Annotated in this window: 98 protein-coding genes and 2 pseudogenes (1 of these 100 cut by a window edge); 56 read left to right on the top strand and 44 right to left on the bottom strand. The window is 68.7% G+C overall.

The features are described from left to right. The 4 genes from LOK44_RS25875 to LOK44_RS25860 all read left to right on the top strand — a co-directional run. On the top strand, positions 1–154 hold the 3' end of the coding sequence (locus LOK44_RS25875; protein ID WP_237572950.1) for a methylated-DNA--[protein]-cysteine S-methyltransferase. It extends 437 nt beyond the left edge of the window; only the last 154 of its 591 coding nucleotides appear in the window; the start codon falls outside the window, past its left edge; it ends in the stop codon at positions 152–154. Continuing rightward, positions 151–861, top strand: coding sequence for a 2OG-Fe(II) oxygenase (locus LOK44_RS25870; protein ID WP_237572949.1), 711 nt, complete (start codon positions 151–153; stop codon positions 859–861). Before LOK44_RS25875 ends, LOK44_RS25870 begins: the two co-directional genes overlap by 4 nt. Before the next feature lie 64 nt (positions 862–925). After that, complete coding sequence (locus tag LOK44_RS25865) at positions 926–1,534, top strand: TetR/AcrR family transcriptional regulator (protein WP_372481327.1); 609 nt, start codon at positions 926–928, stop codon at positions 1,532–1,534. A gap of 33 nt (positions 1,535–1,567) precedes the next feature. Continuing rightward, on the top strand, positions 1,568–2,224 hold the full coding sequence (locus LOK44_RS25860) for an enoyl-CoA hydratase-related protein (protein ID WP_237572947.1): 657 nt from the start codon (positions 1,568–1,570) through the stop codon (positions 2,222–2,224). Between the two features lie 4 nt (positions 2,225–2,228). On the opposite strand, the gene LOK44_RS25855 is transcribed toward LOK44_RS25860, so the two are convergent. From LOK44_RS25855 to idi, 4 genes and pseudogenes are all read right to left on the bottom strand, one after another. Then, entirely contained in the window at positions 2,229–3,341 is a 1,113-nt protein-coding gene (locus LOK44_RS25855; RefSeq protein ID WP_237572946.1) for a GGDEF domain-containing protein, read from the bottom strand. A gap of 105 nt (positions 3,342–3,446) precedes the next feature. Further along, positions 3,447–4,514 carry a GGDEF domain-containing protein gene (locus LOK44_RS25850; RefSeq protein WP_237572945.1) on the bottom strand — a complete coding sequence of 356 codons (1,068 nt, stop codon included), beginning with the start codon at positions 4,512–4,514 and terminating at the stop codon, positions 3,447–3,449. A 145-nt stretch (positions 4,515–4,659) separates the two neighbouring features. Then, a pseudogene (locus tag LOK44_RS25845) lies at positions 4,660–5,489 on the bottom strand (LLM class F420-dependent oxidoreductase). A gap of 52 nt (positions 5,490–5,541) precedes the next feature. Continuing rightward, complete coding sequence (gene idi / locus LOK44_RS25840; protein ID WP_237573009.1) at positions 5,542–6,078, bottom strand: isopentenyl-diphosphate Delta-isomerase; 537 nt, start codon at positions 6,076–6,078, stop codon at positions 5,542–5,544. A 229-nt stretch (positions 6,079–6,307) separates the two neighbouring features. Between idi and LOK44_RS25835 the strand changes: the two genes are divergently transcribed. Together LOK44_RS25835 and LOK44_RS25830 are read left to right on the top strand one after the other, a co-directional pair. Further along, entirely contained in the window at positions 6,308–6,904 is a 597-nt protein-coding gene (locus LOK44_RS25835; protein WP_237572944.1) for a TetR/AcrR family transcriptional regulator, read from the top strand. Continuing rightward, entirely contained in the window at positions 6,901–8,133 is a 1,233-nt protein-coding gene (locus tag LOK44_RS25830) for a cytochrome P450 family protein (protein WP_237572943.1), read from the top strand. The genes LOK44_RS25835 and LOK44_RS25830 overlap by 4 nt, the downstream gene beginning before the upstream one ends. A gap of 19 nt (positions 8,134–8,152) precedes the next feature. Here the strand turns inward: LOK44_RS25830 and LOK44_RS25825 are convergent, their stop codons facing one another. From LOK44_RS25825 to LOK44_RS25820, 3 genes are all read right to left on the bottom strand, one after another. Beyond that, entirely contained in the window at positions 8,153–9,022 is an 870-nt protein-coding gene (locus tag LOK44_RS25825) for an NmrA family NAD(P)-binding protein (RefSeq protein ID WP_237572942.1), read from the bottom strand. A 233-nt stretch (positions 9,023–9,255) separates the two neighbouring features. Continuing rightward, the gene (locus LOK44_RS29850; protein ID WP_283817923.1) at positions 9,256–9,390 is read right to left on the bottom strand and encodes a hypothetical protein; all 135 of its coding nucleotides are present in this window, start codon (positions 9,388–9,390) and stop codon (positions 9,256–9,258) included. Next, a complete protein-coding gene (locus LOK44_RS25820; RefSeq protein ID WP_237572941.1) occupies positions 9,377–10,153 on the bottom strand; it encodes a DUF899 domain-containing protein in 777 nt (258 codons plus the stop codon). The genes LOK44_RS29850 and LOK44_RS25820 overlap by 14 nt, the downstream gene beginning before the upstream one ends. A 126-nt stretch (positions 10,154–10,279) precedes the next feature. On the opposite strand from LOK44_RS25820, the gene LOK44_RS25815 reads away from it, so the two are divergent. The 3 genes from LOK44_RS25815 to LOK44_RS25805 all read left to right on the top strand — a co-directional run bounded on the left by LOK44_RS25815 (position 10,280) and on the right by LOK44_RS25805 (position 11,839). After that, on the top strand, positions 10,280–10,612 hold the full coding sequence (locus LOK44_RS25815) for an ArsR/SmtB family transcription factor (protein ID WP_237572940.1): 333 nt from the start codon (positions 10,280–10,282) through the stop codon (positions 10,610–10,612). Continuing rightward, on the top strand, positions 10,609–11,046 hold the full coding sequence (locus LOK44_RS25810) for an SRPBCC family protein (RefSeq protein ID WP_237572939.1): 438 nt from the start codon (positions 10,609–10,611) through the stop codon (positions 11,044–11,046). The genes LOK44_RS25815 and LOK44_RS25810 overlap by 4 nt, the downstream gene beginning before the upstream one ends. Before the next feature lie 133 nt (positions 11,047–11,179). Then, positions 11,180–11,839: an SDR family oxidoreductase gene (locus LOK44_RS25805; protein WP_237572938.1), complete on the top strand. Its 660-nt coding sequence runs from the start codon at positions 11,180–11,182 to the stop codon at positions 11,837–11,839. Positions 11,840–11,845: 6 nt separating this feature from the next. On the opposite strand, the pseudogene LOK44_RS25800 reads toward LOK44_RS25805, so the two are convergent. Further along, positions 11,846–12,293 (bottom strand): annotated as a pseudogene (locus LOK44_RS25800) (PPOX class F420-dependent oxidoreductase). 60 nt (positions 12,294–12,353) lie between these two features. On the opposite strand from LOK44_RS25800, the gene LOK44_RS25795 reads away from it, so the two are divergent. Together LOK44_RS25795 and LOK44_RS25790 are read left to right on the top strand one after the other, a co-directional pair. Next, complete coding sequence (locus LOK44_RS25795) at positions 12,354–12,737, top strand: MerR family transcriptional regulator (RefSeq protein ID WP_237572937.1); 384 nt, start codon at positions 12,354–12,356, stop codon at positions 12,735–12,737. Positions 12,738–12,796: 59 nt separating this feature from the next. Next, a complete protein-coding gene (locus LOK44_RS25790; protein WP_237572936.1) occupies positions 12,797–13,888 on the top strand; it encodes a tartrate dehydrogenase in 1,092 nt (363 codons plus the stop codon). 41 nt (positions 13,889–13,929) lie between these two features. Here LOK44_RS25790 and LOK44_RS25785 read toward each other — a convergent pair whose 3' ends face one another. After that, positions 13,930–14,715: a TIM barrel protein gene (locus LOK44_RS25785; protein WP_237572935.1), complete on the bottom strand. Its 786-nt coding sequence runs from the start codon at positions 14,713–14,715 to the stop codon at positions 13,930–13,932. Continuing rightward, positions 14,712–15,743: a Gfo/Idh/MocA family oxidoreductase gene (locus LOK44_RS25780; protein ID WP_237572934.1), complete on the bottom strand. Its 1,032-nt coding sequence runs from the start codon at positions 15,741–15,743 to the stop codon at positions 14,712–14,714. The genes LOK44_RS25785 and LOK44_RS25780 overlap by 4 nt, the downstream gene beginning before the upstream one ends. 140 nt (positions 15,744–15,883) lie before the next feature. Between LOK44_RS25780 and LOK44_RS25775 the strand changes: the two genes are divergently transcribed. Beyond that, positions 15,884–16,972 carry a LacI family DNA-binding transcriptional regulator gene (locus tag LOK44_RS25775; protein ID WP_237572933.1) on the top strand — a complete coding sequence of 363 codons (1,089 nt, stop codon included), beginning with the start codon at positions 15,884–15,886 and terminating at the stop codon, positions 16,970–16,972. 67 nt (positions 16,973–17,039) lie between these two features. Then, positions 17,040–17,639: a LysE/ArgO family amino acid transporter gene (locus tag LOK44_RS25770; protein ID WP_237572932.1), complete on the top strand. Its 600-nt coding sequence runs from the start codon at positions 17,040–17,042 to the stop codon at positions 17,637–17,639. A 3-nt stretch (positions 17,640–17,642) separates the two neighbouring features. On the opposite strand, the gene LOK44_RS25765 is transcribed toward LOK44_RS25770, so the two are convergent. After that, positions 17,643–17,849 (bottom strand): hypothetical protein, encoded by a 207-nt coding sequence (locus LOK44_RS25765; RefSeq protein ID WP_237572931.1) that lies wholly within the window; start codon positions 17,847–17,849, stop codon positions 17,643–17,645. Between the two features lie 225 nt (positions 17,850–18,074). Here LOK44_RS25765 and LOK44_RS25760 point away from each other — a divergent pair, with 225 nt between their 5' ends. The 9 genes from LOK44_RS25760 to LOK44_RS25720 all read left to right on the top strand — a co-directional run bounded on the left by LOK44_RS25760 (position 18,075) and on the right by LOK44_RS25720 (position 25,221). Continuing rightward, the gene (locus LOK44_RS25760) at positions 18,075–18,446 is read left to right on the top strand and encodes a heme-binding protein (RefSeq protein WP_237572930.1); all 372 of its coding nucleotides are present in this window, start codon (positions 18,075–18,077) and stop codon (positions 18,444–18,446) included. A gap of 86 nt (positions 18,447–18,532) precedes the next feature. Beyond that, positions 18,533–19,513 (top strand): ABC transporter substrate-binding protein, encoded by a 981-nt coding sequence (locus tag LOK44_RS25755; RefSeq protein ID WP_237572929.1) that lies wholly within the window; start codon positions 18,533–18,535, stop codon positions 19,511–19,513. 90 nt (positions 19,514–19,603) lie between these two features. Further along, entirely contained in the window at positions 19,604–20,224 is a 621-nt protein-coding gene (locus tag LOK44_RS25750; protein ID WP_249784175.1) for a queuosine precursor transporter, read from the top strand. Continuing rightward, complete coding sequence (locus LOK44_RS25745) at positions 20,224–20,862, top strand: 5-oxoprolinase subunit B family protein (protein ID WP_237572927.1); 639 nt, start codon at positions 20,224–20,226, stop codon at positions 20,860–20,862. The genes LOK44_RS25750 and LOK44_RS25745 overlap by 1 nt, the downstream gene beginning before the upstream one ends. 3 nt (positions 20,863–20,865) lie before the next feature. Then, positions 20,866–21,753, top strand: coding sequence for a 5-oxoprolinase subunit C family protein (locus LOK44_RS25740; protein ID WP_237572926.1), 888 nt, complete (start codon positions 20,866–20,868; stop codon positions 21,751–21,753). 9 nt (positions 21,754–21,762) lie between these two features. Continuing rightward, positions 21,763–22,317, top strand: a complete 555-nt coding sequence (locus LOK44_RS25735) for a GNAT family N-acetyltransferase (protein WP_237572925.1) — start codon at positions 21,763–21,765, stop codon at positions 22,315–22,317. A gap of 129 nt (positions 22,318–22,446) precedes the next feature. Further along, a complete protein-coding gene (locus LOK44_RS25730; RefSeq protein ID WP_237572924.1) occupies positions 22,447–23,595 on the top strand; it encodes a uroporphyrinogen-III synthase in 1,149 nt (382 codons plus the stop codon). Continuing rightward, positions 23,592–24,275, top strand: a complete 684-nt coding sequence (locus LOK44_RS25725; protein WP_237572923.1) for a sirohydrochlorin chelatase — start codon at positions 23,592–23,594, stop codon at positions 24,273–24,275. The genes LOK44_RS25730 and LOK44_RS25725 overlap by 4 nt, the downstream gene beginning before the upstream one ends. A 76-nt stretch (positions 24,276–24,351) precedes the next feature. Next, entirely contained in the window at positions 24,352–25,221 is an 870-nt protein-coding gene (locus tag LOK44_RS25720; protein WP_237572922.1) for a hypothetical protein, read from the top strand. Here the strand turns inward: LOK44_RS25720 and nirD are convergent. The 3 genes from nirD to LOK44_RS25705 all read right to left on the bottom strand — a co-directional run bounded on the left by nirD (position 25,218) and on the right by LOK44_RS25705 (position 29,045). Next, positions 25,218–25,571 (bottom strand): nitrite reductase small subunit NirD, encoded by a 354-nt coding sequence (nirD, locus tag LOK44_RS25715; RefSeq protein WP_237572921.1) that lies wholly within the window; start codon positions 25,569–25,571, stop codon positions 25,218–25,220. The genes LOK44_RS25720 and nirD overlap by 4 nt on opposite strands. Continuing rightward, complete coding sequence (nirB, locus tag LOK44_RS25710) at positions 25,568–28,141, bottom strand: nitrite reductase large subunit NirB (protein WP_237572920.1); 2,574 nt, start codon at positions 28,139–28,141, stop codon at positions 25,568–25,570. The genes nirD and nirB overlap by 4 nt, the downstream gene beginning before the upstream one ends. A gap of 133 nt (positions 28,142–28,274) precedes the next feature. Next, a complete protein-coding gene (locus LOK44_RS25705; RefSeq protein WP_237572919.1) occupies positions 28,275–29,045 on the bottom strand; it encodes an isocitrate lyase/PEP mutase family protein in 771 nt (256 codons plus the stop codon). A gap of 114 nt (positions 29,046–29,159) precedes the next feature. Between LOK44_RS25705 and LOK44_RS25700 the strand changes: the two genes are divergently transcribed. The 5 genes from LOK44_RS25700 to LOK44_RS25680 all read left to right on the top strand — a co-directional run bounded on the left by LOK44_RS25700 (position 29,160) and on the right by LOK44_RS25680 (position 33,524). Further along, a complete protein-coding gene (locus tag LOK44_RS25700) occupies positions 29,160–29,456 on the top strand; it encodes an Rv0250c family protein (RefSeq protein ID WP_237572918.1) in 297 nt (98 codons plus the stop codon). A gap of 76 nt (positions 29,457–29,532) precedes the next feature. Continuing rightward, entirely contained in the window at positions 29,533–30,360 is an 828-nt protein-coding gene (sdhC, locus tag LOK44_RS25695; protein ID WP_237572917.1) for a succinate dehydrogenase subunit SdhC, read from the top strand. Positions 30,361–30,402: 42 nt separating this feature from the next. Continuing rightward, the gene (locus tag LOK44_RS25690) at positions 30,403–32,391 is read left to right on the top strand and encodes a fumarate reductase/succinate dehydrogenase flavoprotein subunit (RefSeq protein WP_237572916.1); all 1,989 of its coding nucleotides are present in this window, start codon (positions 30,403–30,405) and stop codon (positions 32,389–32,391) included. A gap of 1 nt (position 32,392) precedes the next feature. Beyond that, a complete protein-coding gene (locus LOK44_RS25685; RefSeq protein ID WP_237572915.1) occupies positions 32,393–33,142 on the top strand; it encodes a succinate dehydrogenase/fumarate reductase iron-sulfur subunit in 750 nt (249 codons plus the stop codon). A 220-nt stretch (positions 33,143–33,362) separates the two neighbouring features. Continuing rightward, the gene (locus tag LOK44_RS25680; RefSeq protein ID WP_237572914.1) at positions 33,363–33,524 is read left to right on the top strand and encodes a hypothetical protein; all 162 of its coding nucleotides are present in this window, start codon (positions 33,363–33,365) and stop codon (positions 33,522–33,524) included. Between the two features lie 12 nt (positions 33,525–33,536). On the opposite strand, the gene LOK44_RS25675 is transcribed toward LOK44_RS25680, so the two are convergent. Both LOK44_RS25675 and LOK44_RS25670 read right to left on the bottom strand, forming a co-directional pair. Beyond that, the gene (locus LOK44_RS25675; protein WP_237572913.1) at positions 33,537–34,022 is read right to left on the bottom strand and encodes a flavin reductase family protein; all 486 of its coding nucleotides are present in this window, start codon (positions 34,020–34,022) and stop codon (positions 33,537–33,539) included. Between the two features lie 54 nt (positions 34,023–34,076). Continuing rightward, the gene (locus LOK44_RS25670; protein ID WP_372481322.1) at positions 34,077–35,081 is read right to left on the bottom strand and encodes an isopenicillin N synthase family dioxygenase; all 1,005 of its coding nucleotides are present in this window, start codon (positions 35,079–35,081) and stop codon (positions 34,077–34,079) included. A gap of 72 nt (positions 35,082–35,153) precedes the next feature. Between LOK44_RS25670 and LOK44_RS25665 the strand changes: the two genes are divergently transcribed. Beyond that, the gene (locus tag LOK44_RS25665) at positions 35,154–35,825 is read left to right on the top strand and encodes a GAP family protein (RefSeq protein WP_237572912.1); all 672 of its coding nucleotides are present in this window, start codon (positions 35,154–35,156) and stop codon (positions 35,823–35,825) included. A gap of 6 nt (positions 35,826–35,831) precedes the next feature. On the opposite strand, the gene pe is transcribed toward LOK44_RS25665, so the two are convergent. The 4 genes from pe to LOK44_RS25645 form a co-directional block, all read right to left on the bottom strand. Beyond that, a complete protein-coding gene (gene pe / locus LOK44_RS25660; protein WP_237572911.1) occupies positions 35,832–36,983 on the bottom strand; it encodes an acyltransferase PE in 1,152 nt (383 codons plus the stop codon). Between the two features lie 86 nt (positions 36,984–37,069). Further along, on the bottom strand, positions 37,070–38,821 hold the full coding sequence (locus tag LOK44_RS25655; protein ID WP_237573007.1) for an AMP-binding protein: 1,752 nt from the start codon (positions 38,819–38,821) through the stop codon (positions 37,070–37,072). A gap of 132 nt (positions 38,822–38,953) precedes the next feature. Then, on the bottom strand, positions 38,954–41,959 hold the full coding sequence (locus LOK44_RS25650) for an MMPL/RND family transporter (protein ID WP_237572910.1): 3,006 nt from the start codon (positions 41,957–41,959) through the stop codon (positions 38,954–38,956). A gap of 56 nt (positions 41,960–42,015) precedes the next feature. Next, a complete protein-coding gene (locus tag LOK44_RS25645) occupies positions 42,016–43,437 on the bottom strand; it encodes a condensation domain-containing protein (protein WP_237572909.1) in 1,422 nt (473 codons plus the stop codon). A 175-nt stretch (positions 43,438–43,612) separates the two neighbouring features. Here LOK44_RS25645 and LOK44_RS25640 point away from each other — a divergent pair, with 175 nt between their 5' ends. The 3 genes from LOK44_RS25640 (at position 43,613) to LOK44_RS25630 (ending at position 56,011) form a co-directional block, all read left to right on the top strand. After that, a complete protein-coding gene (locus tag LOK44_RS25640) occupies positions 43,613–54,625 on the top strand; it encodes a type I polyketide synthase (RefSeq protein WP_237572908.1) in 11,013 nt (3,670 codons plus the stop codon). Between the two features lie 89 nt (positions 54,626–54,714). Next, complete coding sequence (locus LOK44_RS25635; RefSeq protein WP_237572907.1) at positions 54,715–55,209, top strand: TspO/MBR family protein; 495 nt, start codon at positions 54,715–54,717, stop codon at positions 55,207–55,209. 10 nt (positions 55,210–55,219) lie between these two features. Further along, positions 55,220–56,011: an SDR family oxidoreductase gene (locus tag LOK44_RS25630; protein WP_237572906.1), complete on the top strand. Its 792-nt coding sequence runs from the start codon at positions 55,220–55,222 to the stop codon at positions 56,009–56,011. On the opposite strand, the gene LOK44_RS25625 is transcribed toward LOK44_RS25630, so the two are convergent. Further along, a complete protein-coding gene (locus tag LOK44_RS25625; protein WP_237572905.1) occupies positions 56,008–57,099 on the bottom strand; it encodes an NAD(P)H-dependent amine dehydrogenase family protein in 1,092 nt (363 codons plus the stop codon). The genes LOK44_RS25630 and LOK44_RS25625 overlap by 4 nt on opposite strands. Positions 57,100–57,344: 245 nt before the next feature. On the opposite strand from LOK44_RS25625, the gene LOK44_RS25620 reads away from it, so the two are divergent. After that, on the top strand, positions 57,345–59,180 hold the full coding sequence (locus LOK44_RS25620; RefSeq protein ID WP_237572904.1) for an acyl-CoA dehydrogenase: 1,836 nt from the start codon (positions 57,345–57,347) through the stop codon (positions 59,178–59,180). A gap of 273 nt (positions 59,181–59,453) precedes the next feature. Here LOK44_RS25620 and LOK44_RS25615 read toward each other — a convergent pair whose 3' ends face one another. Together LOK44_RS25615 and LOK44_RS25610 are read right to left on the bottom strand one after the other, a co-directional pair. Beyond that, positions 59,454–60,278 carry a GNAT family N-acetyltransferase gene (locus tag LOK44_RS25615; protein WP_237573006.1) on the bottom strand — a complete coding sequence of 275 codons (825 nt, stop codon included), beginning with the start codon at positions 60,276–60,278 and terminating at the stop codon, positions 59,454–59,456. Between the two features lie 65 nt (positions 60,279–60,343). Further along, positions 60,344–61,273: a TIGR03564 family F420-dependent LLM class oxidoreductase gene (locus tag LOK44_RS25610; RefSeq protein ID WP_237572903.1), complete on the bottom strand. Its 930-nt coding sequence runs from the start codon at positions 61,271–61,273 to the stop codon at positions 60,344–60,346. A 42-nt stretch (positions 61,274–61,315) separates the two neighbouring features. Between LOK44_RS25610 and LOK44_RS25605 the strand changes: the two genes are divergently transcribed. Together LOK44_RS25605 and LOK44_RS25600 are read left to right on the top strand one after the other, a co-directional pair. Continuing rightward, positions 61,316–62,428, top strand: a complete 1,113-nt coding sequence (locus tag LOK44_RS25605) for a TDT family transporter (RefSeq protein WP_237572902.1) — start codon at positions 61,316–61,318, stop codon at positions 62,426–62,428. A 9-nt stretch (positions 62,429–62,437) separates the two neighbouring features. Next, positions 62,438–63,256: an MOSC domain-containing protein gene (locus LOK44_RS25600; protein WP_237572901.1), complete on the top strand. Its 819-nt coding sequence runs from the start codon at positions 62,438–62,440 to the stop codon at positions 63,254–63,256. Positions 63,257–63,400: 144 nt separating this feature from the next. Here the strand turns inward: LOK44_RS25600 and LOK44_RS25595 are convergent, their stop codons facing one another. Further along, positions 63,401–64,714: an acetyl-CoA C-acetyltransferase gene (locus LOK44_RS25595; RefSeq protein WP_237572900.1), complete on the bottom strand. Its 1,314-nt coding sequence runs from the start codon at positions 64,712–64,714 to the stop codon at positions 63,401–63,403. 157 nt (positions 64,715–64,871) lie between these two features. Between LOK44_RS25595 and LOK44_RS25590 the strand changes: the two genes are divergently transcribed. Then, positions 64,872–66,224, top strand: a complete 1,353-nt coding sequence (locus LOK44_RS25590) for a 3-oxoacyl-ACP reductase (RefSeq protein ID WP_237572899.1) — start codon at positions 64,872–64,874, stop codon at positions 66,222–66,224. Further along, complete coding sequence (locus tag LOK44_RS25585) at positions 66,221–67,072, top strand: MaoC/PaaZ C-terminal domain-containing protein (protein WP_237572898.1); 852 nt, start codon at positions 66,221–66,223, stop codon at positions 67,070–67,072. The genes LOK44_RS25590 and LOK44_RS25585 overlap by 4 nt, the downstream gene beginning before the upstream one ends. A gap of 69 nt (positions 67,073–67,141) precedes the next feature. Here the strand turns inward: LOK44_RS25585 and LOK44_RS25580 are convergent, their stop codons facing one another. The 3 genes from LOK44_RS25580 to LOK44_RS25570 are packed head-to-tail and all read right to left on the bottom strand — an operon-like array spanning position 67,142 to position 69,458. After that, entirely contained in the window at positions 67,142–67,753 is a 612-nt protein-coding gene (locus LOK44_RS25580; RefSeq protein ID WP_237572897.1) for a TetR/AcrR family transcriptional regulator, read from the bottom strand. Between the two features lie 44 nt (positions 67,754–67,797). Beyond that, positions 67,798–68,652, bottom strand: a complete 855-nt coding sequence (locus LOK44_RS25575; RefSeq protein WP_237572896.1) for a MurR/RpiR family transcriptional regulator — start codon at positions 68,650–68,652, stop codon at positions 67,798–67,800. A gap of 5 nt (positions 68,653–68,657) precedes the next feature. Beyond that, positions 68,658–69,458 (bottom strand): class II glutamine amidotransferase, encoded by an 801-nt coding sequence (locus LOK44_RS25570; protein WP_237572895.1) that lies wholly within the window; start codon positions 69,456–69,458, stop codon positions 68,658–68,660. Between the two features lie 127 nt (positions 69,459–69,585). Here LOK44_RS25570 and LOK44_RS25565 point away from each other — a divergent pair, with 127 nt between their 5' ends. From LOK44_RS25565 to LOK44_RS25545, 5 genes are read left to right on the top strand one after another with little or no spacing between them, the layout of a single operon-like run. Next, positions 69,586–70,935: a type I glutamate--ammonia ligase gene (locus tag LOK44_RS25565; protein WP_249784148.1), complete on the top strand. Its 1,350-nt coding sequence runs from the start codon at positions 69,586–69,588 to the stop codon at positions 70,933–70,935. A gap of 22 nt (positions 70,936–70,957) precedes the next feature. Then, the gene (locus LOK44_RS25560) at positions 70,958–72,478 is read left to right on the top strand and encodes an APC family permease (protein ID WP_237572894.1); all 1,521 of its coding nucleotides are present in this window, start codon (positions 70,958–70,960) and stop codon (positions 72,476–72,478) included. After that, on the top strand, positions 72,475–73,782 hold the full coding sequence (locus LOK44_RS25555) for an aspartate aminotransferase family protein (RefSeq protein ID WP_237572893.1): 1,308 nt from the start codon (positions 72,475–72,477) through the stop codon (positions 73,780–73,782). Before LOK44_RS25560 ends, LOK44_RS25555 begins: the two co-directional genes overlap by 4 nt. Next, positions 73,769–74,938, top strand: coding sequence for an amidohydrolase family protein (locus tag LOK44_RS25550; RefSeq protein ID WP_237572892.1), 1,170 nt, complete (start codon positions 73,769–73,771; stop codon positions 74,936–74,938). Before LOK44_RS25555 ends, LOK44_RS25550 begins: the two co-directional genes overlap by 14 nt. 5 nt (positions 74,939–74,943) lie before the next feature. Then, positions 74,944–76,401, top strand: a complete 1,458-nt coding sequence (locus LOK44_RS25545; RefSeq protein WP_237572891.1) for an aminotransferase class I/II-fold pyridoxal phosphate-dependent enzyme — start codon at positions 74,944–74,946, stop codon at positions 76,399–76,401. Here the strand turns inward: LOK44_RS25545 and LOK44_RS25540 are convergent, their stop codons facing one another. Then, positions 76,402–77,625: a glycoside hydrolase family 3 N-terminal domain-containing protein gene (locus LOK44_RS25540; RefSeq protein WP_237572890.1), complete on the bottom strand. Its 1,224-nt coding sequence runs from the start codon at positions 77,623–77,625 to the stop codon at positions 76,402–76,404. Positions 77,626–77,664: 39 nt separating this feature from the next. On the opposite strand from LOK44_RS25540, the gene LOK44_RS25535 reads away from it, so the two are divergent. Beyond that, positions 77,665–77,838 (top strand): DUF2613 domain-containing protein, encoded by a 174-nt coding sequence (locus LOK44_RS25535; RefSeq protein ID WP_070353730.1) that lies wholly within the window; start codon positions 77,665–77,667, stop codon positions 77,836–77,838. 22 nt (positions 77,839–77,860) lie between these two features. Beyond that, on the top strand, positions 77,861–82,057 hold the full coding sequence (locus tag LOK44_RS25530) for an alpha-(1->3)-arabinofuranosyltransferase (protein WP_237573004.1): 4,197 nt from the start codon (positions 77,861–77,863) through the stop codon (positions 82,055–82,057). Here the strand turns inward: LOK44_RS25530 and LOK44_RS25525 are convergent. Further along, complete coding sequence (locus tag LOK44_RS25525) at positions 82,029–82,457, bottom strand: PPOX class F420-dependent oxidoreductase (protein ID WP_237572889.1); 429 nt, start codon at positions 82,455–82,457, stop codon at positions 82,029–82,031. The two genes, LOK44_RS25530 and LOK44_RS25525, sit on opposite strands and share 29 nt — an antisense overlap. A gap of 83 nt (positions 82,458–82,540) precedes the next feature. Here LOK44_RS25525 and LOK44_RS25520 point away from each other — a divergent pair, with 83 nt between their 5' ends. Beyond that, positions 82,541–83,536 carry a phosphotriesterase family protein gene (locus LOK44_RS25520; RefSeq protein ID WP_237572888.1) on the top strand — a complete coding sequence of 332 codons (996 nt, stop codon included), beginning with the start codon at positions 82,541–82,543 and terminating at the stop codon, positions 83,534–83,536. A gap of 10 nt (positions 83,537–83,546) precedes the next feature. Here the strand turns inward: LOK44_RS25520 and LOK44_RS25515 are convergent, their stop codons facing one another. Continuing rightward, positions 83,547–84,656, bottom strand: a complete 1,110-nt coding sequence (locus LOK44_RS25515; protein WP_237573003.1) for an acyltransferase family protein — start codon at positions 84,654–84,656, stop codon at positions 83,547–83,549. A gap of 179 nt (positions 84,657–84,835) precedes the next feature. On the opposite strand from LOK44_RS25515, the gene pgfA reads away from it, so the two are divergent. Continuing rightward, positions 84,836–86,047, top strand: coding sequence for a cell envelope lipid trafficking protein PgfA (pgfA, locus tag LOK44_RS25510; protein ID WP_237572887.1), 1,212 nt, complete (start codon positions 84,836–84,838; stop codon positions 86,045–86,047). 26 nt (positions 86,048–86,073) lie between these two features. After that, positions 86,074–87,711, top strand: a complete 1,638-nt coding sequence (locus tag LOK44_RS25505) for an MmpA family trehalose lipid delivery protein (protein WP_504928334.1) — start codon at positions 86,074–86,076, stop codon at positions 87,709–87,711. Between the two features lie 74 nt (positions 87,712–87,785). On the opposite strand, the gene LOK44_RS25500 is transcribed toward LOK44_RS25505, so the two are convergent. Beyond that, the gene (locus LOK44_RS25500) at positions 87,786–88,985 is read right to left on the bottom strand and encodes a glycosyltransferase family 4 protein (protein WP_237572886.1); all 1,200 of its coding nucleotides are present in this window, start codon (positions 88,983–88,985) and stop codon (positions 87,786–87,788) included. Positions 88,986–89,115: 130 nt separating this feature from the next. Here LOK44_RS25500 and LOK44_RS25495 point away from each other — a divergent pair, with 130 nt between their 5' ends. Further along, positions 89,116–89,880: a class I SAM-dependent methyltransferase gene (locus LOK44_RS25495; RefSeq protein WP_237572885.1), complete on the top strand. Its 765-nt coding sequence runs from the start codon at positions 89,116–89,118 to the stop codon at positions 89,878–89,880. 55 nt (positions 89,881–89,935) lie between these two features. Beyond that, positions 89,936–91,408, top strand: a complete 1,473-nt coding sequence (locus LOK44_RS25490) for an aldehyde dehydrogenase (protein WP_237572884.1) — start codon at positions 89,936–89,938, stop codon at positions 91,406–91,408. 88 nt (positions 91,409–91,496) lie between these two features. Here LOK44_RS25490 and LOK44_RS25485 read toward each other — a convergent pair whose 3' ends face one another. From LOK44_RS25485 to LOK44_RS25470, 4 genes are read right to left on the bottom strand one after another with little or no spacing between them, the layout of a single operon-like run. Then, on the bottom strand, positions 91,497–93,332 hold the full coding sequence (locus LOK44_RS25485; protein WP_237572883.1) for an acyl-CoA dehydrogenase: 1,836 nt from the start codon (positions 93,330–93,332) through the stop codon (positions 91,497–91,499). 44 nt (positions 93,333–93,376) lie between these two features. After that, positions 93,377–94,948, bottom strand: a complete 1,572-nt coding sequence (mhpA, locus tag LOK44_RS25480; RefSeq protein ID WP_237572882.1) for a bifunctional 3-(3-hydroxy-phenyl)propionate/3-hydroxycinnamic acid hydroxylase MhpA — start codon at positions 94,946–94,948, stop codon at positions 93,377–93,379. Beyond that, positions 94,945–95,883, bottom strand: a complete 939-nt coding sequence (locus LOK44_RS25475; protein WP_237572881.1) for a fumarylacetoacetate hydrolase family protein — start codon at positions 95,881–95,883, stop codon at positions 94,945–94,947. The genes mhpA and LOK44_RS25475 overlap by 4 nt, the downstream gene beginning before the upstream one ends. After that, a complete protein-coding gene (locus LOK44_RS25470) occupies positions 95,880–97,025 on the bottom strand; it encodes a VOC family protein (protein ID WP_237572880.1) in 1,146 nt (381 codons plus the stop codon). The genes LOK44_RS25475 and LOK44_RS25470 overlap by 4 nt, the downstream gene beginning before the upstream one ends. A gap of 107 nt (positions 97,026–97,132) precedes the next feature. On the opposite strand from LOK44_RS25470, the gene LOK44_RS25465 reads away from it, so the two are divergent. After that, positions 97,133–97,795, top strand: coding sequence for a TetR/AcrR family transcriptional regulator (locus tag LOK44_RS25465; protein ID WP_237572879.1), 663 nt, complete (start codon positions 97,133–97,135; stop codon positions 97,793–97,795). 17 nt (positions 97,796–97,812) lie between these two features. On the opposite strand, the gene LOK44_RS25460 is transcribed toward LOK44_RS25465, so the two are convergent. Beyond that, positions 97,813–99,003: a cytochrome P450 gene (locus LOK44_RS25460; RefSeq protein ID WP_237572878.1), complete on the bottom strand. Its 1,191-nt coding sequence runs from the start codon at positions 99,001–99,003 to the stop codon at positions 97,813–97,815. Between the two features lie 564 nt (positions 99,004–99,567). Between LOK44_RS25460 and LOK44_RS25455 the strand changes: the two genes are divergently transcribed. Then, positions 99,568–101,109 (top strand): MarR family transcriptional regulator, encoded by a 1,542-nt coding sequence (locus LOK44_RS25455; RefSeq protein WP_237572877.1) that lies wholly within the window; start codon positions 99,568–99,570, stop codon positions 101,107–101,109. Here the strand turns inward: LOK44_RS25455 and LOK44_RS25450 are convergent. The 3 genes from LOK44_RS25450 to LOK44_RS25440 form a co-directional block, all read right to left on the bottom strand. Further along, complete coding sequence (locus tag LOK44_RS25450; RefSeq protein WP_237572876.1) at positions 101,106–102,578, bottom strand: carbon-nitrogen hydrolase family protein; 1,473 nt, start codon at positions 102,576–102,578, stop codon at positions 101,106–101,108. The genes LOK44_RS25455 and LOK44_RS25450 overlap by 4 nt on opposite strands. A 736-nt stretch (positions 102,579–103,314) precedes the next feature. Beyond that, a complete protein-coding gene (locus tag LOK44_RS25445; protein WP_237572875.1) occupies positions 103,315–104,919 on the bottom strand; it encodes an SLC13 family permease in 1,605 nt (534 codons plus the stop codon). A gap of 89 nt (positions 104,920–105,008) precedes the next feature. Next, positions 105,009–106,103 carry a tartrate dehydrogenase gene (locus tag LOK44_RS25440; protein WP_237572874.1) on the bottom strand — a complete coding sequence of 365 codons (1,095 nt, stop codon included), beginning with the start codon at positions 106,101–106,103 and terminating at the stop codon, positions 105,009–105,011. A gap of 139 nt (positions 106,104–106,242) precedes the next feature. Between LOK44_RS25440 and LOK44_RS25435 the strand changes: the two genes are divergently transcribed. Further along, positions 106,243–107,136 (top strand): LysR family transcriptional regulator, encoded by an 894-nt coding sequence (locus tag LOK44_RS25435; protein ID WP_237572873.1) that lies wholly within the window; start codon positions 106,243–106,245, stop codon positions 107,134–107,136. Positions 107,137–107,150: 14 nt separating this feature from the next. Here LOK44_RS25435 and LOK44_RS25430 read toward each other — a convergent pair whose 3' ends face one another. Next, positions 107,151–107,987, bottom strand: coding sequence for a Rossmann-fold NAD(P)-binding domain-containing protein (locus tag LOK44_RS25430; RefSeq protein ID WP_237572872.1), 837 nt, complete (start codon positions 107,985–107,987; stop codon positions 107,151–107,153). Beyond that, positions 107,984–108,418 carry a nuclear transport factor 2 family protein gene (locus LOK44_RS25425; protein ID WP_237572871.1) on the bottom strand — a complete coding sequence of 145 codons (435 nt, stop codon included), beginning with the start codon at positions 108,416–108,418 and terminating at the stop codon, positions 107,984–107,986. Before LOK44_RS25425 ends, LOK44_RS25430 begins: the two co-directional genes overlap by 4 nt. 88 nt (positions 108,419–108,506) lie before the next feature. Here LOK44_RS25425 and LOK44_RS25420 point away from each other — a divergent pair, with 88 nt between their 5' ends. Together LOK44_RS25420 and LOK44_RS25415 are read left to right on the top strand one after the other, a co-directional pair. Beyond that, entirely contained in the window at positions 108,507–109,094 is a 588-nt protein-coding gene (locus tag LOK44_RS25420; protein ID WP_237572870.1) for a TetR/AcrR family transcriptional regulator, read from the top strand. A 296-nt stretch (positions 109,095–109,390) separates the two neighbouring features. After that, entirely contained in the window at positions 109,391–110,011 is a 621-nt protein-coding gene (locus tag LOK44_RS25415; RefSeq protein WP_237572869.1) for a TetR/AcrR family transcriptional regulator, read from the top strand. A gap of 3 nt (positions 110,012–110,014) precedes the next feature. Here the strand turns inward: LOK44_RS25415 and LOK44_RS25410 are convergent, their stop codons facing one another. Further along, on the bottom strand, positions 110,015–110,536 hold the full coding sequence (locus tag LOK44_RS25410) for a dihydrofolate reductase family protein (RefSeq protein WP_237572868.1): 522 nt from the start codon (positions 110,534–110,536) through the stop codon (positions 110,015–110,017). A gap of 1 nt (position 110,537) precedes the next feature. Beyond that, complete coding sequence (locus LOK44_RS25405) at positions 110,538–111,461, bottom strand: helix-turn-helix domain-containing protein (RefSeq protein ID WP_372481326.1); 924 nt, start codon at positions 111,459–111,461, stop codon at positions 110,538–110,540. An 85-nt stretch (positions 111,462–111,546) separates the two neighbouring features. Here LOK44_RS25405 and LOK44_RS25400 point away from each other — a divergent pair, with 85 nt between their 5' ends. Together LOK44_RS25400 and LOK44_RS25395 are read left to right on the top strand one after the other, a co-directional pair. Continuing rightward, the gene (locus LOK44_RS25400; protein ID WP_237572866.1) at positions 111,547–112,713 is read left to right on the top strand and encodes an acyl-CoA dehydrogenase family protein; all 1,167 of its coding nucleotides are present in this window, start codon (positions 111,547–111,549) and stop codon (positions 112,711–112,713) included. Then, positions 112,710–113,744, top strand: coding sequence for an acyl-CoA dehydrogenase family protein (locus LOK44_RS25395; protein ID WP_237572865.1), 1,035 nt, complete (start codon positions 112,710–112,712; stop codon positions 113,742–113,744). Before LOK44_RS25400 ends, LOK44_RS25395 begins: the two co-directional genes overlap by 4 nt. A 1-nt stretch (position 113,745) precedes the next feature. Here LOK44_RS25395 and LOK44_RS25390 read toward each other — a convergent pair whose 3' ends face one another. Then, entirely contained in the window at positions 113,746–114,579 is an 834-nt protein-coding gene (locus tag LOK44_RS25390; RefSeq protein ID WP_237572864.1) for an arylamine N-acetyltransferase family protein, read from the bottom strand. Between the two features lie 114 nt (positions 114,580–114,693). On the opposite strand from LOK44_RS25390, the gene LOK44_RS25385 reads away from it, so the two are divergent. Next, on the top strand, positions 114,694–115,182 hold the full coding sequence (locus LOK44_RS25385; RefSeq protein WP_237572863.1) for a hypothetical protein: 489 nt from the start codon (positions 114,694–114,696) through the stop codon (positions 115,180–115,182). The last annotated feature ends 161 nt before the right edge of the window (positions 115,183–115,343 follow it).

Here is a 115,343-nt window from a genome sequence, read left to right as displayed (position 1 = left end):
GGCGGTCCGCGCCGTGGGCAGCGCATGCGCCACCAACCCGCTGCCGGTCGTCGTCCCGTGCCATCGCGTGCTGCGCAGCGACGGCAGCCTCGGCGGCTACGTCGGCGGTCCGGACGCCAAGACCACGCTGCTGACGCTGGAGCGGGCGGCATGACCGACGTGTGGGCGCACCGGGTCGCCGACGCCGATTGGCACGCGATCACGGCCGACGTCGACGACCACGGCGGAGCCCTGCTGCCGCCGCTGCTGACGCCGTCCGAGGCCGCCGAGCTGCGCGCCGAGTACGACCGCGACCGGTTCCGCAGCACCGTCGACATGGCGCGCTACCGGTTCGGCTCGGGCGAGTACAGGTATTTCGCCACGCCCTACCCGGAGCCGGTCGAGCGGCTCAAGCAGGCGCTCTATCCGCGCCTGCTGCCCATCGCCAGGGACTGGTGGACCAGGCTGGGGCGTCCCTCGCCGTGGCCAGATCACCTCGACGACTGGCTGGCCGCCTGCCACGCTGCCGGGCAGACGAAGTCGACGGCGATCCTGCTGAAGTACGGTCCGGGGGACTGGAACGCCCTCCACCGAGATCTGTACGGAGACTTGCTCTTTCCGCTGCAGGTGGTGATCAACCTGAGCGAACCGGGCGTCGACCACACCGGCGGAGAGTTCCTGCTCCTCGAGCAACGCCCCCGCGCGCAGTCACGCGGATCGTCGTTCACGATTCCCCAGGGCCACGGCTTCGTATTCACGACCCGTGAGCGGCCGGTGCGGTCCAGCCGCGGGTGGTCGGCAGCCCCGGTGCGCCACGGCGTGTCGACGGTCCGCTCCGGCCTGCGGTTGACGCTAGGGCTGGTGTTCCACGACGCCGCCTGACCCACCGGGGGGCCGTATTCCAGAGCATTCGCTCTGTTATTGTAGCGCGATGCCTCGCCCCAGGGTGCACGACCTCGAGCACGTGCTCGACGTCGCGGAACGACTGGCGGTCGCCGAAGGGCCTGCAGCCGTGACGATCCGCGCGCTATCGGACGCGACCTCGGTGTCGAACGGCGCGCTCTATCACGCCTTCGGGACGCGGGCGGGCCTGCTTGGCCGTGCGTGGATGCGGGCGGCGGAGCGATTCCTCGAACTCCAACGCACCGCCGTGGAGCAGGTGCTGGCCGGCGGAGACGGCACCGACGGAAACGCCACGGAGGCCGTCGTGGCCGCAGCGCTGTGCCCCGCATCGCTGTTCGATCAGAACCCGACCTCCGCGCGGTTTCTGCTCACCGTCCGGCGTGAGGAACTCCTTCGGTCGGGCGACGTGCCTGCCGACGTCGCCGACGAGCTACGCAGGCTCGACGACGCGCTTGGTGCGATCTTCGTCCGGTTGGCGCTCAGTCTCTGGGACCGCAAGGACAAGCGGGCGCTGGCACTCGTCCGCGACTGCGTCGTCGACCTGCCCACCGCACTGCTGCTGCGGGGCAACCGCGTCGGAGACGGCGCCGCACGCGACCGGCTCGCCGCGGCGGTCCGCGCCGTACTGACCATTCCGCCGTCCACCCGCTAGATCGGACCGATCACGACCTCAGAAGGAACCGACATGACCGCGACCCTGCAGTATCAGGACACGATCGCCGTGCTGACCCTCGGCGACGACGAGAACCGCTTCTCCCCCGACTGGCTCGACGCCCTCGACGCGCAGCTGGACGACGTCGTGGCCAACGCGCAGGCCCTGATCACCACCGGCGTCGGCAAGTTCTACTCCAACGGCCTCGACCTCGAGTGGCTCGGCGCCCATGGCGACCGACTGCAGTGGTACGTCGGCCGGGTGCAGGCCTTGTTCTCCCGCATCCTGACGTTCCCGCTGCCCACGGTCGCTGCCATCAACGGCCATGCCTTCGGCGCGGGGTCGATGCTCGCTGTGGCCCACGACTACCGGTTCATGCGCAACGACCGCGGCTACTTCTGCTTCCCCGAGGTGGACATCAACATCCCGTTCACCCCTGGGATGGCCGCCCTCATCCAGGCCAAGTTGCTACCGCAGACCGCTGTCACCGCCATGACGACCGGCCACCGCTACGGCGGCGAGGAAGCCCACGCCGCCGGGATCGTCGACGGCGCCGCGCCCGAGACCGGCCTCGTCGGCGCTGCCGTCGACCGAGTGCAGCCGATCCTCGGGAAGAACCCCGGCACGCTCGGTGCGATCAAGACCACCATGTACGGGGCGGTCATCGACGCGCTGCGCGTCGAGCAGTAACCCCTCAGTCGTCGCGGGCCGGGCTCCTCAGCACGCTGAGCGCCGGATCGATGGCGGCGCGCGTCTGATTGCCACCGGCTCCACGTGCCTCGAACATCGCGGTGACGGCGATGGTGAGCAGCTCCTCGACGGCGTCGTACGCGGGAGCGGCGGCCAACGGCACCAGCGGCGTGCACACCACACCCACGCTGGCGGTCAGCGCGGGTGGTGAACTGGCGATCGCGCCGCGGACGCGTTCGGCGAGCGGGTTGGGGTCGGCGATGGTGAACAGGTCGGCGATCCAGAACTCGGCGTCCCCGGTGTGGGCGATGACGGCATCGCGACGCGCGGTCTCGCGCAGGCTGCGGGCGATCGCGACCCGGGCACTGTCCACCCCGGCGGGACCACGCACACCGGCTAGCAGCGAGTAGCCGTCGAGGTTGACCACCAGCACGACGAGACGCCGGTCGTCGTCGCGACTCCGGGCTCCGATGAGACCGGCGACCTGCTCGTAGAAACCGTCGCGGTTCAGCAGGCCGGTGACCGGCTCGAGGTCACCGTGCGCGGCGTCATGCGCGAGCAGCCGAACGCCCATCCGACTGGCGAACACCGCGAAGACGTTCACCAGCGCGATCAGCAGCGCCGTCGCCACGGCCATCGACACGTCGACTTCGGCCAGCCGCACCGCGAGGTACACCGTGACGGCCGCCCCGACGGTCCACGTGAACGCCAGCAGCCGCAGGGAGTGGAACACCGCGACGAACGCGCCCAGCGCGGCATACGACGTCGCCCCCAGGATCCCGAGCGAATGCGACGGCACGATCACGCACGAGATCGCGATGCACACGGTGCCGGCGACCACGCAGGCCTGCGATGCGCGCCGGCTCGGCCAGCCCGGCCGCAGCCACAGCAGCGACATCGCGACGCAACAGCACACCACGACGACCTCGGCGACGACGCCGCCCACGCTCTGGGGCCCGAGCATCCCGATGGACAGGATGGGGCCGATGGATCCCAGTCCGAGGATGCACGCGGCGACCGTGCGGCAGGTGCGCTCCCGAAGGTCGCGGGCCGCCAGGAATGCCGTCAGCCAGTAGTAATGGTCACCGTCGCGCCGCCAGACGCTCCGCGCCGTCATCCGACACCGCCCCGGACGCACGCAGAGCCCGTCGAACCGCAACACACCACCACGACGGTACAAGGCGCCGTCCGGTGGCAGGAGCTTCGGACGCCCGTGCATGTCCTACAGCAACTGATCGTCGAAGTGGTGATACCTGTTGCCGCCCGCCCGTTTTGCCGAGTACATCGCTTCGTCGGCTGCCGCGACGAGGCGGTTCAGACTCATCCGGAGCCGGGTGCCGTCGCCGGGCAGCGATTCGATCTCCGCGCACGCGGTACCGACACTGGCCGTCACCCCCTCTGGCAGGCCGGCGATCGCCTGGCAGACCTGGCTCGCGATCGGCTCCGCGTCGGCCACTTCGCTCACCACCGCGACGTTGAACTCCTCGCCGCCGGTTCGGGCGATCACCGCGGTCGCGTCGAGGAACGCCGTGCTCAGCGCTCTGCCGACGGCGACGAGTGCGTCGTCGCCCGCCTGATGGCCGCGGGTGTCGTTGATGCGCTTGAAGTCGTCGAGATCGACCATTGCGACCACCAGGTAGCACCCCGAGGCCGCCGAATCGGCCTTGAGCATCTTCAGGGTGTGCAGCTGGAACGAGCGCCGGTTGAGCAGGCCGGTCAGCGGGTCCTGGTCCGCCTGCTCGAGGTCGCCGCCGAGAGCGCGCATCAGCACGTGGATGGCCACCGGCATGGCGATGTTGATCTGCGCGACGAGAAACAGGTCGACGGCCGCGATCGCGAGGTGGCCCGAGTCGGCAACCCGTACGGCGGCGATGACGGCGACCGTCGCGGCGACGGCGAAGTTGTAGAGCACCAGAGCGGTCGAGTGGAAGAACGCGATGAAGGCGCCGGTGGTCGCGAACGCGATGCACCCGGTGAGCGCGCCCTGGGGATCCGGAAACGACAGACACGCCAGCGCGACCGACGCATTGGTCGCAACTGCGAAGGTCAGCGACTGCCATCGCGAGGGCCAGCGCCATGCCCACAGCACTGCACTCGCGACGCCCACCCCGAGTGCCGTCCACATCATCGTGACCGCCACGCCGCCCCGCGGACTGTCGGGACTGTGCAGCAGCGCGAGGAGACACAGGGCGAACGACGCCGCGATGAATGCCATCATCAGGCGGACGGCGCCGGACATCCGGCGCGCGGCCAGGTAATCGCTGATCCACTCGTAGTAATTGGCGCGCATAGACCGCTTACCGGATGACGCGGCCGTCGTCAGGATCCCCCCCGGGCTCGATCTTCGTAAGCGGATTCACAGATGCGCCGAAAGCACTGGCAAACCGCTATCAAGCCTACAGCGGCCCGTCCGGTGCGCGTGGCGAAATCAACGTCTACCCGCGGTAGCGCTGCACCTTCTCGGCGTAGTCGTCGAGCAGTCGCAGCGACTCGTCGAGCGGCTTGGTGGGCAGGATGAGGGCCAACTGGTCGAAGCCGAGTTCCTCGGTCGCACGCCAGTAGTCGTGCTCGACCGGTGCACCGAACATCGCCAGCGGGACGTCGTGCCCGGCCCCCACGCGCATCTGATCGATGCGGGCGGACAGCCTGTCCACGGGCAGGGGATTGGAGATCCAGCCGGCCTCGTGGCGGACGACGCGCTTCACCGTCGCGTCGGAGTCACCTCCGATGTAGATGGGTGGGTGCGGTCGACGGACGGGCTTCGGCCGGAGGAAGGACGGATCGAAGTCGACGAATCTGCCGTGGTATTCGGCGGGTTCGTTCGTCCAGAGGGCCTTGATCGCCTCGATGCGCTCGTCGAGCAGTGCGCCACGCGTCTTGGGGTCGGTTCCGTGATTGCGTAGTTCCTCCAGGTTCCAGCCCGCGCCCACGCCGAACACGAACCGGCCACCCGAGATGAGGTCGATGCTGGCGGCTTCCTTCGCCGTGGTGATCGGGTCACGCTGGATCAGCAGGGCGATGCCGGTGAACAGCTCGATGGTTGAGGTCACCGCTGCCGCTGCGGCGAGCGTCACGAACGGGTCGAGCGTCCTGTAGTAGATCGACGGCAGCTCGCCGCCGCCGGGATAGGCCGACTCGCGGCTCGCCGGAATGTGGGTGTGCTCGGCGATCACCAGGGACGCGAAGCCGGCTCTTCGATGGCCCGAGCCAGTGACACCGGGTCGATGCCGTCGTCGGTGACGAATGTGGATATGCCGAACTTCATGTGGGTCCTCCGTCTGTGGTGGTCACGACGAGCAACACCCGCACGGCCGGAGCTAGTCCCCGCGCGCTACCCCGGCTGCCTCGAGTAGCGGGATCTGAGTGCTCGCCCACGGGCTGATGGTCCACGGAACGTTCGCCGCACTGCGCAACTCGGGCCACGAGACCCAGCGGTACTCGGCGACCTCGTCGGGATCGGGCAGGACGTCGTCGTCGGTGACCGCGCAGTACACCGGACACACTTCGTTCTCCACCGTGCCGCTTAAATCGACAGCGCGGTAACGGAAGTCGGGCAGCACGCACCGCAGGTCCCGCATGGCGACACCGAGTTCCTGGCCGCCGCGGCGCAGCACCGCTTCGGCCATGTCCTCGCCGGGTGCCGGGTGACCGCAGAACGAATTCGTCCACACTCCCGGCCACGTGCGCTTGTCCAGTGCACGTCGTGTGACGAGCACGTTGCCACGGGTGTCGAAGAGGTAGCAGGAGAACGCGAGATGCAGTGGCGTGTCCGTGCCGTGAACTCGGTCCTTGGCCGTGCGGCCGATCACCGTCCCGTCGTCGGCGAGCAGCACCACTTCTTCGACCCCCGTCATCGACGACTGCCCCACCGGCACGCCACTCCCCTCTCGAAACCCAGTCACCACCGATCATCGTCGACGAGACGAGCACGGTCGCGGCTTGCCGGGAAATCGTAAGCATCACGTCATACGGACACTGGATGACCCGCGGGCCGAGGTTCAAACTTCGTGCTAACGCGCGCACAGTCGATGCAGCATCTGATTTGCACTTGATGCAACTTGCACTCGATGCAATCATGGTGTGATGGTGGAGAACGAGGACGGCAAGGCCCGCAACAAACGTGCGACGCGTCAGGCGTTGCGCAAGGCAGTTCTCGAACTCGGGCTCGAGCGAGGTCTCGCAGACGTATCAGTGAGCGAAATAACCTCGCTGGCAGGTGTTTCCACGCGCACCTTCTTCAACTACTTCGACACCAAGGAGGACGCCGCATTGATCGAACTCTTCGAGATCGATCCGGAGGAACTGGCGGCGTTCGCGGCACGCGGGAGCGGAGCAGACGCTTGGCCCGATCTGTCGGCGATGTTCGCCGCTGACGCGGACCGCGCACATCGTGAGGGCCAGGACCTACCCCGGTACATGACATTGCACGCTCGCCACCCACTGCTGGCCGCGCGCCAGACCGCCCACTTCTCGACGTTCCTGACGGCACTGGCGGATGCCATTGCCTTACGAGTCGGCGGCAGCACCCGAACCAGGATGCGCAGCGACCTGATGGCCGGCTCCTGCATCACCGCGGTACGCGTGGGTTTGGAGCACTGGGCTCGTGACGGTGCGCGTCGCCCGCCGGGGAGATACGTCCACAAGGCGTTCGACGCCTTCAACGAGGCTTTCTCCCGATGACCGCGGTCGACGGTCCTGCGCTGTGGCCGCTCGACGTCTCGGCGCCTTCGTTCAAGGCGGATCCGTTTCGCCATTACGCGCGCCTGCGAGCCGAAGCACCCGTCGTCCGGGTGTCCGTCCGCCGTTTCGGTAGCCCATGGCTGATCACGAGGTACACCGACGTGGCGGACGTCTTGAAAGACCAACGCCTGGTCAAGAACAAGGCGAACGCGCTGACTTCTGAAGAGTTCGAACGCATTCGGAAACCACCGCGGGTCCTCGCCCCGCTGCAAAGCGGACTGCTCGACGCCGATGGTCTGGACCACCGGCGAATGCGTGCACTGGTGCGTTCGGCGTTCACAACCGCACGGATCGAGCGGATGCGCCGACAGGCCGAGACATTGGCCGACGAACTACTCGACTCGGCACTGCGCCGGGGCGAGGTCGACCTCGTCGCCGACTACGCACTGCCGATTCCGCTGGTGCTGATCGCCCGGATACTCGGCGTCCCCGAAGAGGACGCTCCACGGTTCTCGACGTGGTCGAAGGCGTTGATCGGTGCGCCGAATCGACGGTTCCCGGCGACGGCGCTGCCATCGGTACTCGGGTTCCTCCGCTACCTGCGGCGCCTCATCGCCGAACGGACGCTCAATCCGCGCGATGACCTGATCTCGGCCCTGGTGACGGCGCGCGACTGCGACGATCGGCTCACCCACGACGAAGTCCTCGCCATGGTGGTGTTGCTACTCACCGCAGGTCACGAGACCACGGTGAACCTGATCGCCAGTGGCACGCTCGCCCTGTTGCAGAACCCCGGTCAGATGGCCCTCGTGCGTGACGAACCCGACTCGATGGGGGCGGCGGTCGAAGAGCTGATTCGATTCGTGGTGCCCGCTGAGATGGCGACGCAACGCCATGCGCGCGAGGACATCGTCATCGCGGACACCATCATTCGGCGGGGCGACCTGGTCCTGGCGGTCCTGGCATCCGCGAATCGCGACGCCGCGCAGTTCTCCCATCCCGACAGACTCGACGTCTCGCGATCGGACAACCGTCACCTGTCATTCGGTCAAGGCGCGCATTACTGCCTGGGCGCTCCACTCGCGCGCTTGGAAGCGCAGGTGGCCATGAACACCCTCCTGCGTCGGGCGCCGAGACTCCGACTCGCAGTCCCTCCGGAGCGGTTGCGTTGGCGTGGCGGGCTCATCCTGCGCGGTCTGACGTCGCTTCCCGTGACCCTGACGTCTTGAGACATCGGATGGGGGGCGGTCACGTCCACGCTCTGTCCGTCCAACGCCATGCCGAGTCCTCCAGAAAGGAGGACAACGTACGCGGCGGCCGTCCCAGCAACCGCGCTACGTCGTCGGTCACCTGCTGGTTGAAACCCAACTTCGTCAGGGTGTACACCGCGCACATGAATCCGACGGTGTCCCAACCCACCTCACGCTGCCTCAGTCGACGTGCAAAGCGAACCAGACTTGGATTGGCGTAGCGGATACGTCGGCCAAGGACGCGCGATAGTTCGTCGGCGACCTCACTCATTGCAATGGGACGCGGACCCGTCAGGTGATAGACCCGATCGGCGTGATCCGCGGAGGTGTCCGTCACGGCGAGCGCCGCCACCTCCGCCGCATCGCGGGCGTCGATGAAGGTCGTCTTCCCGCGGCCTGCCGGGATGAATAGTTCGTCGTGATCGACGATGTCGTCGCCGTGAGTGGATATGGCGCGGTGCAGATTCTGCATGAAGAAGCTGCACCGCAACACGGTGGACGCCATCGAACTACCCCGCAGCGCCAGTTCCACGTGGTGGTGCGGGATGAAGCGCGCTCGATCCGCTCCGAACACCGAGACGTAGACGACGTGGCGGCAACCCGCCTTCTCGGCTGCCTCGATGAACGGGATGATCGCCTCGCGGGCCGCGCGGTTCCCGGGTAGCGGGAAGAGCAGGGACAACACGTCGACACCCGACAGCGCTGCCGGCCAGGTTGCACGGTCGAAGAAGTCGAAGGCGACTCCCCGTCCTGCAGCGAATCGCTCCGGATGCCGACATGCCACGCGCCAAGGCCCGTCGTAGTCGCGGTCCAAGACGTCGACGAGTTGCTGGCCCACGTTCCCCGAGGGCCCCGTTACGACCAACAATCGATCTCCGTGGGCAGCAGTGACCTCGTTCGGCCGGGTTGACCAACGCGATTCTACTGTGGCCGGACGTGGTCGCGGGGCTGAAGCTCACCCCGCGAGATCGGTGGCGGCGGGGCCGAACGGGCACGACTCCCCGAGTATCGCGGTGGGGTCCACCGACCAATCCATCGCCAGGATCTGAGCGTGACTGCGCCGTCCCGTTCGCCACCGCAGTGCCTCGAACCGTGTTGTGATCAACAGCGATTCGGGTTCTGCGTCAGGACGGGCGCGCCCCACGTCGCGTCGCCGCGTTCGTCGAGCAAGGCGCCGATCCGCTGCCTGGTGTCCCGGTAGAGGCCGGCGACCCGGCGGGGATCAGTGACAGACACGGCTGTCGCTCCCCTCGGTCCGACGCGGGGGCCGCGGGTCGTGCGGATCGTCGGGATCGGGATCGCCGAACCACCTCGACGGCTCTCGTTGCCCGTATTCGTCGTGCCAGCACCACCATTCGTACGGCGCGGTCTGCGGATAGCCGTCCGGCGAGTCCTCCCAGGTCTCCTGCCGCCCCAGTGCCGTCATGTCGAGGAACGTCCAGGTGCTGACGAATGCCTCGTCACCGCGGTCGTTGATGAAGTAGGTGCGGTACACCTGGTCGCCGTCGTCTCCAGCGGTTCGGATGAAGGCGTTGGTGCCGTGCCACTGGTCGCAACCGAAGTCGGCATCGAAGTCGTCGGTGAGCGAGTACCACGGGATGTCCCAACCCATCTTGGCCTTGACCCGCTCGATGTCGGCTTGGTCGGCGCGCGACACGTAGACGAGCGTGGTGTCGCGGGCATTGAGGTGGGCGAGGTTGCCGACGTGGTCGGCCATGAGCGAGCAGCCCACGCAACCGTGGCCGGGCCAACCCTCCACGCCCGCTTCGACGAAGGCGCGATAGACGATCAGCTGCCGTCGGCCATCGAACAGATCGACGAGACCGACTCTGCCGTTGGGGCCCTCGAAAGCGTACTCCCCGTCCACGGGCGTCCACGGCATGCGTCGCCGCATGGCGGCCAGAGCGTCGCGGGCCCTGGTCATCTCCTTCTCCTTGACCAGCATCCGCTGGTGCGCGGTGTCCCACTCGGCGGCCGACGCGATCTCGGGCGTCTGCATCGGTTGCTCCCTTCGTCTGTGCTGCAACGGTTCTCCCGACGGTGGCCGCCGGTCCCCTGAAATCGTTCAACGGATGTGTTGAACTTCACGCCCAGCACACCATGGCCGCCCGCTATAGTCAACAATGTGGTTGAAGATCAGCTCCTGGATCGGGCGTACGCCGCACTCGCCGATCCCACGCGCCGCCGACTCCTGGAGACGCTGCGCGACGGCGACGCACGCATCACCGACCTCGCCGCGCCGCTACCGATGACCTTCGCCGGCGTCTCGCGTCACGTCGGCGTGCTCGAGTCCGCCGGACTCGTCCAACGCGAGGTCAGGGGTCGCGAGCACTGGCTGTCCCTGCGGCCGGAAGGCCTGACCATGGCGCAGCAGTGGATGAACGACCAGACGGAGTTCTGGTCGACGCGCGCCGACGCACTATCCGAACGCCTGCGCCGGAAACGAGACAAGCGATGACCGAGACGGCGACGGTACGGGTCCGACGGATCATGCCCGCCCCGCCGGACGTCGTCTTCGACGAGTGGCTGGACCCCGAGTCGTTGCGCGAGTGGATGTGCCCGCGGCCCGATCGCATCGTGGCGCTCACCGTGGAGCCGTACGTCGGCGGTGTGGTGCGCTTCGACGTCGACGCCGTCGATCGGACGGTGCTGATCACCGGTCGGTTCCTCGAGATCGACCGGCCCTGCCTGCTGCGCTTCACGTGGAGCAATTCGAACTGGCCGGACCCGACGGTGACCAGTGTGGTCGAGGTGACCTTCGCACCGGCGGACGACGACCAGACGATCATGTCGATCGAGCACACCCTGGTTCCGTCCACCGAGTTCGACGACTTCCACAACGGGTGGACGGTCACGTTCGACCAGCTCGGAGCGGTTCTACAGGGGCGGTGACCACCGGTCCGGCCCCGGGGACGACGTCCGAGCCGCCACCTTACTGTTACCTTATCTTCGCCTTAACTTTCTTAGACTTGGCGTACGGTGATGGTCTGGCCGTAGGCATCGGCAGTGACGGAAGGAACCTCACATGCGAACCGAACCTTCACGAATCGTCCTGGTCACCGGAGCCTCGCGAGGCATCGGCGCGGAGGTGGCGCGTCAGCTCGCGAACCCCGACACCCACGTTCTGGTCAACTACCGCGAACGCGACAAGCGCGCCAACGCGATCGTCGACGCCATCCGCGCCGCCGGTGGACACGCGTCGACCCTGGCCGCGGACATCTCCGACGAGACCGACGCCGCCGCGATGATCGACGCGATCGCGGCCCGCTTCGGACGCCTCGACACCCTGATCCTCAACGCCTCGGGCGGCCTCGAATTGGGTGCCGAGCCCGGCTACGCCATGCGGCTCAACCGCGACGCCCAGCGGCGTCTGGTCCAGTTGGCCATGCCGTTGATGCCCGTCGGCGGCCGCATCGTCTACGTGACCAGCCACCAGGCACACTTCTTCCCGCACAAGGCCGTGCCGAAGGGCTACTCGGCGGTCGCCGCCAGCAAGCGCGCCGGCGAAACCGCGCTCTACGCAATGCGTTCGGAGTTCGAGCACGCGGGCATCCGCTTCACGGTCGTGTCCGGCGACATGGTCGACGGCACCTTCATTCCCGCGGCGATCGTCGGGGCCGCGAACCGGCCCAACCCGTCCGGCATCGTCTACGTCGGCGGCGCCGACTACCTGATGACGGCCTGATCTCCGTCAGTCGAGGTCGACGCGCACGATGACGCTGTCGCCCCACACCCCGCGGTCGCGGGCCTTGCGCAGCTTCTCGCGCAGCGGCAGGCCGCGGTGCACGTTGCGTACGCCGGGGATCTTGAGCAGCGGCACCACGTTGTACTGCCAAGCCGTAGCGACGGCGCAGCGCACGGTTCGCGTCGTCCGCCGCCGCACCGGCCAGGATGGTCGCGCGGCCGGTCAGCGCAGCCGAGCCGTCTGCGGGACGGCCCCGGTGGTCGCACGCGCGCAATTCGACCCGGGGATCGCGGGTGATGCGCGCAGTCTTGGGACCCACCTTGGTGCGGAACACCAGCGTCCGCCCGTCGAGCTGGAACCAGATGGGGGTGTCGACCGGGGCGCCGTCACGGCGGTACGACCGCAGCAGGGCATAGCGGGAGTCGAGTAGTCCTTCGAGCGATGTCGGATGCATCGCACCAGTGAACGACTTAGAGTTGACTCCAAGTCAAGTGTCCGAGGGGGGGGAGGCGGCATGCCGGGGTTGACGATCGGCGAGGTCGCCCGTACGGCGGGCGTGGCCGCCACCACGTTGCGCTACTACGAACGGGTCGGCTTGCTCCCGGCGCCGACCAGGGTCGGTGGCCAACGCCGATACGACGATGCCGTACTCGCGCGCCTCGAGGTGATTCGGCTGTGCAAGGCGGCGGGCTTCACCCTGGAGGAGATTCAGATCCTCTTCGCCGACGACGCGCCCGGCCGTCCGGCGTCAAGGGCGCTCGCGGCGTCGAAACTCGCCGACATCGACGCGCGCATCGCCGAGTTGGCCCGGGCGCGCGAGATCGTCGAATGGGGCATGGCGTGCACCTGCCCATCGATCGACGACTGCACGTGCGGGATCCACCGGGCTGCCGTGTGACCGTCGTCCGCGTGGGGTAGACCCACTTGGGTTCGATGGGCTGACGAAAGGACCACTTCGTGACCACCACACACCGCATCGCAGTCATCCCCGGCGACGGCATCGGCAAAGAGGTTGTGCCAGAGGGCATCCGCGTCTTGGAGGCCGCAGCGGCCGCCTTCGACTTCGCCCTGGACTACGAACGATTCGACTACGCCAGCGCGGAGTACTACAGCGACAACGGCGCGATGCTTCCCCCGGACTGGTTCGAGGAGCTGAGCCGCTTCGACGCGATCTTCTTCGGCGCCGTCGGCTGGCCGGACGTGGTCCCGGACCACGTCTCACTGTGGGGCAGCCTGCTGCAGTTCCGGCGGCACTTCGATCAATACGTCAACCTCAGGCCCGTCAAATTGATGCCCGGCGTGCGGAGTCCGCTGGCCGGCAGGCAGCCCGGCGACGTGGACTTCTACGTCGTGCGCGAGAACACCGAGGGTGAGTACTCCAGCGTCGGCGGCAAGATGTTCGAGGGCACCGACCGTGAAGTCGTCATGCAGGAGACGGTGATGACGCGGGTCGGCGTCGACCGGATCCTGAAGTACGCCTTCGACCTCGCCGAGCGCCGGCCGAAGAAACACCTCACCTCGGCGACCAAGAGCAACGGCATCTCGATCTCCATGCCGTACTGGGACGAACGCGTGGAAGCCATGAGCGCCAACTACGCCGACGTCGCGGTGGACAAGTTCCACATCGACATCCTCACCGCCAACTTCGTGCTGCATCCCGACTGGTTCGACGTCGTGGTCGCCAGCAATCTGTTCGGCGACATCCTCTCCGACCTCGGTCCCGCATGCACCGGCACCATCGGCATCGCCCCCAGCGGAAACATCAACCCCGAACGCCGCTTCCCCAGCCTCTTCGAGCCGGTGCACGGGTCGGCTCCCGACATCGCCGGGCAGGGCAAGGCCAATCCGATCGGCCAAATCTGGTGCGGCTCGATGATGCTGGAACACCTCGGTGAGACCGCCGCCGCCGACGCCGTGATGACTGCCGTCGAAGACGTCCTGGCACGCGGCGGTGACGCGCTGACACCGGACATGGGTGGCACCGCGACGACCGCGGACCTCGGAGAGGCCGTGCGAGCCCAGCTCGAGTCGAACACCGCGGGACGCTGATCCGGTCCGGCGGCGTGCGGCCGCAGCTGGTCTGGAATGTTTCAGCGAGCCGGCGCGAACGCCGCTTCGAACGCATCGAGAGCGGCGTCGGGGTCTCCCGACGCCCATGCCTCGAGTCCGACGACGCCGGTGTAGCCGATAGCCTTCAGCGCTGACGCGATGGCCGGGTAGTTGATCTCGCCGGTACCCGGTTCGCACCGGCCGGGGACGTCGGCGACCTGGATCTCCCCGATGTAGGGCAGCGTCTTGGTGAGCAGCTCGATCAGATTCCCCTCGCCAATTTGGGCGTGGTAGAGGTCCAGGTTCAGCCGCAGGTTGGGATGGTCGACCGCCTTGACCAAAGCGAAGGTGTCTGCGGCGGTGGCGAAGGGTGTCCCTGGGTGGTCGACGGCGAGGTTGAGATTCTCCAGCACGAACATCCGGTCGGCCGCAGCGCCGAGTTCTGCGATCTTGCGGAGGGTGTCTGCGGCGGTGAGCCACATCGTCGGGGTGACCACCTGGACCGGACGGACGGGCAGGCCGCGATCACCGAGCCCGGTGCCGTGCAGATTGAGCCTCGGGCAGTCCAGCCGCTCGGCGATCTCCAGGGATTGCGCCGCGGTGCTCAGCAGCTCGTCGATGCCGTCGGGCTCGGTGAGGTTGCCCCTGAGATAGCCGGTCATCGAGGAGAATTCGGCCCCCGAGCTGGCAAGCTGGTCGACGTCCTTGCTCGACCAGTCCCAAATCTCCACAAGGAGACCACGATCGGTGATCCGCTTGATGCGGTCCAGTAGCGGCAGGTCCAGATAGACCATCTCCGCGCAGGCGGCCAGCCGTACTCCCGTCATGCGGTCACCTCGATGTCGGCGATGTCCACGACGCGGCGATCCGCGGCGCTGTCGACCGCGGCGAGAGCGATGCTCAACGCGGTCCGCGCATCGGTACCGGTGACCGGGGCCGCAGTACCGGTGCCGATCGCGTCGACGAAGGCGATGAACTCATCGAGATAGGCGCTGCGGAGCAGGTCGGTGTCGCGGCGGGCGGTGTCGATGCCGATGCCGTCGGGTCCGTAATACGTCATGTCGCTGGACCGCGCGTTGCCCGCGGTGACCATGCCACCGGATCCGAACACCTCGGCCCGTACGTCGTAGCCGTACAGCGCACTGAAGTTGGCCTCGGCGACGGCGATGGCACCGTTGTCGAATTCGACTGTGACCACCGCGGTGTCGAGGTGGCCAGCGGCCTTGGCGTCGGGCCGGATGAGCGCGTCGGCGACCGCCGTCACGCGGGTGGGCCTCGCGCCAGGGTTGAGGAAGCACAGGGCGTCGAAGTCGTGGATGAGCGTCTCGAGGAAGATCGTTCCCGGTGGAATACGCGCCGGGTCTGCGGTGAACGGGCCGGGATCGCGTGTCACCGACCGCAGCAGCTGCGGGGTGCCGATGCGCCCGGCGTCGATGGCCGCGCGGGCGGCGACCCAGCCCGGCGCGAACCGCCGGTTGAACCCGACCTGCAACACGACGCCGGCCGCCTCGGCCGCCGCGATCGCCCGATCGGCGTCGGCCAGGGTCACGGCCATCGGCTTCTCCACGAAGACGTGCTTGCCGGCTCCGGCTGCCTGCACGACCAGGTCGGTGTGCGAACGGGCCGGGGTGGTGATGAGAACCGCGTCCACGTCTTCCCGGTCGAGCACCGCTTCGGCAGAACGTTCCACGACGCCGACGCCGAGTTCGGCGGCCAGCCGCTCGGCGTTCGGTGCCGGATCGGCGACGGCGACGAGTGCGGCGCCGGGGACGTGACGGGCGACCAGTTCGGCGTGACTCGAGCCGATCCGACCTGCGCCGATCACCGCGACGCGGACCGTGGGGGTTGTTGACATCGGCTTGCTCCAGACTGAGAGGGGATGCGATTAGAACGATCTACTAGTACGTTTTAGTCGTTGCGATGCTAGGTGGGTCACTTCTGATGGTCAAGACCGGTCGGATCACCTGCGACGATGTTTGGCAACGAGAGGACGCCATGGCTACCGAGTTCAGTCGGCCCCGCCGTCAACGGCGCGTGACACTGGCCGACGTCGCCGACGCAGCTGGCGTTTCACCGGCGCTCGCGTCGATCGTGATGCGCGGCGTGAGCGGCGCCAGCGACGCCACCCGGCAACGCGTCCTCAAGGCCGCCGAGGAACTGGGCTACGTACCGGACCGTCGAGCGCAGAAACTCCGCCAGATTCGCTCCGGCCTCATCGGCGCGTGCTTCGAACTCCATCAACCCTTCCACGGCGACCTCATCGAGCAGCTCTACGTCGCGGTTGCCGAGCACGGGTTCGACCTGTCGCTCAGTTGCATCACGCCCAGCCGCGACGAACGCACCGCGGTGGGCGACCTGTTGCGTGAGAGGTGCGAGGCGGCCATCCTGCTCGGCTCGCGGATGACCAGCGAGGAACTCAGCGCACTGGCGGCGCGCATCCCCACTCACGTGGTCGCACGCGGGTCGGGCAGTCCCCTGGTCGGCTCGGTGAGCACCGACGACACCGCAGGCATCACGATCGCCGTCGACCACCTGGTCTCGCTCGGCCATCGACGGATACTGCACATCACCGGCGGAGACGCACCCGGAGGCACCGAACGTGCCACCGGATTCACCACCCGAATGGCGCATCACGGCCTGGCCGATCTGGCACTCCTCCTCCCAGGCGGACCCACCGAAACCGATGGCGCGGAAGCCATCACCGAAGCCCTCCTCGTCGACCACCAGCCGACCGCAGTCGTCGCCTTCAACGACCGTTGCGCCATCGGCGTTCTCGAGGTCCTCCGACAACGCGATGTTCACGTTCCCGAGGATCTTTCGGTGATCGGCTACGACGATTCCCGCCTGTCACGGCTCAGCCACATCAGTATGTCGACCATCGCTCAGGACGTCTCACGCATCGCGACCGAGACCATGGCGAGCGTCACCGCGCAGATCGCCGGCAACACGCCATCTCAGACCGTGTTGGCGCCACGGCTGATCGCCCGCGGCACCACCGGTCCAGCACCATCAGTTCCCATCGGACGACCGTCGACATCAACGGCGGCAGCCACATTCACTAGACGGTCCGACGGAGGCGATTAAGCGTTGCTAATGCAGTTGCAGAATCATTAGCTGTACTGCATCACGGCCGACGCCTAGCGTCATCGGCATGTCCTCGCCCCTGCTCGTCGGATTCCTTGCGTCGCTGGCCTTGATCGCCGCGATCGGTGCGCAGAACGCGTTCGTGCTCCGCCAAGGCATCCGCGGCGAGCACGTCGTCCCAGTCGTCGCACTGTGCACCGTTGCCGACATGGTGCTGATCACCGCAGGCATTGCGGGAGTGGGCACGCTCATCGCCGCCCATCCCGGTGCCATCGACGTCGCCAAGTACGGCGGCGCGGCGTTCCTGATCGGTTACGGGGCGCTGGCGGCGCGCCGTGCCATGCGACCGCAGGCGTTGAACCCGGCCAACGACGCGCCCGTCCGCCTCGGCGCCGCGCTACTCACGGCCGCCGCGCTGACGTTCCTCAACCCACACGTCTACCTCGACACCGTCGTCCTGCTCGGCGCGCTGGCCAACGAACAGGAGGGCGGGCGTTGGTTGTTCGGCATCGGGGCGGTGACCGCGAGCGCGGTCTGGTTCGTCACCCTCGGACTTGGCGCCCGCCGACTCGCCGGACTGTTCGCCAGCGCACGGACCTGGCGCATCCTGGACTGCGTGATCGCGGTCACGATGATCGCGCTGGGCGTCTCGCTGGCGGTCACCTGACCGTCAGTGCCGCTGCTTGTTGGCCTTGCGGTCGGTGAAGCGCCGGATGCCCCCGGAGGCCGACAACAAGCCACGGGAGACCTTCGTCGTCTGACCGCCGTTGCGACGCTGCAGGTAGGCGCCCAACTTGCCAAGCACGAATGCGATCACGGGCAGAAGCAGGGCGGTGAGCAGGAAGCGCCGGACCGGCGAACTCAGCAGTGCAAGCATGCGTGAGCCATACCCCTGCGATGGCGACGCGAACCCAAGCCGAGGTGTTAGTCACCGCGGGACCCGGGTATGCAACCGGTGCGGCCGTGGCTACACGGCATGGGCAGCGCGAGGTTCCTGAGCACACACGGACACCTGATCGCGCGGGATGCCGACCACTCGAAGCCGACCACTCGCGGCCAACCACGACCCGCTCACACGAACGACACGCAGCAAGGAGGACTCATGAAGTTCACTGCCATCACCACCGCTCTCGGCGGCTTCGCGGCCGCGGCCATGATCGCCGCACCGATCGCCTCGGCGGCACCCGATCCGTGCGCTGCCGACAGCATCGCGGGCACCGTCAGCAACGTCACCGGTGACGCGCAGGCCTACCTGGCCTCGCACCCGGGCGCCAACCAGGCCGTCACCTCGGCGAAGAGCCAGCCGCGTCCGGAGGCGGAGGCCAGCCTGCGCGGCTACTTCACCGCCAACCCGTCCGAGTACTACGAGTTGCGCGGCATCCTGCAGCCCATCGGCGACACCCAGCAGCGGTGCAACGTGACGGTGCTGCCGCCGGAGCTGGCCTCGGCGTACGACACCTTCATGGCCGGCTAGTAGTCCCCGCCCGAGAGCCGCCCCGACCTGCCCGTCGGGGCGGCTTTTGCCAACTTCGACCTCGGTTGGCCACTACGCTCGGCCGCGTGCCCCACACCTGGTCGCGCAGGAGTTTCCTCGCGATGTCCGCAGGCGCCGCCGCGTTGCTCGCCACCGGGTGCGGCTCCGACGAGCCGGGCGCCGTCGCCGAGGACGGATCGGTCACCGTCACACACGTCTTCGGCGAGACCCGGATTCCCGGCCCGCCCCAACGCGTCGTCAGCGCCGGGCTCACCGAACAGGACGACCTGCTCGCGCTCGGCGTAGTGCCGATCGCGGTAACGGAGTGGTTCGGCGGCGAGCCCTTCGCCACCTGGCCGTGGTCACGCCCCCGGCTCGGCCCGGCCCAACCCGTGGTGCTGAACCTCGCCGACGGCATTCAGGTCGACCAGATCGCTGGGCTGAAGCCCGATCTCATCATCGCGATCAATGCGGGCCTCGACGCCGACACCTACGCCAGGTTGTCGGGCATCGCACCGACGATCGCCCAGTCCGGAGCGCCGTTCTTCGAGCCGTGGCGGGACCAGGCCACTGCGATCGGGCAGTCCGTCTTCAAGGCCGCCGACATGGGCGGCCTGATCAGCGGCCTCGAGGGGCGGTTCACCCAGGCCGGCAAGGACAACCCGGCGCTGGCCGACAAGAAGGTCTACGTCGTCGGCGGCACGTTCTCGAAGGACCGCGCCGTGGTCACCCCGGCCGGACCCCGGACCGAGTACCTCACCCAGATGGGGCTCGTCGTTCCCGACGGCATCGGCGAGTACGTCGTCGGCGGTAGTGCGCTGGTCCCCCGCGACCGCATGGTGTCGGTCCTCGACGAGGCCGACGTCCTGGTCTGGACCACGGAGAACGACGCCGAGACGGCAGCACTGCTTGCCGACCCGACCTTCGCCGAACTCGAGGCCACGCGCACCAACCGCAACGTGCTGACCGACCGGGAGCTGGCAGGCGCCATCGCCTTCGGCACCGTGCCGTCCTACGGCTTGGTCGCCGACCGGCTCCCACCGATGCTCGCCAAGGTGCTTGCCTGACGGTCCGCCTGGCAGGATGACCGCGTGACGAACCAACTCGAGCAGGCGCACAGGCCCGGATTTGCCCAGGTCGGCTCCGCCTACTACCCCATGCTCGTCGCCGTCTTCACCGCGCTGGTGATCATCTCCAATGTCACCGCCACCAAGGGCGTCGAGTTCGGCCCCATCATCACCGACGGCGGTTTCATCGTCTTCCCGCTGACCTACGTCATCGGCGACGTGCTGTCCGAGGTGTACGGCTTCAAGGCGGCACGACGGGCCATCATCCTCGGCTTCTCGATGAACGCGCTGGCCGCGCTCGCCTTCTGGGCGACGATCTACCTGCCCGCCGCCGACTTCTATCAGAACCAGGCAGCGTTCGAGAACGTCGTGCACGCCTACACGCAGCTGATCGTTGCCGGTCTGGCGGGCTTCGTGGTGGGCCAGACGATCAACGCGTGGGTCGTGGTGGCCATCAAGGAGCGCACCAAGGAGAAGCACCTCTGGGCACGCCTGGTCGGCTCCACCTTCGCAGGCCAACTCGGCGACACCCTGGTGTTCTGCGCGATCGCCGCGGGCGCCATCGGCATCACCTCCTTCCGCGACTTCGTGGTCTACGCCGCGCTCGGCTGGATCTACAAGACCGTCGTCGAGGTGCTGCTGCTCCCGATCACCTACCGCGTCATCGCCGTCATCAAGCGGCGCGAGCCCACCTACCAGCCCGCCCTCTGATGCTCGCCATCGGTGCCGTGCGCGACTACGGAGAGCAGGCGCTGCTCCTCGAGTTCGGCGGCACCGCAGAGGTGTTGGCGTGGACCGACGCGGTCCGCGCCGAGAACCTCCCCGGCGTGCGCGACGTGGTGCCGGCGGCACGCACCGTGCTGGTCGAGTTCGCCGAGAAGCATGACGTGCACCCCGCCCGGCAGCGCCTCGCCGACCTCCGCATCGACGAGTCCGCCGTCGACCCCGAGCCGCCCGCCGACGGGCATGTCGACGTGACGCTCGACGTGGCCTACGACGGACCCGACCTCGACGAGGTCTCCCGTCTGGTGGACCTCTCGCCGGACGAGGTGGTCGCGGCACACACCGCGACACCGATGCGGGTCGGGTTCGGCGGTTTCGCACCGGGTTTCGCCTACCTCGTCGGCGGCGACGCGCGGTTGCACGTGCCGCGGCGCGCCGAACCGCGCACCAGGGTGCCCGCGGGATCGGTCGGGTTGGCAGGCGAGTTCAGCGGCGTCTATCCCCGCGAGACTCCCGGCGGGTGGCAGCTCATCGGACGCACCGACGCGGTGCTGTGGGACGTCGACCGGCCCACCCCCGCGCTGCTGACACCGGGCAGCTGGGTCCAGTTCCGGGCGATCGGCTGACCCTTGACGGCACCGACGCTGGAGATTCTGCGGACCGGTCCGCTGGCGCTCGTCGAAGACCTCGGCAGGCCTGGGCTGGCACACCTGGGCGTCACCCGCTCCGGCGCCGCCGACCGGCGGTCGGCCGCCCTTGCCAACCGACTGGTCGCCAACCCGCCCGATCGCGCCACCATCGAGGTGACCCTCGGTGGCCTCACCGCCCGGGTGCACGGCGGGGACGTGGTGATCGCGGTGACGGGTGCCGACGCCGACCCCTCGGTCGACGGACTTGGATTTGGCAGCAACGGCTTTCACGTCGTCCGCGACGGCGGCACCATCTCGTTGGGCACACCCCGCACGGGCCTGCGCAGCTACCTCGCCGTCCGCGGCGGCATCGACGTCCACCCCGTCCTGGGGTCGCGCAGTCACGACGTCCTGTCGGCCATCGGACCCCGGCCGTTGCGAGCGGGCGACGTCGTGCCGGTGGGCGAGCACACCGCGGACTTCCCGGAAGTCGACCAGGCGCCGGTCGCGGCGATCACCGCCGACCCGCAGGAGCTGGCCGTGGTGCCGGGACCACGCGACGACTGGCTCGCCGAACCCGACCGCCTCGTGCACACCGAGTGGGCCGCGACCGATCGCAGCGACCGCGTCGGCATGCGCCTCGATGGGCCGGCACTGCACCCGCGGTGGCCCGATCGCCAACTCCCCAGCGAGGGGGCCGTGCGCGGCTCGATTCAGGTGCCACCCAACGGTTTACCGGTCATCCTCGGCCCCGACCATCCCGTGACGGGCGGCTACCCGGTGATCGGGGTGCTGACCGATGCGGACGCCGACCGGGCAGCTCAGCTCCGGCCCGGCCAGCGCGTCCGATTCCGCTGGACCCGGCCGCGCTCGGTCCTCGCCTGGTAGAACCGAGGTGTGCACACCGCGAGGCTGGTTCACACGTCCGACCTGGACGGCGAGACCCGCGAAGGTGCCCGCCGGATGGTGATCGACGCGTTCGGGGGCGGCGAGACCGACTTCACCGACGCGGACTGGGAGCACGCCCTGGGCGGCATGCACGCCTTGATCTTCCGGCACGGCGCGCTCATCGCCCACGGCGCCGTCGTGCAACGCCACCTCATCCACGCCGGCCGCGCCCTGCGCTGCGGCTATCTCGAAGCGGTCGCCGTCCGGGAGGACTGGCGCGGGCGTGGTCTGGCGATGGCGATCATGGACGGGCTCGAGCAGGTGGTGCGCGGCGCCTATCACCTCGGCGCACTGAGCGCCTCGGAGGCGGGCCGCCCGCTCTACACGGCAAGGGGTTGGCTGCCATGGCAGGGCGCGACGTCGGTGCTGTCGCCGGACGGCGTCACCCGCACGACCGACGACGACGGTGCGCTGTTCGTCCTGCCGGTCGCACTACCCGACGGCGTCGACCTCGACACCCGGGGCGAGATCACCTGCGATTGGCGCGACGGTGACGTCTGGTGAGCCGCCTCACGCGGCCATCGGCGTGTCGGTGAGGCGAAGTTCACGACCGGGTCACCGGTCACCGGCGGCGACACCGCGTGGCAACGGCCGGGTAACAGCTCGGAAACACGGCTTCCCTTGACTGGGGGCATGCACGAGCCGGGCTGGGCGCCACTGACGGGGTTCCGCGTCGCCGTGACCTCAGCACGCCGATCCGAGGAGCTGAGCGCGCTGCTGACCCGGCGCGGCGCGACCGTGACCAGCGCCGCGGCGATCGCGATGGTGCCGCTGCCCGACGACGACGAACTGCGGATGCACACCGAGGCGCTGATCGCGTCGCCGCCCGACGTCGTCATCGCCACGACCGGCATCGGATTCCGCGGCTGGATCGCCGCCGCCGACGGCTGGGGCCTCGCCGCGGATCTGACCGCCGCGCTGGCCAATGCACGCATCCTGTCGCGCGGACCCAAGGCCACCGGTGCACTGCGCGCGGGCGGTCTGCCCGAGGAGTGGTCGCCCGACTCCGAGTCATCGCGTGAAGTGCTGCAATACCTCGTCGCAGGCGGCATCTCGGGCCTGCGCATCGCCGTGCAGCTGCACGGTGCGACCGACGACTGGGATCCGTTCCCCGAGTTCCTCGACGAGCTGCGGGCCGCGGGCGCCGAGGTCGTGCCGATCCGCGTGTACCGCTGGCATCCCGCGCCGCGCAACGGCGCATTCGACCAGATGGTGCTCGACATCGCCGAACGCAAGTTCGACGCCGTCAGCTTCACCTCCGCACCCGCGGTGGCGTCGGTGCTCATGCGGGCGGGCGAACTCGGCGTCTCCGACGAGCTGCTGTCCGCCCTGCGCACCGACGTCCACGCAATGTGCGTCGGCCCGGTGACCGCCCGGCCGCTGGTGCGGCTCGGCGTGCCGACGTCGGCGCCCGAACGCATGCGACTCGGCGCTCTCGCGCGCCACATCACCGACGAACTGCCGGTGCTGCGTTCACGCAACATCCGCGTCGTCGGGCATCTGCTGGAGATCCGCGGCACCTGCGTGCTGGTCGACGGCGAGGTCAAGGAACTCTCCCCCGCGGCGATGGCCACGATCCGTGCACTGGCGCAACGTCCCGGCACCGTCGTGTCACGCCACGACCTGCTGCGCGCGCTACCCGGTGGCGGCACCGACACCCACGCTGTCGAGACGGCCGTGTTGCGTCTACGAACGGCGTTGGGCGACAAGAACATCGTCTCCACGGTGGTCAAGCGCGGCTATCGCCTGGCCGTCGACGAGTCCCCGGTCGGTGTGGCGTGATCCCGATCCTGGTCGCCCACGGCACCCGCAAGCCCGGCGGCGTGGCGATGATCGGCGACCTCGCCGACCGCGTCGGCACCGTGCTGGGCACGCAGGTGCGCACCGCGTTCGTCGACGTGCTGGGTCCCACGCCCACCGACGTGCTCGACGCCGTCATCGGCGGTCCCGCCGTGGTCGTACCCGCCTTCCTCGCCCGCGGTTATCACGTGCGCGCCGACATCCCGGAGCACGTCGACGCCAGTCGCCACGACGACGTCGTGGTCACCGAGGCGCTCGGGCCGTCCGCTCAGCTGATCCACGTGCTCACCGACCGCCTGCTCGAATGCGGTTGGCGCTACGGCGATTCGGTCGTCCTTGCCGCCGCGGGCACGTCCGACGCGGGCGCACAGACCGACCTACGGATCACCGCGGCCATGCTCTCCGCCGCGATCGGCAACCGGGTCGAGCTGGCCTACGCCGCCACCGGTGAGCCGCGCGTCGCCGGCGCGGTTGCCGAACTGCGGTCGCGCGGCGCCCGCCGCGTGGTCGTCGCGTCGTTCCTGCTGGCCGACGGCCTCTTTCAAGACCGGCTGCGGGCATCGGGCGCCGACGCCGTCGCCGAACCGCTGGGCGTGCACCCCGGGGTGGTGCGCCTGATCGCCAACCGGTTCCGCCGCGCCCGGCTGCCGCTCGCCGCCTAGGGTCGCCGACACGACGGAAGATGCGCGTTTCGGCGCGCATCCCGTCATCACCGTCGTCTCGGCGCACAGTTGAGGCATGGCTGCACTCGACACCTACCGGTATCTGCGCGGTGGCATGGCGGTCATGATCGTGCTGCTGGGCGCCGCGGTGGTGGCCGAGCGGGTGGGCGCCGACTGCTGGCAGACCACGATCAGCGACTACTACTACACCTCGGCACATGCGGTGTTCATCGCGAGCGTGTGTGCGGTCGGCGCCATGCTGATCGTCTACAAGGGCAGCAACGCCACCGAGGACGTGCTGCTGAATTTCGCCGGGACCCTGGCCTTCGTCGTCGCGATGGTGCCGACGACGCGGCCCGACCTGCTCTGCGGACCGATTCGGCTGAGCATCGGTGACGACGCGGCGGTCCGCAACGTCTGGGCGGTCGTCGTCGCGCTAGTGGTGTCCCGGGTCGCGTCCTGGTGGATGTACCGGCGCACCGGCACCACGCGGGAGCGCCCGCCACTGGCCAACGCCGCCACGTGGCTGCAACGCGTGGTGCTCGGCGTCGGCGTGGTGACCCTCGTGGCTGCGCCGGAGTGGTTCCGGGCCAACGCCCACGGGGTCGCGGCGGTGGCGATGTTCGCGTCGATCATCGCCACGGTGCTCATCACGGCGTTCGTGACGGGCAACCAGGACCGGGCGAAGTGCCCGCAGCGACGTCGATACCAGGCGGCGTACCGCGTCATCGCCGCGGCCATGGCGCTGGCGCTGGGCACCGCGGTGGTCCTGCACCTGGTACTCGACGGGTTCAACCACGCGATCATCGTGATCGAGGCAGCGCTGATCCTGCTGTTCGGCGTGTACTGGCTGGTGCAGACCGTGGAGCTGTGGGGCACCACCACGCGGGCGCAGCTGATGCCCGACGTCGTCGCCCGGCGCAGCCGAATCCTGCAGGCGCTCTAAGACTCCAGCTGCACGACCCCGTCGACGACGCGGGTGCGGAACACCGGGAGCGAGACTTCCGCGTCGTCGAGGCACTGTCCGTCATCGAGTGCGAAGGCCTGCTTCTTGATCGGCGTCTGCACGCACACCCGGCCGGCGCGGTCACCCACTAGTCCGCGTGACATTACCGCCGCCCGCGAGAAGGGGTCGACGTTGCCCACCGCGTACAGCGACCCGTCCTCGAGCCGGAACAGCGCAGCCTGCGTGCCGTCGGGCAGCAGGACTCCCACACCGCGGCCGGGGATCAGCCGGTCGTACTCGCATGCGGTCGTCCACACCCGGACGTCACCGCGGTCGTCGAGAAGGGTCACGAGATCTCCTGTCGGGGACGGATCGTCGGCATGCCGAGACCGGTGGTGCTGGGCACCTTGCGGCCGGAGCGTTCCTCGAACTCGATGGTCGGGTCGGCGGTGTCGGGGGCATTGACGAACGAGACGAAGCGCGACAGCTTGTCCGGGTCGTCGAGCACGCCCTTCCACTCGCACGCGTAACCGGCGACGTGGCGTTCGATGGCCGCCTCGAACTCAGCTGCCAGACCGAGTGAGTCGTTGCAGACCACGTCGCGCAGGTGGTCGATGCCGCCCTCGAGCGAGTCGAGCCATGGCGCGGTGCGCTGCAGACGATCCGCGGTGCGGACGTAGAACATCAGGAACCGGTCGACGTAGCGGACCAGGGTCGCGTCGTCGAGGTCGCCGGCGAGCAGTTGCGCATGCTTGGGCGTCATGCCGCCGTTGCCGGCGACGTACAGGTTCCAGCCGGTCTCGGTGGCGATGACGCCGACGTCCTTGCCGCGTGCCTCGGCACATTCGCGCGCGCAGCCGGAGACGCCCATCTTGATCTTGTGCGGGGCGCGCAGACCGCGGTAACGCATCTCGAGGTCGATGGCCATCTGCACCGAATCCTGTTGGCCGTAGCGGCACCAGTCGCTGCCGACGCAACTCTTGACCGTGCGCAGCGACTTGCCGTAGGCCTGGCCGGACTCCATGCCACCGTCGACGAGTCGACGCCAGATCTCGGGCAGCTGATCGACCGTCGCGCCGAACATGTCGATGCGCTGGCCGCCGGTGATCTTGGTGTAGAGACCGAAGTCCATGGCGATCTGGCCGATCAGGATCAGGTGCTCGGGCGTGATGTCGCCACCGGGCACCCGCGGCACCACCGAGTAGCTGCCGTTCTTCTGGATGTTGGCCAGGAAGTGGTCGTTGGAGTCCTGCAGCGAGGCGGTGTGTTCGTCGAGGATGTGGTCCGAACTCGTCGAGGCCAGGATCGAGGCGACGGTGGGTTTGCATACGTCGCAACCTCTTCCGGAGCCGAACTTCTCGATCAGACCGGAGAAGGTGCGGATCTCGGTGGCGCTGATGATCTCGAACAGCTCGGCGCGCGACTGGCTGAAGTGTTCGCACAGCGACTTCGACTGCTCGACGCCCTCGGCCTCGAGCAACTGCTTCAACAGCGGTACGCAGGAGCCGCACGAGGTGCCGGCCAGCGTGCACTTCTTGAGGCCACCGACGTCGGTGCACCCACCGCAGATCGCCTCCTTGAGGTCGCCCTTGGTGACGTTGTTGCACGAGCAGATCTGCGCGATGTCCGGCAACGCTCCGACACCAAGACCGGGCGAATCCCCGTCCGCGGCAGGGGCTATCAACGACAGCGGGTCGCCGGGCAGCTCGCTGGCGACCATCGGCCGCAGCACCCCGTAGGCGGATGCGTCGCCGACCAGGATGCCGCCGAGCAGCGTCTTGGCATCGTCGGAGAGCACCAGCTTGGCGTACGTCTGGTTGACCGGATCGTTGACGACGACGTCGAGGCAGTTGGGCGTTCGGCCCTGGGCGTCACCGAAACTGGCGACGTCGACCCCGAGCAGCTTGAGCTTGGTGGACATGTCGGCCTCACCGAACTCGGCCTCACCACCGAGCAGCCGGTCGGCGACGACCTCGGCACTGGTGTAGCCGGGCCCGACCAGGCCGTAGCAGCGGCCGTCGATGGCGGCGACCTCGCCGATGGCATAGATGCTGGGATCGCTGGTGACACAGGACAGGTCGGTCAGCACTCCGCCGCGCTGGGCGATGTCCAGGCCGGCGTAGCGGGCGAGTTCGTCGCGCGGGCGCACCCCGGCGGCGAAGACGACCAGGCCGGCGTCGATGCTGCTGCCGTCGTTGAGCTTCACCCGAATCGAGTCGTCCTCCTGGGACTTCCGCAGGGGCTTGTTCCGCTGGATCGGCTGGATGCTCTCGGTGCTGACACCGGTGTGCACCTCGATGCCGAGCCCGCGGATCATCCGGTTCAGCAGGGCGCCACCCGCGCCATCGAGCTGAGCGGCCATCAGATGCGGTGACATCTCCAGGACCTGGGTCGACAGGCCGAAGCCACGCAACGCGTTGGCGGCCTCCAGACCGAGCAGACCGCCACCGATCACCACGCCGACGGGCGTCTTCGACGTGCTGGCCGCCAGCGCGCTGGCGCGGATGGCGTCGAGGTCGTCGAGCGTGCGGTAGACGTGGCACTGCGGCAGATCGTGGCCGGGGATCGGTGGGACGAATGCGTAGGAACCGGTGGCGAGGACCAGGGCGTCGTACGGCACGCGGCGACCCAGCGAGGTGGTGACGTACTTCGCGGTGCGGTCGATCCGCTTCACCGGGTCGCGCAGGATGAGTTCGACGTGGTCGTCACCGGCATAGGCGTTGCCCGGCAGCGCGAGTCGCGTCCGGTCCCAGTGCTCGGTGTAGCCGGTCAGGCCGACCCGGTCGTAGGCGGCGTCGGCCTCCTCCGAGAGCACCACGACGTGCCAATCGTCCGAGTCGTCCCGCGACCGCAGGGCCTCGACGAAGCGGTGTCCGACCATGCCGTGGCCGATGACCACGACGCGTTGGGATGAGCGCATGCGATGAGGCTAGGAAGCCGATATTGCCGCGATGTCGCGTCGTGTGACGCGCCCATCACTGTGTCCTCACGTTCCCCGTGGGCGGGGTGTGAGCCCTCGGCCGGCCCCCGTGACCCAACGGCAGGGAAACTCGCTACTGCCAGCGGCCGAGGATCTCCTTGGCCCGTTCGGCCAGTGCCGCCTGGAAGAACGGACCGAAGCTGATCCGGCCGACGCCGAGCGGACCGAACGACGCCGGGTCGTCCTGGTCGGGCAGGGCGATCGCGTTGATCGGCAGCGGTAGCTCGTCGGCGAGTCGCCGGTAGGTGTCGGCGTCGTGCCTACCGACCGGGTACAAGCTGTCCGCGCCGGCCTCGGCGGCCAGCTTCAGCCGTGACACCGCACGCTCGAAGCGGTCCGACTCGTCACCGTCCTGACGCAGGAACAGGTCGGTGCGGGCGTTGATCACCACGTGCACGCCTGCCGCATCGGCAGCCTTGCGCAACCCGCCGACGAGCGCGGCGTGCTCCTCGGCCGAGCGGATCCGCTTGCCCTCCTTGTGGACGGTGTCTTCGATGTTGAGGCCCACCGCGCCCACTGCGAGCAACCCCTCGACGAGGCGCTCGGGCGTCTCGCCGTACCCCGACTCGACGTCCACCGACACCGGCACGTCGACGGCGCCGGTGATCTGCGCGACGCGCGTCGTCAGGTCGTCGAACGACATCACCTCGCCGTCCTCCTTGCCGATCGAGTCGGCGACCGGATGGCTGCCAACGGTCAGCGCGCTGAATCCCGCGTCGACTGCGAGCTGCGCCGACCAGGCGTCCCACACCGTCGGCAGGATCACCGGCGTTCCCGGCACGTGCAGCGTCAACAGCGTTGCCGCGAGGTCTCCCAAATCGGGCTTGCGTTGGTGCTTCGACACCTATTCATCCTCCACTCGGTAACGTGACCTGTGTCACTCTGAACACGGTGATGTGGCTAGCATCGCTTGCGTAATGTGATTCCAGACACCCTTCAGCCCAAGGAGGTCAATTCGTTGTCCACGACTACTGAACTCGCCCAACTCCACGAACTCATCGGTGGCCTTCGGCGCTGCGTGACCTCGCTGGCTTCACGCTACGGGGATACCCCAGCGATGCGCCGCATCGTCAACGACGCCGAGAGGATCCTCAACGACATCGACAGGCTCGACATCGATGCCGAGGAACTCGACCTCGTCCGTGGGTTCACCCACCACCATCACGTCGGCGAGAAGATCGGCATCCCGGATACGCAGTATGCCAGCGACTTCTGGCAGGACGTCGACGACGAAGGACTCGGCGGGACTCGCTAGCGGCGCCGCCTGAGACCGGCACCACCGTGCGTCGCAACGCCGCGAAGCACATTACGACCGAAGTGAGGCAAAGTACGTGAGCGCACCCACCGATGACCGCCGTGACACCAGCGGCACCGGCGTCTTCTCGGCGACGCGAGCGCAGATCCCGCAGCGCACGCTCCGCACCGACCAGTGGTGGCGCTCGCCCATCATCACCGACCTCGGCTTCGCCGCGTTCGTCATCTACGCGACGGTGCGCGCGTTCATGCAGAACAACTACTACGTCCCCGACTACCACTACCTGACGCCGTTCTACTCGCCGTGCTTCTCCACGGGGTGCGTCCCCGAGGCCAGCCACTTCGGGCAATTCCTGCCGGACGTGTGGTGGTTGCCGTACGCGGCGCTGTCGCTGCCGTTCCTCCTGCTGTTCCGGTTGACGTGCTACTACTACCGCGGCGCCTACTACCGCTCGGTGTGGCAGGCGCCGACGGCGTGCGCGGTGGCCGAACCGCATGCGAAGTACACCGGCGAGACGCGCTTCCCGCTGATCATCCAGAACACTCACCGGTACTTCTTCTACATCGCGGCGATCATCTCGGTGATCAACACCTACGACGCGATCATCGCGTTCCAGTCGCCCAGCGGATTCGGCTTCGGGCTGGGCAACGTCATCCTCGTCGTCAACGTCGTGATGCTGTGGGTCTACACGCTGTCCTGCCACTCGTGCCGCCACGTCGTTGGCGGCCGGTTGAAGCACTTCTCCAAGCACCCCGTCCGGTACTGGATGTGGGGCCAGATCAGCAAGCTCAACGTGCGCCACAAGCTCTACGCCTGGATCACCCTCGGCACGCTGATGCTGACCGACTTCTACGTCATGCTGGTGGCCAGCGGAACCATCTCCGACCTCAGATTCATTGGTTAGCAACATCGTTCGACTACATACGAATAGGCAAGTGAGGGTTTGATGGCTTCGCACGAAGCTCAACTGGAACGACACGAGTACGACGTCGTCGTGATCGGTGCCGGCGGCGCCGGACTACGGGCCGTCATCGAGGCACGCGAACGCGGACTGCGGGTCGCGGTCGTCACCAAGTCGCTGTTCGGCAAGGCGCACACGGTGATGGCCGAGGGCGGCTGCGCGGCGGCGATGAAGAACGCGAATGCCAAGGACACCTGGCAGATCCACTTTGCCGACACCATGCGGGGCGGCAAGTTCCTGAACAACTGGCGGATGGCCGAACTGCACGCGCAGGAAGCCCCCGACCGGGTGTGGGAGCTGGAGACCTACGGCGCGCTGTTCGACCGCACCAAGGACGGCAAGATCAGCCAGCGCAACTTCGGCGGGCACACCTACCCGCGGCTCGCGCACGTCGGCGACCGCACGGGCCTGGAGATCATTCGCACCCTGCAGCAGAAGATCGTCTCGCTGCAGCAGGAGGACAAGCGCGAACTCGGCGACTACGAGGCCCGCATCAAGGTCTTCCACGAATGCGCCATCACCGACCTGATCCTCGACAAGGGCCCGCGCGAGGAGACGAGCGCACCCCACGAGGCCACGGGTGCGGACACCGGCCCGACGGGCAAGATCGCGGGTGCCTTCGGCTACTGGCGCGAGACCGGCAACTTCATCCTGCTCGAGGCGCCTGCGGTGGTGCTCGCGACCGGCGGCATCGGCAAGTCGTTCAAGGTGTCGTCGAACTCGTGGGAGTACACCGGCGACGGCCACGCGCTGGCGCTGCGCGCCGGGTCGACGCTGATCAACATGGAGTTCATCCAGTTCCACCCCACCGGCATGGTCTGGCCGCTGTCGGTGAAGGGAATCCTGGTCACCGAGGGCGTGCGCGGCGACGGCGGGGTGCTGAAGAACTCCGAGGGCAAGCGCTTCATGTTCGACTACATCCCCGAGGTCTTCAAGGGGCAGTACGCCGAGAGTGAAGAAGAAGCCGACAAGTGGTTGGCGGACAACGACTCCGCCCGTCGCACACCCGACCTGCTCCCCCGCGACGAGGTCGCCCGCGCGATCGTCGCCGAGGTCAAGGCGGGGCGTGGCACACCGCACGGCGGCGTCTACCTCGACATCGCGTCGCGCATGCCGACCGAGGAGATCAAGCGTCGACTGCCGTCGATGTACCACCAGTTCATCGAGCTGGCCGAGGTCGACATCACCAAGGACGAGATGGAGGTCGGCCCGACCTGCCATTACGTCATGGGTGGCATCGAGGTCGATCCCGACACCGGCGGCGCCGCGACGCCAGGGTTGTTCGCCGCAGGCGAGTGCTCCGGGGGCATGCACGGCAGCAACCGCCTCGGCGGCAACTCGCTGTCCGATCTGCTGGTGTTCGGCCGCCGCGCCGGGCTCGGAGCGTCCGATTACGTGCGGGCACTGTCCGACCGGCCGAAGGTGTCGCAGGAAGCGCTCGACGAGGCCACGAAGATGGCGTTGGCGCCGTTCGAGCCGCACGACGAACCCGAGAACCCGTACACCCTGCACGCCGAACTGCAGGAGTCGATGAACGATCTCGTCGGCATCATCCGCAAGGAAGAGGAGATCGAGCAGGCGCTCGCCAAGCTCGACGAACTCAGGGGCCGGCTGCAGAACGTCGCCGTCGAAGGCGGCCACGTCTACAACCCCGGCTGGCACCTCGCGATCGACATGCGGAACATGTTGCTGGTCAGCGAGTGCGTCGCCAAGGCGGCGCTGCAGCGCACCGAGAGCCGTGGCGGACACACCCGCGACGACTTCCCCGAGATGGACGCCAAGTGGCGCAACAAGCTGCTGGTATGCCGGACCACCGACGCGGCGACCGCCGAAGCGATGGTTCCGCGCGTGACGGTGGAGGCCGAGCCGCAGGACCCGATGCGGCCCGACCTGCTGGAGTGCTTCGAACTGTCCGAGCTGGAGAAGTACTACACCGACGGCGAACTCCACGAGCACCCCCAACGGAAGGGCTGACATGGCTTCCTACGATGCGAGCCTGCGGGTCTGGCGCGGCGACGACTCAGGCGGCGAGCTGAAGGACTACACCGTCGAGGTCAACGAGGGCGAGGTGGTGCTCGACATCATCCACCGCCTGCAGGCCACTCAGGCCAACGACCTCGCCGTGCGGTGGAACTGCAAGGCGGGCAAGTGCGGATCGTGCTCGGCGGAGGTCAACGGCCGTCCCCGACTGCTGTGCATGACCCGGATGTCGACCTTCGGGGAGGACGAGACCGTCACCGTCACCCCGCTGCGGACCTTCCCCGTGATGCGCGACCTGGTGACCGACGTGTCCTTCAACTACGAGAAGGCGCGCGAGATCCCGTCGTTCACCCCACCGAAGGACCTGCAGCCGGGCGAGTACCGGATGCAGCAGGAGGACGTGAACCGGAGCCAGGAGTTCCGCAAGTGCATCGAGTGCTTCCTGTGCCAGAACGTCTGCCACGTGGTGCGTGATCACGAAGAGAACAAGCAGTCGTTCTCCGGGCCGCGGTACCTCATGCGGATCGCCGAGCTGGACATGCATCCGCTCGACGTCGCGGACCGCAAGGACATCGCGCAGGAGGAGCACGGGCTCGGCTACTGCAACATCACCAAGTGCTGCACCGAGGTCTGCCCCGAGCACATCAAGATCACCGACAACGCGCTGATCCCGATGAAGGAACGCGTCGCCGACCGCAAGTACGACCCAATCGTGTGGTTGGGCAACAAGCTGTTCCGGCGATGAGCGCTTGCGCGAAGAGCAGACAGCGGCGATGAGCGCTTGCGCGAAGAGCAGACAGCGCCGGTAGTTTGCTGCCGACGCCTCGACCGGGAAGCCAGCGTCACGCCCGACCACGGGGGTGACGCTGGCTTCACGTTGGGAGTCTGCTGAGTCGCAGTTGGTCTTGATTCTTGCGGCGTACGCTCGGGATCGAGCAGCCAGTTCATCGACGAAGGGCGGCCTCGTGAGGACGAGAGAAACTCAGAGCGTCAACGACATTCGGACCGCGATCCGCGAACTCTCCACCCGTGCCGAACTGGCGCGCAAGGAGGGTAGGCCCGACGACGCCGCCGAACTCGATCGGCGCGTGCAGTACTACCGCGAGGAACTCGGCGCGCGGCCCTAGCTTGCGCGCGGACTACTGGCCCAGGCGCCGGAACGTGCTCCGGTGGAAGACGATGGGCGCGACGTCGTCGTGCACGGTGATGTCGCTGACCCGCAGCACGACGATCGTGTGATCGCCCGCGAGGATCTGCTGTTCGATCGCGCTCTCCAGCCACACGCTGGTGCCCTCGATGAACACTGCGCCGCTGTCCCGTGACACCGTTTCGAGGCCGGCGAACCGGTCGCCGGTCTTGGCCGCCAGCGTCCGCGCCGCTGCGTCGTGCGCCTCGCCGAGCACGCTGATACCCAGCGACGGCAGGTCGACCAGCTTCGGCCACGTGGTAGAGGTGTTCTGCACGCAGAACGACACCAGCGGCGGATCCAGCGACACCGGGACGAACGTGCTCGCGGCCAACCCGACGCGCACGCCGTCCACCTCGGCGGCGATCGCAATGACGCCGGTCGGGAAGTGCCCGAACGCCTCGCGCAAAGACGACGGGCTGAGTTCTGTGCTGCTCATGGCTTCCTCATCTTCACACAGGCTCCGCGCCCGCCCTCGTCGGTCTGCGCCGAACTACCCATAGCCGTGGGCGACCGCCACGTCCGGGTGTGCCCGCAGCCTGCTCTTCCACGCGTTGCGGCCGTAGACCGCGAAGATCTTCTCGTTCGACGGGTCGGTGGTGACTCCGCGAGCCCGGTCGGCCAGTTCGGCGGGCAGCGTCAGCACCGGGAGCCGGGCGTCGAGCCGGGGATTGAAGAAGTAGGGCACCGAGATTCGTTCCCGCGTGCTGAGCGCGACACGATGCTCGGTCGCCCTCAGGTACCCGCCGCTGGCGATCTCCAGCATCTCGCCGATGTTCACGATGAACGCGCTGGGCAGCGGGTCGACGTCGATCCAGTCCCCGCTTACATCGCGAACCTGCAGACCCCGACTCCCCGGTTCGGCGAGCAGGAGCGTCAGCACTCCGGCGTCACGGTGGGCGCCGACGCCCTGGGGCGAATCGGCCTGCGCGGGATAGCGCACGATCTTGATCAGCGTGGCCGGTGTCTCGGCGAACGCCGCGTCGAACACGTCCTCGGGCGCACCCAGCGACGCCGCCCAGTCCCGCAGCAGCGTGCGACCGACGTCGGCCAACGCGGCATCCCACTCGGCGATGACGCCCGGTAGCTCGGGCAACGCGGACGGCCACTGATTCGGCCCCTGCAGCCGCAGGTACGGCTCCGACGGATCGGCGAGTGGGACGCGTTCGGGGCCGATGTCGATCTGTTCGCGCCAGTCGACGGTGCCGCCGGTCAGCTCCCCGCCCAGCCGCGTGTAGCCCCGAAAGTGCGGGCTACGCACCATCGCGACCGCGTCCTTCTCGGCCTGCGGCAGCGCGAACAGGCGACGGGCCTCGGTCAGCACGCGCTCGGTCAACTCGGCAGGGACGCCGTGCCCGGTGAGGAGGAAGAAGCCGACCTCGTGGGCGACGTCACGCAACCGGGCGCGCAGCGTCGAAGGGTCGTCGCCGAGGTCGACGACGGGCAGCGTCTGCCGCGACGTCCGCGAAGTCGTGTGCAGCGTGCTCACTCGCTCCATGCTCCCCCGTACCGCTGGGTCCCGCCAGCGTCCGGATCTGCCTGATCGGAAGCCGGTAACGTGTCGCCCACCATGTGGATCCCGCTCCTGATGATGGCCGTCGCGGTCAGCCTGGAGCCGTTCCGGATCGGCATGACGGTGCTCGCGATCAACCGGCCCCGGCCCGCACTGCAGCTGCTCGCGTTCCTGGCGGGCGGCTTCATGATGGGCATCGCGGTCGGCGTCGTCGTCCTGTTCGTGCTGCGGCCGGCCCTCGGATCGGCCCACTTCACGCTGCCCCGCGTGCAGATCGTGGTCGGCCTGGTGCTGCTGGTCAACGCCGCGCTGGTGGCCGCGGGCCTGCTGAGCCGGTCGAAGGCGACGAGCGGCGGGTTGGCCGAACGCATACCGGCATCGATCTCGGGCCGCGCCCGGCGACTGCTCAACGGCGGTTCACTGTGGACGGCCGGTGTCGCGGGCCTCGGCATCGCGCTGCCGTCGATCGACTACGTCGCCGCGCTGGCGCTCATCGTCGCATCCGGCGCCACTGCCGCAACTCAATTCGGCGCGCTGCTGGTGTTCAACGTGGTGGCGTTCGCGCTCGTCGAGATTCCGCTGCTGTGCTACCTGGTCGCCCCGGACCGCACCCGCTCGATGCTCGCTGCGCTCTACGACTGGCTGCGCGCGCAGGGCCGCCGCGGGGTGGCCCTGCTGTTGGCGATCGTGGGCTGCGCGCTGGTCGGCGTGGGCTTCGCCGGCCTGTAGCAGCGCCTAGGGCTGCTGCGCCTGGTTGTTCAGCACGTATTGCATGCCGGCGAGGAGTTGTGACACGGGATCCGAACCGCCGCCGAAGGCCGCGTTCGTGGCGGGTGCGGTGACCTCCGCCGGGTCGTAGCCGTTGACCGGGTCCACCGTGATCGGCGCGGTCAGCGGATCGTCGTTGCGCGAATACCCCGCGTCGACCATCGGCTGCAGCACCGCGTCGAGCCGGTTCAGCGTCTCCGCCGGGACCCCGAGGTACTTGAACGGCAGCACCAGCGGAAGGTGCTCCTCCGGGATCATGTACGTGGTGGTCTTCGCGCCGCGCGAGTTGACCGTCGTCCGAACGTTCTGCGGCGGCACCATGCTCGGGTTGGTGAAGGCCACCGCGGTATGGCCGGTCGCGAGGCCGACGATCGCGTTGGCGACGCTCATCCAGTTGTCCGGCCGGTCCGGCCAGTCGGCGATGCTGTCGTAGGCGGAGACGAACTTGTACGTGTCGTACTGGCTCTCTACCGGGGCAGGGATGCGGTAGTCCAGCGAGGGAACGACGGCGCCGACCGGGAACATCTGGGTCAGGAAGCTCTCGCCGAACGCATGCTTGCCGACGGGGTTGCCGTACGTGGCGAAGCTCAGCTGGTCCGGTGGCGGAGCGGCCGGGTCGTACGCCAGACGCGCCTGGACGTCGTCGAGCACCGACGCACCCTCGGAGAGTCCGATGACGGTGCCGGGGCCTCCGGCGCGGATTGCGTTGATCAGGTTGGGCCCGCCGACGTCGATGGACTCGCCGTAGCTTGGACCGTCGATGCCCAGCCCGGGGAAGCCGTCGTCGAGGCGGCCGATGCCCGGGAACAGCCGTTCCAGCGTGTGGCCCTGCACCTGTCCCGCGGGGTAGTCGACGATCTGGCGGTCGAGGCCGGGGAACCATTCGGCGCCGGTGCGCATGATGTATTCGTCGTACGGGATGCCGAGCACGTGCGCGCCGCCCAGGGCGTAGGCCCTGCCCGGGGTGCCGATCGGTGGCGGCGGTCCCTGCGGCCCGGCACCGGGGATCGGAGGCGGCGGCGGAACCGGAGTGTCGTCGGCCGCTGCGGTTCCCAGGCCGAGCACGCCTGCGGCGCCGATGGTCGCGAAGGCGGTGCCAAAGGCGAGAAGTCGCTTCATGGGGTTCTCACACTTCGCTCCCGGCCCTACTCGACGCCCTGCCTCGGGTCCCGACCCTACAGCGGCTCGCCCGCCATCGGCGGGGCTCACGCGTCGAGCCGGACGAACTGGTTCCGCCGATACTGCTCGACGCAGGCGACACGTCGAATCTTGCCGCTCGTCGTCGTGGGGATCGATCCGGGCGGCACCAGGACCAGATCGCCCACGTTCAGGCCGTGGGCGTTCGAGATCGCCGAGGTGACGTCGGTCTTCACGTCGCTGAGCCACCGCGGCAAGTCCTCGTCGCTTCGTTCCTTGAGTTCGATGACGGTGACCAGCTCCTCGGCGCTCTTGGTCGGCACCGATATCGCCGCGACCCGGCCGCGGGTGATCTGCTGGACCGTCGCCTCGATGTCCTCGGGATGGTGGTTGCGGCCGCGGATGATGAGCAGGTCCTTGATGCGGCCGACGATGAACAACTCGCCATCCGACACGAAGCCCAGATCGCCCGTTCGCAGCCACGGCCCCTCCGGCGTGCCGGGCGACGGGTCCACGAGCGTGGCGCCGAAGCACTGCTGCTCGTCCGCTGGCCTGTTCCAGTACCCGGTTGCGACGTTGTCGCCGTGCACCCAGATCTCGCCGACCACGTCCGTCGCGCAATGAGCGTGGGTGTCGACGTCGACGATCCGCACCGTCGGCGACTGCGGCAGGTCGTAGCGCGCCAGCGCCGTGCCCTTCCGGGCCGCGCACGGCTGGACACGGCCTGCGCCCAGTTCGTCGGCGTCGAAGTACGACGCGGGCGCTTCTTCACTCCAGGTGCCCGCCGCCACGAAGACAGTCGCCTCCGCAAGACCGTAGGCCGGGCGCAACATGTGATCACGAAAGTCGAAGTGCGCGAACCGATCCGAGAAACGCTCCAGGGTGGCCGGCTCGACGCGTTCGGCGCCGTTGATGATGCCGTGCACCCCACCGAGGTCGAGGCCTGCGATGTCGCCGTCGGTGGTCTTGCGGGCGGCGAGGTCGAACGCGAAGTTGGGCGCCGCCGAGAACGCGCGGCGATTCTCGGCCAGGGCGCGTATCCATCGAGCGGGCTTCTCCAGGAACGCAACTGGGCTCATCAGCGCCGCGGGATGGCCGCTGAGGATGGGTGCGCACACGCCCAGGACGAGGCCCATGTCGTGGTAGAAGGGCAGCCACGACACGAACGTGGCCGCACCGGCCGGCACGGGGTTCGCACCCGCGAAGAACGTGCGCATGATCTGCTCGAAGTTCGCCTGCAGGTTGAGGTGCGAGATCATGACCCCGGCCGGTAGCCGGGTCGAACCCGAGCTGTACTGCAGGTAGGCCGTGTCGGGGAAGTCGGCGGTCGCGGGAATGGGTTCACGAAGCGTGCCGTCGAGGTCCATCGAGTCGATCGCCACGACCTTCGGCGCGGCGTCCAGGCATGCCTGATCGACACCTGCCTGATCGACGTAGCCGCCGACGTCCGCCGCCGACGCCGACGTCGTGAGGACGATCGACGGCTGGGCATCGGCCAGGACCGAACTCACCCGGTCATGGGTCGAGCCGCGATGCGGCAGCGGTAGCGGAACCGCGACGAGCCCCGCCTGCATGCTGCCCAGGAAGGCGAGCACGTACTCCAGGCCCTGGGGTGCCAGGATCACCGCCCTGTCACCGATCGACCCGTGCAGCCGAATCTCGCGCGCCACGTTCATGGTTCGGCGCGACAGCTGCGACCACGTCAGCGTCTCGACGACACCGGCTGGGTCCCGGTCGTAGTCGGTGAACGTGAAGGCGACGTCATCGGGGCGCATGCTGGCACGTCCGTGCAGCACCGAGAGGATCGACGACTGGGCCACCGTGAATGAAGGCACTGTCGTCACCTCGCGTCCTCCACGATCGGTGGAGGGAGTTCGCTCATCCCCATCAGGCCCCTCCGCTTCGATTCGTAGTTTCACACATTCGGTACCGTGCGCGCTTCCCAGCCGCAGCTAGACCGGTTCTGCAGGCGATGGGACGGCGGACGACGGCGGCTGCCGCACGCCCATGCGCGACGGCCACCAGTTGGCCCGCCCGACCAGTGTGGCGATGGCAGGCACCGTGATCGTGCGTACCACGAAGGTGTCGAGCAGGATTCCCACCCCGATCACGAACCCGCCCTGGATCACGATGCCGATGCTCGAGAACAGCAGCCCGGCCATCGAGGCCGCGAAGATCAGCCCCGCCGCCGTGATCACACCGCCTGTCGAACTCAGCGTGCGGATGATGCCGTAGCGCACGCTGTGCGGAGACTCGTCGCGCATGCGCGAGACGAAGAGCATGTTGTAGTCGGCACCCACTGCGACCAGCACCACGAACGCCAACGGCGGCACGCTCCAGTGCAACTGCTCGCCGAGCAGGTATTGGAACGTCAGGATGCCGATTCCGATGGCCGCGAAGTACGAGACCACCACCGAGCCGACGAGATACAGCGGCGCGATGACCGACCGCAGCAGCAGCATCAGGGTCAGCAGGACGACGATGATGGTCGCGATGATGATGAAGCGAATGTCCTGCTGGTAGTAGTCGCGCGTATCGCGCAGCGCGGCAGGCAGTCCACCCATCGATATCGTCGCGTCGGCGAGCGTGGTGTTCGGCTGCGCACCCCTGGCAACGTCGCCGATCTGGTTGACCTGATCCATCGCCTCGGAGCTGAACGGGTTGAGTTCGGTCTGCACCAGGTACCGCACTGAACGGCCGTCCGGCGAGATGTACGCCTGAGCCGCCTTCTGGAAGTCCGACAGGTTCAGCACCTCGGGTGGGATGTTGAACCCGGCCTGCGCCGGGTCGCCTGCGTTGCTGCGCATGTTCAGCAGGAACGTCGATGCCTCGTTCAGGCCAGCGGCGATCACCTTTACCTGCTCGACGAGTTCGTCCACGCCGTTGGCCACGTCGCGGCTGCCGCCTGCCAGCTTGTTGGCACCCTGCTGCAACTCGCGCAGACCGGCCTGCGGGCCGCCGGGCCGATCGAGTCCCATGGCCTTGACGGCCTTGTTGGCGCTGGTGAGGGCGGCGTTGAGCTTCTTGACCGTCGCGTTGAGCGACTCCTTGTCGTCGACGCTCTGGAGTTCTCCGGCCAGCTGGTTGATCTGGTCGAGGCTGCCGTCGTTGTCCGCGTCGACGAGGCGCTGGAACTGCATGCGGGTGTCGCGGCAGGAGGGGTTGGCGTCGCAGATCTGGTTGCCCTGCAGCGCCGCCAGCACCGGGCCGATCCAGGCGAAGACGTTCTTGACCGCCGCGAAGTTCACGCCCATGGAGTTGGCGAGCGCGTTCACGCTGGCGACCAGCTTCGCCGCGACCTCGACGTCGCGCACCAGCTTGTCGCCGTTGTCCTCGGTTCGGACCGCGGACAACGTGTCGACCAGGCTCTGGATGCTGGGCGCTATCTGGTTGATCTGGGTGCGCACGTCGGCGAGGCTCTCGGCCATCGTGTCGGCCCCGGCGGCGAGTCGGTTCAGATCCCCGCTGCGCTGGCCGATCTGGGCGGAGCCGCCCGCCAGCCGGTCACCGACGATGCCTGCCTGGAACGTGGCCCGGAATTCCGGCGGCACCTCCCCGAGGGGCCGGGTGATGCCGCTGACCATGCCGATGTCGGGCAGCTGCTCGACGCGTGAGGCCAGCTGCTCCAGGTCCGCCAGCGCTCGTGGCGTGCGCAGATCGTGGGGCGACTGGATGAGGATGTACTCGGGGATCGACTGGCTGATCGGGAAGTGGCGCTCGAGGGCGGCGTACCCGATCGAACTGGGCGCCGATGCCTCCACGACCTTGCGGTCGTCGTAGTTGTAGCGGGCGAAGATCGACATCCCGGCCAGCAGCGCCAGGACGAGCAGGCTCGCGACCAGGTGGGTCACCGGCCGGCGGACGATGCGGATGCCCGAACGTCGCCAGAACCGGGTGGTCAGTTCACGCCGCGGCTTGACCCAGCCGCGCGGCCCGGCGAGCACCAGGATCGCAGGCAGCAGGGTCACCCCGGCGAGGTAGGCGACGCCGATTCCGATCGCCGACGACACCCCGACGGTCTTGAACACGCCCATCTTGGCGAAGCTCAGCAGCAGGAACGTGAGGCCCACCGTGATGGCGGATGCGGTGATCACCTTTCCGATCGACGCCATCGCCGCCTTGACCGCGGCGTCGTACTCGGCGCCCGACCGCAGGTAGTCGTGGTAGCGGCTGATGAGGAAGACGGCATAGTCGGTGCCTGCGCCGGCGATGATCGCGCTGAGGAACACGATGGACTGGTTCGAGACGCCTGCGCCCGTCAGATGGGAGTAGCCGGCCACCACCGCTTGGGCGACCACTAGCGACGAGCCGATCGTGACGAGCGGCAGCAGCATCGTGACCACGCTGCGGTACACCAGCAGCAGGACGGCGAGCACCAGGAAGGCGATCGCGAGCTCGATCGGCAGACGGTCCTGCTCACCCGCGACGGTCAGGTCGGCGACGGTCGCCGCGGGTCCGGTGAGGTGCACGTCGAGCGGGCTGCCCGCGACGCTGCGCTCGACGACGTCGGCCACCCGGTTGAACGCGTCGAACGCCTGCGGTGTCCCCAACTCCCCCGCCAGACTCACCGGCAACACCCAGGTCGTCTTGTCCTCGCTCGTCAGGAACGGCCGCAGCTGAGGCGTGGCGACGAAGTCCTGGACGGACACGACGTCGCGCACGTCGTCGCGCACCGCGTCGACGAGCTTGCGGTACGTCGCCTCGTCGGCGGGTTCCAGCCCGTTCTCGTTGATGAGCGCGACCAACAGGAGGTTGTCGTTGCCCGGCTCCTGGAACGCCTCGGTCATCTTCTCGGCGGTGACGCTCGACGGCGCATCGCTGGGGAGGATCGCGAGCGGGTTGCGCTGCGCCATCGTGCCCAGCGACGGAAAGGCGAGCGGCAGTGCGATCGCCAAGGCGACCCACACCCCGATCACTGCCCATGGCCACCGCACCACGAGATCGGCTAGCCGTCGCATATCGCCCTCACCCTCGCCCCGAATCCCGCGTCACGCTGCCGTCGGATCGCACTCCGCTATGCCACGCGTCCCCATTGCCCGCTGTCGGCGACCCGCCCCACCACCGACTTCATCGCCTGCATGTAGCGGGTGACCGACTTCCTGGCAACCGGGTTGTCGGGATGCATGATCGCCATCACCGTGCCCTCGCCGTAGCGGAAGACGTAGATCGTCAGCTGGTAGGAGAACCGGCCGTCGGGGTAGATCCCGATGTCGTTGGCCAGCCCCATGTCCGCCGCGGCCAGGATCGCGTTGAGCGGAGCAGCGCCGCCGTGCAGGAAGTTCGACACCGGGAAGTTCGGCTGCGGCCAGTTCAGCCATGGCGCCAACTCCAGGACGCGGTAGTACGGCACCCTGGCCATGTCGAGGCCGGCATCGAACGACGACTGCGCTGCCCACGCGGCATCGCTGAACGACGTCGCGGCGATCGGGACGCTGATCGGGATGAGGCCGGTGAACCAGCCCTGGGTCATGAAGTTGTCGCCTGCCGTGCGGGAATCCCTCGGCGTCAGCCCGTGATAGGTGAGCGCGCCGGTGAATTCGTGTTCCACGAGGCCGAGGCACGCGAACAGACCGCCGACGAACCGGGCGCCCGCCGCTGCGCAGGCCTCGTCGAAGCGTTGGGTCTGCGCGGTGTCCAACAGGACCTCTGAGGTCATGTCGCTGCTGGTCGCCTCGTTCGGGTCGCCCAGCGGCAGCGGGAAGTCGGGGAAGCCGTCACCGTTGTTCTCGGCGAAGTCGATCCACCGCTGCACACCGGGCGAATCGACGGTCAACGCCGAGGTGTAGTCGTGCTCGCGAACGCAGAAGTCGTCGAAGCTGCCCGCATCGGGGAGCGTCAGGGCGTGACCGCCACCGCTCAGCGCGGAGTACATCCCGTTGGCTTCCATCATCGTCGTGCCGATCAGCGTGGCGTCGCCGTGCACGTGATCCATGGAGGCGAAGAACTTGAAGTCGTTCTCGTTCTGGATGACGCCGAACGTGAAGCAACCCCACTCCAGCGGGTTCGGGATCGCCACCACGTGCGCGCGGATCTCGTCGACGGTCAACTGTCCCTGATCCACCGGCACGAACTCGATCTGCGCCGGGTCGTCGATGGCGCGCCGGATGAATTCGCCGGCGTCGGTCCGTTCGAACCAACTGCGGAACGTGTCGTGCCTGCGCAGGTAGGCGTTCACGGCGTCGTTCATGGCGGCGATGTCGCACTGGCCGGGCATCTCGCAGCTGGCGATGATCTGCCGGGAGAAGTTGAGCCCCGCGTCGTTCCTGTCGCAGTAGTTGCGGAGGTGCTGACGCTGCATGTGGCTGACCGGCACCGAGCTGACCGGCGCCTGCCGCGCGACGTCCGCAGCTGCGGCCGTTGGATGCCAGGAGGTCACCGAACCCGGGGTCAACGACCATTCGTGGAGTGCGCCGACCGTGATCTTCCCGATGCGCAAGCTATGGCCCTTCCGGTTCTGCCCGTCCGCCGGCAAAGCTCCGGCAGCACCCTTGGCGGGGATCAACATACCCTCGTCGGGGCCTCGACCGTCGACCACGACGCCGCGCACGAGCCGTCACGAACGTGTCATAGTTGCCCCCGAAGTTCGATCGTGGCACGGGGAGGACAACTGCATGGGATCCGTCGAAGGTCAGATCGATCCGACCCCTCGCTTCGCCATCGTCGGGTATGCGGCGCGCCTGCCTGGGGCCAGAGATGCAGATGAGTTCTGGGAATTGCTGCGTGACGGCCGTGACGCAATTTCCGAGGTCCCTCGAGATCGCTGGGACGCCGACGAGTTCTTCGACCCCGAACCAGGTGTGCCCGGCAAGATCGTGACCCGTCGTGCCGGTTTCGTTGACGACGTGACCGGGTTCGACGCCCCGTTCTTCGGGATGGCGACGCGTGAGGTCCGGCTGATGGACCCGCAGCATCGGATCTTGCTGGAAACGGCGTGGCGCGCGGTCGAGCATGCCGGGATCGCGCCGTCCTCGCTGGCCGAGAGCAACACCGGCGTGTTCGTGGGTCTGGCCACCCACGACTACCTGGGCATGCAGTCAGACGAGCTGACCCACGACGAGATCGAGGCCTACATGGCCATCGGGACGTCGAACGCCGCGGCGGCGGGACGGATCAGCTACCGACTGGGTCTGCAGGGGCCGTCGGTCGCCGTCGACACGGCGTGCAGTTCGTCGCTCGTCGCGATCCATCAGGCATGCCAGGCGCTGCGCCTGGGCGAGTGCGACCTCGCGCTCGCCGGCGGTGCGAACGTCCTGCTTGCCCCGGCCACGATGATCACGTTCTCGCACGCCCGCATGCTCGCACCCGACGGTCGGTGCAAGACCTTCGACGCGGCCGCCGACGGCTACGTCCGCGGCGAGGGCTGCGGCGTCATCGTGGTCAAGCGGTTCGAGGACGCGATCCGCGACCGTGACCGGATCCGTGCCGTGATCCGAGGCAGCGCCGTCAACCAGGACGGCGCCTCGGGTGGCCTGACGGTGCCCAATGGCGTTGCGCAGCAACGGGTCATCGCCGCCGCGCTGAGGTGCGCTGACCTCGAACCCCGTGACGTCGGATACCTGGAGGCGCACGGTACCGGCACGTCGCTGGGCGACCCCATCGAGGCCCAGGCGGCGGGTGCGGCGCTCGGCGTCGGACGCGCACCGGACCAGCCGCTGCTCATCGGCTCGGCGAAGACCAACATCGGGCACCTCGAAGCAGCCGCAGGCATCGCGGGCGTCATCAAGGTGGTCCTGTCGCTCGAGCACCAGACCCTGCCCAAGCATCTCAACTTCGAGAACCCGTCACCGCACATCCCGTGGGACCGGCTTCCCGTGGAAGTGGTTCGGCAGACCACCCCCTGGGAGCACGGCGGACGCCCCCGCATCGCCGGGGTCAGCTCGTTCGGGTTCGCCGGGACGAACGCGCACGTCATCCTCGAGGAAGCTCCGGTGGCCGCCGAAGCACTGGTGCGGGACGCGGATCCGGGCCGCTACCACGTGCTCCCGCTGTCGGCGCGGACGCCGGCGGCATTGACCCAGGTCGCCGGCCTGTACCGCAGTTGGATGAGCGAACACCCGGAGGCCACCCTGGCCGACGTGTGCTTCACCGCCGGTGCGGCGCGTGCGCACCTCGAGCAACGGGCCGCGCTGGTGGCCGACACCAGGGAATCCGCCATCGAGCTGCTCGGTGCGCTCGCAGACGACCGCCCCGCACCCGGTCTGGTGCGCGGCGAAACCCATGACGTACCCAAGACGGCCTGGCTGTTCACCGGCCAGGGCAGCCAGTACCCCGGCATGGCCCGTGAGCTGTACGCCGCCGAGCCGGTGTTCGCCGAGACACTGGACCGGTGCGCGACCGCGGTCGCCGACGTGCTCGAGAAGCCGCTGCTGGACGTGATCTTCGGCCTAGACGAGGTTGATGACGCCACCCTGCGGCAGACGTCCTACGCGCAGCCCGCCCTGTTCGCGGTCGAGATGGGCCTGGCCCGCCTGTGGCAGTCCTGGGGCTTCGAGCCGGACGTGGTGCTGGGCCACAGCGTCGGCCAGTACTCCGCGGCGTGCGTCGCCGGGGTGTTCGGCATCGAGGACGGCGCGCGGCTGATGGCCGAACGCGGCCGCCTCTTCGGCAGTCTTCCCGCGGGTGGGCGCATGGTCGCGGTGTCCGCCGCCGCAGAGCGCGTCGAGCGTCTGACCGACGACTACCCGAGCCTGTCGGTCGCGGCGTACAACGGCGGCAATACCGTACTGTCCGGTCCCGCAGCCGATTTGGAGCCCGCAGTCGCCGTGCTGGCAGCCGACGGCGTGCGGTGCGACTGGCTGGACACCAGCCACGCGTTCCACTCGGCACTGCTGGACCCGATCCTCGACGAGTTCGAGTCCTACGCCGACGGGTTCGAATTCGGTGCGCCGCAACGAATCCTGATCGACAACCGCACCGGTGCCGCGCTCGGCAGGAGCGTGCAGCTCGACGGTTCGTACTGGCGCCGGCACGCGCGCCAACCGGTGCAATTCGCCAAGAGCGTTCGCACCCTCGCCGAACTGAACTGCAAGCTGCTGGTCGAGATCGGGCCGCGGCCGGTGCTCACCGCGGCGGCCCTCGGCGCCTGGCCCGATCCGGCCACCGCACCGCGGGTCATCACCTCGTTGCGCCGAAACACCGCCGATCACCGGCAGATCACCGAAGCGGTTGCCGACGCATACGTTCTGGGCCACCTACCCGACTTCGCCGCGTTCGCCCAGAGCCTGGCGCGCAAGCTCGACCTGCCCACCTATCCGTTCGAGCACCGCGAGTACTCCTTCCGGGACGGCCAGCAGGCCGACCGGCGGGAGACCCGGCAGCAGAGTGGCGGTCCGCGTACCGACGCCGTGCGCCTCCTGGAGGACGGCCGCATCGAGGAACTCGCGGCCCTCCTCGACGGTGCGGGCGGCGACGAGCACACCGTGTCGGTGCTGACCAAGCTCGTGGACCGGCACAACCAGCAGCGGACGACCCAGTCGATGGCGAACGACCGCTACGAATTCCGCTGGGACGTCTCCACTACCCCCGTCTCCGACGCTGGCACGGACGCCGACTGGATCCTCGTCGGCGACGCCGGCGATGCGATTCGCCCCCTGGTCGACCTGCTGACCGCACGCGGCCACCGCCACCGCGTCCTCGGATTGCCGTCGTCGGATGCCGAGGAATCGGAACTCGCAGACGCGTTGCGCGCTGCGGCAGCACACAGTTCGGCGCTGCGGATCCTCGACGTCGCGGCGCTGTCCGCTTCTGCACCCTCGATGCGGTCGCTGCTGCGGATGCACCACGACGTCCTCGGCGGAACCCGGCGACTCCTGCGCGCCGCGGCGGCCGCCGACCTGCGCGCTCCCGTCTGGGTGGTGACCCGCGGCGCTCAACGCGTCACCGACGCCGACAGCGTGTGCCCGGATCAGACGTGCCTGTGGGGTTTCGGCCGCGCAGCAGCACTCGAACTGCCGCACGTATGGGGCGGTTTGGCGGATCTGGGCGACGGCGGCACCGCCGAGTGGTCCGAACTCGTCGACCGTATCTCCGCGCCGGCAGGCACCGCCGCCCGCGAGGACCAGATCGCGCTGCGTGATCGCACGGTCTACGTTCCCCGCTTGGTCAGGCGGGTCGAACAGCCGAGCGGTACGCCGCTGAGCGTGCGCGGCGACGCCACCTATCTGGTGACCGGAGGCCTCGGCGCCATTGGCTTGGAGATCGCCGGCCACCTGGCTGCCCTGGGCGCCAAGCACTTGATCCTCACCAGCCGACGCGCACCCGACGACGCCGTCGCCCAACGAATCGCCGCACTGGGCGACCAGCACGGCTGCGACGTCCGCGTCGTCACGGCCGACGTCGCCGATGCGCACGACGTCGCACGCCTACTGGCAGTCGCGCGGGCCGGGATGCCACCGCTCGCCGGCATCGCGCATGCCGCAGGCGAGATCGCCACCACCGCCCTTACCGATGTGGACGACGCCGAGGTGGATCGCGTCTTCGCCGGAAAGGTCTGGGGCGCATGGCATCTGAGCGAAGCAGCCGCTGACCTGAACCTCGACTTCTTCATCAGCACCTCGTCGATCGCCGCGGTGTGGGGCGGCTTCGGCCAGACCACCTACGGCGCGGCGAACGCCTTCCTCGACGGGCTGGCGTGGCGGCTGCGCGAGCAGGGCATCGCGGCGACCAGCGTGGACTTCGGCCCGTGGTCGGCGGGCATGGCCGACGCCGAGTCCCGCGCGCGCCTGGACCAACGCGGCGTCCGGACCCTGTCCCCCGCCGATGCCCTCGCGGGTCTGGCCGACGTCGTGGCGACGTCCGCTGCGCACGGCGGGTCGGCACAGGGTGTGGTGGCCCGGATCGACTGGGCCCGCTTCCTCCCGCTCTACCAGCAGGCGGGACGGCGGGCATTCCTGGCCGAACTGGAACGCGAGGTGCCCACCGCACCGGCGGCAGCAGTGTCCACCACGGCGTCGGGCAAGACGCGGCTGGTCGAGCAATTGACGAATGCCCCCGTGCAGCAACGCAAACGGCTCCTGACCGACTACCTGCGCAACGCGGTCGCAGAGGTGACGCGCGTGGACGTCGAGGAGATCCGCGAGGACGCGGGGTTCTTCGACCTCGGCATGGATTCGTTGATGGCCGTCGAACTGCGACGCCGCATCGAGCAGGGCGTCGGCAAGGAGATTCCCATCACGCTCGTGATGGACCATCCCCGCCCGACGGACGTCGCCGACTACCTGCTCGGCGACGTGCTCGGCCTCGGTGAGCAGGCCGCCCCGGCACCGCGCCCCGCGCCCGTGGCGCGGACGAGCACCGACGAGCCGATCGCGATCGTTGCGGTGTCGTGCCGCTTCCCCGGCGCGCCCAACCCGGAAGCGTTCTGGGAGTTGCTCGCCGACGGTGTCGACGCCATCCGTGAAGTCCCCGAGGACCGCTTCGACATCGACGAGTTCTACGACCCCGATCCCGACGCCGCGGGCAAGACCTACACGCGGTTCGGCGGATTCCTCGACGGCATCGACGGATTCGACCCGGAGTTCTTCGGCATCTCGCCGCGCGAGGCCGTGTGGATCGAGCCGCAGCAGCGGCTGATTCTCGAGACCGTCTGGGAGGGCCTGGAGCGCGCCGGGTACTCGCCTGCATCGCTGCGCGGCAGTTCGACCGGCATCTTCACCGGCGTGGCCGCCAACGAGTACGCCCACCTGCTGTCCGCCGAGTCGATCGACAAGATCGAACCGCACTTCATCACCGGCAATGCGCTCAACGCCATCTCCGGTCGCGTCGCGTTCGCGCTGGGCCTCGAGGGTCCCGCGGTCGCATTGGACACCGCGTGCAGTTCGGCGCTGGTCGCCGTGCACCAGGCCTGCCTTGCCCTGCGCTCCGGCGACTGCGACATGGCGCTGGCCGGCGGGGTCAACGTCCTGCTGAGTCCGGTGACGGTCGTTGCCGCGTCGCGCGCCCGGATGCTGTCCCCGGCGGGGCGGTGCAAGACGTTCGACGCCAGCGCCGACGGATACGTGCGCAGCGAGGGCTGCGGCATGCTGGTGCTCAAGCGGTTGAGCGACGCCGAGCGCGACGGCGACCGGATCTGCGCCATCATTCCCAGCAGCGCGGTCAACCAGGACGGTGCGTCCAGTGGCCTGACGGTACCCAATGGTGGTGCGCAGCAACGGCTCATCGGCACGGCACTGACCCGTGCCGGCCTGACCGGCGGAGACGTCGACTACCTCGAGGCACACGGCACGGGCACGCCGCTGGGTGACCCGATCGAGGTCCAGGCCGCCGCAGCCGCCTACGGCGGTTCGCGCGACGCGAACCGGCCGCTGCTGATGGGATCGGTGAAGACCAACATCGGCCACACCGAATCCGCCTCGGGCGCAGCAGGGCTGATCAAGGTCGTGTTGTCGTTGCAGCACGGCCTGCTGCCGAAGAGCCTGCACTTCGACAACCCGTCACCGCACATTCCGTGGGACTCGCTGCCCGTACGCGTCGTCGCCGAGTCGACGCCGTGGCAGACCAACGGCAGGCCGCGCCGGGCAGGCGTCAGTTCGTTCGGGTTCACCGGCACCAACGCGCACGTGCTGATCGAAGAGGCGCCGCAGCCGGAAACTGCGACTCCGGAGGCACCGCAGTCGCAGGATCAGCGGGTCGACGTGCTCGCGCTCTCCGCGCGGTCACCGGAAGCCCTCGTCGCGCTGGCTCAGCGGTACGAGACCTGGTTGACCATCAACCCCGACGCCGACCTCGGCGACGTCTGCCTCACGGCAGGCACGGGCCGTTCGCACTTCGAACACCGCGCCGCACTGGTCGTCGACTCGATCGAAGGCGCGCGTGCAGCTCTTGCCGACCTGGCCGAGAATCGCCTGCGCCCCGGCGTCGTTCGCGGCGAGCACACGCACCGCCCGACGACGGCGTGGTTGTTCACCGGACAGGGCAGCCAGTACCCGGGCATGGCCAGGGAACTGTTCGCGCACGAGCCGGTCTTCGCCCAGACCGTGCAGCGCTGCGCCGACGCGGTGGCGGACATTCTGCCGCGCCCGCTGCTGGACGTCGTGTTCGCCACCGACCGTGAAACGGGCGGAGAAGCCGGAAAGGCCCTGCGGGACACGTCCTTCGCGCAACCGGCGCTGTTCGCCGTCGAGATGGGCCTGGCCCGGCTGTGGCAGTCGTGGGGCATCGTGCCCGACGTGGTGCTCGGGCACAGCGTCGGTCAGTACGCGGCGGCCTGCGTGGCCGGGGTGTTCAGCCTCGAGGACGGCGCGCGGCTGATGGCCCAGCGCGGCCTGCTGTTCGGCAGCCTGCCCGAAGGCGGGCGGATGGTCGCGGTGTTCGCCGACGCCAAGCAGGTCGAGGAGGCCGCAGGCGCGTTCCCGCGCGTGTCGGTGGGCGCCTACAACGGTCCCAACACCGTGCTCTCGGGCCCTGGCGAGGACCTGGAACGGCTCGTCGCGACGTTCGAGGACGAGGCGATCCGCTGCACCTGGCTGCAGACCAGCCATGCCTTCCACTCCGAGCTGCTGGAGCCGGTGCTCGACGAGTTCGAGTCCTACGCCGCCCGACTGCGGTTCGCGACCCCGACGTTGCCGCTGGTGTGCAACCGCACCGGTGCCGTGCTGACGGCGCAGACCCCGCTCGACGCCTCTTACTGGCGGCGGCACTCCCGCCAACCGGTGCAGTTCGCCGAGAGCGTGCGCACAGTCGCGGCGCTCGGATGTTCGGTACTGATGGAGATCGGTCCGCAACCGGTGCTGACCGGTGCCGCGGTACAGGTCTGGCCGGAACACCTGGCGGCTCCGCGCGCGATCGTCTCGCTGCGCAAGGGCGTCGGCGATCGGCGCCAGATCGCCGATGCGCTGGCCGCGGCCTACGTCGGCGGGCACCAGCCCGACTTCGCCGGCCTGCACGGCAGGCCCGGCCGCAGGCTGGAGTTGCCCACCTATCCGTTCCAGCATCGCCGCTTCTGGCCGAAGACCTCCGGGCTCGCCATGGACGGCGGCGGGCCTGCGGTATCGGGCATCCTCGGCAACGCAAAGGATCTCGCCTCGGGCGACTCCGTCTACACCAGCAGGCTGTCCGTGAAGTCGCAGCCGTGGCTCTCCGACCACGTCATCTACGGCACCGTCGTGGTGCCCGGCGCGACGTACGCCGCGATGGCACTGGCCGCGGTCGGTACGCCCGCGCGGGTGAAGGACGTCTTCTTCTACGAGCCGATCATCCTGCCCGAGAAGGCGTCCCGCGAAGTGCAGCTGACGTTGCATCCGCTCGAGGACGGCAGCGGTTTCACGTTCACCGTGCACAGCCGCCCGTACGGCGTGCGCGACGCGGACTGGGCCCTGAACGCCGACGGCACCGTCGCGGCCGGTGCGGCTGACGACGGCGACGTCACCGACGAGCCGGAGGGCACGCAGCCCGAAGCCGTCGAGGAGACGATCGAACGACTCGACCGCATGCGTCCGCAGGAGCTGTTCGAGACCTTCGCCGACATGGAGCTGGCATGGGGGCCGACCTGGTCCGGATCCCTGAAGTCGCTGTGGCTGGGCGACGGCGAGGCGATCGGCGACATCCTGGTCGGTCCCGAACTCGCCGAACAGCTCGGGACCGAGCCGATGCACCCGGTGCTGATGGACCTGTGCACCGGTGTCGCCTTCCCCGCGTTCCCCGCGCTGCTCGCCGCCGAGCAGGGTGTCAGCGATCTGTTCCTGCCGCTGCGGTACGGGCAGGTGACGATGCGGGAGAAGATGCCCCGGCGCTTCTACTGCCGCGCCACGTGGCACGCCAACGACCTGGACAACGAGACCCAGGTGTTCGACCTGGACTTCGTCGACCGGGATGGCCGCCACCTCGGCGGTATTCGCGAGTTCACCGTGAAGCGCGCGCCTCGGGAGGCGCTGCTGCGCGGTCTCGGCGGCGACGCGACCCGCCTGCTGTACACCCTCGGCTGGCACGAGGTGCCCGTACCGCCAACCGACGGTGCCGGAAACGTCAACGGCACGTGGCTGATCGCCGGGTTCGACGAACTGGCCGCCATGGTGCCGGGGTGCATCCCGTTCGACCGCGCCGGCGATGCGGAGCAGCTGGGACGGGTGCTGGCCGATGCCCACGAGCGGGGCATGGGTTTCTCCGGCGTCGTGTGGCGGGCCAGCGGGCCGGGTTCGGCAGCCGAAGACCTCGGCTCGGGGAGCGCGGCAGCACGGGTCGAGACCGAGATCGCCAACCTGCTCAGCGCGGTACACACCGTGCAGCGCGGCGACGTGAAGCTGCCCGGCGGATTGTGGATCGTCACCGAACGGGCCGTGGCATGCGAGTCCGGTGAGCCCGTCGACCCGGTGCAGGCTGCGCTGTGGGGCTTCGGCCGCACGGCGATCAACGAGGAACCCGCGCTGCGCGCCAAGCTGGTCGACTGCGACGGATCACCAGAGGCCGTGACCGCTCTGGCAGCCATGCTGGCCACCCCCGTCGACGAGCCGGAACTGGCTGTGCGACAGGGCAAGCTGCTCGCGTCACGGCTGGTGCCGTGGGCCCGCACCGGTCATCTCACGGTGCCGCGCGGCGGCGACTACGTCCTGGCGCCCACCGAGCGCGGGGCGATCGACAACCTCCGCCTGACCGAGAAGGACGTGCCGTCGCCGGACGAGGGCTACGTGCAGGTTCGGGTGGAGGCCGCAGGCCTCAACTTCCGCGACGTGCTCAACGTCCTTGGCCTGTACCCCGGCGACCCCGGACCGATCGGCGGTGACTTCGCCGGCGTCGTGACCCAGTTGGGCGACGGCGTAACGGGACTCGAGGTGGGTCAGCGCGTCTACGGTTCCATGCAGGGTGCGTTCGCCAGCCGGTTCAACGTGCCCGCCCTGTTCCTCGCACCGATTCCGGACGGGGTGAGTGCGGTCGAGGCCGCGACGATTCCCGCTGCCGCGCTGACGGTGCGGCTGTCGTTCGACTGGGCCCGGCTCAAGCCGGGCGACAAGGTGCTCATCCACGCCGCCAGCGGTGGCGTCGGGTTGGCGGCCGTCCAGATGGCGCAACAGTGCGGTGCCGAGGTGTTCGCGACGGCCAGCACCTTCAAGCGGTCGACGCTGAGCCAGCTCGGCGTGAAGTACGTGTATGACTCCCGCACAACGGAATTCGCCGACCAGATTCTGGCGGACACCGGCGGCGCAGGCGTCGACGTGGTGCTCAACAGCCTGACCAACGAGGGGTTCATCGAGGCGACGCTGCGGGCCACCGCCAAGGGCGGCCGCTTCGCCGAGATCGCCAAGCGTGACATCTGGTCGCCGGATCAGATGGCGCAGGCCCGGCCGGACATCGCCTACGAGATCGTCGCGTTGGACACGGTGATGCTCACCGAGCCCGAGCGCATCCGCGACCTGCTCACCGAGGTGTCGGAGGGACTGGCCGAAGGCGTGTGGACGCCGCTGCCCGCCGAGATCTACCCGCTGACCGAGGCCCGGGCGGCGTTCCGTCGCATGCAGCAGGCACGGCACATCGGCAAGATCGTGCTGCAGATCCCGGAGCCGCTGGCGCCGAGGGCCGATCGGAGCTACCTGATCACCGGTGGCCTCGGCGCGATCGGTCTGCACACGGCGTCGTACCTCGCCCAGCTCGGCGCCGGCGACATCGTGCTGACCAGCAGGCGTTCACCCGACGCGGATGCGCGCCGGGCGATCGACGACATCACCGAACGCTTCCGCTGCCGCATCCACGTCATCGCGGCCGACGTCGGCGACGAGGACGAGGTCGCCGGGCTGCTCAAGCGGATCCGTGCGGAGTTGCCGGCGCTGGCGGGTGTGGTTCACCTGGCGGGCGTGCTCGACGATGCGCTGCTGTCCCAGCAGAGCATGGAGCGCTTCCGAACGACGATGGCGCCCAAGGCCTTCGGCGCCTACCACCTGGACCGGCTGACCAGGCACGACGAACTGGACTTCTTCATCGTGTCGTCCTCGGTGTCGAGCCTGTTCGGCTCACCAGGGCAGGCAAACTACGCCACTGCCAACGCGCTGCTCGACGGCTTGGTCGCGCAGCGGCGTGCGATCGGCCTGCCCGCCACCGGCGTCAACTTCGGCCCGTGGGCCCAGGGCGGCATGGCGTCGTCGGAGGCTGCGACCGCGAACATCAGTGCCCAGGGCCTGATTCCGCTGGAACCCTCGGCGGCGCTGAGTGCGCTGGCAGAGGTCGTCGCCAACGGAACGGGCCAGGCGACGGTCATCAAGGCCAACTGGCAGCGTGCCGCGAAGGTGCTCGGCGCGTCCCGTCCCCCGATGCTCGACCTGGTGTTGCCGAGCGCGGCCGGTGAGGCGATCGGTGACAGCGAGCTGCTGCGGCAGCTGCAGGAGATACCGGTGCAGCAGCGCGCCGGGTTCGTGACGGAGTTCCTGCAGCGCGAGGTGCAGAACTTCCTGCGGCTCGCGCAACCACCCGCGGCGACCAGCCGGTTCCTCGACCTCGGCACGGACTCGCTGATGGCGATCGAACTCCGCAACCGGTTGCACAGTCAGTTCGGTGGCGCGTTCACGATCAACGCGACGGCGGTGTTCGACTACCCGACGATCGGAGGGCTCGCCGACTACCTGGTGGGTCAGCTGCCGGACGCCGAGACGGCGGAGGCGCCTGCGCAGGAGGCGGAACCCGTAGCAGCGGCGGGGAGCTGAGCACGGACACTGGGCGATATCGAACGGTTTCGGGACGTCTGCCCGTGATCGGTGTTGCAGCGCGCGCGGCGCCGGTACGCTGGCCCACCATGGTCGACAGTTCGCGGCGGGCTCAGCCGAAACCCTTACTGGCATTGGCGTTCTCGGTGCTCGCCGTGGTAATCGCCTCCGGTGTCGGCGGGTTGGCGTCGACGAGTTCGCCCGAGGAGTACGCACGGCTCGACCAACCGTCCTGGGCGCCACCGTCGTGGGTGTTCGGCCCGGTCTGGACCCTGCTGTACGTCATGATGGCCGTCGCGGCCTGGCTGGTGTGGCGCAGCGGCTCGTGGTCGCAGACCCGTCCCGCGCTGACGGCGTACGCCGTTCAGTTGGTGCTCAATGCCGCGTGGACGCCGCTGTTCTTCGGCCTGGGCTGGCGCGGTATCGCGTTCGTCGAGTTGAGCGTGCTCTGGCTCGTGCTCGTCGGAACGGTCGTGCTGTTCCTGCGACGCAGTACCGTCGCCGGTTGGTTGCTGGTGCCCTACCTGGCGTGGACGACGTTCGCGCTCTGCCTGAACTTCGCGGTCTGGCAGCTCAACTCCTGAGGAGAGACGTATGACGAAGTCAGTGTTCATCACCGGTGGCGCGACGGGAATCGGCCGGGCGACGGCGCTGCTGTTCGCCAAGCAGGGCTACCTCGTCGGCGCCTACGACATCGACGAGGCCCGGCTGGAGGTGCTCGAGCGCGACGTCGCCGCACTCGGGGGTCGCAGCGTCGTGGGGCACCTCGACGTCACCGACGCCGCAGAGGTGGCGCAACGGCTCGGCGAGTTCCACGAGGCAGCAGGTGGACGACTCGACGTACTGATCAACAACGCGGGCCTGCTCAACGCCGGGCGCTTCGAGGAGATCCCGCTCGACGTGCACCACCGCGAGATCGAGGTCAACGTCAAGGGCGTGGTCAACGGACTGCACGCCGCGTTCCCGTACCTGAAGTCGACCCCGGGCTCCGTCGTCGTCAATCTCTCGTCGGCGTCGGCCATCTACGGCCAGGCCGAACTCGCCAACTACAGCGCCACGAAGTTCTTCGTCCGCGCCATCACCGAGGCGCTGAACCTCGAGTGGGATGCCCATGGCATCCGCGTCATCGACATGTGGCCGCTGTACGTGCAGACCGCGATGACCCGCGACGTGAAGACCGGCACCACCGACTCGCTGGGCATCCGGTTGACGGCCGAGGACATCGCCGCGGGCATCGTGGCCGCGGTCGATCCCGCGCTACCGCGCAAGGTGCTGCGCCAGGTGCACTTCCCGGTGGGCGTGCAGGCGAAGGCGCTCGCGGCGGGTGCGCGGTTCTCGCCAGCGTGGCTCACCCGCTGGGTCAACAAGCGCCTCGCGGGTCACTAGTCGGCCCAGCGCGTCGCCTCGACCTCGTCCGGCAGCGGCGCGTGCAGCGGCACGTCGAGTCCGTCGTAGATGCCCGGCTTCTGCGTCGAGAGCCATTCGATGGCGCCGAGGAGGCGGTTGGCGGCCGTGGTGTTGCCGCCATCGGCGCGTGTACCGCCGGGCACGTCGGCCCGGGTGACGATCGTGAGCTGCGGGTCGCCGTCGATGATGACGCGGTGGTCGCCGACGCCCTCGTCGGGCTGCGGCCAGTCCGGCGCGCATGCCGGGTCGATGCGGGTGATGTGTTCGACGACGACGCGCTGTTTGCCGCCCGACCATCCGATCACCTTGAGGAAGAACGCTCCCTGAGTGCCCTGCTCGAAGTGGCCCATGACGTTGTCGACCGGATGCTCGAGCGGGAGCCGCTCGACTTCTTCGGTGATCTCGTCGATCTCGAGGCCCAGCCCCCGGCCGATCAGCCGGATGTTGCCGCCCCAGACCATCGTCGGTACCGATGGCAGCAGCATCATCGGCGTCTCGTCCATGAGACCGCCGAAGCCGCACGACACCCGCACCGCGTACGGCTGGTCGTAGGTGGAGTAGTCGAAGATCTCCTGGCAGCGGATGGTGCGGATCCGCGTACAGAGACCGGCCGCCATCACGGCCAGCGCGTCGTTGGCCCAGCCCGGGTCGACGCCGCTCACGAGCAGTGCGGCACCGCCCTCTTCGGCCGCGGCCGTCAACCGGTCGACCCACTCTGCCGGCGCGGACCTTGGGTCGTACAGCGAGTACAGCGACGGCGTGACGACGACCTTGCCCGCCCGCAGACACCGCTCGATGTCGGCGAGCGCGCCCTCGGGCCGGATGTCGCCCGAGGCCATGTAGGCGACCGCGTCACACTGTGCGAGCGCCGCTGGAAGATCTGGGCCGTCGAGGCTCACGGCGACGCCGGTGGGCTCGGCGAGGCCCGCGAAGTCCCCGGCGTCGCGGTTTGCCTTGTCCGGAGAGGACGTGATGACGCCGGTCAGCTCGAGACCCGGAAACGCCGTCGTGGACCGAATGGCGGTCGCTCCCATGTTGCCCGTTCCCCAGACCACCACACGCCTCATCTGGCACACCCTAGTGGCCACGGCCGCCTGCTCGTGGCAGACATCACATTCCCGAGAAAGCCCTGGTCAGTTCGCCCAACCAACCGTTTGGGCAGGTCGCCGTGCCCACCTCCGGTAGTGAGCGCCCGAAATTAGCTCATCGGGCCTTTGCGTTGAAGTTACCGAGCGGTATAGTAAGCAGTTACTGGTGGGTAACTTAGGACCAAGTATCCAACCGCAAACGGATTTCTCATCGAGGAGACAGCGTGAGCCACTACAAGAGCAACGTCCGTGACCAGGTATTCAACCTGTTCGAGGTCTTCGGTCTCGACAAGGCGCTCGGCGAGGGCTCGTACAGCGACCTCGACGTCGACACCGCCAGGGAGATGCTCGCCGAGGTGAGCCGCCTGGCCGAGGGACCGATCGCAGAATCGTTCGCCGATTCCGACCGCAACCCCCCGGTGTTCGACCCCGAGACCCACACGGTCAAGCTGCCCGAGCCGTTCAAGAAGTCGGTTCGCGCGGTCACCGAGGGCGGCTGGGACAAGATCGGCCTCGACGAGGAACTCGGCGGCGTCGCGATGCCTCGCGCGCTGCAGTGGGCACTCGTCGAGCACATCCTCGGCGCCAACCCGGCCGTGTACATGTACGCGATGGGCGCGGGCTTCGCGAACATCTTCTACAACCAGGCCACCGAAGAGCAGAAGAAGTGGGCCATCCTGGCTGCCGAGCGCGGCTGGACCTCGACCATGGTGCTGACCGAGCCCGACGCCGGTTCGGACGTCGGCGCAGGCCGCACCAAGGCCATTCAGCAGCCCGACGGCTCGTGGCACATCGAGGGCGTCAAGCGCTTCATCACCTCCGGTGACGCCGACGACCTCGGCGAGAACATCCTGCACCTGGTGCTGGCCCGCCCCGAGGGCGCCGGCCCCGGCACCAAGGGTCTGTCGCTGTTCTTCGTGCCCAAGTTCCTGTTCGACTTCGAGACCGGTGAGCCGGGCGAGCGCAACGGCGCCTTCGTCACCAACGTCGAGCACAAGATGGGTCTGAAGGTCTCCGCCACCACCGAACTGTCGCTCGGCCAGCACGGCGTCCCCGCCAAGGGCTGGCTCGTCGGCGAGGTGCACGACGGCATCGCGCAGATGTTCGAGGTCATCGAGCAGGCTCGCATGATGGTGGGCACCAAGGCCATCGCGACGCTGTCGACCGGCTACCTGAACGCACTGGAGTACGCCAAGAGCCGCGTGCAGGGTGCCGACATGACCCAGATGACGGACAAGACCGCGCCGCGCGTGTCGATCACGCACCACCCGGACGTCCGCCGCTCGCTGATGACGCAGAAGACCTACGCCGAGGGCCTGCGCGCTCTGTACCTGTACACCGCGACCTTCCAGGACCACGCGGTCGCCAACGCGCTGCACGGGGTGGACGGGGAACTGGCCTCCAAGGTCAACGACCTGCTGCTCCCGATCGTCAAGGGCGTCGGTTCCGAGCAGGCGTACGCCAAGCTGACCGAGAGCCTGCAGACCTTCGGTGGTTCCGGCTTCCTGCAGGACTACCCGGTCGAGCAGTACATCCGCGACGCCAAGATCGACTCGCTCTACGAGGGCACCACCGCCATCCAGGCGCAGGACTTCTTCTTCCGCAAGATCGTGCGGGACAAGGGCGTTGCGCTCGGCTACGTGGCCACCCAGATCGAGACGTTCATCAAGAACGAGTCCGGCAACGGACGCCTCAAGGCCGAGCGTGAACTGCTCGCGACCGCGCTGGCCGACGTGCAGGGCATGGCGGCGACGCTGACCGGCTACCTGATGGACGCGCAGACCAACCCGAGCAGCCTGTACAAGGTCGGCCTCGGTTCGGTTCGCTTCCTGATGAGCGTCGGCGACCTGGTGCTCGCGTGGCTCCTGCAGGAGCAGGCCGCCGTCGCGATCGCCGCTCTCGACGCCGGCAGTGCCGGTGCCGACCGCGCCTTCTACGAGGGCAAGATCGCCGGTGCGTCGTTCTTCGCGAAGAGCTTCCTGCCGCTGCTCACCAGCACCAAGGCAGTTCTCGAGAACATCGACAACGAGATCATGGAACTCGACGAGGCCAGCTTCTAGAAACGGCTTCACGCTCAGGGCCCCCGCTTCGGCGGGGGCCCTTTGCGTTGGCGTGGTTTCCGAAGGAGAGGCCGCCGAGTCACGACAGCCACACCAGTCCCCAGCGAAAGCACTCGACTCGACTCGCGAATGTTCCACCTGCGAGCGAATCGGGATGTCGCCCAGTGCTTCGGTCGGCACCCGAATCACCGTGCCCGCTGGCACACCCGTTTGATTCGCTGACCAGATGGGACAACCGCAGGTCGACTGGGCCGAGTCGTCCAGTGACTGCTGTTACCTCTGTGGCGAAGCCATTACGGCGCGGGTGTAGAGCAACTGGAAACCCTTGCGCTGCACGTTCTTCTGCGACGTCGACCCGGGTGCGGTGGTCACGACCGCGAGATCGCACCCGGCCGCGGCGGCATCGCGGAGCCGGGTCGCCAGCAGTGCGGCCTGCACACCGCGGCGCCGGAATGCCGGGGCAGTCGCCGCGCCGGTGAGCTGGGCGATGCCGTCGGTCATCCGAACGCTGCCCCCGCCCGCGACCGCTCCGTCGCACAGCGCGACGTACGGGACGGCGCCCGCCGCCTCGAAGTCCCGTTCGGCACGCTCGACGACGTCGCGGGGGAACTCCTCGTGGCTCGGCACGCCCTCGCCGTCGGGGTGTGCGAAACCCTCGACCACGACGTCGACCCAGACGCCGAGTTCGCCTGCGACGGTTGGGCGTACCTCAACGTCGGCCCGGCCGCTGGGCAGGTCGACGGGCAGTGCGAGACCCAGCACGTCCTCGAAGCCGACGAGCCGGTAGCCGCGATCGGACAGCAGCGCGACGACCGCGGGGCCGGCGAGGTTGGACAGCTCGACCTGCACCGGGCCGTGCCGGAGGAGCCGTGCCTCGACGTCCGCCCAGTCGTCGGGCACGCCGTCGAAGCCAAGGCCGACCACCTTGTTCATCGGCGACCCGTCCTCGGCGAAGCAGCCGTAGCCGCCGCCGACGGGCAGCGCGAGACCAGGGGCGCCGCGGCGCCGCGCGGCTTTCGTGGCGGCCACGATCAGCTCGGCCTCGGCCGCCTCGATGCGCCGAGCGAGGTCGGTACCGCAGAACAGGGGTGCGTCGATCACGCGGGAATTGTGCGCGACGAGGGCGCCGTGCGGGAAATGATTTACGCCGGCTCCGCGCCCGCCTACGCGGCGTCGACCTCGCGCATCAGCGCGCGGGTGCGGGCGCGGCCTTCGGGCGACGTGTCGAACACCGCGCCCACGAACTCGTCGACCCCGGCAGACCCGAGGTCCTCGATCCGACCGCGCACGGTGTCCTCGTCGCCGATGATCGCCGCATCCTCGGGACCGGCGAAGCCCTCGCGGTCCAGCATCGCGCGGTAGGACGGCAGCTGGCCGTACATCGCGAATTGCTCGGCGGCCTGCTTGCGCGCGCCGGCGACGTCGTCGGTGACGCTGATCGGCAGGGCCGCCACCACCCGGACGTCGCTCTCGGCCCGGCCCACGTCGGCGGCGGCCTGGCGCAGCGTCGGCGCGACGTGCCCGGACAGCGTCGCCGGACCCGTCATCCACGTGCAGGTGCCGGACGTGCGACGTCCGGCGATCTTCAGCAGCTGCGGGCCGAGGGCGGCGATGTAGACGTCGGGCTTCGGCGCGCCAGGGACCATCAGCGCCCCGCGGGTGGTGGTGATCTCACCGGTGACGTCGGCGGGCTGACCGGCCAGCAGCGGCAGCAGGCCGTCGAGGAACTCGTTGAGCCTGCGCACCGGCCTGTCCCACGGGATGCCCCACATGCCCTCGGTGACGGCCTGGTGCGTCATGCCGAGGCCCAGGGTGAACCGGCCGCCGGACGCGAGGCTCGTGGTCAGCGCGCGCTGCGCCATCTGCATCGGGTGCTGGTTCTGGATCGGCACGACGCCGCTGGCCACCTCGATGGTGTCGACCTCGCGCAGCGCCACCGCCACGATGGTGAGAAGGTCTGGCTCGTAAGGCAATTGGCTCATCCAGATGCGGCGGAAACCCTCGTCGCGCAACATCGACAGGTTCTCGATCGTCGCGTCGATCGGCGATGCGCTGCCCGCATCCTTGAGCTGTCCAAACATACTGACCTGCATGACCCACACGCTCCTTCGTGATCGTCCCCCGAGCATCGAACCATGACGACCGAACTCGCCCGGCTGCAGAACTTCGGGCCGAACTGGTTCGCGTCGGTGATGGGCACCGGAATCGTCGCCACCGCGGGCGCGACGCTGCCCATCCACGTCCCCGGGTTGCACGTCTTCTCGCGGTGCGTCTGGGTAGTCGCGGCGGTCCTGTTGATCGTCGCGGTGACCGTCCAGTGGGTACGGCACCCGACGGTGGCGCGCGGGCACGTGCACAACCCCCAGATGGCGCACTTCTACGGCGCCGCGCCGATGGCGTTCATGACGGTCGGTGCGGGCGCGCTGCTGGTCGGCCACGACCTCATCGGGGAGCGCCTTGCGGTCGACCTGGCCTGGGTGCTGTGGACCGCGGGAACGCTCGGCGGCCTGTTCACCGCGATCTCGATCCCCTACGTGATGTTCACCCAGCTCAGCGTCGCGCCGGACGCCGCGTTCGGCGGCTGGCTGATGCCCGTCGTCCCACCGATGGTGTCCGCGGCAGGCGGCGCGCTGCTGATCCCGCACATGGCGCCGGGCACGGGCCGCGAGACGATGCTCTACGGCTGCTACGCGATGTTCGGGCTGTCGCTGGTCGCGGCGCTGATCATCATCTCGATGATCTGGAGCCGGCTCGCCCACTACGGCACGTCAGGCACCGCGCGCGTGCCGACGCTGTGGATCGTGCTCGGCCCGTTGGGGCAGGGCATCACCGCGGCGGGCCTGCTCGGCACGCAGGCCGCACTGGCAGTGGCGCCGGAACTGGCGGCAGGGATGGCGATCTTCTCGGTGCTGTTCGGGGTGCCGGTGTGGGGCTTCGCGGTGCTGTGGATCGCGTTGGCCACTGCGCTGACTGTGCGCACCATGCGCCGCGGCATGCCCTTCGCACTGACGTGGTGGAGCCTGACGTTCCCGGTCGGCACCTTCGTCACGGGAACCACCCAGTTGGCGGTGCACACCGGGCTGCCGGCGTTCCACGTCGCCGCGGGTGTCGCGTATGCGTGTCTGCTGTGCACCTGGGGGCTGGTGACCGTGCGGACCATGCGCGGCAGCGTCGGCGGGAGCCTGTTCCAGCCACCGGCGTCCGCGGGTCCGATCACGGCCAAGAAGGACCAGCCGACGGCGAATTAAGGTGCCTCCATGAGTTCCACCCAGCAGTTGTCCGTCGGCAGCCTCTACCGGTACCCGGTGAAGTCGATGCTCGGCGAGACCGTCGACGCCCTGGACGTCGACGACCGGGGCGCGCGGGGTGACCGGCAGTGGGCGCTCATCGACGACGTCACCGGCCGGGTGGCCAGTGCCAAGCAGGCCCGGCTGTGGCGAACACTGCTGACGTGCAGTGCCCGCCTCGACGACGGCCGCGTGCTCATCTCGCTGCCCGACGGCTCGACGGTGACCGCAGGCGAGGACGGCGCCGACGACGTGCTGTCGGCGTTCCTGGCGCGTCGGGTCCGCATGGCGGACAGCCGTGAGGAGGGCGCATCGCTGGAGCGTGCGGACCCCGACCAGGTGCTCGATCGCGGGGTGGACGCGGAGGTCGACGCGCCGCTGTTGGAGCTGGCCGAGGCGACCCCGGGTGACTCGTTCGTCGACTTCGCGCCGCTGCACGTGATCACGACCGCGACGCTGAACCACATCGGGATCGAAGCGCAGCGCTACCGGCCCAACGTGGTGATCGAGACGCCGCCCGGCTATCCGCCCTATGCCGAGAACGACTGGACGGGACGCACGCTCGTGCTGGGATCCGCGCGGCTGACCGCCCTGGGTCCGACACCCCGCTGCGTGGTGCCGACCCTCGAACACGGCCGACTCGGTCGCGCGCCGCAGGCACTGCGGACGCCGGCGGTCGAGAACCGGGTCCAATCGTTCGACTTCGGTGAGCTGCCGTGCGCCGGGTCGTACGTCGCGGTGGCGGTGCCGGGCGCCCTGCGGGTCGGCGACGCGTTCACGGTCGACTGAGGCACCTGGAGAAGAGGCCCGGAAAGATGAGTGCCCCGTGTTGCCGTCGGGTCGGGGGGTCAGACGGCAACACGGAGCTATCAGGTACATCGGTACGTCTTCCTAGGGCGTTACAGACCCTCGGAAGTTTTCCCGACTTTCCTCCTAGGCCTCGAGGATGGCGGTGACGCCCTGGCCGCCAGCAGCGCAGATCGAGATCAGACCGCGCACGGGCTGCCCCGTCCCTGTTCCCAGTTCTTCTTTCCTCTGCTTCAGCTGTTTGGCCAGTTGCGCGACGATCCGGCCGCCGGTGGCCGCGAACGGGTGACCGGCCGCCAGTGAGGAACCGTTGACGTTGAGCTTCGAGCGGTCGATGCTGCCCAGCGCCGCGTCGAGGCCGAGGCGGCCCTTGCAGTACTCGTCGGACTCCCAGGCGGCGAGCGTCGCCAGCACCACCGACGCGAACGCCTCGTGGATCTCGTAGTAGTCGAAGTCCTGCAGCGTGAGGCCGTTGCGGGCCAGCAGGCGGGGCACCGCGTACGTGGGGGCCATCAGCAGGCCGTCGGGTCCGTTGACGTAGTCGACCGCAGCGGTCTCGCCGTCGACAAAGTAGGCCAGGACGGGCAGGTTGCGCTCGGCCGCCCACTCTTCGGTCGACAGCAGCGTCACCGACGCTCCATCGGTCAGCGGCGTGGAATTGCCCGCCGTCATCGTCGCGTCGCCGTTCTTGACGCCGAACACCGGCTTGAGCTTGGCCAGCTTCTCGGCCGACGAGTCGGCGCGCAGGTTGTTGTCGCGGTAGAGCCCGAGGAACGGCGTCACCAGGTCGTCGAAGAAGCCCCGGTCGTAGGCGGCGGCCATGTTCTGGTGGCTGGCCGCGGCCAGTTCGTCCTGGTCGACGCGCTTGACGCCCATCTCCTTGGCGGTGATGGCGGCGTGCTCGCCCATCGACAGGCCGGTGCGGGGTTCGCCGTTGGTGGGGATCTCGACGCCGACGGCCGCAGGCAGCTTGCCGACGAGCTTCAGTCGGTCGACGTTCGACTTGGCGCGGCGCAGGCCCAGCAGCACGCGGCGGAGGTCGTCGCCGAAGGCGATCGGCGCATCGGAGGTGGTGTCGACGCCACCGGCGGCGCCGGAGTCGTACTGGCCGAGCGCAATGCCGTTGGCCACCGCGATCGTCGATTGCAGGCCGGTGCCACACGCCTGCTGCAGGTCGTAGGCCGGCGTGTGGGGGTTGAGCGCCGAGCCCAGCACGCACTCGCGCATCAGGTTGAAGTCGCGACTGTGCTTGAGCACCGCACCACCGACGACGGCGCCGAGGCGCTCGCCCTCGAGGTGGAAGCGGTCGATGAGTCCACCCAGGACGGCGGTGAACATGTCCTGGTTGGAGGCGTTGGCGTACGCACCGTCGGAACGGGCGAACGGAATGCGATTGCCGCCGAGAATGGCTACTCGCCGGGCGGTCTTGTTCTCTGCCACGTCTACCTCGCTAGTTCCATGAGTTCGGTTTGGTTCTGAATGGCGCGGGTCATCAGAGGTGTCGAGGGTCATACTACCCACCGTTATTACTCAGGAGTAAGTTCGGTGCGCGAGACCGAGCATCCATCACGCACGTCCATTCGAAAGGCTCAGCGAAGTGGCTAGCGACCTGTTCTCCCAAGTGGTCAATTCAGGGCCCGGTTCTTTCCTGGCCAAGCAACTCGGCGTTCCGCAGCCCGAGGAACTGCGGCGCTACAAGCCAGGTGAGCCGGCACTGGCCGGATCCCTGCTGATCGGTGGCGACGGCCGGGTGGTCGAACCCCTGCGCGCCACCCTCTCCGATGACTACGAGGTCGTGAGCAACAACATCGGCGGACGCTGGGCCGACAAGTTCGGCGGACTGGTGTTCGACGCCACGGGCATCACGACCCCCGAGGGGCTCAAGGCCCTGCACGAGTTCTTCACGCCGGTCCTGCGCAACCTCGGCCCGAGCGGTCGCGTCGTCGTCATCGGCACCACCCCGGAACAGGCGGCAGGGGTCGACGAGCGCATCGCCCAGCGCGCACTAGAGGGCTTCACCCGCTCGCTCGGCAAGGAACTCCAGCACGGCGCGACCGTTGGCCTGGTGTACCTGTCGGCCGACGCCAAGCCCGACGTGAGCGGCCTCGAGTCGACCGTCCGCTTCCTGCTCTCGGCCAAGTCGGCCTACGTCGACGGTCAGGTGTTCTACGTCGGCGGCGCCGACTCCACGCCGCCCGCCGACTGGGACGAGCCGCTGGCGGGCAAGGTGGCACTGGTCACCGGCGCGGCGCGCGGCATCGGCGCCGAGATCGCCAAGGTGTTCGCACGCGACGGCGCCAAGGTCGTGGCGATCGACGTGGAGCAGGCCGCCGAGGCGCTGGCCGAGACGGCGACGAAGGTCGGCGGTACCGCGTTGACGCTAGACGTCACCGCTCCCGACGCCGTCGACCGGATCGTCGAGCACCTGCGCGAGCACTATGACGGCAAGGCCGACGTCCTGGTCAACAACGCGGGCATCACCCGCGACAAGCTGCTCGCGAACATGGACGACGCTCGTTGGGATTCCGTGCTCGCAGTGAACCTGCTTGCGCCGCAGCGCCTGGCGGAGGGCCTCGTCGAGAAGGGTGCGCTCGGCGAGGGCGGCCGCATCGTCGGCCTCTCGTCGATGGCGGGTATCGCGGGCAACCGCGGCCAGACCAACTACGCCGCCACCAAGGCCGGCATGATCGGCATGACCCAGGCGCTGGCACCGGTGCTGGCCGAGAAGGGCATCACGATCAACGCCGTCGCCCCCGGGTTCATCGAGACCAAGATGACCGACGCGATCCCGCTCGCCACGCGCGAGGTCGGCCGTCGGCTCAACTCGCTGTTCCAGGGCGGCAAGCCGGTCGACGTCGCCGAGGCCATCGCGTACTTCGCGAGCCCCGCCTCGAACGCCGTCACCGGCAACACGATTCGGGTGTGCGGCCAGGCGTGGCTCGGCGCATGACCGCCGCAGAACAGCCCAGCGGGCTCGCCAACATGGTCCGCGCGGCGGCGGGCGCTCTGCCGCTCGTCCGGCGCGGCGACACGCTGCCGACCCGGACGGTGAGCGTCGAGGGCCTCGCGATCGACGGTGCCAACGTGGCCGAGTACGCGAACGTGACGGGTCTGCGGTTCGGTGACACCGTTCCGCTCACCTACCCGTTCGCGATGACGTTCCCGTCGGTCATGTCACTGGTCAGCGGCTTCGACTTCCCGTTCGCCGCAATGGGTTCGGTGCACGTGGAGAACCACATCACGCAGTACCGGCCGATCGCGGTGACCGACGTCGTCGACGTGGCCGTCCACGCGGAGAACCTGCGCGAGCACCGCAAGGGCCTGCTGGTCGACGTGGTCACCGAGGTCAACGTCGGCAACGACACCGTGTGGCATCAGGTCACCACGTTCCTGCACCAGCAGAAGACCAGCCTGTCCGACGAGCCGCGCACCGAACCCAAGAAGCAACCGAAGCTGCCGCCGCCCAACGCGATCCTGAAGATCACCCCCGGGCAGATCCGGCACTACGCGTCGGTCAGCGGTGACCACAACCCGATCCACACCAGCTCCATCGGTGCCAAGCTGTTCGGCTTCCCCACAGCAATCGCGCACGGGATGTTCAGTGCCGCGGCCGTTCTCGGCAACGTCGAGGCGCAGGTGCCCGACGCGGTGAAGTACTCGGTGCGGTTCGGCAAGCCGATCACGCTGCCCGCCAGTGCCGGGTTGTACGTCCAGCGAACCGGCGACGCGTGGGAGCTGACGCTGCGCCACCTCGGCAAGGGCTACCCGCACCTCACGGGCACGCTCAACCCGCTCTAGTCCCACCGCGAGCAGACACCAACTCGCACTCAGAGCGCCCCCCTGGTGCGAGTTGGTGTCTGCTCGCGGTCAGGGGTGGGCGTGATTGTCGCTGGGTCGGCCCTTGAGCCCGCGCCAGAACAGGTTGATCATCAGCTCCGCGGCGTCGTGGACGTCGGTGTCACCGGTGCTGACGCGGTCGGCGACGGCCTCGCCCGCGCCCACCAGCGCGACGGCCATCATGTCGAAGTCCATGTCGGGCTCGGGGTGCCGCGTGCCGGACAGCAGCAGTCGGCCGACCAGGTCGATCATGCGCTCGCGTCCCTCGCGCACGGTGTGGGCGAACGCCTGTGAACTGGTGGCCTGGGTGTAGAGCACGATCCACGACGCCCGGTTCTCGTCGATGTAGCTCAGGAATGCCACCACCGCCGTACGGAGCAGGTCCTTGGCGGGTTGGGTGAAGTCGATGCCTGCGCGCACCGTCTCGACGAAACGCGCCAGCTCGCGGTCCAGGCAGGCGCCGAACAGCTCCTCCTTGGAGCCGTAGTACAGGTACAGCATCGGCTTGGAGATCTCGGCCTGCGCGGCGATCGCGTCCATCGACGTCTCGTGATAGCCGTTGATGCTGAACATCTGCACCGCGGCGTCGAGCATCTGCTGCTCGCGGACCGCACGCGGTAACCGCTTCGTCCCTCCGGCCATCCCAACAGGGTAAGCAATGCGGGCCGGACGAGCCGCCGCTCGGGTCAGGGCAGCAACTCGGAGCGGCGCTGCTGCTCCCACAGCGCCATCCGGGTGCGGGCGGGTTCGCCGATGGCGTCCATGACCAGGGGGATGAGCAATTCGGTGAGCAGGAAGCCCGCAGCCATGCTCTGGTACACCGTGCCGACGGTGCTCGACGCCGCCAGCACCACCTCGGCGTCGGGCGCCACCGGGCAGGCCAGATCATCGGTGATCAGCACGACTGTCGCGCCGGCACGGTGCACGGCTGCGGCGAGATCGGCAGCGCTGCGCTGGTACCGGTGGTAGTCGAACAGCACGACGACGTCGCGGCGGGTCAACTCCATCATCGAGCCGAGGTCGCGACCGCGCGGATCGGTCAGCAATCGCACCCCCGGTCGCAGCTGCTCGAGGTGTGCGGCCAGGTGGGCGGCCAGCAGGTGCGAGAACCGTCCGCCGTGCAGGTGCACGGGACGCCCGGCGTCGGACAGCAGGGCCACCGCGGCGTCGAGCGCGGGCTCGGGCAGCATGGCGAGCGTCTCGAGCGCGCGGTCGTTCTGGCCGCGGGCCTGTCGCAGCAGGCGGTCGAGCAGACCACCCGCCGCGGGTGCGTCGGGCAGGCGCGTGATCGGACCGCTGGACTGGGCGGTCAGCTCGGCGCGCAGCGCGACCTGCAGGCCGGCGAAGCCGTCGTAGCCGAGCGACTGGGCGAACCGCAGCACAGTCGGGGGACTGACCTCGGCGCGCTCGGCAAGCCGTGCGGCGCTGGCCAGCCCGGCGCTGGGGTAGTCGGCGAGCAGCGCCCGCCCCACCCGGCGCTCGGCCTTGCTGAGCGACGAAAGCGCGGCGCTGGCACGCGCGGCCACGCTCTCCTCGGACATCGCGGTCAATCTTTCACGAGGAAATGCTGCGTCATCGACAGGTCGCTCAGTGCGATCGCGGTGACGCACTCCGGCGGCAGCGGTTCCCAGGCGAGATCGCCGAAACCAGTGGACCCGACCACCAGCGTCTCGGGCGTGGGACGGGCCACCCGCAGCGCGAAGTAATCCTCGAGGTGCTCGGCGGGCAACTCAGCGGCGGTGATCTCCTCGATGTCCTCGTCGAGCAGTCGGCTGTGGGCATGGGCGTGCACCACGATCAGCTGGTCCTCGCCGAGCAGCAACGCATTGAGGCTCGCGTCGGGGTAGATCTCCCGCAGTCGCGCCACTGCACGGCGAACGGCCTCGGGAAGGGTCGGCGCGTCGCGGCGGCACTGGCGGATCAGCCCGAAGTAGCGCTCGCTGTCGGTGGTGCCCCGCAGCGACGCCGCCACGTCCCGGTCGAGGAGTTCCTCCAGCGGTCCCATCGGCTTGATCGAGCCGTTGTGCGCCATGGCGACGCCGTCGGCGACGAAGGGGTGCGAGTTCTGCGGCTGCACGGCCAGACCGTTGGTCGCCCAGCGCAGGTGGACCAGCGAGGCCGCCGACCACCGCTCACCCGTCGCCGCGGCGAACTCCGAGTCGTGCAGCGCGCTACCTGCGGAGACACACGCCTCCGGTTCCGCCCCCGCAGTCCGGTCCAGGAACGCCGCACCCCAGCCGTCGCCGTGGACCTTGGTCAGCGCCAGGAAGTCGTCGAGCACCTCGCTGCCGACGGCGTCGAGCAGGGAGATCGGCGACGAGGACACGACACCCAGCAGTCGACACATAGGGGCATCCTCCGGTCCGAGATTTAACGAATCAATCTTAATCGGCCGAATTTAAACATTCTGAAACATTCATGACATAGCTTTCTCGCAGACTCACGTTGCGACCCACTGCGCGGAAGGGTGTCGAATGCCAATTGGCGAGGCCGGTGACGGTCAGGTGTCGATCGAGGACAGGACCGAGGAACTGCGCGGCCGGGGCGTCGAACTCGTCGCGGGCTCGGTGACCGATCCCGCCGGGGTGACCCGGGCCAAGTACGTTCCGCTGCGACGGCTCGGCGACTTCCACCGCAGCGGTATGGGCGTCTCGCCGTCCTGGAGCGTCTTCTGCGTCGACACCGGCATTGCATTCACGCCGACCATCGGCGTCGCCGGTGACCTGCGCATCCGCATCAACCCGGCCGACGTGCGGTTGATCGACGACGGGCTGGCATGGGCGCCAGGCAATCTCACCCAGCAGCAGGGCGCGGCAGCGGCACTGTGCACGCGGTCCCTGCTCGAGCGCACCGAGGCGGCGGCCGCCGAGCGCGGGCTGACGGTCCGCGTGGGCGGCGAACTCGAGTGCACGATGCTCGCGGCCGACGGCGGACCCGCCACGACCGAGCCCTGGTCGCCGTACGGCATCCGCACCTCGCTGGACCGCTCGGCGTTCCTGGTGGACCTCGCGACCACTGCGGAGCGCGCCGGGCTGAGCATCGAGCAGATTCACACCGAGTACGGCCACGACCAGCTCGAGGTGTCCCTGGCACCCGACACCGCCGTCGCCACCGCCGACTCGGTGATCCTCACCCGCATCGTGCTCGGCCGCGCTGCAGCACGGCACGGCATGCGAATCTCGTTCTCCCCCGTGCCCTTCGAGGGGGCGGTCGGCAACGGTGCACACCTGCATCTGTCCCTTGCCGACGCCGACGGGCCGCTGTTCTCCGGGGGCGACGGACCGTACGGCCTGCGCGCCGCAGGGAAGTCGGCGATCGCGGGCGTCATCGATGCCCTGCCGGACTTGATCGGGGTCTACGCCGGTTCGGCGGTCTCGGCGCTGCGCCTCAAGCCGGGCAACTGGGCAGGTGCGACCGCGTGCTGGGGATTGGAGAACCGCGAAGCAGCGGTGCGCTTCATCGCGGCGACGCCCGGCAGCCCGCACGGCGCGAACGCCGAACTCAAGTTGATCGATCCGAGCGCCAATCCGTATCTGGCGGCAGCGGCATTCCTCGGCAGTGCACTGCGCGGCATCGACCGCTCACTCGAGCTACCCGACGAGGTCGCCGACAATCCCTCCCTCGTCGCGACGGCACCACCACCGCTCGACACGGAGCAGACGGCCGTCATCGACGCCATCGAGCACTCCGCGACGGCGGCCGAACTGCTCACCCCCGAGATCGTCGGCGCGCTGGTCGCCGTACGTCGTTACGAGATAGCCACTTTCGGCGACCTGTCGCCTGCCGAGACCACCGCGGCCCTGCGCCTCGCGTGGAGCTGCTGACCCACCTCAGAAGGAGACATCTGTGAGCACCAACGTGTCGGCCGACCAACCGCTCGGAGCCGATCAACTCCCCCACCGCCGACTACCGTTCTGGGTCGCGCTGGCGATGTCGGTCGCCCTGGTGGGCCCAACCCTGGCGATGTCCGGCAACGGGCAGGGCCTGATCGCCACGGTGGGCAAGGCGCTCCCACTGGTCTTCCTGATCGGCCTGATCGGGGTGTCACTGGTGGGCTACAGCTTCGTCCGGCTGACCCGCCATCTCAACCACGCCGGATCGGCCTACGGCCTGGTCGGCGGGACCATCGGACCGCGGGCCGGCTTCTTCTCGGGTTTCGCCATGCTCGGCGCCTACGTCGGCTTCGCGATCGGCACCCTGGCGCTGACCGCGGCGTTCACCAATGCGTTCATCGCCCAGATGCAGCCCGACGACGAAACCCCTTTTCAGGTCCCATGGTTGGTGATCGTCGTGATCGGCGCGGCCATCTCGTTCCTGCTCGCCGGCCGCGACATCCGGCTGCTGGCCAAGATCCTGCTCTTCATCGAGGGCATCGGCATCCTGTCGATGGTCGTGCTCGTCGCCGTGATCTTCGCCAAGGGTGGCGCGCCGACCACCGGCGTCGACTTCAGCGTGTTCACGTTCGACGGGGTCTCGGCGTCGGCAGTGATCAGCGGCGTGGTCGCCGCCTTCCTGTCCTGGGCGGGGTTCGAGGCGTGCGCGTCGATGGGCGAGGAGACCGACGACCCGGGCCGCAACATCCCCCGCGCCCTGGCCGGGACGCTGATCCTCACCGGGGTGCTGTTCGTCGTGGTGATGTTCGCCCAGGTGATCGGATTCGGCACGGACGCAGCCGGTCTCGAGGCATTCCAAGGGTCGGGCAACACGCTGGGCGACCTGGGCAGCACCTACGTCGGCCAGTGGTTCAGCCTGCTGATCATCTTCACCGCGACGGTCGCGGCGTTCGGCTGCCACCTGGCCACCTCGGCGACATCGGGCCGCATGCTCTACGCCTTCGGGCGCGACGGCTTCGGCCCGAAGGCTTTGGCACACATCCACGAGGGCACCGGCGGGCCGCGCCGCGCCACCTGGCTGGTGGTCGCCGTCGCGCTGGTCGTCGACCTAGTCTGCGGCGCGCTGAACTGGCCGGACATGGGCACCGGCAACCCCGCGATCGACACCTACTTCCTATTCGCCGTCGCCGGTTCGGTCTGCCTGATGGTCTGCTACCTGCTGGTCGAACTCGCCGCCGCCTGGTTCACCAGCGCCCCGAAGTTCGCCCGGATCCACGGCGGCAAGGGCAAGGTGCTCGGGCTAGCGCTGCCGCTCCTGGGCGCCGTCGTGATCGCGGTGGTGCTCTGGTTCAACGTCAAGGACGCCGAAACGTGGTCGGCTGCACCCCTGCTCGGCATCTACTGGTGTCTGATCGGACTCGTGATCGCGATCGCCGCATCACGCATAGCCAAGCGCGTCGGCGAGTCGTTGAGCCGCGAACTGGACCTGACGGCCGCTGCCGCCGCCGACGACGGACCCGCGGCACGTAAGTGAGCACGCTCTACGCCCGCGACGAAGCGGCCGTCGCGGGGATCGAGAAACTCCGCTTCTTCCCGCTGGAGGTCGTCTCGGGTTCCGGGTCGACGCTCGTCACCCCGGACGGGCGGGAACTGCTGGACCTGTCGGCGACGTGGACCGCATCTGGCCTGGGCCACGGTCATCCGGCCATCGTCGAGGCCGTCAGCAGGGCGGTACGCACCGCGCCGGGTTCGGGCGGGCTGTCAGCCGTCCACCCCGACTCGGTGGGGCTCGCCGAGGACCTGCTGGCGCTGGTGCCGGGCACCGGCGAGCGGCGGGTGTACCTGGGGCACGCGGGGTCGGATGCGAACGACGTTGCGCTGCGGGCCTGTCGGCACGCCACCGGGCGGCGCACGGTCCTGGCGTTCGAGCACAGTTACCACGGTGGCGTCGGCGTCGCGATGGGCGTCTCCGGCGTGCACGTCGACGCGGGCGTGCCCGCCGACCCGGATGCGGTGTTCATCCCGTATCCCAACCCGTTTCGGCCTGGCGCCGACGGCCTCGACGCGGATGTCGCGGCGTGCCTGGCGACCGCCGAGCAGCACCTCGCCGGCGGATCGATCGCCTGCCTGATCGTCGAGCCGATACTGTCCGACGGCGGCCTCGTCGTCCCACCCGACGGGTTCCTGGCGCGCCTGCACGACCTGTGCCGCGCGCACGGCGTCCCGATGATCTGCGACGAGGTGAAGATGGGCCTCGGGCGGCCCGGCACGCTGCACGCCTTCGAGCACGACGGCGTCGTCCCCGAGATCGTCACGTTCGGCAAGGTGCTCGGCGGTGGCCTGCCGCTGTCGGCGGCCGTCGGCCCGGCGGAGATCCTCGACCACCCTCCGGCCGCGGCGCTGCTGACCACCGCGGGGAACCCCGTCTGCGCGGCGGCGGGACGGGCGGTGCTGGCGACCATCGTCGGAGATCAGCTGGCCGACCGTGCGGCCGAAGTCGGTGCGCTGCTGTCGAATGCGCTGCGCGGCCTGGCCGGCTCCCCCGGCGCCGACCGCATCGGCGACGTCCGCGGCCGCGGCCTGGCGATCGGCGTGGAACTCGTCGATCCCGCGACCGGGGACCGGGACCCGCGGCTGGCCGCGCAGGTGGTCTACCGTGCGTGGGAGTTGGGTGCCGTCGTGTACTACGTCGGCGGCAACGTCCTGGAGATCACACCGCCGCTGGTGCTGACCGAGGCCGAGGCGATCCGAGGCGCGGAGATCCTCGGTGCCGCCATCGCCGACGCGGCCGCGGGACGAGTCGACGCCGAGGAGGTCGCGAAGTATGCCGGCTGGTGAGTTGCAGGACGTGTTCGGCGGGGTGGACGTTCCCGACGGGCTCGCCGACCATCTGCGTCACGTCACGCTGATCGACCACCACGTGCACGGCGCGTACGACCAGCCCGTCGACAGGGCAGGGTTCGAGGCGGCGATCAACGAGGGCTCGACCGATCCGGTGCCCGCCTTCATGACCCAGTTCGACTCTCCGCTCGGCCTTTCCATCCGCCGGTGGTGTGCGCCGCTGCTCGGCCTCGACGCGCTCGCGGGTGCCGACGACTACTGGGCGCGCCGCAGCGAGTTCGCCCCCGACGAGTTGGCCAGGGTGATGCTGCCCGCCGCGGGCGTCTCCCGCTGGATCGTCGACACCGGCTTCAAGGGCGACCTCATCACGACTCCGGAGCGGTTGACCGACCTCAGCGGCGTGCCGTCGTCGGAGATCCTGCGGCTCGAACGTCTGGCCGAGGATCTGCTGGAAGGCGGGACGGCGGCCGAGGAATTCCCGGCGGCATTCCGGGCGGCGTTGCATGCCGCCGCCGACTCGCCAGACGTGATCGGCACCAAGACGATTGCCGCCTATCGCGTCGGCTTCGACGTGGACTGGTCGCGGCCCGACGATGCCGACGTCGTCGCTCGGGCGCGCGAGTGGGCCGCGCAGCCGCGGCCGCTGCGACTCGACGATCCTCTGCTGATCGCCTTCGGCGTGCACGAGGCCGCAGCACACGGGTTGCCGATCCAGGTGCACGTCGGGTTCGGCGACCGGGATCTCGACCTGCACCGCACCGACCCGCTGTTGCTGCTACCCCTGCTGCGCACCATGCTGCCGGTCCCGGTACTGCTGCTGCACTGCTACCCGTTCCAGCGTCAGGCGGGTTATCTCGCGCAGGCCTTCGACCACGTGAACTTCGACGTGGGCCTGGCCATCAACTATCTCGGCGTGCGGTCCACCGGGTTGGTCGCCGAGGCACTCGAGACGGCGCCGTTCGCCAAGCAGCTCTACTCGTCGGACGCCTTCGGGCCGCCCGAGTTGCACGTGCTGGGAGCGGTGCTGTGGCGCCGCTCCATGGGACTGGTCCTCGGCGAGTGGATGCGCGCCGGCGACTGCACCGAGGCCGACGCCATCCGGATCGTCGACATGATCGGCGTGCACAACGCCGAGCGGGTGTACGGGCTCTGACGTCCATGCACCCCGAACGGCACGACGCCGCACCGCTGTTCGATTCCCTGCGGCGCTTCGTCGAACGGGAGCAGGCGCCGTTCTACAGCCCCGGCCACAAGGGCGGCAGGACACTGGACCCGTGGTTCCGCGACAACATCGCGGCGATCGACCTGAACAACCTGCCCGACACGGACACCCTGCACTGTCCCGAGGGTCCGATCCTCGACGCGGAGCGGCTGATCGCGGACGCCTGGGGCGTGGGGCATAGCTTCATCCTGGTGCAGGGGTCGACGACCGGCAATGTGGCCGTTGCCCTTTCGGCCCTGCGACCCGACGAGCCGGTGTTGGTGGCCCGCAACGCCCACAAGTCCGTGCTCGCGGGCCTGGTGCAGGTCGGCGCCCGGCCGGTCTGGTTGGAACCCCGGTGGGACGAGCGGTTCGGCGTCGCGCACGGTCTGGACACCGCGGTGGTCGAACGCGCCTTCGCCGACAGCGGTGCCGCCGCCCTGTGGGTGTTGCATCCGACGTACTACGGCACCACCGGTGACATCGCCGCGCTGGCGGACGCCTGCCGCAGGCACGACGCCGGACTGCTCGTCGACGGCGCCCACTCCCCGCACTTCGCGTTCCACCCCGACCTACCGATGCCCGGCGAACGAGCCGGTGCCGCAGCGACGGTGCAGTCGGTGCACAAGATCCTGTCGGGCCTGAGCCAGGCCGCGGTGCTGCACGTCGACCCCGGTCAACTCGATCCCGCGACGGTGCGGCGGGCACTGCAGCTCGTCCAAACCACCAGCCCGCACTTCGCGATCATGGCGTCGATCGACCTCGCCCGTCGCGAGATGATGCGCGACGGGCACGCCCTGCTAGACCGGACGCTCGATCGGGCCCGTCGCACCGCCGAGAAGATCGCTGCCATACCGGGTCTGACCGTGCTGCGCCGGGAGCACCTGACGGGTCCCGGCACCGGCTTGCATCAACTCGACGAGACGAAGCTGCTGATCGGCACGGCGGGATTGGCGGCCGACGCCCGCGAGGTGCTGACCCGTCTCAACCGGGATTACGGCGTGCAACCCGAGTTGAGCGGTGCCGGGCATCTTCTGTGCATCACGACGATCGGCAACACCGACGCCGACATGGACCGGCTGGTGGCCGGCCTCTCGAGCATCGCGTCCGACGTCGGCACGCGGCCCGAGGGCGCGGACGCCGGCCTGCTCGCCGGCCTGCTGTCCGTGCGGCCGACGGTGGCGCTCACCCCGCGCGAGGCGTTCTTCGCCGCCGACGCGACGGTGCCGCTGGGACGGGCGCATGGGCGGGTGGCCGCCGAGGCCATCACGCCCTATCCGCCCGGCATTCCGCTGGTGATGCCCGGCGAGCGCCTCGACGCCGACGTCATCGGGCTGCTGGAGGCGCTACGCACCGCAGGCAACCCGATCAGTGCCTCGGACCCCTCACTGGGCGTCGTGAAGGTGGTCCGCTAGTCAGCAACGCGGTGACGGGCCCTTGGTGCCCGAGATCCGGAGCACCGAGCCGTCGATGCGACTCATGTCGAGTTCACCGGCGTTGACGGCGCTCTCGAGCCGGTCGAGCACGGCGGGCACCTCACCGGTGGTGATCCACAGTGCGACGTCCGCACCGGCCTGCAGTGAGCGCAGCACCGCCTCGGCCACGCCGTAGCGCTGGTTGATGGCGCCCATGCTCGACAGGTCGTCGGTGTAGACGATGCCGTTGAACGGCGGTCCGCCGTACCCGCCCGAGCGCAGCAGGGCGTACGCCGCGGGGCTCAGGCTCGCGGGGTCGCTGCCGGTCAGCCCGGGCACCTGCATGTGGCCGACCATGACGCCGACAGGCGCCTGCGTGGTCAACGTCCGGTACGGAATCAGGTCACTGGTCTGCAGGTCGCCGATGGACGGCGTGACGACGCCGCCGACGTGCGAGTCGCCCGATGCGCTGCCGTGGCCCGGGAAGTGCTTGAGCACGGGCAGCACGCCCGCGTCGCGCAGGCCCTGGGCGTAGGCGCCGGCGTACTCGGTCACCTGGGCGGGGTCGGAGCCGAACGAGCGATCGCCGATGACCTCGTCGTCCGACTCGGTCGTGACGTCGACGACCGGCGCGAAGTCGACCGTGATGCCGAGCCCGCGCATCGCCTGCCCGCGCGCGAATGCGATGTCGCGCACCTGGGCGGGGGTATTGCTCTGCGCGAGCACCCGCGGTGAGGGCTGCACGCCGATGATCGACTTCAGCCGGGACACCCGGCCGCCCTCCTCGTCCACGCTGACCGCGGGCGGTAGCGGAGCGGAGGTGCCCGCCAAGGCGGGGATCGTGCCGTCGTTCAGCATCGACAGGTCGGTCCAGCTACCGATCATGATGCCGCCGACGTGGTGCTGATCGACGACGGCCGTGGCGTCAGCCGCCCCGGTCACCCCGACCATCAGCAACTGCGCGAGCTTGTCCCGGGTCGACATCGACGCCAGCAGCGCGTCGCCGGAACCGCAGGCAGGCGCACCCGGCGTTGGGGGCAGCGTGGTGGAGGTCGACACCGGCGTCGGCGTCAGGGCGGACACCGGAGCGTCGGCGGCAGGGTTTTCCGGTCTGGGCTCCGACACTGCCGATCCCGGGGTGCAAGCCAAGGTCAGAGCCGATGCGGCCAGCACGGCGCAGAGGGCACGGGATCGTCCGGTCGGCGTTCGGAGGGTTGCAGCCATGGTCATCGAGGCTAACGGGCGCCGTGCTAGTTTGGCCCAGTGGATCGGTTCGTCTTGCCTGCGGCAGCCAGCATCGTCGTTGGCCTGCTCCTCGGCGCGGCCGCAATCTTCGGCGTGACGCTGATGGTCCAAGAGGACAGCAAGCCCCCCGTTCAGGCGGGCGATCCGGCGTCGTCGGTGCTCAACAGGGTCGAGTACGGCGACCGTACGTAGCGCAGCACACGGGGACACCTCCATTTCTCGGCGCTGGTTGTGGCTGGTCAGCGCCGTCGCGCTGATCCTGAGCTTCGCCCAATCCCCCGGGCAGATCGCGCCCGACACCAAACTCGACCTCACCGCGAACCCGCTGCGCTTCCTCGCGCGCGCCGCCCACCTGTGGAACGGCGACCTGCCGTTCGGGCAGACGCAGAATCAGGCATACGGCTACCTCTTCCCACACGGTGCCTTCTTCCTCGCCGGTGACGTCGTCGGCCTGCCCGGCTGGGTGACGCAGCGGCTGTGGTGGGCGCTGCTCCTCGTCGTGGGGTTCTGGGGGGTACTGCGGGTCGCGGAGGCACTGGGCATCGGCAGCCGAGGCTCGCGCGTGATCGCCGCCGCGGCGTTCACGCTGTCACCGCGGGTGCTGACCACGATCGGCGCGATCTCGTCGGAGACGCTGCCGATGATGCTGGCGCCGTGGGTGCTGCTGCCGGTGATCCTCGCGCTGCGCGGTGACCCACGGGTGCGGCAGCTGGCCGCGCGGTCCGCGGGCGCCGTCGCGCTGATGGGTGCGGTCAACGCCGTCGCGACGCTCACCGGCTGCCTCGCCGCGCTGATCTGGTGGGCCGCGCACCGACCCAACCGGCTGTGGTGGCGGTTCACCGGCTGGTGGGCGCTGTGCACCGTCCTTGCCGTGGCGTGGTGGGTAGTCGCGCTGTTCGTGCTGGGCCGGGTCAGTCCGCCGTTCCTCGACTTCATCGAGTCCTCCGGGGTGACGACGCAGTGGCTGTCGCTCACGGAGGTGCTGCGCGGCACCTACAGCTGGACGCCATTCGTCGCGCCGAACGCCACCGCAGGCTCGTCGCTGGTGACGGGCTCGGTGGCGGTCCTGGCGACCACGCTGGTGGCCGCCGCGGGTCTGGCGGGCCTGGCGATGCGGTCGATGCCCGCCCGCGGCCGCCTGTTGGTCATGCTGTTCACCGGCCTGGTTCTGCTCGCGGCCGGCTACTCCGGCGGCCTCGGTTCGCCCATCGCCCAGCAGGTGCAGGCATTCCTCGACGCCTCGGGAACGCCGCTGCGCAACGTGCACAAACTCGAGCCGCTGCTCCGGTTGCCGATCGCCCTCGGCATCGCCCACCTCCTCGGCCGGATACCGCTGCCGGGCAGCGCTCCACGCAGTGAGTGGGTAGCGGCGTTCACCCACCCTGAACGCGACAAGCGGGTGGCCGTCGGCGTCGTCGTGCTGGTCGCGCTGACCGCGGGCAGCTCGCTGGCGTGGACCGGCCGGCTGTCACCGGCGGGCGGTTTCACCGCGATCCCCGGGTACTGGCACGAGGCGGCAGCGTGGCTGGACGCCAACAACTTCCCCGACCCGGGCCGCGTCCTGGTCGCACCGGGAGCGCCGTTCGCGACGCAGGTGTGGGGCAACAGTCACGACGAACCACTTCAGGTCCTCGGCGCCAGCCCATGGGGGGTGCGCGATTCCATCCCGCTGACCCCGCCGCAGACGATCCGTGCGCTGGACTCGGTGCAACGCCTGTTCGCCGCGGGACGGCCGTCTGCCGGTCTGGCGGAAACACTGGCACGCCAGGGCATCTCGTACGTGGTGGTCCGCAACGATCTCGACCCCGACGGGTCGCGGTCGGCGCGACCGCTGCTGGTACACCGCGCCATCGACGGGTCGCCCGGCTTGACGAGGGTCGCCGAGTTCGGCGAGCTGATCGGACCGGGCACGCTGGAGGGGTTCATCAGCGACAGCGGACTGCGGCCGCCGTACCCGGCCGTCGAGATCTACCGCGTCGACGGGTCGGTGCCGACGCGGCCGTACCTGGTCGACGCCGACGCCATGGCCCGCGTCGACGGGGCACCCGAGGCGCTGCTACGCCTCGACGAACGTCGAAGGTTGTTGGGCGAGAAGCCCCTTGGTCCGATGCTGCTGACGGCGGACGCCGAGCGCGCCGGACTGTCCGCACCGGTCGTCGTCGTCAGCGACACACCTGCGGCGCGCGAGACCGACTACGGTCGCGTCGACGACCACTCGTCGGCCATCCGTGCCCCCGACGATCCGCGGCGCACGTTCAACCGCGTGATGGACTATCCGGCACCGGGAACCGACACCGTGTACGGCTCGTGGCCGGGCGGCCGGCTCACCGTGTCCAGTTCCTCCGCCGACTCGACGGCCCTGCCGTACGTGGCGCCCGCGACCGGCCCTGCCGCCGCCATCGACGGCGATTCGTCGACCAGTTGGGTGTCCAATTCGCTGCAGGCTGCGCTGGGTCAGTGGCTCCAGGTCGACTTCGACCGTCCCATCGCCAACGCGACCGTCACCATCACGCCGAGCGCGACGGCCGTGGGGGCGCAGGTGCGGCGCATCGAGGTGTCGACGGCCAACGGCACCAGCACTATTCGCTTCGACGAGCCTGGCAAACCGGTCAGCGTCGCGCTGCCATATGGCGAGACGCCGTGGGTGCGGTTCACCGCGATCGGCACCGACGACGGCTCGGCCGGAGTCCAGTTCGGCATCACCGACTTCTCGATCACGCAGTTCGACGCGAACGGCTTCGCCCAGCCGGTGAACCTGCGCCGCACCGTGGAGGTTCCCGCACCGCCACCGGGATCGGCCGTCGCGCAATGGGATCTGGGCTCCGAGCTGCTCGGCCGGCCGGGCTGCGCCGACGGTCCCGACGGCGTGCTGTGCGCTGCGGCCATGGCACTGGCACCCGAGGAACCGGTCAACCTCAGCCGCACGCTTGCGGTGCCCACCCCGACGACCGTGACGCCGACGGTGTGGGTGCGCGCCCGTCAGGGCCCGAACCTCGCCGACCTGATCAGGCAGCCGGGCACGACGCGGGCCGACGGTGAGGCCGATCCGATCGATGTGCTCGGCTCGTCCTATGCCGCCACCGACGGCGATCTGCGCACCTCCTGGACCGCGCCGCAGCGCGTCGTGCAGCACCGCACCGGCGCCAACCTCGAGATCCGCCTGCCGCAGCCGACCGAGGTGGCCGCGCTGCGTCTGGCACCCAGCTCGTCGGCGCTGCCTGCACACCCGACGCTGGTGGCCATCGACCTCGGCGACGGCCCGCAGGTCCGGTCGCTGGATCCGCAGGGTGGCGCGCAGACCGTACGGCTGCACCCTCGCACCACTGACCTGGTCAAGGTGTCGATCCTGGACTGGTCGGACGTAATCGACCGCACGTCACTGGGTTTCGACCAGGTCAAGCCGCCCGGCCTCGCCGAGGTCACGGCACTGGACCGTCGCGGCACGGCGATCGCGGCCGCGGACGCCGCCACCAACCGGGACCGCGCGGTCACGCTGCCCTGCGGTAGGGGCCCGATCATCGGGCTGGCGGGCCTGTTCGTCCAGACGTCGGTCGACACCACCGTCGGCGACCTCCTCGACGGCAACCCGATCGCCGCGACACCGTGCCTGCGCGCCCCCATCGCGCTCCCCGCCGGGCAGCAGGAACTGTTGGTCAGCCCCGGCAGTGCCTTCTTCGTCGACGGCGTGCAGTTGACGACCCCGGCCGAGCGCGACGTCCAGCCCGCGCCGACCACCAGAGCCGAGACCGGCGAGTGGACCAATGACCGCCGAGTCGTCGAGATCGCTGCCGCACCAGCCAACCGGGTGCTGGTGGTACCCGAGAGCGTCAACCCCGGCTGGGTCGCCCGAGACCAGGACGGAACCGTGCTGCGACCCGTGACGGTGAACGGATGGCAGCAGGGCTGGCTGGTGCCGGGAGGTGTAACCGGTTCGGTGACACTGGACTTCGCGTCTAACACGCTCTACCGAACCGGCCTCTTCGGCGGCCTGGCACTGCTGCCGCTGCTCGCGCTGTTGGCGCTGTGGCCGACCCGCAGACCACGTCCCGACGAGGTGGCCGCCCAGCCGTGGCGGGTCCCGCCCGTCGCCGCAGGAGCTGCGGCCCTGGCGCTCGGCGGGATCGTGTCGGGTTGGGTGGGCCTGGTGGCGATGGCCGCCTGCATCGGCGTGCGGCACCTGCTACGACATCGGCCCACCGCACTCGATCGCACCGCGATGGTGGTGACGTCGGGTGGGCTGATCCTGGCCGGCGCAGTGCTCAGCCAAAACCCGTGGCGCTCGGTCGACGGCTACGTCGGGCACTTCTGGGGCGTGCAACTGCTGGCGCTCGTCTCGGTGGCGATGCTCGCGGCCTCCGCGGTGTGGCCTGCCACCGACCCGGTCAGTCGGCCACGTCGAACGCAGCGATGACCTTCGTCGGCGTGATGCGCACGACCAACTCGCCGGGTACTGCGTTGCGCCTGCCGAATTCCTCGGCGCGCTCGGGTCCCATGTAGCGCGCCGCGATCCGGGTGGCGATCGGCAATAGGTCGGGGTCGTCGTCACTGATCGAGGCGGTGCCCTGAACCTGCACGAAGGAGAACGGCGGATGCTCGTCGTCGACCACCAGCACCACCCGCGGATCACGCGCCAACGCACGGCCTTTCGCGGTATCCCGCCCGGTGTTGAAGACCAGCTGCTCCCCGTCGACGACGAACCAGATCGGCGCGACGAGTGGCCGTCCGTCCTTGGCCAGGTAGCCGAGCTTGCCGGTGCGAGTGCCCGATGACAGGAAGGCGACGACGTCGGTGGTCAGGGATTCGGATGCCATGCCGCCATCATGCCCGCGTCGTCCCAAACCGCCCAGGTCCGACAGGATCCCACGTAGCATCCCCCTGGTCGAGGGAGTCATGGATGCGCTCACTGGTGAACACCGCGGCCGGTGCGATCGAGACAGCCGACCTGGGCGTCACGCTCATGCACGAGCACGTCTTCATCATGACCACCGAGATCACGCTGAACTACCCGGAGGGCTTCGGCGACGAAGCCACCCGCGAGGCCGACGCCGTCACGCGCTTGCGCGAACTCAAGGCCCGCGGCGTCGACACGATCGTCGACCTCACCGTGATCGGCCTGGGCCGCTACCTGCCCCGAATCGCGCGCATCGCGGCGCAGACCGACCTCAACATCGTGGTGGCCACGGGCCTGTACACGTTCGACGACGTGCCCATGTACTTCCACTACCGCGGGCCGGGTGCCCCACTGGGCGGCCCGGAGCTCATGACCGAGATGTTCGTCCGCGACATCGAGGTCGGCGTTGCGACCGGCCCGGACGAGGCACCACGCATGAAGGCGGCGATCCTCAAGTGCGCCACCGACGAACCCGGCCTGACGCCCGGCGTCGAACGGGTCCTGCGGGCCGTCGCGCAGGCACACCGCCAGACGGGCGTGCCGATCTCCACGCACACCCACGCCTCATCCCGGCGCGGCCTCGACCAGCAGCGCGTTTTCGCCGAGGAGGGCGTCGACCTCTCCCGCGTGGTGATCGGGCACTGCGGTGACACCACCGACATCGGTTACCTCGAGGAACTCGTCGCCGCCGGTTCCTACATCGGGATGGACCGGTTCGGCGTGGACGCGTTCCTGTCCACGGAGGAACGCGTGCGGACCGTCGCGACCATGTGCGAGCGGGGCCACGCCGACAAGATGGTGCTCTCGCACGACGCGTCCTGCTACTTCGACGCGCTACCCGAGGCGACTCTGCCGGTGGCACTGCCCAATTGGCACTACCTACACATTCACGACGACGTCATCCCCGCGCTCGAGCAACTCGGTGTCACCGACGAGCAGATCACCACGATGCTCGTCGACAACCCGCGCCGGATCTTCAGCATGCAGGGCGGTTACTGACTCACCGCGCTCACACCGCCCGGGCGGGCTCCGGAGCGTCGGTGATCGAGCTGTCCAGCGGCGACGGATCGTGGCGTCGCTCCCAGCGCCGCAGCGCCTGCCTGCACGGCGACTCCACCAGGGCGTAGCTCACCGCGGCGATCGCGAAGCCGAACACCAGCGTCAACGCCAGCACGACCGGCATGTTGCCGCTGAACGCGAACTGCCCGATGACGGGGAACACCATCGCCAGAGCGGCGAGGTGCCAGACGAACAGGCCGTAGGACCAGCGGCCGAGCGTCACCATCGGCGCGCTGCCAAGCCACCGGTGCGTGGCGTGGGGGCCGTCGAGTACCAGGGGTGCCAGCAGCGCACCGGCGACGAGTGCGCCCATCGCGGTCTTCACCACGAACTGACCGACCGTGCCCGGCGTCAGGCCCTCGGGCCCCGCGATCGGCGACGCCGCGATGGCGAACGCGACTACCGCGACGACCGCCATGAGCCACCGCCGCCTGGCCAGCCGGTGCGCCAACCCGACGGGGCTGACGGTCCACTCGGCGATCAGCATCCCCGCGGCGAACCAGGAGAAGAACGCCGGTGGCCAGTTCAGCGGATTGACGCCGAACGGAGCGTCGAACGGGATGAGACCCCACGCCAGGCTCGCCACGGCGACGGCCGCGATCACCGGAACCCGGGCACGCACCGGCAGCCGCCGAGCGAACAGCGCGAGCAGCGGCAGCACCAGGTAGAAGCTGACCTCGACCGACAGGCTCCACATCTGGGTCAGGCCGGCGGTCAACGTCAGCGGCACGTAGATCTGCGTGAGGGTCAGGTTGGCGAGCCAGACGGTGAGGTCGGCCTTCACCTCGGGCAGTAGGGACAGGATCACCACGACGGCGACCAGGTAGCCCGGCATGATGCGCACGATGCGCGAGCGCAGGTAGTGGCCCGTCGGCGGGCGCTGCCGCAGCCCGCGGGCGGCAGCGGCGTGACCGCGCCACAGCAGGAATCCCGACAGTGCGAAGAAGACGGCGACGGCCAGATCGAACCGGCCGAGCACCCGGCCCGTCACGCCTGAGGTGTACCCGGTCTGGAACGCGACGTGGGTGATGACGACGCCGATGGCCGCGCACGCGCGCATCCCCTCGACGGCGGGCAGGAAGCCGAGCCGATCGCTCGCCCCTTTACTCTCGGTCACGGCGCCCAGTGTGCCCGAAGGCCTGCTAGTAGGGCCCGGCCCCAGTCGACCCTGTTAGGGTCGAACGAGTTTGCCTTAGGGCTGTCGAGCACAGTGCTCGCCCGTAGGATAAGGAGCACGGTTTGAACCGCACTGTGGCGCTACGGTTTGCGGCGTGCGGGCTGATGGGCATTGGGGCTGCCCTTCTGATCGCCGCGCTGCTGCTGTCTACCTACACCAAGGGCAAGATCTCGAAGATCCCCCTCGACATCGACACGACACTGGTGGGTGAGGGCACGGGCACCGCCTTCGATCCCTCCTCGCTGGTGGCCGAGAAGTTCGTCGTCGACCGGGACGTTCCGCTGGTCATGCAGCAGGAGATCAGCGTCGAGGCACCCGCGAACGCCGACGTCGTCACGCTCCAGGTCGGCGACACGCTGCGTCGCACCGACAAGCAGCAGGACAACGGACTGATGCTGGCGATGGTCGACACGGTCACGCTCGACCGCAAGACGGCGCTCGCGGTGTCCAGCGACACCAATCCCGGCGGCGCCGTGCAGAAGCCGCGCAGCATCGAGGACGAGTCGCCTCCGACCAACGTCGCGCTGCCGCACGAGGGGCTGTCCTACCGCTTCCCGTTCGACACCGAGAAGAAGACGTACCCGTTCTTCGATCCGATCGCGCAGAAGGCGTACGACGCGAACTACGAGGGTGAAGAGGACGTCAACGGCCTCAACACCTACCGGTTCACGCAGAACGTCGGCTACGACGGCGACGACAATCTCGTCGACCCGATCAAGTACGCGTCGCTCTACGACAACGACGAGGACAGCCAGGTCACGGCGCGCGCCGAACTGTGGGGCCTGCCCGCCGACGATCCGGCCGATCCGATCACGATGGACCGCTTCTACGCCGCTCAGCGCACGTTCTGGGTGGACCCGGTGTCCGGCACCATCGTCAAGACCGAGGAGCACGGCTACCACTACTACGCACGTGACCCGCTCAAGCCCGAGGTCACGTTCGTCGACTACAACCTGACCTCCGACGAGGAAACCGTCGAGTCTCAGGTGGCCAGCGCCCGCGCCGAAGGCGACACCGTCGGACTGTGGGGCCGCATCCTGCCGATCACCTTCACCGCACTGGGGCTGCTCGCCCTGGTCGGTGGCGCGCTGCTCGGCGCGTTCACGCTGCGGGCCGAGTCCGCCCTGATCGACCCAGGTCTCGACGAAGCCGACCACGGTTTCTTCGGCAGACGCTCGGCCGACGACTCCGGGCCCATGCCCGCGGCTGAGGCGAAGACGGAGAAGCTGCCAACGCAGCGGCCGTCCGATTTGCCGCCGGACCGACCGGTCTGATCGCCCGCTCCTTCCGACGCTGGGCTGTGCCGGCCTGGTCGCTGGCACTGTCACTGCTGGTGATGGGGCCGCTCCTGGCCCCTGGTTACCTGCTGCTGCGCGACGCCGTGTCGACGCCGCGCTCCTACCTCACCGACGCCGCACTCGGCCTGTCCGAGGCCGCCCCGCGGGCCCTGCCGCAGGACTTCGCGGTCGCGGTGCTGTCATCTGTCGTCGACGGTGGCATGGTGGTCGAGGCGCTGCTGCTCGCCGGGCTGTGGCTCGCCGGCTGGGGGTCGGCACGCCTGGTCGCGACCGTGCTGCCCGACGCCGGTTTGCCCGGCCAGTTCGTCGCGTCGACGCTCGCCATCTGGAATCCCTACGTCGCCGAGCGGCTGCTGCAGGGGCATTGGAGTCTGCTCGTCGGGTACGGGTGTCTGCCCTGGGTGGCGGTCGCGGTGCTGCGCCTGCGCAGTGGCGACGGCAGCTGGTGGCCGCTGATCGGCTCCACCGCGGTGGCCGGGCTGACGCCGACCGGGCTGATGCTGGCCGCGACGGTCGCGCTGGTGTGCTGCGCGGCGCCGGGCACGGGCAGGCCGCGCTTGGCGTGCGCGGGTGTCGCGCTGGGCGCCGCGGTGCTGGGCGCTCTGCCGTGGCTCGTCGCCTCGACCGCAGGCGGCTCGCTGGCGTCGTCACCGGCGGTGGGGGTACAGGCATTCGCGGCGCGTGCCGAACCCGGCCTCGGCACGCTGGTGAGTCTCGCGGGGCTGGGCGGCATCTGGAACGGCGACGCGGTACCGGACTCGCGGACGACGGCGTTCGCGGTGGTGGCCACCGTGACGCTGCTGGCAGTGGTGGCGGTCGGCGTGCCCGTCCTGATCCGCCGTCCCGCCGCCGTGCCGCTGCTGGTGCTCGCGGTCGTCGCCGTCGTCGGCCCCGCTCTGATGGCGACGGGACCCGGCCTGGCCGCGGTCGAGTCGATCATGCGGGCCGTCCCCGGCCTCGGCGTGCTGCGCGACGGGCAGAAGTGGGTGGCGCTCGCGGTGCCCGGGTACGCGCTCGCGGCCGGGGCGGCGGTGGTGACGCTGCGCGACCGGATCCCGGCGGTCGCGACTGCGGCCGTGTGCTGCGCGGCGCTGCTGGCCGTGCTCCCCGACCTGGCCTGGGGCGTCGGCGGGAAGATGACCGCCGTGCGCTACCCCGCCGCCTGGCAGACCGTGGCCGCGGCGATCAACGCCGACCCGCGGCCCGTCGCCGTACTGCCGCCGGACAGCATGCGGGTGTTCCCGTGGTCGGGCGCCGCCCCGGTCCTCGACCCGCTGCCGCGGTGGGTGTCGGCCGACGTGCTGAGCACCGGCGACCTGGTGATCGGCGGGCAGACCATCCCCGGCGAGGGGAAACGGGCCCGCCAGGTACAGCGACTGCTGCTCGACGGCGCCGATGCCGCAACGCTTCGGCAGGCAGGCGTCGGGTGGGTGGTGGTCGAGGGACCCGCCCCGGCGCTGGACCTGCCGGTCGTGCACCGCGATGACGACCTCACGCTCTACCGGGTCGGCGGCGACCAGCCGCCTGCGGCGCACCGGGGCCTCCTGATCGGCGCGCATTTGGTGTGGGCGGGCGCGATCGTCGCCGCGGCGCTCGGTGCCGGGGTGACGGCGCTGCGGCGGAAACGCGTGACTCCGTAATCGTCGAGACTGCAGCCACGGTCGTTGATCCGCCCGAAAGACGACCATGACGGCAGTCTCGGCGAGCCGCGCTGCTAGACCAGCCCGCTGACCCTGCGTCCTGCGACGACCTCGTCGAGCACGGTGCGCATGGCATCGGCGCTGAGCCGCCAGGAGAACTCGCCGCTGCGCACCTGCGCCTTCAGACCGAGCTGCTCACGCTGGACGTGATCGCCGAGCAGCTGATCGAGGCGCGCGACGAGATCGTCGAGGTCGTCGACCAGCACGCCCGTCACACCGTCGACGATCGAGTCGGTCAGCCCGCCGGACGACCGGTAGCCCACCGTCGGCACCGCGTGCTGCGCGGCCTCGATGACCGCGAGCGCCCAGCCCTCCTTGCGCGACGGCAGAACGTGCACCCAGCAGCGCTGCAGCACCTCGTGTTTGGTCCGCTCCTCGACGTGACCGTGGAACGTCACCGCGCCGGTGATGCCGAGGCGGTCGGCGTGCGCGACGAGCTTGTCGTCCCACCAGCCACCCCCGAGCACCTCGAGCCTGAGATCCGGAACGGTTGGGAGCAGTCGCGCGACGGCGTCGAGCACGTCCTCGATCTGCTTGTGCGGCACCAGCCGGGACAGGACTGCGACGGTGGGCGTGGCCGACCGGGGCGCGGTCAGGGTGTCGGCGGGCGCCAGGTCGACGCCGTTGCGCACCACGGCGACCGCGGCGTGATCGACGCCGAGGTCGGTGAGGTCGCGGGCCGAGGGCAGCGACACCGTCACGTACTGACTCCCGCGGTGCACCCGGGGAGACAGCCTCGACTCGACGAACCAGCCGATCCGACTCAAGACCGGACCCGCCACCGGCCACTGCTCGCGGTGGCAGTGGTGGACTAGGACCACGGCGCGGCGGCCGAACACCAGCCGGGCCAGGAACGGGATGCCGTTCTGGGTGTCGATCACCACGTCGGGCCGGACGTGACGCAGCGGTCCGAACCCGAGGCGTGCGGCGATCATCGCGAACATGGCGAAGACGTAGACGGTGTAGGGCCCGCCCACCCGGTCTACGGTGACGCCGTCGACCACCTCGTGCCTGGGCGCACCGCGATACCGGGCCGTGCGAAGGGTGACGTCGACCCCGGAAGCGGCCAGCTGTGCGCCGATCCGCTGCAGGTAGGTCTCGCTGCCGCCGCCCTGGGGGTGTCCGACGTCGCGCCAGCACAGGAGCAGCACGGAGCGGAGCGGGTTCGGCGGGCAGCAGCGAAGCGACCCGGGGGATGGACTGGACGCGGACATTGGCTGCCAGGATAGTCGCTGGCTAACCGCACTCGATCGTCGAGTTGTGTCACGCAAGATCGGCTTCGAGCGTGGCGGTAACCGACGTTCGGCGGGAGTTCGGGAGCGGCGTCGGCCTAGTCTCGTCCGGGTGTCGGCTCTTGACGTGATCGCGCGCCAGGCGACGCTGCGACGCTCGGTGCGCCTGCTGGGCGAGTTCCGCTTCGAGCAGTCCGACCCGGCACGGTTCTACGGCGCGCTGGCCGACGACACCGTCGCGCTCGTCGAGGGCCTCTGGACCGGCGTGCACGGCGAGCAGCCAGAGGGCCGGACCGTCCTCGACGTGGGCGGTGGACCCGGGTACTTCGCCGACGCGTTCACCCGCGCCGGGATGCGCTACGTCGGCGTGGAGCCCGATCCGTCGGAGATGCACGCGGGCCCGGCGGGCGAACCCGGGGCGGGCACGTTCGTCCGCGCGTCGGGCACCGCGCTGCCGTTCGCCGACGACAGCGTCGACGTCTGCCTGTCCTCGAACGTCGCCGAACACGTCCGCGACCCATGGCGGCTCGGCGCCGAGATGCTGCGGGTGACGCGGCCCGGTGGGCTGGCAGTGCTGTCGTACACGGTGTGGCTGGGCCCGTTCGGCGGCCACGAGATGGGGCTGACGCACTACCTCGGCGGGGCGCGAGCGGCCGAGCGGTACACCCGCAGGCACGGCCACCGACCCAAGAACGACTACGGATCGTCGTTGTTCGAGGTGTCGGCGGCCGACGGCCTGGAGTGGGCGGCGAGCACGGGCGCACTGGTGGCGGCTTTTCCCCGCTACCACCCGCGATGGGCGTGGTGGATGGTCTGCGTGCCGGTCCTGCGGGAGTTCGCGGTGAGCAACCTGGTGCTGGTGTTGCAGCCGTCCTGAATCACTGAACTGCAACAGGTTCTCGTTTCGCGATCCGGTCGGTACTGTGACACACATGACACAGAGCACGGCGTTCAGAACCGAGTGGGACAAGCTGTTCATCGGCGGCAAGTGGGTCGAGCCGTCCACGACCGACGTCATCGAGGTGCACTCCCCGGCGACGGGCGAGTTGGTCGGCAAGGTGCCGCTGGCCGCCGAGGCCGACGTCAACGCCGCGTGCGCCGCGGCTCGCAAGGCATTCGACGAGGGCCCGTGGCCGCAGATGTCACCGCAGGAGCGGGCCGACGTGCTCGGCGCCGCGGTGAAGATCATGGAGGAGCGCGCCGACGAGCTGAAGTTCCTGCTCGGCGCCGAGACCGGCCAGCCGCCGACGATCGTCGACATGATGCAGTACGGCGCCGCGATGTCGGCGTTCCAGCACTACGCCGGTGCGGCCGACAAGTTCACCTGGCGCGACATCCGCGACGGCGTCTACGGCCAGACGATGGTCGTGCGCGAGCCGATCGGCGTCGTCGGCGCGGTCACCGCGTGGAACGTGCCGTTCTTCCTGGCCGCCAACAAGCTCGGACCTGCACTGCTGGCCGGCTGCACCATCGTGCTCAAGCCGGCGTCGGAGACACCCCTGTCGGTGTTCGCGATGGCCGAGATGTTCGCCGAGGCGGGCCTGCCCGAGGGCGTGCTGTCGATCGTGCCGGGTGGCCCGGAGACCGGGCGGGCGCTGACGTCGAACCCCGAACTGGACAAGTACACGTTCACCGGCAGCAGCGCGGTCGGCAAGGAGATCGCGAAGATCGCCGCCGAGAACCTCAAGGCCTGCACGCTGGAACTGGGCGGCAAGTCCGCGGCGATCATCCTCGAGGACGCCGACCTGGACTCCACGCTGCCGATGCTGGTGTTCTCGGGCCTGATGAACACCGGTCAGGCCTGTGTGGGTCAGACCCGCATCCTCGCGCCGCGGTCGCGCTACGACGAGGTCGTCGAGAAGCTGTCCGCCGCGGTCGCCGCGATGCCCGTCGGGCGGTCCGACGACGCAGGCGCGATGATCGGCCCGCTGATCTCGGAGAAGCAGCGCGAGCGCGTCGAGGGCTACATCAAGAAGGGCGTCGACGAGGGCGCCCGCATCGTCACCGGCGGCGGCCGTCCCGAGGGCCTCGACGACGGCTGGTTCGTGCAGCCGACGGTGTTCGCCGACGTCGACAACTCGATGGTCATCGCCCAGGAGGAGATCTTCGGGCCCGTCCTCGCGGTGATCCCCTACGACACCGAGGAGGACGCGATCCGCATCGCCAACGACTCGGTCTACGGGCTGGCGGGCAGCGTCTACACCACCGACAACGACAAGGCGATGAAGATCGCGTCGAAGATCCGCACGGGCACTTACGCGGTCAACATGTACGCGTTCGATCCCGGCGCGCCGTTCGGTGGCTACAAGAACTCGGGCATCGGCCGTGAGAACGGCTGGGAGGGCATCGAGTCCTACTGCGAGCAGAAGAGCATTCTGCTGCCGTTCGGCTACACCCCGGAGTAGCCCCGCACCACCTGCGCCGAACGTCGGTTACCGCCACGCTTTCCTCGAAAAACCGTGGCGGTAACCGACGTTCGCGGCGTTTCGGGGGTTAGAACGACGCCTCGGGCAGGTCCATCGCGGTGAGGTCGGCGGCCTCGACGAGCCGCCGGTCGGCGCCCAGGCGGGGTAGGACGTTCTTGGCGAAGAACCGGCCGACGGCCACCTTGCCCTCGTAGTACGCCCGGTCGCGTTCCGCCGGCGACCCGTCGAGCGCATCGAGGGCCACTTCGGCGCCGCGCAGCAGCAGCCACCCGATCACCAGGTCGCCGACGGCGAACAGGAAGCGCACCGACTCCAATCCGATGCGATACAGCTCTTGCGGGGTCTGCTGCGACTCCATCAGATACCCGGTCATGGTGACCACCATGGCCTGGACGTCGGCCAGCGCCGCGGCGAGCCGCGCCCGCACGTCGACCAATTCGGTTCGGCCCGAGTCACTTTCGAGGAACGCCTGGATCTGACCGGCCAAGTGTCCGAACGCGACGCCCTGGTCGCGGGCGATCTTGCGGAAGAAGAAGTCCTGGGCCTGGATCGCGGTGGTGCCCTCGTAGAGCGAGTCGATCTTGGCGTCGCGGATGTACTGCTCGATGGGGTAGTCCTGCAGGAAGCCGGAACCACCGAACGTCTGCAACGACTCGGTCAGCGTTTGGTACGCGCGCTCGGACCCGACGCCCTTGACGATCGGGAGCAGCAGGTCGTTGACGCGGTCGGCCAGCGCGGCGTCGGCGCCGGAGGCGATCGCTGCGGCCGACGGGTCCTGGTGCGCCGCGGTGTAGAGGTACAGGCTCCGCAGCCCCTCGGCGTAGGCCTTCTGCAGCATGAGAGCACGGCGCACGTCCGGGTGGTGCAGGATCGTGACGCGCGGGGCGGCCTTGTCCGTCATCTGGGTCATGTCGGCACCCTGGATGCGCGTCTTGGCGTAGTCCAGCGCGTTGAGGTAGCCGGTCGACAGCGTCGATATCGCCTTGGTGCCGACCATCATTCGGGCGTACTCGATGACCTTGAACATCTGCGCGATGCCGTTGTGGACGTCGCCGACCAGCCACCCGACGGCGGGGCGATCGTGCTGCCCGAGGGTCAGCTCGCACGTCGCCGAGACCTTGAGTCCCATCTTGTGTTCGAGGCCCGTGACGTAGACGCCGTTGCGCTCGCCGGGTTCGCCGGTCTCGGGATCGAAGTGGAACTTCGGCACCAGGAACAGGGACAACCCCTTGGTTCCCGGACCCGCTCCCTCCGGGCGGGCCAGCACCATGTGCACGATGTTCTCGAAAAGGTCGTCGGAGTCGCCCGAGGTGATGAACCGCTTGACCCCGTCGAGGTGCCACGTGCCGTCGGGCTGCTGCACCGCCTTGGTGCGGCCTGCCCCGACGTCGGAGCCGGCGTCGGGCTCGGTGAGCACCATCGTCGAACCCCAGTTGCGTTCGACAGCGGTTGTCGCCCAATGCTTCTGTCGGTCGTTGCCAATGTGGTAGAGGATGTCGGCGAAGACGGGTCCGGCGAGGTACATGAAGGCGGCAGGCTGGGCGCCCAACGCCAACTCGTTGACGGCCCACGTCACCATCGACGGTGCGGGAACGCCGCCGACTTCCTCGGACAGCCCGATGCGGAACCACTCGCCCTGCTGCCACGCCCGCACCGACTTCTTGAACGCCTCGGGCAGCGTGACGGCGTGGGTCTGCGGATCGAACGTCGGCGGATGCCGGTCGGCCTCGGCGAACGAGTCGGCCAGCGGCCCCTCCGCCTGCCGCGCCGCCTCGGCCAGCATCTCCTTGACCGAGTCGACGTCGAGGTCGCCGAACTCACCGCTGACCAGCACCTTCTCGAGGTCGAGCACCTCGAAGAGGTTGAACTCCAGATCGCGGACGTTGCTCTTGTAGTGGCCCATTTTCGCGCCTTTCGCCTTCGACTGCGGCTCAAGCGTAGACGCGATTACCCGTCGGTAACCAGCGAACCGGGCACCGGTGACTCGACCTGGCCGAATGGGGCAGGCCGGAAGGTCGGCACGAGCCGCACCAGGCGCTCCAGGTCGGCACCCGCTGCCATCACCGTGCGGTCGGGGCGGACGATCGCTGCGGTGGCGCGTCCCCGCCGCAGCCACGCGGCGAGTTCGCCTCCGGCGACGACGACCGACGCCCCACGCCGCGTCAGCAGGTCGCGCTGACGAGCGCTGGGGGCCGTCGCGGTGATGAACGCGAAGCCGCGGCCGATCTCGTCGTCGAGCCGACGATCGTTGCCCAACAACGGATTCGGGCACAGGGTGCCAGTCAGGCCGCGCCTGAGCCTCGGCGCGGCGACGTATCGGGACCGGCGCAGCGCCGGGGTGGCGCCGTCGGTGACCTTGGCCCGGATGCCGGGCAGCACGCCGAGGCGTGGCACCACCAGCCGGCGCAGCGCGTTGCCGAATCGGCCGCCCGCCGTCATGGACCAGCCGACGGCGAGGGCGAACGCAATCATCTGCGCTGCGTGCGCCTTGCGCTCCCTGGCATACGAGTCGAGCACGCTCGGCGGCTGGTCACCGTGGACGACTGCGGCGAGCTTCCAAGCGAGGTTGCTCGCGTCGCGCAGCCCCGCGCCCATGCCCTGGCCGATGAACGGCGGCGTGAGGTGCGCGGCGTCGCCGAGCAAGAACACCGGACCCCGGCTCCAGCGGTCGGCGATCTGCGCGCGGAACGTGTACTCGGCGACCCGGATCAACTCCAGCTCGCGCGCGTCGACGCCTCGGATCCACGGCGCGATCAGACCCGTGAGGGCACTGAGCCCATCGAAGTCCTCGGCGGTCTCGCCGTCGAGTAGTCGGAACTCCCACCGGTAGCGGGTGGCGCCGATGCGCATGTAGGTCGCCGCGCGCGCCGGGTCGCACACCTGGTGCACGCCGCCCCATTGGCCGAGGTCCGCCGCGGTCTCGATGTCGACGACCAGCCAGCGCTGCCGGAACCGCAGGTCCGTCATCGCGGCGCCGATCCGGTCCCGCACCAGACTGTTCGCGCCGTCGCAGCCCAGGACGTAATCGGCGTCGACGGCGTGCTCGACACCGGTCGAACGGTCGGCGTAGGTGACGCGCATCTGGCCGCGGTCCGAGGCGGTGACGTCGGTGACCTCGACGCCGCCGATCAGCGACGCATGACGGTGGCGCGCCAGGTTGGCGCGCAGCACTGCCTCGAGCTCGGGCTGGTCGAACATGTTGGCCTGCGCGTAACCGTGCACGCCGACGCGGGTGTCGCGACGGAATTCGACGAGCACGCGGTGGGCATCGTCGACCAACCGCAGCCCGTGCGCGGGTCTGGAGATCTCCGCGAACTCGTCGGCGACGCCGAGCCGGGCCAGGATGCGCACGACCTCGTCGTCCATGTGCACCGCCCGGGGTTGCGGGTAGACCGCCGACCACCGGTCGAGCACCAACGTCTCGACGCCGTACTGGGCGAGCAGCGTGGCCGCCGTGACGCCCGTCGGCCCGGCACCGATGACGACGACCGGAACGCGCCGCACGGCAACGGGACTCACGCGAAGGCGACGGGGGTGCGTTGCACCCCCAGATCGATCGAGCCGTCGTCGGTGGCCACGCGGGCTTCGATCACGTCGCCGTTCTGCAGGTACTTCGGGTTGGCGGCCTGGCGCTTGAAGAACACCTTCCACTTGACCGCGGGCGGTAGCAGCGAACCGATGATTTCGATGGGCTTGGGCGGGGCGCTGAGCGCGGTGCCGACTGGGGTTCCGGTGAGGATGAGGTCGCCGGCGCTGAGGTCCTGGAACCGGATCAGCGATTGCAATGCCTGCAGCGGCCGGTAGAGCATGTCGCCCTCGACGAGTGCGTTCTGGCGCTCCTCGCCGTTGACCGAGAGTCGCAGCCGCAGGTCCGCGAAGCGCGCGAGTTCCCCGGCGTCGAGCAGCACCAGCGCGGGACCCACGGGCGTGAAGGTCGGGTACGACTTCGCCTCGTAGAACTGCGTTTGGGGCAGTTGGATGTCGCGGGCCGACACGTCGTTGGTGATGACGAGTCCGGCCACGATCTCGGACAGGGTGGCCTCGGTGATCGACGTGCCGACGGGAACCTCCCGGCCGATCACCAGCCCGATCTCGACCTCGTAGTCGAGCAGCCGGACGTGCGCGGGCTTGACGACGTCGTCGACCGGACCGCTGATCGACGCCGAGGACTTGCGAAAGAAGGTCAGCGGCACCGTCTTCGGGTCCATGCCTGCGTCCCGGACGTGGGACTCGAAGTTGGTCATCTGCGCGATGACGCGGCACGGCTTGGTGACCGGGGACAGCAGCGCCAGGGTGGCGACGTCCACGGTGTCGGCGCTCGCGGCGGCGGCGGTGACGGCGGCGCGATCGGCCAGCAGTTCCGCGGTGGTGGCGGCGGTGGTGTCGACGCGGGCGGCGCCTGCGGCCGTGCGGACCCACCAGGCGTCGGCGGTACGGAGGACGGTGATCGTCACGAGGTGGCTACTTTCAACAGGCCGACGAGGCGGCGGGCGGTGAACTCGTTGTCGTCGCGCAGCGCACTGAGCATCGAAACCAGCTCGTGGCGTGCGGATCTGGGGTCGGTCCCCAGGAAGTCCTTGGAGACGGGCGGCCCCCACTGCGAGAGCCCAGTCGCGGTGAACGGTGCCCAGCCCGGCGCCACGTCGGCGTCGAACGCGTCGCCATCGGCGAAGTGCTCGACCAGGAATCCGTCGGGATCGCGCCAGTAGTCGAACAATTGACTGCCCTGAATGTGGCGGCCGATGCCCCACGATCGGGTGTAGCCGCGCTCGGCGAGGTACTCCCCGCCCGCGGCCAGCGCGTCGAGGTCGGCGACCTGATAGGCCGAGTGCACGTAGCGGTTGGCGGGTCCGAGCGCCAGCGCCAGGGTGTGGTGATCGGCGGGCGTGGCACCCCTGTCGCAGCGGACGAAGCTCATCGTGGGCCCGCGGTCGCGTTGACCGGGGAAGAAGAGGAAGTCGCTGACGATCATGCCGAGGTTGTCGAGGTACCAGTTCAGGGTCTGGCGGTACTTGGTCGACTGCAGGACGACGTGGCCCAGGCGTTGGACGCGTGCCGGGACCCGGCGCGGCCGCTGGGTGGCGTTGACGCGCCGGACGTCGCGGCCGGTGTTCAGGAGCAAGGGCTCCTGGGCAGGCAGGGGTGGCAGCGCGTGCGTGCCCGCGACGACGCGCACCGGGACGCCACTGGGGTCGACGAGGTCGACCGACAGGCCACCGATGCTCTCGGGCAGTGCACGCGTGGGGGCGCTCAGTGCGTCGGCCAGGCGCAGCACGTCGATCTCGTCGTCGGCGGCGAAGGCGACGCCCGCAAAGCGCGACCGGGCGCCGCGTCGGACGATGACGCAGGGCGCGCCGGGTTCGGTGCCGCGAAGCTGTAGCTCGGTCGGGCTGCTCAGCACGGTGTGGAAGCCGAACGCCCGCGCGAACGCCTCGGTCCGCATCAGGTCGGGCTTCTCGAACTCCAGCCAGGCGATGTCGCGGACCTTGATCACCGGATTGCGGGACCGGCCCGGGTGTTCGCCCCGGTGCGCGCCCTGCTCGCTGTGCAGACCGGTGTGGGTGTCCCTGGTGTGGATCCCATGCGTGTCAGTCATCGCTCGCCACCTCCTGACGAAATCGTCACATACGACGCTGCTCTCAGTCAAGGGAATCTGACGAAATCCTCAGTTATGATCTGAGCGTACGAACCGAGAGGACCCACATGCCCCAGGAGTCATCCGCGCCCGTCAACCGCCTCGAGCGACGCAAGCAGCGCACCCGCGCGGCCCTGATCGCGGCGGCGCAGACCTTCATCGCCGAGGGCAAGGTCAACGTCCCCGTCCTCGAGATCACCCAGGCTGCGGACGTTGGCATGGGCTCGTTCTACAACCACTTCGAGAGCAAGGAGCGGCTGTTCGAAGCCGCCGTCGCCGAGGCCCTCGACGCCCACGGGGCTCTGCTCGAGGAACTCACCGCGGCGATCGACGATCCCGCCGAGACGTTCGCGTGCAGCTTCCGCTTGACCGGTCGGCTGTTCCGTCGGCGCCCCCAGGAGGCCCAGATCCTGTTGGCCAACGGCCTGTCGCTGATGGCGTCCGAGCGGGGGCTGGCACCTCGGGCGCTCCGGGACATCGAAGCCGCCACCAAGGCCGGCCGGTTCACCGCCGACGATCCCGAACTCGCGCTGGCGATCGCGGCAGGCGCCCTCATGGGGATGGGCGCCCTCATCCGCGACCAACCGGACCGGGACGACGCGGCCACCGCCGACAAGACGACCGAGGATTTGCTGCGGCTGCTGGGCGTCCCACCCGAGGAAGCGCGCGAGATCTGCCAACGCCCGCTGCCCGACCTCGACGCATTGATCCACCCGGATTCTGCGGCCTGAACCGTTTCCCGTTTGCGTCAGGCCGCGACGAGCCGTAGCGGCAGACGGGCGTGACGGCGAATGATGTTGTTGAGCGCCCACTCCGGCGGTCCCGTCGTCTCGATCCGCTCCACGCGATCGAGCAGGGCGCGCAGCATCGCGGTGGTCTCGAGCCGCGCGAGGCCCTGCCCAGCGCAGGCGTGCGCGCCGTTGCCGAAGCCGAGCTGACGTCCGGCGTCCCGCCGTATGTCGAACACGTCCGGTGAATCCCATTCGCTCGCATCGCGGTTCGCCGATGCGTACATCACGAGCACGCGGGCACCGGCGGGGATCTCGACACCACCGACCTCGCTCGCGCACCGCGCCCGGCGGCCGAAGGCGCGCAGCGGGGACTCGTACCGGACGACCTCGTTGATCGCGTTGGGGATGAGCGCGGGGTCGTCCCGGAGCAGCTGCCACTGCTCGGGATGCGTGGCGAACAGGTGCAGCGCACTCGATATCGCGCTGATCGTCGTGTCGAGCGACGGGGCGATGTAGTCGATCATCAAGCGGGCGCATTCGGCCCGCGACAAGGTGCCCTCGTCCACGGCTGCGATCAGCTCGTCGGCCATGCTGCCGTCGATGACGTCGTCGTCGCGAAGCACCTTCCGGGTGAAGCGGAGCATGTGCAGGCTGGCGGGGACGGCGCGGATCGCTCGAACGTTGAGTGGTCCGAGTACGTCGAATGTCGCAGCGCCCCAGCGCAGTAGGTGTTGACGTTGGTCGCGTGGCCAGCCCACCATGTCCGGCACGACCGCGTGCGGAAGCGCCGAGGCCAGGTCGTCGACGCCGTCGACGTCGCGGCGGGCGAGCGCTCGGTCGACGACGTCGGCGGCCAGTTCGTCGACGGTGTCACTGATGGAGCGCAGGGCCCGCGGGAGCAGACGGTGGGCCACCAGCTTGCGGCGACGGTCGTGCTCGGCGCCGTCGCTGTTGAGCGTCGTGCCGCGCGAGAGACGGTTCGTCACCGGGTTGAGCGCCACGCCGTGCCCCGACTCGAACGTGCCGTCGTCACGCAGGACGGCCTTGCACTCGGCGTATCGGGGCAGGGCAAAGACCCGCTGTCGTGGCAGCCAGACCACGGAGCCCAACTCGCGCAGGCGCTGATAGTGCGGATGTGGTTCTCGCAAGGCCGCATCCGCGTAGACGTCACTGCGATAGGTCGGTACTGAGGGCGCAGCGCGGCGCATCGCTGACTCCGATCGGCTCGTCCGGGCGCCACCCTTCGGCGCAGTGACTGACGATATCGTCACATACGACTGATCCGTCAGTCAATGCGCGTTGAGGTGTCCGAATGGTGAAGACACGCAAGCTCAAGGGGTGCCCGCGTCCTCACCCCGGCCGGCGGGCCCTTGAGAGGCGCCTCGACCGGTTCTAAGGAACTCAATATCGGCAACGAGCTATTCCTCGCTGCTCGGCGCAATCGAGCTGTCGCGCCTCGCCTAACCTCCGCAGCAACTGAGCAGCGCGGATGCTGGCCATACGACACTGACTATCGGCTCCACGGCTCCCTGAATATGTGATATACATGTCATTGACATGCCCCGCACTTGGTGGCAGTGTGGGCTGACATGGACCGACTCGAGGCAGCTTCACCCTTAAGTGACATCGGGTCGGATGAACTTGCTCGGCGCTTGACCGCACTCGCACGTGCCGGCGAGGTCGACAGCGCCGAGTGGGTTGCTGTTCAAGACGAACTCGGGCGGCGTCGACTCGATACCGTCCGTCGAACGCCAGTGCCCCAGACTGAGTCATTGCGCAGTCAGATCATTCGCTATCTCGAAAAGAAGCCCAACAGCACGCCCTCGCAAATCGCAGCCACGCTGGACCGTAGTACCACTGTCGTATCTCGCATACTCGCCAACCTGCTGCAGGCGCAACTGGTTACGTTCGAGCAGAACCCTGATGACGGTCGAGTCAGAAACTACCGACTTGCGAGCGTAGAAAAAGTGTTTAACGGGGGTGAGGTTGCATCACCCTCCGAAGTCGAGGAACAGCGGCAGTACCTCGGGCTTGTCATCGCTGCCGCAGTACGCGCCCGTCGGCGGGGCAACGATCAGGCCTATGCGATTGATCGCCTCAGCCGGGTGTTGGAGCAAGCATCTGCGGCCGAGTTCAATGATTTGGCGTTAGTAGCGCGGCGTGAGCTAGTAACTACATTGCGTCAGCATGGCGACGGTGTAAACGACATACTTCCTCACCTAGAAGCTCTGAGTCGAATCGCCACCGGCAAGACGCCGGTTGAACCTGATTTGGTAGCGCCGGCGACCGCTTGTCTAGACTACGAACTCGGTTGCCGCGATAGTCTGCCTGAACGCGATCGGATTGAGCATCTGACTGCTGCAGCAACTATATTCCGCCGATGCCGCGATATGGACGGAACACACGACTGGGCGCCCCGCGAAGGGTGGGCACGACTCGCCATTGCAGCGCTCTGGCGACAGCAGACCGAGTTCGGTGTCGCATTGGACGAAGCTGAACTCGCGGAGTCAATTTTCACTGTGTACGACGACACCTACGGCCGCGCCGAGGCGACTCGAATCCAAGGCTTCTGCCAGAGACTGCGCGGCAACTTTGCTGATGCAATCGCCATCTTGGAGCGAGCGTTACTTTATGCAGCGGATTGTTCAGCCGAGACCTGTCGAGCGGACGTGTTGCTTCAACTCGGGGATGCCCTACGTTGCACAGGTGCTTACAAACGTTCTGCAGAAGTATTGAACGAAGCGGTCGAACTGGCAGAAGCATTGAAGCGGCCACGAACTCTCGGGTTCAGTCTTACTGCATTGAGCGCCGTCAACTTTGCGGCTGACGATCTCGATCAAGCCTGGAAACTTGCTGCGCGTGCGCACCCCCACATGGCCTCTACTCGCCCCGGCCTAGCGCTAAATACTCGTCGCAGAGCAGTTATCGCCCGAGAGCTTGGTACGGCCGGAGATGCCGCGAGATCCGCTGAGAGCGTCGAGTTATTCCACGAATCAATGCAGCAATATGTTGATCTCCAGAGCCCAGCGGGGATCGCTGCGTGCTGGGTTGGCATGGGGAAACTCGCAAAAGATGTAGACCAACCCGCTGAAGCTATTCGGGGCTTGTTTGAAGTCGCAAGTTCGAAGGCTGGACGCTTACTACTGCCTATTGATCCTTGGATTCCAAGTCTGATGAGTAATTGGGCGGACCAATCTCATATTGAGGACGTCCGGCGGATTGCAGAGTGGACCTATACCACCGAGCGGGGTGTGGAATCCGCGGACGAAATGGCTGGCGAGCCGCGTCTCAAAGCAGCTCTGATCAGGGTCTAGTAAAGCCACGTCCAATAGCCGGGATCGGTACTAATCAAGTTAGGGTTGAGTATCCCCACCACTGGTGATGCTGCTTCGTGATACTTCTTCTGGTCGAGGTCCCATTCGCCGTTGAAATGAACGTGTGCTTGATTTGAATCACGTGGCACCGCCGTACATGCCCAGAAGGTAGGCTTGCCGAAAGCCATGAGGTGACCAGGCGTATTTGCAACGAGGCCCACACACTGGCAGTAACCGGCGAGCTGCGTCAAGCCAGTTGCCGCGGCACCAATTTTCGGGGACCAAGAAGGCGAGAGCAAGATGTTGACACCCGCCTTCGTCATTGCGCCTACCAGTTCGATGGAGTTCAGGTCGGAGCAGATGGCAATCGTTAGTCGCGTCGCTGTTCCTGCGGCGACCCGAATTACTCGCGGGTCCTGCGGGCTTATGTCTTCACGGAAGTCGATCTTGTCGCCGCCGGGAATCTTCAAACTTAAAACGAATGGTTCGTGTTTTGAAGTGCTCATAATACGGTACCGGTCCAAAAATACATGCGATGTGTTCGCTCGCTTTTGCCTGTCTGCCGCGCCCGTATGGGCGCTGCCAGCCACGACAACCGCCGGAATTTCCCGTCCATCGACTTCCACAAGCGCGTCGAGCCCATCTGGGCTGAGTAGGCAAAATTCCGGAAGAACGGCAATAGGGACATCCTTCGGGACCCTGGTTAGCGACTCGAAAACACGTCGGTGCACGGCCTGGGCGTCGCATGATTGCGAAACGGTTGGGTGCACCCCAAAGAATGTTGGCGCCGTCGATTCATCCGGCGGTGCCATATCATCGGAGCCTACGGGATGAACTGTTGCCATTTTGGGAAGGTCAAATACCTGACCCGATTTTTCGTTGCTCTCACCCTCTCTGTTAATCGGAATCGCACACACCATGTCCAAGCGGTCGCGAAACGTAAAGTCGAGTTCGAGTATCCAGTCCTCGGTGTCCCAAATGATGAAGCCGGATTCGCCTAAGAGCCCCGCATGAGTTCGCAGCGGGTTTGGGGGGAGTCCCGGCTCCGGAGGTACTGCCGTATGAGCACTCGGCTCGATTTTAGCCAATCGGCGCTCAGGTAGCGGGACAATCGAACCACGTTCGAAGCTGACGATACGCGATACGCTAGCAAAATAGTCGCGCGCTGCGCCCCGACAGATTCCTCTCAGTACCGTTAAGGCGGCCAGCTCGGGTGTCATTGAAAGCCTCATCAGTGCCTCACGTAGGCCTTCGCTCGGTGGTTCTACATAATCCCCCTTCGCATTCCAGATAACCGTGCTTTCGGTGGTAGCAATCTCTAGCAGATGGGTGCAGGTGTCGGAGAGGTCGATGTATAGATCGCGTCGAAGAGTTGCCCGGTTCTGAAGACATTCGACGCCAAGCCACCTCGTCGCGTCTGTCAGGCTGCAACCTTCGTCAAGCGCTTCGATGACGTCGCAGACATCCACCGGGCACCTCCATTTTCTCGCGACCGCTTGACGCGGATGGCAGCAGATCGCTAGTGACAATACGGTAGAACACGCACAGCGTCGCAAGGGCTTCTGCGAAGCGGCTGCGAGACATGTTCGCCATTCGCTACACCGAAATCGAATGGTGTGCGGTGGCGATCATGGGATGTCTTTGAAACCGGCGACTGGGTGCGCTGCCTGATCCCGGGATGTGCGGGCGCGCAGCACATCAGTCGCCTCGGTGCACACATGCGGGTCGAGGGTCACTCCATCCTGCTACGCGCCTTCGCTCGGGGTGGCGCGGTGGGTTCCTGTTTCGACCTCCGTGACGCGGTCGGCATCGATGCGTTCTAAATCTCTGTCTCGGCCGCTTAGAACACCTTGCTCGCCTTAAATCCCCAGGTGTCAGAGATCGCTCGCGTCCCCTGGTGATTGACACTCAGCGCAAATTTTGCCCTCGCCTAAAAGTAAAACGTTTGAAGCACCCGCAATCCTGACTAACGTTCCCGTTTGCATGCGTACCGCAGGACGTCGTTCGACGGGCGCTGTGGACGACACCAGTCCTAGTGGACCGCGTCGAAGTCCCGCGAATTGACAGCGCTGGTTTCTGCGGAACGCGGAATGACTAATAGAAGGGCATGCCGGGGCAGTTCCAAGCGACGGGACACAGCTCGACGTACCCGAGATGGAGGAGGCGCCGCACGTGGTGGCCGAACTGTTTGCTGCTAACCGCCCGTCAGCTCCCCAACCCGATCAGCGCGATCATCACGGGCAGGGCCACGATGATCAGGATCGCGCCGAGCACGTCGAACGTGAACCCGGTGCGGATCATCGTGGTTATGCGCACCGCGCCGGACCCGTAGACGATGGCGTTCTGCGGCGTCGACACCGGCAGCATGAAGCCGAACGAGGCGGCGAAGGTAGCGGCCAGTGCCGGGACGAACGGATTCACACCGGCGGCGACCGCAACCGGGATGATGATCGGCACCACCACGGCGGCCGAGGCGGTGTTGCTCGTCGTCTCCGACACGACGATGGCCAGGATGACCGCGAAGATCGTGATCGGTACGACGCTGGTCAACCCGAGCGCGCTGTCGACCGACGTCCCGATGGTCTCGGCCAGACCCGTTGCGGCGAGCAGGGATCCAAAGATGATGCCGGTACCGAACAGGACGATGGTGCCCCAGTCGATGTCGGCGGCGTCCTTCCAGCGCAGCGTGAACTCGCGCTGCTCCCAGTCGATCGGCAGCAGGTACAGGAGCGCCGCCCCGAACACCGCGACCATGCCCTCGTCGAGGCGGTCGCTCACCCAGGTGTAGACGTCGGAGTCGTTGCCGGCGACCAATGCCACGATGCCGGGCAGGATCCACAGGGTCACCGTGACGCCGAACGCGATCAGGGTGTTCCGCTCGGCGCGGGAGAGCTTTCCCATCTCCGCGCGCTGCTCGGCGACGTAGTCCGCGATTCCCTCGATCCGCTTCAGCTCCGGCCGGTTGAGCCGAATCACGATGAACGCCAGCGCAATGAACATCAGCAGGCAGATCGGTGCGGCCATCGCCATCCACTGCGCGAAGCTGATTCGTTCGCCGGTGGCCTCCTCGATCAGCCCGCGCCCGATCAGGTTCGGCGGACTGCCGACCGGAGTGAGCAGACCGCCGACGCTGGCGCCGTAGGCGAGCATCAGCATGATGGCCGCGCCGACGCGAAGGCGTAGCGGGTCGAAGTCCTCCTCGACCGTGCCACGGCTCTGCATGAGCTTGGCGATGACGCCCAGGATGCCCAGTGCGGTGGGGAGCATCATCGCCACCGTCGCGGTGTTGGACACGAACGCCGACAGCAGAGCGGTGATCACGCCGAACGCGATGATGACGCCGGTGGTCGACTGCCCGACCCGGGGCAGGGCGAGGATGCGGAACGCGAACCGCCGTGCCAGACCGTGTTTGAGCATCGCCTGGGCGAGGATGAACGCGCCGATGAAGGTGAAGATCGTCGACGAGCCGAATGCGCCGAGGACGTCGTCCGCGGGTGCGACGCCGAGGAAGACGATGATGGCGACGCCCAGCAGACCGCCGATCGGAATCGGCAGCGCCTCGGAGATCCACAGGATGATGACGCCCAGCAGCACGCCGGCCAGGGTCTGCTGCTGCGGTTCCATCCCCAGCGGTAGCGCTAGGAAGGCGATGGTGACCACCGGGGCGAGGAAGAGGCCGATGGTGCGCCGGCCCTTCTCGAACCGCTCCTCCGCGGGAGACAGTGTCTGTTCACCGAGACTGCGGTAGGTGGCGCTGCCGAGTAGCGCCTTGTCGACGTCCGTGCGCCGGGGCTTGTTTTCGGTTGTCATGGCTCCTCCGTGGCGTAGTGGGTCCTCGTCAAGGATCAGGCCCGCCGGGCCGCCTGCGGTGGCGAACGGCCAATCCGGTCCATCCGAGTTCAGGCGTCGAGCAGCGCCCGGCTCAGCGCGGCGATGATCGCGTCGGTGACCTCGTCGGTGGTCGCGGTGCCGCCGAGATCGCGGGGCAGCACGCCGCCGGCGGTGGTGGATTCGATCGCCGCGTCGACCATGCGCGCCTCGTCGGCCAGCCCGAGGTGGTCGAGCATCAGCGCGGCGCTGGCGATGGCGCCGATCGGATTGCAGATGCCCTGCCCGGCGATGTCGGGCGCCGTACCGTGCACGGGTTCGAACATGCTGGGGAACCGCCGCTCGGGATTCAGGTTGGCACTCGACGCCAGGCCGAGGCTGCCCGCCAGAGCCGAGCCGAGGTCGGACAGGATGTCGGCGTTCAGGTTCGACGCCACGACGACCGAGAGCTGTTCGGGGTGCAGCACGAACTTCGCACTCATGGCGTCGACGAGCACGCTCTCGGTCTCGACGTCGGGGTAGTCACGCGCGACCCGGTCGAAGACCTCGTCCCACAACACCATTCCGTACTGCTGGGCGTTGGACTTGGTGACGCTCGAGACCTTCTTGACGGTGCGCGTGCGCGCCATGTCGAAGGCGAAGCGCATGATGCGTTCGCATCCCTTCTCGGTGAACAGCGCGGTCTGCAGGGCGACCTCGTTGCCGGGCCCGCGGCTGCTGAGGTTGCGGCCGCCGAGTCCGGCGTACTCGCCCTCGCTGTTCTCGCGAATCACCACCCAGTCGAGTTCGGTGTCGTCGGCCTTGCGCAGGGGCGAGGTGACTCCCGGAAGGAAGGTGACGGGCCGGACGTTGGCCCACTGGTCGAAGCCCTGGGTGATCGCGAGTCGCAGACCCCACAGGCTCACGTGATCGGGGACGTTCTCCCACCCGACCGCGCCGAAGTAGATCGCGTCGAAGGGCTTGAGCATCTCGAGGCCATCCTCGGCCATCATCCGGCCGGTTCGCTCGTAGTAGTCGCATCCCCACGGGAACTCCGTCCACTCGAAGGCGAACCGATCCCCCGACTGCTCGGCGAGCCGGTCGAGCACCCGTCGCCCGGCGGACACGACCTCCTTGCCGACGCCGTCGGCGGGGATTGCGGCGATCTGGAACGTCTGTCGAGCCATCAGGCCTCCAGTCATCGGTGTAGTGCACGTCACACCACGGCGTGCTCCCATTGCATGACGCCGAGGGTCCCCGGGTCCACGACGAGATTGCAATCGGCCGCATAGGCTCCACCTATACGACGACGTGAGGTGGCTCATCATGGAGGTCCGGCAGCTGAAGTTCTTCCTCGCGGTGGTCGACCACGGCAGCTTCAGCAGGGCAGCAGCGGAGTTGATGGTCGCGCAGCCGTCGCTCTCTCAGGCGATCGCGGGGTTCGAACGGGAACTCGGGATGCCGCTCTTCCACCGGGTGAATCGCGGTGTGGTGCTCAGCGACGCCGGCCGCGCACTGATCGGACCGGCCCGGGTGGTCCTGCGCGACGTCGACGAGGCGACCGAGGCGATGAACGAACTCAAGCATCTGCGCGGCGGCCGGGTGGACCTAATCACGATGCCGTCGCCGGGCATGGAACCGTTGACCACGATCCTCACGACCTTCGCCCGGAGCCATCCCGACGTGACCATCAACTCCCAGGCGGGCTTCACGCCCGAGGAGATCGTCGCGAGCGTGCGCTCGGGCGACTCGGAGATCGGCGTCCTGGGTTCTGCGGGATCCGTTCGCGCACTAGACCTCGCCGTCGTGCCGCTGGAAAGCCAAGCGCTGGTGCTGATCTCGGGACCCGATGGCGGTCCCGACGGCGGCGTCGTACACCGGCACGATCTGAGCGGCAGCCGGCTGATCGTGTCGCAGCGTGGGTCACTGATGCGTGCGCTCGTCGACGACGTTCTCGCCGAGGGAGTTCAGGTCACCATCGCGGCCGAGGTCGCCCACCGCACGTCGATCCTGCCGATGGTCCTCAACGGCTTCGGCCAAGCGGTGATGCCGTCGGCATGGACCCGTACGGCCCGACTGTCGGGTGCCCGGGTGCAGCGCATCGTCCCGGAGTCGTACCTGCACGTCGCCGCGGTGAGTCGGCGCAGTCACCTCACCGCGCCGGCCAAGGCGCTGATGGACGTCGCCATCGCCTACGGCGCTGGCAATGGGTCGTCGTAGCGAGCGTCAATCCGTCAGGCCACGGCCTCCGCACCGAATTCCGTTCTGACGAAGGCACTGAAGCTGCGCGGCGGCCTTCCGGTGACGCGCAGGACCGTGTCGGTGACGCGGTCCTCGGCGCCGGCGCTGATCGCGACGTCCAGGTCGGCGAGCACGCGCGCGTACTCGGGCTCGATGCCGTCGGCAGCAATGCGGCGAGCCCATTCCTCTGCCGATACCGACCGGTGCCGGATCGTGCGACCGGTCTGACGGGCGATGATCGCCGCGGCGTCGTCGTAGGCGAGCGCCTCCGGACCGGTGATGACGTGCTCGGTGTCGTGTGCGACGTCGTCGACGAGCGCACGCCCGGCGACGGCGGCGATGTCGGCCGCGTCTACGAACGCCACCTTGCCGTCTCCAGTGGCGGTGACGATCTCGCCCTCGCGCACGCCGCGGGCCACCAGGTGGTCACCGGTGAAGTTCTGCATGAACCACGACGGCCGCAGCACGGTCCACTCGGGCATCGTCGTTCGGACGAGTCGATGGATCTCGCCCAATCCGGGCGCGCCCTCGGGGACCGCGGACGAACTCAATTGCACGACGCGTCGAACGCCTCGTCGCAGCGCCTCGTCGAGGAACGGGCCGACGAGCCCGACGGGATCGGCCATGCCGACCGGGGCTACGAGGTAGATCGCCGACACACCCCGCAGCGCGGCTGCGTGGGTCGACGGGTCGGCCCAGTCGAAGTGGACCTGGCCGGGCGCCGACGGTGTGCGCGTCGCGAGCCGGGCGGGCACGTCGCAAGCGGCGAGGAAGGCAGCCACCCGGCTGCCGGTGGTTCCGGTGGCGGCGGTGACCAGGACGCCGGTCATGGAGTGCCGCCTGCGAATGCGTCGCTCAGCTCGGAAGATCCACCCACGACCTCTGCCGCGGCAGCCGGACTCCAATAGTCCCGGTAGGACCCGATCTCACCGTCGCGAACTGTGATGACCGCGATGTACCTCATCCGGTACGGGGCTCCAGTGGCCACCACCGTGCCTGCGGCCTCGAACTCGACGATCACGACGTCCGGGTCGACGCTCTGGTGCACCACCACTGCGGGGAACTCCCTGATGCGCAGGATGTCCGGGTAGCCGGACATGTATTCGGCCACGGCGGCGCGTCCCTCTAGCCGTCTGGGGAAGCCGGGTGCCGCGAACGGGAACTCCAGCACTCCGTCTTCTGCCCACAGGCCTGCGAAGCCGGCCACGTCCTGGGCTATCAGGAGTTCCAGTGCTCGATCGACCACTGCTTGGGCGTTCATCACTCCTCCTTCGAAGGACGATACGGTACCGTCCCATCGTCAAGATACGCCGGACGGGTCCGTATCGTCCACTCGGTATAGTCGGGCGATGACCCGTCGCACTCCCCTCGGCGCAGCCGTATTGCAGCCGGAGATCACCCGGTCGATCACCGAAGCCGTTCTCTGCGAACTGGCAGAGCGCGGCTATGCGCGGCTGTCGATGGAGGCGGTCGCCAAGCGCGCCGGGGTCGGCAAGAGCGCGCTGTACCGCCGCTGGACCTCCAAGAAGGACATGGCCCTGGCCGTCATCGCCGAGTTCAGCGTCGGACAAGCGGAGTTCGTGGACACGGGATCGCTCGAAGGAGACATCCGGGCGTCGGTGGAGGCGATCGCGCAGTGGCTCACCCACCCCCGGTTTTCGTCGATTCTGGCCGACCTCGTGGCCGAGATGGCCCGAAGCCCCGAACTCAGCGACGTCGTCGAGGACATGATCGGCCGGCCGCGTCGCGAGCGAGGGCGGGCGATCCTGCTCCGTGCGATCGATCGCGGCGAGGTGGCTTCGGACATCGACATGGAATTGGCGCTCGACCTGCTGGCCGCGCCGATCTACTGGCGGCTGCTCGTCCGCGACGGCAGTCTCGAGCCCGGCTATCTCGACGGACTCACCGAGATGCTGGTGCGGGCACTCAAAGCGTGAGCGCTTTCTATGTTTTAGACCATAATCCGCTGGCCGGCCCGGTTTGTCCGCACAACCCGTTTCACCTGCCGTTCGTGGCAAAGTGGATGTGATCCGGAATACAAGCGCTGCGTCAGTGTGTTGTCGGTTCTATGCTGAACGACATACGACGAGGAGCGCAGCATGTGGACCGTTGAAGTGAACGTTCTCGGACTCCGGTTCACGCGCACCGTGTCGCGTCCGGGTTCGCCGAAGACCTACCCCAGCCGAGTGCACAGTCGACTGCACCAACTGCTCCGCCCGGGCATCGCTGCCTGATGCAGCCCCGTACGGGCACCCCCACCAAACGGGGCGCCACCCGCACCAAGATGCTGCACAGCGCGGTCGACGTGCTGCGCGAGCGCGGCGCCGCCGGCGTGACCATCGACGAGGTTCTCGCGCGCAGCGGCGCTCCGCGCGGATCGGTGTACTACCACTTTCCCGACGGTCGCAATCAGATCCTCACCGAGGCGCTTCGGATGGCCGGCGACTCGATCACCGCGCTGATCGACGAGGCCGTCGCCAAGGGTGGCATCGCGCTGATCCGCACGTTCATCGAGTTCTGGGACCGCAGCTTGATCGACGATGACTTCGCCGCCGGGTGCCCCGTGATGGCGGCTGCGATCGGTTCGGGTGACGACGAGCCCAACCTCGTCGGTGTTGCAGGCACCGTGTTCGGTCACTGGCGTGACGCGATGGCGCGCGCGTTCGTGACCGACGGCCTCGAGAGCGCCGACGCCGAATCGCTGGCGATCACCAGCATCGCCGCATTGGAAGGCGCGGTCGTACTCTGCCGCTCCCTGCGCAGCACCGAGCCGCTGCACGACGTCGCCGAGCAGATCGAATTCCTGATTAGAGCAAGGGAATTCGTCAACCGCTTCGGCGTGCCGTCGCAGTAGCCGCTACGCCGCGACCCAGCGGGCGCAGACGAACTCTCCGTTCACCGCCGACTCCGCCAGCTTCCACTCCGAGCGCACCGGCAGCACACGTGCTCCACTCCCCAGTGAGCACGGCGCGTAGGTCACGATCATCTGGTCGACGAGTCCGGCGGCCGTGAACTGGGCGGCCACCCGTCCCCCTCCGACCAGCCAGACGTCCTTGCCGTCGGCCGCCTCTCGGATTCTGGGGTAGACGTCGGTGATCTCGCCGGAGAACGTCTGCACCGGGTGCTCCTCGGCGACGATCTCGGGTCGGGTGGTCAGCACCCACGAAGGCTGGTCGTACATCCACGGCCCGGGGTGATTCCCCAGAATCCACTCGTAGGTGGCCGATCCCATCACCAGTGCGCCGACGTTCGCCATGAACGCGTCGATGCCGAACGGCCCGTCGGGATCGTGTTGGCGGGACGTCAGCCAGTCCAGACTGTCCTGTTCGTCGACGACGAAGCCGTCGAGGCTCGATGCGGTGAAGTACACGCATGCCATGTCAATTTCCTCTCATCCAGTCCAGTGGGTCGCCGCGGCCGGTCACTACGCCGTGGCGGGCGAGCATGCTGCGAGCGACCTCTCGCCGGTGCGCCGAATACGTCAGGACGTGCGCGACGATGCCGTAGAGCTGAAACGACTCGGGCGGGTCGCACAGCGCGTCGATCACGGTGTCGCCCAGGCGTCCTCGTTCGGCGTGATCGGCGACCATCGCCGTCCACCGGGCGGAGACGGTGCGGTGGTCCTCGGCGAGTTTGACTGCGGTTCGGATCGATTCGCGCTCGGGCTGGTCGGCGCCCTCGATGCTGGCCAGCCAGACCCGTTTCGTCCACACCACGGCCCCCAGCACCGCAGCCACGCTGGGTTCCTCGCCGTCCCAGTCGAGCACCACCTGACCGGGCGAGAGGTGTTCCTCCCATTGATCTTCGGTGAGTTCGGCGGACTTGTCGATCAGGTACTGCGTGTCGGCGACGTCGTGCGCGACCATCAGCTGCGACACGTCGGGCGGTTTCGCGTCTCCAGTGTCGCTCAGCCACAACGACTCCGGGGGATGAAAGTGTAGGCCGTTGGGCGCGGTCAGCCAGAAGTCCACGTCGGCCGCCTGCGACGGCGGCACCCCGTAGGAGCGGCGGAAGGCCCGGGAGAACACCTCCGGCGACGACCATCCCTCGTCGGCGGCCACGGCCGCCACGCCCTCCCCGCGCTGCAGCCGCCACGCCGCCCGCTCGAGCATCACCCGTCGGCGCAGCGCCGCAGGCGGCTCGCCGGTCAGCCTGCTGACCTGACGGGAGAAGTGGAACTCCGACGCGAAACTACTGCGCGCCATCTCCCCGACGTCGGCGTTGCCGGAGTCGACGACGGCGTCGAGCAGTTCCCTGAGACGGTCCCGTCGGCGAGGGCCACTCGGTTGATCGCTCACAACGATCGAGTATGGCCGCGGGCACGGTCGGTGCACATGATCTTTCCTGCTCCGTCCGGCCACCCGAGCGCGGCCAGTACGGTGGGGCTCAGTGACCGAATTCGACGCGCTGTGCGCCAATGACGACGACCTCGCCGAACTGCGTTCCGCGGTGCGGTCCTTCCTCGCTGCCGACCGGGCGGCGCACGGCTGGCAACCCGCCGTGGACTGCTGGCTGTCGAAGTGGGATACCGACTTCAGCATCCGGCTCGCCGAGGCCGGTTTCATCGGCCTCACCATCCCGGCCGAGTACGGCGGACGGGCGCCGGCCGACGGCACGGGGTACCTGCACCGCTACGTCGTGACCGAGGAACTGCTCGCCCACGGCGCACCCGTGGGAGCGCATTGGATCGCCGACCGCCAGGTCGCCCCCGGGCTCCTGGCCTACGGCACCGAGGAGCAGCGCAGGCGGCTCCTGCCCCGCATCGCCGAGGGCCGCCTCTACTCGGCGATCGGGATGAGCGAGCACGCCGCCGGGTCGGATCTCGCCGCCGTCAGCACCCGGGCCGCCCGCACCGACGACGGAGGCTGGCTGCTCAACGGCACCAAGGTCTGGACCAGCGGCGCACACGAAGCCCACCAGATCGTGGTGCTCGCGCGCACCAGCCCGCTCGACCCCGACCACAGGCACGCGGGCTTCAGCCAGTTCATCGTCCCAACCGATCTCCCCGGCGTGACGATCGACCCGATCGTGCTGATGAACGGCGAGCACCACTTCAACGAGGTGCTGTTCACCGACGTCGCGCTCACCGACGCCGACGTCCTTGGCGAGATCGGCGACGGCTGGCACCAGGTCACCTCCGAGCTGGGCTTCGAACGCAGCGGGCCGGAACGAATCCTGTCCACCGCGACCCTGCTGTTCGAGATCGTCCGGGCGTTGGGCCGCTGCGGTACCGACGACCGTACCGCCGCGGAGGTGGGCGATCTGATCGCACGCATGATCTCGCTGCGCCAGCTGTCGGCGTCGGTGGCGAGGGCGCTGACCGACGGTCAGGATGCGAACACCCGGGCGGCCATGGTCAAGGATCTCGGCACCCGTTTCGAACAGGACTCCGTGGAGATCGCCGCAGACCTCATCGATGCCGTCGAGGGCCCCAGGGCTGAACCGCTGCGCGCGATGCTGGCCACCGCGCGCGTGCACTCGCCGCTGTTCACGCTGCGCGGCGGCACCAACGAGGTGCTTCGCGGCATCGTGGCGAAGGGGGCGGGCAAGGCATGAGCACGAACTCGGACGTCGACCACGAACTGCGTCAACTCATCGACGACATCGGCCGTCGGTCCCTCGACGCGCGACCCTCGACGCCGACGGTTCCCGAGACCGTGGACGACGAGGCGTGGCGGGCGCTGGAGGAGACCGGACTGGCCCGCCTCCTCAGCGGAGGCGACGCGGGGCCTGCCGAGGTGGCCGTCGTGCTGCACGGGCTCGCCCGCCACAGCGTCGCCGCGCCGCTGGCCGAGACCGACGTGATGGCCGGATGGCTGGCCGGCGCGGCAGAGCTGTCCGTTCCCGCCGACGGTCCGATGACGGTCGCCATGGGTTCGGCGGCCGTCGCCGACGGACGGCTGGTCGGGACTGCGACCTCGGTGCCGTGGCCGCAGGTGCCGACGGTGCTGCTCGCCGCCCGTACCGACGACGCCACGTATGCCGCCGTGCTGCGTGATGCGGCCGTCGACGTGACGGCCAACCTCGCCGGAGAACCGCGCGGCACAGTCGAATTCGACGTCGCCATCGACGACGCGGTACGCCTGCCGGTGACCGTCCACGACGAGCTGATGCGCCGCGGCGCGTGGGCGCGTTGCGTCCAGATCGTCGGGTCCTTCGACGCCGCCGCCGCGCTGACTGCGACGCACGTCCGCGAACGCACGCAATTCGGCCGCCCGCTGTCGGCGTTCCAGGCCGTGCAGCACGCACTGGCGGGGCTGCTCGGCGAAGTCGAAGGTGCCCGCGCCGTCACGGCATTGGCGACGGCCGCGGTAGCCGACTACGGCTTCGGCAGCGCACAGGCCGACTACGCGGTGACGGCGGCCAAGATCGCGGTCGGCCGGGCGGTCACCCCGGTCACCACCACGGCACACCAGCTGCACGGCGCGATCGGCGTGACCATCGAGCACCGGCTGTGGCTGGCGACGATGCGCGCCCGCAGCTGGTCCGACGAGTTCGGCACGGCCGGTGTGCATGCCCGTCGGCTTGGGCGTCTCGCGCTGGCCGGCGACCCTTGGGATCTGGTGGTAGGGCGCGTCGGGGGCTGACTCAGGAGTCGAGGACCTGCTCGACGCGGGCTTCGACGACGCTGCGGTCACCGAGGTCGTCGAGGTCGATGCAGAAGCGTTCTCCGAGCTGGTCGAGGACCTCGGTCGCCGACTCGAGCCGGATCTTCTCGCTGCCGTCTGCGCGGTGGATCGCCAGGTTGCGACCGCGCAGGTTGTAGCGGGCATCGTCGGTGACCAGGGCTGCGGATAGTCCGACCACGAACACCGACGCGGGATGCGTTGAGACGTACCAGCTTCCGACTTCCAGGTCGATGCGCGGCTGCGGCCGCGTGCCGAACATGTAGAGCGGCTGCCACTCCCCGCGCACCTGCGCCTGCAGGATCAACTGCTCGCCGTCGGCCTCGACGATGCGGTAGGGCTCGTGCCGGGTCTGCTGGACCGGTCCGGCGACGAGGCGGATGGGCGAGGTGAGCGTCTGCCCGCCGAAGCCGACGTCGACCAGGAACCGCCCGTCCTCCCCCGGCACGGTCACCGACAGCACGTTGTGGGTCATCGCCGGCAGCGGCGCATCGGGGGCGGACATCCACACCACCCGGCCGGCGAGACGTTCGACGCCGTAGCCGAGCGCCTCCAGCACGTAACCCATCAGGCCGTTGTGCTCGTAGCAGTAGCCGCCCCGCCTGCGGTCGACGAATTTGTCGGTCAGCACGGGTGCGCTGAGATCGTCGACCGGGACGCCCAGCAACGGGTCCAGATTCTCGAAGGGGATCGACCGGCCGTGCCCGGCGACCAGCGCGTGCAGCGTCTCCAGAGTCGGATCCACGGGTCCGACGTGGCCGATCCGATCGAGGTAAGCGCCTGTCTCGAAGGTCATGGATACATGGTGCGACCTCAATGCGGGTTGAGGTCAAGACCCCGGCGGAAGCCGCCGACCTGCACTCGCCTGCAAGTTTGTGCGCTGGCAGGACCCTCACAGCACAATGGATGCATGGGCAAGATGACGTATGCGCTAGTCACGGCGGCGACGGCGCTGGCAATCGCGAACCCGGCGGTCGCCTCGGCAGCCCCGGACGGCGGCTCGGGCAAGACCTTGGTTCCGCTCCTCAGCAACTACAAGTCGTGCGACTTCATCGAGTCGAACTGGGTCGATGCGCGGGGTTACGGCCGCGGTACCGCCTACCTGAGTTCAACGGGATCGACCGTGTCAGCGGACGTCGACCTGGCGACCGGCCAGCCCAACACCCGCTACGACGTCCGGATCATCCAGCTTCCGCGGCCGTCCATCGGCTGCGCGCCCGGCGCACCTGGCGTGATCACCGGCAGCCTGCAGACCGACGGCATCGGCGGGGGCAGGACCACGCTGTCGGGCCCTGTCCAAGAGGGCGCCACCGGCGCGTGGATCATCATGCAGCGGCCTGCGCCGTTCTCGCAGACCCCGGCGGAGTTCTACACCTCGGAGTTCATCGCCAAGATCTGAGTGACCTCGTCGGCCCAATGCAAGCATTTGGCCTGACATGAGCGCCCCCGCTACCATGGAAACTAGAACACGTTCCAATTCCAGCAGGGGGATTCCGTGGGCGCCAACGACGACGTCGAACCGACCGAGGTCACATCGACTGGAATAACGAAGTGGGATCC

The sequence above is a fragment of the Mycolicibacterium lacusdiani genome (genome assembly GCF_021916785.1).
Classification (GTDB): Bacteria; Actinomycetota; Actinomycetes; order Mycobacteriales; family Mycobacteriaceae; genus Mycobacterium; species Mycobacterium lacusdiani.
This window is presented reverse-complemented; position numbering and strand designations above follow the sequence as displayed.

Bases quoted from the DNA above. Each gene is read 5' to 3' on its own strand.
- LOK44_RS25485 (WP_237572883.1), bottom strand. From the start codon at position 93,332: ATGGGCCACTACAAGAGCAACGTCCGCGATCTGGAGTTCAACCTCTTC.
- LOK44_RS25430 (WP_237572872.1), bottom strand. From the start codon at position 107,987: ATGACCGGCGTCCTGGTCACCGCCGCCACCGGAACCACCGGCAGCCGG.
- LOK44_RS25445 (WP_237572875.1), bottom strand. From the start codon at position 104,919: ATGACAACCGAAAACAAGCCCCGGCGCACGGACGTCGACAAGGCGCTA.
- LOK44_RS25730 (WP_237572924.1), top strand. From the start codon at position 22,447: ATGCACGAGCCGGGCTGGGCGCCACTGACGGGGTTCCGCGTCGCCGTG.
- LOK44_RS25650 (WP_237572910.1), bottom strand. From the start codon at position 41,959: ATGCGACGGCTAGCCGATCTCGTGGTGCGGTGGCCATGGGCAGTGATC.
- LOK44_RS25470 (WP_237572880.1), bottom strand. From the start codon at position 97,025: ATGACTGACACGCATGGGATCCACACCAGGGACACCCACACCGGTCTG.
- LOK44_RS25520 (WP_237572888.1), top strand. From the start codon at position 82,541: ATGCGCTCACTGGTGAACACCGCGGCCGGTGCGATCGAGACAGCCGAC.
- LOK44_RS25575 (WP_237572896.1), bottom strand. From the start codon at position 68,652: ATGTCCGAGGAGAGCGTGGCCGCGCGTGCCAGCGCCGCGCTTTCGTCG.
- LOK44_RS25630 (WP_237572906.1), top strand. From the start codon at position 55,220: ATGACGAAGTCAGTGTTCATCACCGGTGGCGCGACGGGAATCGGCCGG.
- LOK44_RS25525 (WP_237572889.1), bottom strand. From the start codon at position 82,457: ATGGCATCCGAATCCCTGACCACCGACGTCGTCGCCTTCCTGTCATCG.
- LOK44_RS25810 (WP_237572939.1), top strand. From the start codon at position 10,609: ATGACCGAGACGGCGACGGTACGGGTCCGACGGATCATGCCCGCCCCG.
- LOK44_RS25685 (WP_237572915.1), top strand. From the start codon at position 32,393: ATGGCTTCCTACGATGCGAGCCTGCGGGTCTGGCGCGGCGACGACTCA.
- LOK44_RS25500 (WP_237572886.1), bottom strand. From the start codon at position 88,985: ATGTCCGCGTCCAGTCCATCCCCCGGGTCGCTTCGCTGCTGCCCGCCG.
- LOK44_RS25385 (WP_237572863.1), top strand. From the start codon at position 114,694: ATGGGCAAGATGACGTATGCGCTAGTCACGGCGGCGACGGCGCTGGCA.
- LOK44_RS25670 (WP_372481322.1), bottom strand. From the start codon at position 35,081: ATGGAGCGAGTGAGCACGCTGCACACGACTTCGCGGACGTCGCGGCAG.
- LOK44_RS25855 (WP_237572946.1), bottom strand. From the start codon at position 3,341: ATGACGGCGCGGAGCGTCTGGCGGCGCGACGGTGACCATTACTACTGG.
- LOK44_RS25440 (WP_237572874.1), bottom strand. From the start codon at position 106,103: ATGGCTCGACAGACGTTCCAGATCGCCGCAATCCCCGCCGACGGCGTC.
- LOK44_RS25490 (WP_237572884.1), top strand. From the start codon at position 89,936: ATGACACAGAGCACGGCGTTCAGAACCGAGTGGGACAAGCTGTTCATC.
- LOK44_RS25465 (WP_237572879.1), top strand. From the start codon at position 97,133: ATGCCCCAGGAGTCATCCGCGCCCGTCAACCGCCTCGAGCGACGCAAG.
- LOK44_RS25770 (WP_237572932.1), top strand. From the start codon at position 17,040: ATGTCCTCGCCCCTGCTCGTCGGATTCCTTGCGTCGCTGGCCTTGATC.
- LOK44_RS25830 (WP_237572943.1), top strand. From the start codon at position 6,901: ATGACCGCGGTCGACGGTCCTGCGCTGTGGCCGCTCGACGTCTCGGCG.
- LOK44_RS25760 (WP_237572930.1), top strand. From the start codon at position 18,075: ATGAAGTTCACTGCCATCACCACCGCTCTCGGCGGCTTCGCGGCCGCG.
- LOK44_RS25460 (WP_237572878.1), bottom strand. From the start codon at position 99,003: ATGCGCCGCGCTGCGCCCTCAGTACCGACCTATCGCAGTGACGTCTAC.
- LOK44_RS25665 (WP_237572912.1), top strand. From the start codon at position 35,154: ATGTGGATCCCGCTCCTGATGATGGCCGTCGCGGTCAGCCTGGAGCCG.
- LOK44_RS25765 (WP_237572931.1), bottom strand. From the start codon at position 17,849: ATGCTTGCACTGCTGAGTTCGCCGGTCCGGCGCTTCCTGCTCACCGCC.
- LOK44_RS25690 (WP_237572916.1), top strand. From the start codon at position 30,403: ATGGCTTCGCACGAAGCTCAACTGGAACGACACGAGTACGACGTCGTC.
- nirB (WP_237572920.1), bottom strand. From the start codon at position 28,141: ATGCGCTCATCCCAACGCGTCGTGGTCATCGGCCACGGCATGGTCGGA.
- LOK44_RS25820 (WP_237572941.1), bottom strand. From the start codon at position 10,153: ATGCAGACGCCCGAGATCGCGTCGGCCGCCGAGTGGGACACCGCGCAC.
- LOK44_RS25600 (WP_237572901.1), top strand. From the start codon at position 62,438: ATGAGTTCCACCCAGCAGTTGTCCGTCGGCAGCCTCTACCGGTACCCG.
- LOK44_RS25390 (WP_237572864.1), bottom strand. From the start codon at position 114,579: ATGACCTTCGAGACAGGCGCTTACCTCGATCGGATCGGCCACGTCGGA.
- LOK44_RS25515 (WP_237573003.1), bottom strand. From the start codon at position 84,656: ATGCGCGCGTGCGCGGCCATCGGCGTCGTCATCACCCACGTCGCGTTC.
- LOK44_RS25550 (WP_237572892.1), top strand. From the start codon at position 73,769: ATGCCGGCTGGTGAGTTGCAGGACGTGTTCGGCGGGGTGGACGTTCCC.
- LOK44_RS25795 (WP_237572937.1), top strand. From the start codon at position 12,354: ATGCCGGGGTTGACGATCGGCGAGGTCGCCCGTACGGCGGGCGTGGCC.
- LOK44_RS25835 (WP_237572944.1), top strand. From the start codon at position 6,308: ATGGTGGAGAACGAGGACGGCAAGGCCCGCAACAAACGTGCGACGCGT.
- LOK44_RS25425 (WP_237572871.1), bottom strand. From the start codon at position 108,418: ATGAACGCCCAAGCAGTGGTCGATCGAGCACTGGAACTCCTGATAGCC.
- LOK44_RS25585 (WP_237572898.1), top strand. From the start codon at position 66,221: ATGACCGCCGCAGAACAGCCCAGCGGGCTCGCCAACATGGTCCGCGCG.
- LOK44_RS25785 (WP_237572935.1), bottom strand. From the start codon at position 14,715: ATGACGGGAGTACGGCTGGCCGCCTGCGCGGAGATGGTCTATCTGGAC.
- LOK44_RS25410 (WP_237572868.1), bottom strand. From the start codon at position 110,536: ATGGCATGCGTGTACTTCACCGCATCGAGCCTCGACGGCTTCGTCGTC.
- LOK44_RS25545 (WP_237572891.1), top strand. From the start codon at position 74,944: ATGCACCCCGAACGGCACGACGCCGCACCGCTGTTCGATTCCCTGCGG.
- LOK44_RS25635 (WP_237572907.1), top strand. From the start codon at position 54,715: ATGGTCGACAGTTCGCGGCGGGCTCAGCCGAAACCCTTACTGGCATTG.
- LOK44_RS25775 (WP_237572933.1), top strand. From the start codon at position 15,884: ATGGCTACCGAGTTCAGTCGGCCCCGCCGTCAACGGCGCGTGACACTG.
- LOK44_RS25745 (WP_237572927.1), top strand. From the start codon at position 20,224: ATGCTCGCCATCGGTGCCGTGCGCGACTACGGAGAGCAGGCGCTGCTC.
- LOK44_RS25860 (WP_237572947.1), top strand. From the start codon at position 1,568: ATGACCGCGACCCTGCAGTATCAGGACACGATCGCCGTGCTGACCCTC.
- LOK44_RS25720 (WP_237572922.1), top strand. From the start codon at position 24,352: ATGGCTGCACTCGACACCTACCGGTATCTGCGCGGTGGCATGGCGGTC.
- LOK44_RS25395 (WP_237572865.1), top strand. From the start codon at position 112,710: ATGAGCACGAACTCGGACGTCGACCACGAACTGCGTCAACTCATCGAC.
- LOK44_RS25580 (WP_237572897.1), bottom strand. From the start codon at position 67,753: ATGGCCGGAGGGACGAAGCGGTTACCGCGTGCGGTCCGCGAGCAGCAG.
- LOK44_RS25625 (WP_237572905.1), bottom strand. From the start codon at position 57,099: ATGAGGCGTGTGGTGGTCTGGGGAACGGGCAACATGGGAGCGACCGCC.
- pe (WP_237572911.1), bottom strand. From the start codon at position 36,983: ATGAAGCGACTTCTCGCCTTTGGCACCGCCTTCGCGACCATCGGCGCC.
- LOK44_RS25675 (WP_237572913.1), bottom strand. From the start codon at position 34,022: ATGAGCAGCACAGAACTCAGCCCGTCGTCTTTGCGCGAGGCGTTCGGG.
- LOK44_RS25565 (WP_249784148.1), top strand. From the start codon at position 69,586: ATGCCAATTGGCGAGGCCGGTGACGGTCAGGTGTCGATCGAGGACAGG.
- LOK44_RS25750 (WP_249784175.1), top strand. From the start codon at position 19,604: ATGCTCGTCGCCGTCTTCACCGCGCTGGTGATCATCTCCAATGTCACC.
- LOK44_RS25640 (WP_237572908.1), top strand. From the start codon at position 43,613: ATGGGATCCGTCGAAGGTCAGATCGATCCGACCCCTCGCTTCGCCATC.
- LOK44_RS25805 (WP_237572938.1), top strand. From the start codon at position 11,180: ATGCGAACCGAACCTTCACGAATCGTCCTGGTCACCGGAGCCTCGCGA.
- LOK44_RS25435 (WP_237572873.1), top strand. From the start codon at position 106,243: ATGGAGGTCCGGCAGCTGAAGTTCTTCCTCGCGGTGGTCGACCACGGC.
- LOK44_RS25415 (WP_237572869.1), top strand. From the start codon at position 109,391: ATGCAGCCCCGTACGGGCACCCCCACCAAACGGGGCGCCACCCGCACC.
- LOK44_RS25850 (WP_237572945.1), bottom strand. From the start codon at position 4,514: ATGCGCGCCAATTACTACGAGTGGATCAGCGATTACCTGGCCGCGCGC.
- LOK44_RS25870 (WP_237572949.1), top strand. From the start codon at position 151: ATGACCGACGTGTGGGCGCACCGGGTCGCCGACGCCGATTGGCACGCG.
- LOK44_RS25540 (WP_237572890.1), bottom strand. From the start codon at position 77,625: ATGGCTGCAACCCTCCGAACGCCGACCGGACGATCCCGTGCCCTCTGC.
- idi (WP_237573009.1), bottom strand. From the start codon at position 6,078: ATGACGGGGGTCGAAGAAGTGGTGCTGCTCGCCGACGACGGGACGGTG.
- LOK44_RS25610 (WP_237572903.1), bottom strand. From the start codon at position 61,273: ATGCAGGTCAGTATGTTTGGACAGCTCAAGGATGCGGGCAGCGCATCG.
- LOK44_RS25605 (WP_237572902.1), top strand. From the start codon at position 61,316: ATGACGACCGAACTCGCCCGGCTGCAGAACTTCGGGCCGAACTGGTTC.
- LOK44_RS25780 (WP_237572934.1), bottom strand. From the start codon at position 15,743: ATGTCAACAACCCCCACGGTCCGCGTCGCGGTGATCGGCGCAGGTCGG.
- LOK44_RS25570 (WP_237572895.1), bottom strand. From the start codon at position 69,458: ATGTGTCGACTGCTGGGTGTCGTGTCCTCGTCGCCGATCTCCCTGCTC.
- LOK44_RS25420 (WP_237572870.1), top strand. From the start codon at position 108,507: ATGACCCGTCGCACTCCCCTCGGCGCAGCCGTATTGCAGCCGGAGATC.